The 90,391-nt window shown below is 64.9% G+C and carries 95 protein-coding genes, 2 tRNA genes and 1 riboswitch (1 of these 98 running past the window's edge); of the genes, 51 read left to right on the top strand and 46 right to left on the bottom strand.

Translation table 11 applies throughout. From position 1 onward, the window contains the following. The coding region (locus VLK31_RS28670) for an HlyD family efflux transporter periplasmic adaptor subunit (protein ID WP_409171875.1) at positions 1-601 on the top strand (601 nt) is incomplete at its 5' end. Positions 602-819: 218 nt separating this feature from the next. Further along, positions 820-3,729 (top strand): calcium-binding protein, encoded by a 2,910-nt coding sequence (locus VLK31_RS28665; protein ID WP_409171874.1) that lies wholly within the window; start codon positions 820-822, stop codon positions 3,727-3,729. A 137-nt stretch (positions 3,730-3,866) separates the two neighbouring features. Here the strand turns inward: VLK31_RS28665 and VLK31_RS28660 are convergent, their stop codons facing one another. Genes VLK31_RS28660 through VLK31_RS28650 form a run of 3 tightly spaced genes read right to left on the bottom strand, consistent with a single transcriptional unit; the run spans position 3,867 to position 8,727 of the window. Next, positions 3,867-4,940, bottom strand: coding sequence for a lipocalin-like domain-containing protein (locus VLK31_RS28660; RefSeq protein WP_409171873.1), 1,074 nt, complete (start codon positions 4,938-4,940; stop codon positions 3,867-3,869). After that, complete coding sequence (locus VLK31_RS28655; protein ID WP_409171872.1) at positions 4,940-6,025, bottom strand: PLP-dependent cysteine synthase family protein; 1,086 nt, start codon at positions 6,023-6,025, stop codon at positions 4,940-4,942. The genes VLK31_RS28660 and VLK31_RS28655 overlap by 1 nt, the downstream gene beginning before the upstream one ends. Before the next feature lie 53 nt (positions 6,026-6,078). Further along, positions 6,079-8,727: an FtsX-like permease family protein gene (locus tag VLK31_RS28650; protein WP_409171871.1), complete on the bottom strand. Its 2,649-nt coding sequence runs from the start codon at positions 8,725-8,727 to the stop codon at positions 6,079-6,081. A gap of 90 nt (positions 8,728-8,817) precedes the next feature. Between VLK31_RS28650 and VLK31_RS28645 the strand changes: the two genes are divergently transcribed. After that, positions 8,818-10,296: a serine hydrolase domain-containing protein gene (locus VLK31_RS28645; protein WP_409171870.1), complete on the top strand. Its 1,479-nt coding sequence runs from the start codon at positions 8,818-8,820 to the stop codon at positions 10,294-10,296. A 10-nt stretch (positions 10,297-10,306) separates the two neighbouring features. On the opposite strand, the gene VLK31_RS28640 is transcribed toward VLK31_RS28645, so the two are convergent. Both VLK31_RS28640 and VLK31_RS28635 read right to left on the bottom strand, forming a co-directional pair. Next, a complete protein-coding gene (locus tag VLK31_RS28640; protein WP_409171869.1) occupies positions 10,307-11,218 on the bottom strand; it encodes an ADP-ribosylglycohydrolase family protein in 912 nt (303 codons plus the stop codon). After that, positions 11,215-11,814, bottom strand: a complete 600-nt coding sequence (locus VLK31_RS28635) for an NADAR family protein (protein ID WP_409171868.1) — start codon at positions 11,812-11,814, stop codon at positions 11,215-11,217. Before VLK31_RS28635 ends, VLK31_RS28640 begins: the two co-directional genes overlap by 4 nt. A 170-nt stretch (positions 11,815-11,984) precedes the next feature. Here VLK31_RS28635 and VLK31_RS28630 point away from each other — a divergent pair, with 170 nt between their 5' ends. Continuing rightward, complete coding sequence (locus tag VLK31_RS28630; protein ID WP_409171879.1) at positions 11,985-12,638, top strand: NUDIX hydrolase; 654 nt, start codon at positions 11,985-11,987, stop codon at positions 12,636-12,638. A gap of 15 nt (positions 12,639-12,653) precedes the next feature. On the opposite strand, the gene VLK31_RS28625 is transcribed toward VLK31_RS28630, so the two are convergent. The 4 genes from VLK31_RS28625 to VLK31_RS28610 all read right to left on the bottom strand — a co-directional run bounded on the left by VLK31_RS28625 (position 12,654) and on the right by VLK31_RS28610 (position 16,943). Then, positions 12,654-13,880, bottom strand: a complete 1,227-nt coding sequence (locus VLK31_RS28625) for an RNA polymerase sigma factor (protein WP_409171867.1) — start codon at positions 13,878-13,880, stop codon at positions 12,654-12,656. A 95-nt stretch (positions 13,881-13,975) separates the two neighbouring features. Beyond that, positions 13,976-15,337 (bottom strand): NAD(P)H-dependent oxidoreductase, encoded by a 1,362-nt coding sequence (locus tag VLK31_RS28620; RefSeq protein ID WP_409171866.1) that lies wholly within the window; start codon positions 15,335-15,337, stop codon positions 13,976-13,978. Positions 15,338-15,342: 5 nt separating this feature from the next. Further along, the gene (locus tag VLK31_RS28615; RefSeq protein ID WP_409171865.1) at positions 15,343-16,218 is read right to left on the bottom strand and encodes a phytanoyl-CoA dioxygenase family protein; all 876 of its coding nucleotides are present in this window, start codon (positions 16,216-16,218) and stop codon (positions 15,343-15,345) included. Continuing rightward, the gene (locus tag VLK31_RS28610) at positions 16,215-16,943 is read right to left on the bottom strand and encodes a GntR family transcriptional regulator (protein ID WP_409171864.1); all 729 of its coding nucleotides are present in this window, start codon (positions 16,941-16,943) and stop codon (positions 16,215-16,217) included. The genes VLK31_RS28615 and VLK31_RS28610 overlap by 4 nt, the downstream gene beginning before the upstream one ends. A 114-nt stretch (positions 16,944-17,057) precedes the next feature. Here VLK31_RS28610 and VLK31_RS28605 point away from each other — a divergent pair, with 114 nt between their 5' ends. After that, complete coding sequence (locus VLK31_RS28605; RefSeq protein ID WP_409171863.1) at positions 17,058-18,020, top strand: threo-3-hydroxy-L-aspartate ammonia-lyase; 963 nt, start codon at positions 17,058-17,060, stop codon at positions 18,018-18,020. Positions 18,021-18,120: 100 nt separating this feature from the next. Here the strand turns inward: VLK31_RS28605 and VLK31_RS28600 are convergent, their stop codons facing one another. From VLK31_RS28600 to VLK31_RS28580, 5 genes are all read right to left on the bottom strand, one after another. Next, positions 18,121-18,768 carry an ABC transporter ATP-binding protein gene (locus tag VLK31_RS28600; RefSeq protein ID WP_409171862.1) on the bottom strand — a complete coding sequence of 216 codons (648 nt, stop codon included), beginning with the start codon at positions 18,766-18,768 and terminating at the stop codon, positions 18,121-18,123. Positions 18,769-18,782: 14 nt separating this feature from the next. Next, complete coding sequence (gene miaA / locus VLK31_RS28595) at positions 18,783-19,805, bottom strand: tRNA (adenosine(37)-N6)-dimethylallyltransferase MiaA (protein ID WP_409171861.1); 1,023 nt, start codon at positions 19,803-19,805, stop codon at positions 18,783-18,785. 97 nt (positions 19,806-19,902) lie between these two features. Then, positions 19,903-20,883 (bottom strand): alpha/beta hydrolase, encoded by a 981-nt coding sequence (locus VLK31_RS28590; RefSeq protein ID WP_409171860.1) that lies wholly within the window; start codon positions 20,881-20,883, stop codon positions 19,903-19,905. Between the two features lie 221 nt (positions 20,884-21,104). Beyond that, entirely contained in the window at positions 21,105-23,006 is a 1,902-nt protein-coding gene (mutL, locus tag VLK31_RS28585; RefSeq protein ID WP_409171859.1) for a DNA mismatch repair endonuclease MutL, read from the bottom strand. Between the two features lie 27 nt (positions 23,007-23,033). Further along, complete coding sequence (locus VLK31_RS28580) at positions 23,034-24,251, bottom strand: dienelactone hydrolase family protein (RefSeq protein ID WP_409171858.1); 1,218 nt, start codon at positions 24,249-24,251, stop codon at positions 23,034-23,036. Between the two features lie 151 nt (positions 24,252-24,402). Between VLK31_RS28580 and VLK31_RS28575 the strand changes: the two genes are divergently transcribed. Beyond that, a complete protein-coding gene (locus tag VLK31_RS28575; RefSeq protein ID WP_409171857.1) occupies positions 24,403-25,062 on the top strand; it encodes a DedA family protein in 660 nt (219 codons plus the stop codon). Positions 25,063-25,126: 64 nt separating this feature from the next. Here the strand turns inward: VLK31_RS28575 and VLK31_RS28570 are convergent, their stop codons facing one another. The 3 genes from VLK31_RS28570 to tsaE form a co-directional block, all read right to left on the bottom strand. Then, positions 25,127-25,411 carry a glycine zipper domain-containing protein gene (locus tag VLK31_RS28570; RefSeq protein WP_409171856.1) on the bottom strand — a complete coding sequence of 95 codons (285 nt, stop codon included), beginning with the start codon at positions 25,409-25,411 and terminating at the stop codon, positions 25,127-25,129. Between the two features lie 164 nt (positions 25,412-25,575). Then, positions 25,576-27,063, bottom strand: coding sequence for an N-acetylmuramoyl-L-alanine amidase (locus VLK31_RS28565; protein WP_409171855.1), 1,488 nt, complete (start codon positions 27,061-27,063; stop codon positions 25,576-25,578). After that, on the bottom strand, positions 27,060-27,566 hold the full coding sequence (tsaE, locus tag VLK31_RS28560) for a tRNA (adenosine(37)-N6)-threonylcarbamoyltransferase complex ATPase subunit type 1 TsaE (protein WP_409171854.1): 507 nt from the start codon (positions 27,564-27,566) through the stop codon (positions 27,060-27,062). The genes VLK31_RS28565 and tsaE overlap by 4 nt, the downstream gene beginning before the upstream one ends. On the opposite strand from tsaE, the gene queG reads away from it, so the two are divergent. Continuing rightward, positions 27,552-28,625 carry a tRNA epoxyqueuosine(34) reductase QueG gene (queG, locus tag VLK31_RS28555; protein ID WP_409171853.1) on the top strand — a complete coding sequence of 358 codons (1,074 nt, stop codon included), beginning with the start codon at positions 27,552-27,554 and terminating at the stop codon, positions 28,623-28,625. The genes tsaE and queG overlap by 15 nt on opposite strands. Positions 28,626-28,645: 20 nt before the next feature. Here the strand turns inward: queG and arsC are convergent, their stop codons facing one another. The 12 genes from arsC to VLK31_RS28495 all read right to left on the bottom strand — a co-directional run bounded on the left by arsC (position 28,646) and on the right by VLK31_RS28495 (position 40,919). Next, positions 28,646-29,026, bottom strand: coding sequence for an arsenate reductase (glutaredoxin) (gene arsC / locus VLK31_RS28550; RefSeq protein ID WP_409171852.1), 381 nt, complete (start codon positions 29,024-29,026; stop codon positions 28,646-28,648). A 134-nt stretch (positions 29,027-29,160) separates the two neighbouring features. Beyond that, positions 29,161-29,685 carry a 6,7-dimethyl-8-ribityllumazine synthase gene (locus VLK31_RS28545; RefSeq protein WP_409171851.1) on the bottom strand — a complete coding sequence of 175 codons (525 nt, stop codon included), beginning with the start codon at positions 29,683-29,685 and terminating at the stop codon, positions 29,161-29,163. A gap of 101 nt (positions 29,686-29,786) precedes the next feature. Next, positions 29,787-29,945, bottom strand: a riboswitch (FMN riboswitch). Positions 29,946-30,076: 131 nt separating this feature from the next. Further along, the gene (locus tag VLK31_RS28540) at positions 30,077-31,168 is read right to left on the bottom strand and encodes a DNA glycosylase AlkZ-like family protein (RefSeq protein WP_409171850.1); all 1,092 of its coding nucleotides are present in this window, start codon (positions 31,166-31,168) and stop codon (positions 30,077-30,079) included. Positions 31,169-31,516: 348 nt separating this feature from the next. Then, entirely contained in the window at positions 31,517-32,395 is an 879-nt protein-coding gene (locus VLK31_RS28535) for a sugar phosphate isomerase/epimerase family protein (RefSeq protein WP_409171849.1), read from the bottom strand. Between the two features lie 8 nt (positions 32,396-32,403). Beyond that, a complete protein-coding gene (locus VLK31_RS28530; protein ID WP_409171848.1) occupies positions 32,404-33,618 on the bottom strand; it encodes a dihydrodipicolinate synthase family protein in 1,215 nt (404 codons plus the stop codon). A 7-nt stretch (positions 33,619-33,625) separates the two neighbouring features. After that, positions 33,626-34,789 (bottom strand): Gfo/Idh/MocA family protein, encoded by a 1,164-nt coding sequence (locus tag VLK31_RS28525; RefSeq protein ID WP_409171847.1) that lies wholly within the window; start codon positions 34,787-34,789, stop codon positions 33,626-33,628. Between the two features lie 51 nt (positions 34,790-34,840). Beyond that, on the bottom strand, positions 34,841-36,280 hold the full coding sequence (locus VLK31_RS28520; RefSeq protein WP_409171846.1) for an enolase C-terminal domain-like protein: 1,440 nt from the start codon (positions 36,278-36,280) through the stop codon (positions 34,841-34,843). A gap of 12 nt (positions 36,281-36,292) precedes the next feature. Then, complete coding sequence (locus VLK31_RS28515) at positions 36,293-37,072, bottom strand: ABC transporter ATP-binding protein (protein WP_409171845.1); 780 nt, start codon at positions 37,070-37,072, stop codon at positions 36,293-36,295. 55 nt (positions 37,073-37,127) lie between these two features. Further along, the gene (locus tag VLK31_RS28510) at positions 37,128-38,147 is read right to left on the bottom strand and encodes an ABC transporter substrate-binding protein (RefSeq protein WP_409171844.1); all 1,020 of its coding nucleotides are present in this window, start codon (positions 38,145-38,147) and stop codon (positions 37,128-37,130) included. Between the two features lie 54 nt (positions 38,148-38,201). Further along, positions 38,202-38,975: an ABC transporter permease gene (locus tag VLK31_RS28505; protein WP_409171843.1), complete on the bottom strand. Its 774-nt coding sequence runs from the start codon at positions 38,973-38,975 to the stop codon at positions 38,202-38,204. A gap of 54 nt (positions 38,976-39,029) precedes the next feature. Further along, on the bottom strand, positions 39,030-40,022 hold the full coding sequence (locus VLK31_RS28500; RefSeq protein WP_409171842.1) for a tripartite tricarboxylate transporter substrate binding protein: 993 nt from the start codon (positions 40,020-40,022) through the stop codon (positions 39,030-39,032). A gap of 195 nt (positions 40,023-40,217) precedes the next feature. Beyond that, positions 40,218-40,919, bottom strand: a complete 702-nt coding sequence (locus VLK31_RS28495; protein WP_409171841.1) for a TetR/AcrR family transcriptional regulator — start codon at positions 40,917-40,919, stop codon at positions 40,218-40,220. 94 nt (positions 40,920-41,013) lie between these two features. Here VLK31_RS28495 and VLK31_RS28490 point away from each other — a divergent pair, with 94 nt between their 5' ends. Continuing rightward, positions 41,014-42,735: a thiamine pyrophosphate-binding protein gene (locus VLK31_RS28490; RefSeq protein WP_409171840.1), complete on the top strand. Its 1,722-nt coding sequence runs from the start codon at positions 41,014-41,016 to the stop codon at positions 42,733-42,735. On the opposite strand, the gene VLK31_RS28485 is transcribed toward VLK31_RS28490, so the two are convergent. After that, complete coding sequence (locus tag VLK31_RS28485; protein WP_409171839.1) at positions 42,704-42,994, bottom strand: hypothetical protein; 291 nt, start codon at positions 42,992-42,994, stop codon at positions 42,704-42,706. The two genes, VLK31_RS28490 and VLK31_RS28485, sit on opposite strands and share 32 nt — an antisense overlap. Positions 42,995-43,097: 103 nt before the next feature. On the opposite strand from VLK31_RS28485, the gene VLK31_RS28480 reads away from it, so the two are divergent. Then, positions 43,098-43,877, top strand: a complete 780-nt coding sequence (locus VLK31_RS28480; protein ID WP_409171838.1) for an AraC family transcriptional regulator — start codon at positions 43,098-43,100, stop codon at positions 43,875-43,877. A 40-nt stretch (positions 43,878-43,917) separates the two neighbouring features. On the opposite strand, the gene VLK31_RS28475 is transcribed toward VLK31_RS28480, so the two are convergent. Both VLK31_RS28475 and VLK31_RS28470 read right to left on the bottom strand, forming a co-directional pair. Continuing rightward, complete coding sequence (locus VLK31_RS28475) at positions 43,918-44,385, bottom strand: SWIB/MDM2 domain-containing protein (protein WP_409171837.1); 468 nt, start codon at positions 44,383-44,385, stop codon at positions 43,918-43,920. A gap of 155 nt (positions 44,386-44,540) precedes the next feature. Continuing rightward, a complete protein-coding gene (locus tag VLK31_RS28470) occupies positions 44,541-45,431 on the bottom strand; it encodes a DMT family transporter (RefSeq protein ID WP_409171836.1) in 891 nt (296 codons plus the stop codon). A gap of 72 nt (positions 45,432-45,503) precedes the next feature. Here VLK31_RS28470 and VLK31_RS28465 point away from each other — a divergent pair, with 72 nt between their 5' ends. Beyond that, positions 45,504-45,917, top strand: a complete 414-nt coding sequence (locus VLK31_RS28465; protein WP_409171835.1) for a gamma-glutamylcyclotransferase — start codon at positions 45,504-45,506, stop codon at positions 45,915-45,917. A gap of 206 nt (positions 45,918-46,123) precedes the next feature. Further along, positions 46,124-47,455 (top strand): isocitrate lyase, encoded by a 1,332-nt coding sequence (gene aceA / locus VLK31_RS28460; protein WP_409171834.1) that lies wholly within the window; start codon positions 46,124-46,126, stop codon positions 47,453-47,455. A 68-nt stretch (positions 47,456-47,523) separates the two neighbouring features. Here the strand turns inward: aceA and VLK31_RS28455 are convergent, their stop codons facing one another. Continuing rightward, the gene (locus tag VLK31_RS28455; protein WP_409171833.1) at positions 47,524-48,489 is read right to left on the bottom strand and encodes a GlxA family transcriptional regulator; all 966 of its coding nucleotides are present in this window, start codon (positions 48,487-48,489) and stop codon (positions 47,524-47,526) included. 96 nt (positions 48,490-48,585) lie between these two features. Between VLK31_RS28455 and VLK31_RS28450 the strand changes: the two genes are divergently transcribed. The 10 genes from VLK31_RS28450 to VLK31_RS28405 all read left to right on the top strand — a co-directional run bounded on the left by VLK31_RS28450 (position 48,586) and on the right by VLK31_RS28405 (position 57,191). After that, entirely contained in the window at positions 48,586-48,897 is a 312-nt protein-coding gene (locus VLK31_RS28450; protein WP_409171832.1) for a putative quinol monooxygenase, read from the top strand. A gap of 234 nt (positions 48,898-49,131) precedes the next feature. Next, the gene (thrS, locus tag VLK31_RS28445; RefSeq protein WP_409171831.1) at positions 49,132-51,039 is read left to right on the top strand and encodes a threonine--tRNA ligase; all 1,908 of its coding nucleotides are present in this window, start codon (positions 49,132-49,134) and stop codon (positions 51,037-51,039) included. 101 nt (positions 51,040-51,140) lie between these two features. Beyond that, positions 51,141-51,764: a translation initiation factor IF-3 gene (gene infC / locus VLK31_RS28440; RefSeq protein WP_409171878.1), complete on the top strand. Its 624-nt coding sequence runs from the start codon at positions 51,141-51,143 to the stop codon at positions 51,762-51,764. A 155-nt stretch (positions 51,765-51,919) separates the two neighbouring features. Then, positions 51,920-52,123 carry a 50S ribosomal protein L35 gene (rpmI, locus tag VLK31_RS28435; RefSeq protein WP_007832497.1) on the top strand — a complete coding sequence of 68 codons (204 nt, stop codon included), beginning with the start codon at positions 51,920-51,922 and terminating at the stop codon, positions 52,121-52,123. Between the two features lie 24 nt (positions 52,124-52,147). Further along, entirely contained in the window at positions 52,148-52,507 is a 360-nt protein-coding gene (rplT, locus tag VLK31_RS28430; protein ID WP_007832499.1) for a 50S ribosomal protein L20, read from the top strand. Between the two features lie 112 nt (positions 52,508-52,619). Further along, on the top strand, positions 52,620-53,696 hold the full coding sequence (pheS, locus tag VLK31_RS28425) for a phenylalanine--tRNA ligase subunit alpha (protein WP_409171830.1): 1,077 nt from the start codon (positions 52,620-52,622) through the stop codon (positions 53,694-53,696). 38 nt (positions 53,697-53,734) lie between these two features. Further along, positions 53,735-56,176 carry a phenylalanine--tRNA ligase subunit beta gene (pheT, locus tag VLK31_RS28420; protein ID WP_409171829.1) on the top strand — a complete coding sequence of 814 codons (2,442 nt, stop codon included), beginning with the start codon at positions 53,735-53,737 and terminating at the stop codon, positions 56,174-56,176. A 5-nt stretch (positions 56,177-56,181) separates the two neighbouring features. Continuing rightward, the gene (locus VLK31_RS28415; RefSeq protein WP_409171828.1) at positions 56,182-56,553 is read left to right on the top strand and encodes an integration host factor subunit alpha; all 372 of its coding nucleotides are present in this window, start codon (positions 56,182-56,184) and stop codon (positions 56,551-56,553) included. A gap of 64 nt (positions 56,554-56,617) precedes the next feature. Further along, on the top strand, positions 56,618-57,088 hold the full coding sequence (locus tag VLK31_RS28410) for a MerR family transcriptional regulator (protein ID WP_409171827.1): 471 nt from the start codon (positions 56,618-56,620) through the stop codon (positions 57,086-57,088). Between the two features lie 26 nt (positions 57,089-57,114). Further along, a tRNA-Pro gene (locus tag VLK31_RS28405) sits at positions 57,115-57,191 on the top strand. Positions 57,192-57,289: 98 nt separating this feature from the next. On the opposite strand, the gene xerC is transcribed toward VLK31_RS28405, so the two are convergent. The 8 genes from xerC to VLK31_RS28365 all read right to left on the bottom strand — a co-directional run bounded on the left by xerC (position 57,290) and on the right by VLK31_RS28365 (position 61,587). Beyond that, positions 57,290-58,426, bottom strand: a complete 1,137-nt coding sequence (gene xerC / locus VLK31_RS28400; RefSeq protein WP_409171826.1) for a tyrosine recombinase XerC — start codon at positions 58,424-58,426, stop codon at positions 57,290-57,292. Then, positions 58,404-58,628 carry a hypothetical protein gene (locus VLK31_RS28395; RefSeq protein ID WP_409171825.1) on the bottom strand — a complete coding sequence of 75 codons (225 nt, stop codon included), beginning with the start codon at positions 58,626-58,628 and terminating at the stop codon, positions 58,404-58,406. The genes xerC and VLK31_RS28395 overlap by 23 nt, the downstream gene beginning before the upstream one ends. Positions 58,629-58,827: 199 nt before the next feature. Beyond that, positions 58,828-58,950 (bottom strand): hypothetical protein, encoded by a 123-nt coding sequence (locus tag VLK31_RS28390; protein ID WP_409171824.1) that lies wholly within the window; start codon positions 58,948-58,950, stop codon positions 58,828-58,830. Next, the gene (locus VLK31_RS28385; protein ID WP_409171823.1) at positions 58,947-59,231 is read right to left on the bottom strand and encodes a hypothetical protein; all 285 of its coding nucleotides are present in this window, start codon (positions 59,229-59,231) and stop codon (positions 58,947-58,949) included. The genes VLK31_RS28390 and VLK31_RS28385 overlap by 4 nt, the downstream gene beginning before the upstream one ends. Continuing rightward, positions 59,228-60,370, bottom strand: a complete 1,143-nt coding sequence (locus VLK31_RS28380) for a hypothetical protein (protein WP_409171822.1) — start codon at positions 60,368-60,370, stop codon at positions 59,228-59,230. The genes VLK31_RS28385 and VLK31_RS28380 overlap by 4 nt, the downstream gene beginning before the upstream one ends. After that, positions 60,367-60,717, bottom strand: coding sequence for a hypothetical protein (locus VLK31_RS28375; RefSeq protein WP_409171821.1), 351 nt, complete (start codon positions 60,715-60,717; stop codon positions 60,367-60,369). The genes VLK31_RS28380 and VLK31_RS28375 overlap by 4 nt, the downstream gene beginning before the upstream one ends. Then, positions 60,704-60,859, bottom strand: coding sequence for a hypothetical protein (locus VLK31_RS28370; RefSeq protein ID WP_409171820.1), 156 nt, complete (start codon positions 60,857-60,859; stop codon positions 60,704-60,706). Before VLK31_RS28370 ends, VLK31_RS28375 begins: the two co-directional genes overlap by 14 nt. Beyond that, positions 60,856-61,587 (bottom strand): phage antirepressor KilAC domain-containing protein, encoded by a 732-nt coding sequence (locus VLK31_RS28365; protein ID WP_409171819.1) that lies wholly within the window; start codon positions 61,585-61,587, stop codon positions 60,856-60,858. The genes VLK31_RS28370 and VLK31_RS28365 overlap by 4 nt, the downstream gene beginning before the upstream one ends. Before the next feature lie 287 nt (positions 61,588-61,874). Between VLK31_RS28365 and VLK31_RS28360 the strand changes: the two genes are divergently transcribed. After that, complete coding sequence (locus tag VLK31_RS28360; RefSeq protein ID WP_409171818.1) at positions 61,875-62,312, top strand: helix-turn-helix domain-containing protein; 438 nt, start codon at positions 61,875-61,877, stop codon at positions 62,310-62,312. 362 nt (positions 62,313-62,674) lie between these two features. On the opposite strand, the gene VLK31_RS28355 is transcribed toward VLK31_RS28360, so the two are convergent. Then, on the bottom strand, positions 62,675-63,484 hold the full coding sequence (locus VLK31_RS28355; RefSeq protein ID WP_409171817.1) for a hypothetical protein: 810 nt from the start codon (positions 63,482-63,484) through the stop codon (positions 62,675-62,677). Positions 63,485-63,687: 203 nt separating this feature from the next. On the opposite strand from VLK31_RS28355, the gene VLK31_RS28350 reads away from it, so the two are divergent. Then, entirely contained in the window at positions 63,688-63,912 is a 225-nt protein-coding gene (locus VLK31_RS28350; RefSeq protein ID WP_409171816.1) for a DUF1508 domain-containing protein, read from the top strand. A gap of 138 nt (positions 63,913-64,050) precedes the next feature. On the opposite strand, the gene VLK31_RS28345 is transcribed toward VLK31_RS28350, so the two are convergent. Next, positions 64,051-64,347 carry a hypothetical protein gene (locus VLK31_RS28345; protein WP_409171815.1) on the bottom strand — a complete coding sequence of 99 codons (297 nt, stop codon included), beginning with the start codon at positions 64,345-64,347 and terminating at the stop codon, positions 64,051-64,053. 122 nt (positions 64,348-64,469) lie between these two features. Here VLK31_RS28345 and VLK31_RS28340 point away from each other — a divergent pair, with 122 nt between their 5' ends. After that, positions 64,470-65,246, top strand: a complete 777-nt coding sequence (locus tag VLK31_RS28340; RefSeq protein ID WP_409171814.1) for a hypothetical protein — start codon at positions 64,470-64,472, stop codon at positions 65,244-65,246. A gap of 24 nt (positions 65,247-65,270) precedes the next feature. On the opposite strand, the gene VLK31_RS28335 is transcribed toward VLK31_RS28340, so the two are convergent. Then, on the bottom strand, positions 65,271-66,005 hold the full coding sequence (locus tag VLK31_RS28335) for an HNH endonuclease (protein WP_409171813.1): 735 nt from the start codon (positions 66,003-66,005) through the stop codon (positions 65,271-65,273). Between the two features lie 117 nt (positions 66,006-66,122). Beyond that, a complete protein-coding gene (locus VLK31_RS28330) occupies positions 66,123-66,545 on the bottom strand; it encodes a helix-turn-helix domain-containing protein (RefSeq protein WP_409171812.1) in 423 nt (140 codons plus the stop codon). A gap of 78 nt (positions 66,546-66,623) precedes the next feature. On the opposite strand from VLK31_RS28330, the gene VLK31_RS28325 reads away from it, so the two are divergent. The 7 genes from VLK31_RS28325 (at position 66,624) to VLK31_RS28295 (ending at position 72,354) form a co-directional block, all read left to right on the top strand. Next, positions 66,624-66,869: a YdaS family helix-turn-helix protein gene (locus VLK31_RS28325; protein ID WP_409171811.1), complete on the top strand. Its 246-nt coding sequence runs from the start codon at positions 66,624-66,626 to the stop codon at positions 66,867-66,869. Between the two features lie 334 nt (positions 66,870-67,203). Beyond that, a complete protein-coding gene (locus VLK31_RS28320; RefSeq protein WP_409171810.1) occupies positions 67,204-67,695 on the top strand; it encodes a phage regulatory CII family protein in 492 nt (163 codons plus the stop codon). Next, positions 67,695-67,820 carry a hypothetical protein gene (locus tag VLK31_RS28315; protein ID WP_409171809.1) on the top strand — a complete coding sequence of 42 codons (126 nt, stop codon included), beginning with the start codon at positions 67,695-67,697 and terminating at the stop codon, positions 67,818-67,820. The genes VLK31_RS28320 and VLK31_RS28315 overlap by 1 nt, the downstream gene beginning before the upstream one ends. Next, positions 67,817-68,707: a hypothetical protein gene (locus VLK31_RS28310; protein WP_409171808.1), complete on the top strand. Its 891-nt coding sequence runs from the start codon at positions 67,817-67,819 to the stop codon at positions 68,705-68,707. Before VLK31_RS28315 ends, VLK31_RS28310 begins: the two co-directional genes overlap by 4 nt. After that, the gene (locus VLK31_RS28305) at positions 68,704-70,251 is read left to right on the top strand and encodes a DEAD/DEAH box helicase (protein ID WP_409171807.1); all 1,548 of its coding nucleotides are present in this window, start codon (positions 68,704-68,706) and stop codon (positions 70,249-70,251) included. The genes VLK31_RS28310 and VLK31_RS28305 overlap by 4 nt, the downstream gene beginning before the upstream one ends. Next, positions 70,248-71,138 carry a toprim domain-containing protein gene (locus tag VLK31_RS28300; protein ID WP_409171806.1) on the top strand — a complete coding sequence of 297 codons (891 nt, stop codon included), beginning with the start codon at positions 70,248-70,250 and terminating at the stop codon, positions 71,136-71,138. The genes VLK31_RS28305 and VLK31_RS28300 overlap by 4 nt, the downstream gene beginning before the upstream one ends. A gap of 502 nt (positions 71,139-71,640) precedes the next feature. After that, positions 71,641-72,354: a hypothetical protein gene (locus VLK31_RS28295; RefSeq protein ID WP_409171805.1), complete on the top strand. Its 714-nt coding sequence runs from the start codon at positions 71,641-71,643 to the stop codon at positions 72,352-72,354. 203 nt (positions 72,355-72,557) lie between these two features. On the opposite strand, the gene VLK31_RS28290 is transcribed toward VLK31_RS28295, so the two are convergent. Beyond that, on the bottom strand, positions 72,558-72,791 hold the full coding sequence (locus VLK31_RS28290) for a hypothetical protein (RefSeq protein ID WP_409171804.1): 234 nt from the start codon (positions 72,789-72,791) through the stop codon (positions 72,558-72,560). A gap of 99 nt (positions 72,792-72,890) precedes the next feature. Here VLK31_RS28290 and VLK31_RS28285 point away from each other — a divergent pair. From VLK31_RS28285 to VLK31_RS28190, 20 genes are all read left to right on the top strand, one after another. Next, positions 72,891-72,967 (top strand) — tRNA-Met (locus VLK31_RS28285). A gap of 156 nt (positions 72,968-73,123) precedes the next feature. Beyond that, positions 73,124-73,315, top strand: a complete 192-nt coding sequence (locus VLK31_RS28280; protein WP_409171803.1) for a hypothetical protein — start codon at positions 73,124-73,126, stop codon at positions 73,313-73,315. Positions 73,316-73,359: 44 nt separating this feature from the next. Then, a complete protein-coding gene (locus VLK31_RS28275; protein WP_409171802.1) occupies positions 73,360-73,689 on the top strand; it encodes an HNH endonuclease in 330 nt (109 codons plus the stop codon). A 168-nt stretch (positions 73,690-73,857) separates the two neighbouring features. After that, entirely contained in the window at positions 73,858-74,178 is a 321-nt protein-coding gene (locus VLK31_RS28270; protein WP_409171801.1) for a hypothetical protein, read from the top strand. Then, positions 74,178-75,887 (top strand): terminase large subunit, encoded by a 1,710-nt coding sequence (locus VLK31_RS28265; RefSeq protein WP_409171800.1) that lies wholly within the window; start codon positions 74,178-74,180, stop codon positions 75,885-75,887. Before VLK31_RS28270 ends, VLK31_RS28265 begins: the two co-directional genes overlap by 1 nt. After that, complete coding sequence (locus VLK31_RS28260; RefSeq protein ID WP_409171799.1) at positions 75,887-77,194, top strand: phage portal protein; 1,308 nt, start codon at positions 75,887-75,889, stop codon at positions 77,192-77,194. Before VLK31_RS28265 ends, VLK31_RS28260 begins: the two co-directional genes overlap by 1 nt. Further along, positions 77,160-77,912, top strand: coding sequence for a head maturation protease, ClpP-related (locus VLK31_RS28255; protein WP_409171798.1), 753 nt, complete (start codon positions 77,160-77,162; stop codon positions 77,910-77,912). Before VLK31_RS28260 ends, VLK31_RS28255 begins: the two co-directional genes overlap by 35 nt. Before the next feature lie 90 nt (positions 77,913-78,002). Next, positions 78,003-79,253, top strand: coding sequence for a phage major capsid protein (locus VLK31_RS28250; RefSeq protein ID WP_409171797.1), 1,251 nt, complete (start codon positions 78,003-78,005; stop codon positions 79,251-79,253). 58 nt (positions 79,254-79,311) lie between these two features. Further along, positions 79,312-79,764 (top strand): hypothetical protein, encoded by a 453-nt coding sequence (locus tag VLK31_RS28245; protein WP_409171796.1) that lies wholly within the window; start codon positions 79,312-79,314, stop codon positions 79,762-79,764. A 3-nt stretch (positions 79,765-79,767) separates the two neighbouring features. Next, positions 79,768-80,091 (top strand): head-tail connector protein, encoded by a 324-nt coding sequence (locus VLK31_RS28240; protein ID WP_409171795.1) that lies wholly within the window; start codon positions 79,768-79,770, stop codon positions 80,089-80,091. A 1-nt stretch (position 80,092) separates the two neighbouring features. Next, positions 80,093-80,413: a phage head closure protein gene (locus VLK31_RS28235; protein ID WP_409171794.1), complete on the top strand. Its 321-nt coding sequence runs from the start codon at positions 80,093-80,095 to the stop codon at positions 80,411-80,413. Then, positions 80,410-81,000 carry an HK97 gp10 family phage protein gene (locus tag VLK31_RS28230; RefSeq protein WP_409171793.1) on the top strand — a complete coding sequence of 197 codons (591 nt, stop codon included), beginning with the start codon at positions 80,410-80,412 and terminating at the stop codon, positions 80,998-81,000. Before VLK31_RS28235 ends, VLK31_RS28230 begins: the two co-directional genes overlap by 4 nt. After that, the gene (locus VLK31_RS28225; protein ID WP_409171792.1) at positions 80,997-81,350 is read left to right on the top strand and encodes a DUF3168 domain-containing protein; all 354 of its coding nucleotides are present in this window, start codon (positions 80,997-80,999) and stop codon (positions 81,348-81,350) included. Before VLK31_RS28230 ends, VLK31_RS28225 begins: the two co-directional genes overlap by 4 nt. Before the next feature lie 119 nt (positions 81,351-81,469). Beyond that, complete coding sequence (locus tag VLK31_RS28220) at positions 81,470-82,120, top strand: phage tail tube protein (RefSeq protein WP_409171791.1); 651 nt, start codon at positions 81,470-81,472, stop codon at positions 82,118-82,120. Between the two features lie 104 nt (positions 82,121-82,224). Further along, entirely contained in the window at positions 82,225-82,617 is a 393-nt protein-coding gene (locus tag VLK31_RS28215; protein WP_409171790.1) for a phage tail assembly chaperone, read from the top strand. Next, entirely contained in the window at positions 82,614-82,937 is a 324-nt protein-coding gene (locus VLK31_RS28210; protein ID WP_409171877.1) for a DUF1799 domain-containing protein, read from the top strand. The genes VLK31_RS28215 and VLK31_RS28210 overlap by 4 nt, the downstream gene beginning before the upstream one ends. Before the next feature lie 9 nt (positions 82,938-82,946). Next, on the top strand, positions 82,947-88,253 hold the full coding sequence (locus VLK31_RS28205) for a phage tail length tape measure family protein (protein WP_409171789.1): 5,307 nt from the start codon (positions 82,947-82,949) through the stop codon (positions 88,251-88,253). Further along, entirely contained in the window at positions 88,250-89,137 is an 888-nt protein-coding gene (locus tag VLK31_RS28200) for a hypothetical protein (RefSeq protein ID WP_409171788.1), read from the top strand. The genes VLK31_RS28205 and VLK31_RS28200 overlap by 4 nt, the downstream gene beginning before the upstream one ends. 9 nt (positions 89,138-89,146) lie before the next feature. Beyond that, positions 89,147-90,076 (top strand): hypothetical protein, encoded by a 930-nt coding sequence (locus VLK31_RS28195; RefSeq protein WP_409171787.1) that lies wholly within the window; start codon positions 89,147-89,149, stop codon positions 90,074-90,076. Further along, on the top strand, positions 90,073-90,391 hold the start of the coding sequence (locus VLK31_RS28190) for a hypothetical protein (protein WP_409171786.1). It continues 446 nt past the right edge of the window; only the first 319 of its 765 coding nucleotides appear in the window; the start codon lies at positions 90,073-90,075; its stop codon lies off the right edge, out of view. Before VLK31_RS28195 ends, VLK31_RS28190 begins: the two co-directional genes overlap by 4 nt.

Here is a 90,391-nt window from a genome sequence, read left to right as displayed (position 1 = left end):
CGCCACGTTGCGCGAGAGCGAGAACACCCGCGCGGCCTACATCGCGGAGACCAAGCACAGCCTGCGCACCCGCGAGGCCGCCGCCGAACTCAAGCGCCACCAAGGCACGCAAGACCTGGCCAAGGCCGGGCAGCGCGAACGCCTCACCACCTTGAAGGCGCCGGTGGCGGGCACCGTGCAGCAACTGGCCGCGCACACCGAAGGCGGCGTGGTCACGCAGGCCCAGCCGCTGATGGTGATCGTGCCCGACGGCGCGCGGGTGACGGCCGAGGTGACGCTGGACAACAAGGACATCGGCTTCGTGCGCCCGATGCAGGAGGCCGCAATCAAGTTGGAGACCTTTCCGTACACGCGCTACGGCACGGTGAACGCGACCGTGAAAACGGTGACGGCGGATGCGGTGAATGACGAGAAACGCGGAGCGGTGTTTGCGGTGACGCTGAATTTGAATTCGACAACGATTGATGTGGACGGCAGGCCGATCAAGCTGAGCCCGGGGATGAATTTGACTGCGGAAATAAAGACGGGGAAGCGGCGGGTTATTGAATTCTTGCTTAGCCCGGTGCAGAGGGCCACCAGCGAGAGCTTGAAGGAAAGATAAGCACTGTTGTTAGATATGCATTTGTGCAGTCCGAAGCTATCGCCCCCAAAGGGCATCGCGCTGTATCGCCTCGGCGCCGATGAAGGTCTCGGCCAGGTGCACGCCGGTACAGAAGGCAACCAGTAAAGCTCTCTGAGAAAGGAAGCAACTATAGGCAAATAAAAAATTGCAAGAGTCATTTAACCGTAAATCGAACAATCAAATAAATGGCAGTAGGCATGAAAGAAATTCTAGGTACCGACGGCGCTGATTCCGCCTTCTTGAACCGTGGACCCGGGGCGTGGCTGCAAGGTGGCAATGAGACGGATGGTGTCGTCCTAAAAGGCCTCAAAGGCGACGACGCCTATTGGGTAAAAAGCACCAAGGACGTGGTCGTGGAGCAGCCTGGAGAAGGTAAAGATTTGGTCGTCATTGGAGGTAGCACGCTGACCGAATACGCGCTTTCCGACAACGTGGAAAATCTTCGGCTGGACATCGATGCAAATGCCGTTGTCAAGGTCACTGGCAATGCCCTCGACAACGAGATACTGGGCAACAGTCTGGACAACGTCATCGATGCGGGCGCCGGAGACGATGTCGTTTATGGCGGCGCTGGCAACGACACGCTTCTGGGCGGTGTTGGTAACGACACTCTGCATGGCCAGGATGGCAACGACACCCTTCTGGGTGGAGTGGGTGAGGACATGTTGGTGGGTGGCAATGGAGATGACACGATCGAGGGTGGTATCGGCAACGACACTCTGCATGGCCAGGATGGCAACGACAGGCTTCTGGGCGGCGTGGGAGATGACACGTTGTTCGGTGGCAATGGGGATGACACGATCGAGGGCGGGGCCGGTGCTGACAAGCTTTTCGGCGGCGACGGAAACGACGTGATCGATGGCGGCGCCGGGGGCGACACCATGGTGGGAGGGGCTGGCGTCAACACATACAAGATCGACAACCTCAACGACCGCGTCAACGGAGTGGCGGCAAATTCCAACGACACATTGCTCGTCAATGTCGACAACTACAAGGTTCTTGCCGGACAACAAATCGAACATGTGGAGTACGGCGCGGGCGTGAAGAAGCTGCCTTCGTTTATCGACCAGCTCTACAGCGGTTCATACTTTCCGGGCCAGTTGACGGGCGAGCACAGCAGCAACGCGCCATTTCGTCTTCGGTACACCTTCGCGGCATACGCTACAAAAAACGGTGAGGTCAGCAACTACGAGACGGCGTTGTTCAATGATGCTCAAAAGGGCGACGTGCGTGCCGCGCTGGCTCGTTTTTCCGCTACTGCCAATGTGGTGTTCGACGAGGCCGAAGATAAGTTGGACGCCAAGGGTCAGCCTGCCACGGCACTCAGATTCGTCTTCTCCAACTCGGAGCCCGATCTGCAAAAGGTGTACGCCATGGAAAAAACGTTCACGCGCTCGGACATGCCGGGACTGCGGCAGAGCTTTGTCTATTTGAAGCCGGGTACTGATATCTCGCCGAACGCCGAAAACGGTTCAGGCTTTCACGCGCTGCTGCACGAGATCGGCCACAGTTTTGGACTGCAGCACACCCTTGCCGCGGACGAGAGCGTGGATGCCCCGGGGGCTCTTGCCGAGACGCTGCAGCTTTATGGCGGGACATCCAAACTCACAAGAAGCGAGAGCGTCATGGGGCGCTACGTTTCCAATGCGGCCAACGCCGAGTTGGGCATCTTCGATGAGGCTGCACTGCACTATCAGTTCGGGGTTAGTCGTGGGCACAACGCAGGTGATCAGACCTACGTTCTTGCGAACCGCTACATCGGCGACGGATCGGGGGTCGATACCCTTTCTGCCGCTGACCAGACCAAGGGCGTGACCATCGATCTGGCGCCGGGCAGCTGGAGCTATGTAGGCAGATCAGAACCACCGGAAAACCTGAAGATCATGAATGAAGGGGTGGCGTTCATCGGCTTCGGCACCGAGATCGAGAATGCCGTGGGTGGCAGCGGCTTCGACGCGCTGATTGGCAACCACCTGGCCAATGAATTGACCGGCGGCGCGGGCAATGATTTTCTGCAAGGCGGCGCTGGCGACGACGTTCTAAAGGGCGGCGTGGACGGCGACATTCTGGTCGGAGGCACGGGCAATGACCTGCTCGACGGCGGCACCGGGACCGACCACTACAAGTTCTTTGCAGGCGACGGCATCGATACCATCGTGGACGAGGACAGCGGTGCGAACTACGACATTCTCAAGATCTATGCAGATGTGAAAGATGTCTTCGCGCGCGACAGTGATCTGGTCATTCAATATGGAGAAAGCGACCAGCTCACAGTCAAGGGGCAGCTTGCAGGCAAAGCCACTCAGATCGAAGAGCTTCAATTCGGCGACGGCATCTTTGTCTCCGCAAAAATGCTTGGAACCACTGGTCACGACGAGTTGTGGGCCACCGATTACGACGGCCGCATGTACGGATTCGCAGACACAGACAGTTATGTGGTCGATAGCTTGAATGACCAGCCGATCGAACGGGCAGGAGAAGGCGATGACGATACGGTCTTCACATGGGGCGAACAGCTGACTCAGTTCACATTGGGCGCGAATATCGAGAGCTTGTCGCTGGCTCACAACCGCACTATCTCAGGCACAGGTAATGACCAGGCAAACGAGATCTTGGGCAATGCCGAGAACAACATCCTTGCCGGTTTGGGAGGCAATGACAAGTTGTGGGGCCGTGACGGCAACGACAGCCTCTACGGAGGTACAGGCGACGACCTGCTCGAAGGTGGCGCTGGCAGCGACACCTATTTCTTCGGGCGAGGCGGGGGCAAGGATGTGTTCAAGGAGTCCGGCGCAAACGTCGGCGACATCGACGTCGTTCAGTTCGACAGCGCTTCAGCGAGCCAGTTGTGGTTTCGCAGGGAGGTGAATGATCTGGAAGTCAGCATCATCGGAACCGGCGACAGCGTGAGGGTGGTCGACTGGTATCTGGATACGGCATTTCAGATCGAGCAGTTCAAGGCGGATGGCGTGAGCTTGCTCAGCACGCAGGTGAATTCGCTGGTCGAAGCAATGGCAGGCTTTTCAACGCCGGCCGCAGGGCAGACCACATTGCCACCGAGCTACCAGAGCCGCTTGGATTCGGTGATTGCGGCGAACTGGCATTGACGAAGCAAGATCGAGAGTGAAGTCGCCGCGCGGCACAGCCAATCGCTGGTGCTGCGCGGCGACTTTTTCTTCAACGCCGGTTTCGAATTTCATGCCGGCGAGGCGGTTGAGGCAAGCCAGATAGGCCGCCTTCCGATTCAGAGCTTCAGCGGCGCAGCGTAGCCCGTCATCTCCAGATACCCACGCCCCACGCGGCGCCCCTGCGCATCGAGCAGGTCACTCACGCCTTCCCAGTACACGCCACCGGTCGAGCCGCGACTGTCGAGTTCCTGATCGTCCAGCAGGGCACGCACCTCGAAGACACCAGCGGGCGTCTGCACACGCCATTGCGTCGGGTACTTCGCCTGCGTGCGCGGGCTGTCCCACGTCTTCACCGGTTCGAACCGCACCTCGTCGTTACTGAAAATGCGCGCGACCCCGTCGCGTGCGCGAAACGACCCTCCGCCCCACAGCGCGCTGCCATCGCTGCGGCGCAAGTGAAAGGCCGTGAGCGCACTGCCGTCGTCCAGGTTCATGCCAATCCAGTCCCAGCCCACGGCCTGCGGGTGCATCAGCGCCTCGCTCCATTCATGGTCGAGCCACGCCGCACCGCCCACCTCGAAAGCCTGGCCCTTGAGCGTGAGCTTGCCCTGCGCCTTGAGCTGCGGCTCGCTGTAGTAGTAGCTCGCCTGCGATTCGTCAGGCCCCTTGCGCGAAAGGCCGTCCTTGCCCTGCAGCAGCACTGGCTGCGTGGGCGTGAAGCGCAGGTCCAGCGTGAACTCGCCGGCCGGTATGCGCGCCAGGTACAGGCCGTTCTCGCGCACCAGCGACCAGTCGCGGATGCGCACGTCGGTGTCGCTTGTGCCGGCCTCCGCCACGCCGAAGCCGGCGCGCGCGATGCGCTGGTCGTGCAGCAGCACGCGGCCTTCGAGGTCGGTGACGGCGGCATGCGCGAACACCAGGTTCTTCGCCGCGAACGCCGATCGCATGCCCAGTGCCGCCTCCACGCGCGAGCGAAAAAAGGTCACCTGAAATCCGAACTCGCGGCCCGCCGCAGTCTTCGCATGGCCGGTGATGTACCACCACTCGGTGTGCAGATCAGGGTGGCTGCCGAAGTCGCGCGGAAAGACCAGCCGCCGCTCGGGCAGCGCCCATGCCGACACGGGCCCCGCCGCCATCGCTGCCAGCAGCAGGCTGCGCCGCGACATGAACGCTGCGGGTGACGACGGCATCACGCCGTCACCAATGCGTCGATGCGCTGCTGCGCCGGCGCAATGTCGCCGAACGCCTGATGCACCCACGCCGCATCGTGATAGCTCGGCAGGTAGCGCTCGCCCGCGTCGCAGAGCAGCGAAAGAATCGAGCCCTGCTGGCCGGCTGCGCGCATCTCTTGCGCCACGGCCAGCATGCCGATGAAGTTGGTGCCGGTCGATGGGCCGACCTTGCGGCCCAGCAGCGCCGACAGCGCATGCATGGCGGCCACCGAGTCGAGGTTGGGCACCTCGATCATCCGGTCGACCAGCGTGCGCACGAAGCTGGGCTCCACGCGCGGGCGGCCGATGCCTTCGATGCGCGAGCCGGCGGCCGTGAGCGTGGTGTCGCCGGTGCGGTGGTAGGCCGAGAACACCGAGCCCTCGGGGTCGGCCACGCACACCTGCGTGTCGTGGCAGCGAAAGCGCACATAGCGCCCAATGGTCGCGCTGGTGCCGCCCGTGCCCGCGCCCACCACGATCCAGCGCGGCACCGGATGCCGCTCGCGTGCCATCTGCTGGAACATGCTCTCGGCGATGTTGTTGTTGCCGCGCCAGTCGGTCGCGCGCTCGGCATACGTGAACTGGTCCATGTAGTGGCCGCCGGTGCGCTCGGCCAGCGCACGCGCTTCCTCGTACACCTGCGCCGCATGGTCGACGAAGTGGCAGCTCGCGCCGTAGAAGGCGATTTGCGCGACCTTCTCCGGCGAGGTGGTGCGGGGCATCACCGCGATGAAGGGCAGGCCGAGCAGCCGCGCAAAGTAGGCCTCGCTCACCGCCGTGGAGCCGCTCGATGCCTCCACGATGGTCGTGCCTTCGCGCACCCAGCCGTTGCACAGCGCGTAGAGAAAGAGCGAACGCGCGAGCCGGTGCTTGAGGCTGCCGGTGGGGTGCGTGGATTCGTCCTTCAGGTACAGGTCGATGCCTTGCGCGGCCAGCGCGGGCAGGGTCAGCGGGATGAGGTGCGTGTCGGCGCTGCGCTGGTAGTCGGCCTCGATGCGGCGGATCGCGCTGCCGAGCCAGCCGCTGCACAGCGAGGAGGAGGGGGTGGAGGGTTGCTGCTGCATATCGCTGCCAGTCTACAAGTGGTGTCTCTCAAAGCGTCGGCTGCCGGCAGGCCCTACCAGTCTTCCTTCACAGCCAGCACCGCGTCCTTGCCCGCAGCGGCTCGCCCCGCCATCCAGGCCGTCACCGTGCCCGCCGCCACCACCGCCGCGCACAGCAGCAGCAGCCGCTCCCAAGGCACGAGCAGGTCCATGCTCCAGTGAAAGCTCTGCGGGTTCACCACCTTCACCAGCACCACCGACACCGCCAGCCCCAGCCCCAGCCCGGCCACCGCGCCAATGGCCGTCCACGCCGCGCCTTCGCCCGCCACCACGGCCAGCACCTGCCGCCTTGTGAATCCCAGGTGCGCCAGCAGCCCGAATTCCTTGCGCCGCGCCAGCACCTGCGCGCTGAAGCTCGCGGCAATGCCGAACAGCCCGATGGCAATGGCCACCGCCTGCAGCCAGTAGGTCACCGCAAAGCTGCGGTCGAAGATGCGCAGAGAGGTCACGCGGATCTGCCCGACGGAGGCGATCTCGACCGACTCGGCGGACTTTGCCGATTCCGTGGAAGCGCCTTGCTCCCGCGCCGCCAGCGCGCGCACCGCGGCCTGCACTGCGCCTTCGGACGCGCCGGGCGCGAGCCACACCGCCACGTCGCTCACGTTGCGTTCACCGGTGATGCGCTCGTAGTCCCGCGCGTCCATGGTGATGGCGCCGAACTGCCGCGCGTAGTCGCGCCACACACCGGCCACGAAGAAAACGGTCGATTTTTTCGAGGTTGCAGACAGGCCCATCGCGTTCGACAGCGGCGCGAAGCTGCTGCCTGGCTTTGCGCCATACAGCTCCACCATCGGTTCGCTCACATAGATGCCGACCTGCCCCTCGGGCACCGGCACGGCCGCGCCCACCAGCGGCAGCGACTGCGTGGCGCCGCCTTCCAGGCTGCGCGCAATCAGCGCCACCGCTGGCCGCGTGGCGTCGAGCTGCAGCGACTCCGTGCGCAGCGTGCCGGTGCGCGCCACGCCGGGCAGTTGGGACAGTGCCTGCACGAAGGCCGGCGCGAAGGTGGCGGTGTCGGTGCTGCTGCTGTTGCCGCTGTTGCTGCCGCGCCCGCCCGAGGTGGCGCGCACGTACAGGTCGGCCGGCAGCACCACGTCGAGCCATTGCGTCACCGAATCGCGAAAGCTCGCGACCATCACCGTGAGCGCCACCGCCAGGCTCAGGCTGGCGACCACGCCGCTCACCGCCACGGCCGCCGTGCCGCGCATGCGCCGCGCGCGTTCCACGGCCAGCATCGGCAGCACGTGCCGTGCGAACAGGGGCGCGATACGGTCGTACAGCAGCGCAATCAACCAGGGCAGGGCGGTGATGCCGCCCACCAGCAGGCAGGCCACCGACAGGTAGGCCGCCACCGGAATGCCGCCGATGGCCGGCACGTTGGCCAACAGCGCGCCCAGTGCGATGAGCCCCAGCGCCAGCCAGTGGCCGTTGCCTGGCACCGGCGCCGCGCCCAGCCCCTTGAGCGTTTGCGCCTCGGGCAGGGCCTGCGCCGCGCGCGCGGGCCACCAGCCGCCGACCAGCGCGGCCACCACGCCAAGCCCGCCGTACAGCAGGGCCGCGCCGGTGCTCCAGTGCAGCGTGGGCGCCACGCCTTCGAAGTAACCGCCGCCCAGGTCGCCGCCGAGCACCTTCAGCGCAAAGGCCGCGAGCGCCGTGCCCAGCGCCAGCCCGGCCACGCTGCCGATCAGCCCCAGCACCAGCGATTCGACCAGCACCAGCTTGAGCCGCTCGCGCGGCGTGAGCCCCAGCACGCCGAGCAGCGCGAACTGCTGCGCGCGCTTGGCCACGCTGAGCGCCAGCACGGAGAACACCAGAAACGCGCCCGTGAACAGCGCCACCAGCGCCAGCACCGTGAGGTTCACGCGGTAGGCGCGCGACAGGTTGCTCACGCGCTCGGCCGCATCGCCCGGCTCGGCAAACTGCACGCCGGCGGGCCAGTCGGGCGACTGCTGCAGCGCGGCCATGAAGGCGGCGCGGTCGGTGCCGGGCGCCAGCCGCAGGTCGATGCGGCTGAGCCGCCCGCCCTGGCCGAACAGGTCTTGCGCGGCGCCGATGTCCATCACCGCGAGCGCCGTGCCGCTGGCCGCGACATGGCCGGCCACGGCAAGCGTTTGCCAGGCATCGCCGCTGCGCAGTTGCACCGTTTCCGCGGCGCCGTCGGGCGCTTGCGCCGGCAGGCCCAGCACGCTGCGCGCGGCGGCGTTGAGAAACACCTGGCCCGGCGCGAACAGCGCGAAGCGGTCGGCGCCGGCGCGGGGCTGCGGCATGAGCGCGGGGGCGATGGTGGGCAGCACCAGCGCGTCGATGCCAATCACGCGCAGCGGCACCTGGCGCTCACCGGCCGGCTTGGGTGCGGCGCCCTCGCCAGCCATTCCCAGCCCCTGGAACTCGACCACCGGGCTGGCCAGCGTGACCTGCGGGTGCCGCGCGAGCCGCGCGAACACGGCCTCGTCGAAGCCGCCCTGCACCGCGCGCAACTCCAGGTCGGGCTGGCCGTTGACCGAGCGCACGGCGCTGGAGAACTCGTCCAGCGCGGAGGCGTTGATCAGTTGCACTGAAAAGGCCAGCGCCACGCCCAGCATCACGGCCAGCACGGCCGCCGCGTTGCGCCAGGGGTGGTGGCGGAGTTCCTGCCAGGAGAAGGTGGTGAGCAATGCGCGCATGGCGCGATTGTCGCGGTGCGCAAAAGGTTACATGGCCGTGGCACCATGGCACCCCGGCGCCCGCTTCACGGCGCCCTGAGGAATCCGACGATGCGGCTCCCGCCCCGTGCCCTGTCCCGCCATTGCCTTGCGGCCTGGCTCCTCGCTCCCACGCTCGCCGTCGTGGTTGCGGCCACGGCCACCGCCCAACCCCAGCAGTCGCAGCAGTCCCAGCAAACCCAGCAGGCCCTCACGCTGGCCACCGACCCGGCCGTGCTGGCCAAGGCCGCCCTCGGCCCCGAGCGCGGCACGCTGGTGGTCGGCACGCTGCGCAACGGCCAGGCCACCTACGGCGCGGCCTACAACCCCGAGCCGCCGTCGCCGCCGCGCGCCATCGCCGGCAACAGTGCGGAGCAGCCGATGTTCGAGATCGGCTCGGTCACCAAGGTCTTCACCGGCCTCTTGCTCGCGCAGGCGGTGGAGCGCGGCGACCTGAAGCTGGACGACACCGTCGGCAAGCTGCTCGCCGGCAAGGCCGAGGGCGAGGGCCTGCCGGGCACGGTGGGCGCGGTCACGCTGCGCCAGCTGGTCACGCACACCGGCTGCATGCCCGTGATGGCCGACGGCGTGACCGGCGGCGCGCCGCTGGCCGAGCAGTTCCGCAGTTTCGACAAGGCGATGTTCTGGGCCGCACTGGCGCGCATCAAGCTCACGGCCGCGGCGCCGCCGTGCGAGGCCGCGTACAGCAACTTCGGCATGGCGCTGCTGGGCCAGTTGCTGGCAGAGCGCTACGGCACCTCGTGGGGCGAGCTGGTGCGCGCGCGCATCACCGAGCCGCTGGGCATGAACGACACGGTCATCACGCTGGGCGACAAGGCCTCGCGCATGGCGCCGGCCTTTGCCGGCGACCGCCGCCAGCCGCTGTTCGACATGCTGGCCTATGCGCCGGCCAGCGCGCTGCGCTCCACGGCCGCCGACATGATGACCTTCGCCCGCGCCGTGCTGGCCGGCGCCAGCGGCCCGCTGGGCCCGGCCGCCGTGCGCATGCTCACGCCGCTGGCGCGCTACGAGGGCGCGGAGATCGGCTACGCGGTGATGGTGCGCGGCAGAGAGGGCATGCAGGGTGGGCGCCGCACCTACTGGCACGCCGGCCTTACCGAGGGCTACCGCACGCTCTGGCTGCTGGCGCCCGACACCGGCGAGGCGCTGATCGTGCTCAGCAGCAACGCGCGCGCACCGCTGCAGGCCGTGATGCTGGCCATCGGCAAGAGCCGCTACCCGGTGCCGACCGCTGAAGTGCCGATCGATCCGAAGCGGCTGGACGACTACAAGGGCGAGTTCCGCGTCAGCAAGACCAAGGCGCTGAGCCTCACGGTGCGCGGCGGCAAGCTGCTGGTGCGCGAAACCGGCCGCGGCTACAGCGCGCTCACACCGACCGGCACCGACCGCTTCGCCGTCACCGGCATCGGCGCGCAGTTGGTGTTCCGGCGCGACGCGGGCAATGCGGTGGTGGGCCTCACGCTGGCGCAGGGCGGCAGCCAGCTCGATGCGCAGCGCGTGGGCGATGCGGCCGCCGCGCCGCAGGAATAGCCTGGCGTGCTCAGCGCGTGGTCGGTGCGATTGCCCGTGCCAGCAACTGGTCGGCCATCTGCTCGATCTCCTCGCGCATGACCAGCTTGGCCCGCCAGCCTGCGGGAATGCCCGCCACGCCGTAGAAAGCCCCGGCCAGCTGGCCGCAGATTGCGGCGGTGGTGTCGGCGTCGTCGCCCAGGTTGGTGGCGGCCAGCACTGCTTCTTCGAAAGACTGTGTGTGCGCGAAGCACCAGAGCGCGGCTTCGAGCGACGCCACGCAGTAACCCGAGCCTTTGATCTGTTCGATCGGCTTCGCGGCGTAGTCGCCACGTGCCAGCGCCGCCACCTTCTCGCTCAAAGGCGCGAGGGGCGCCGTGGCCAGAATTGCCGCCTTGCTCTCGCCGCGCAATGCCGCGCGCAACTGCAATGCGAAGAGCTGCGAGCACTCGATGGCCTCCAGCGCGCCGTGCGTGGTGCGCGTGCTTTCGCCGGCCTGGCGCCAAGTGGCCTCGGCGCTGGCGGCCCACAGCATCGGCACCGGGGCGAGCCGCATCAGCGCGCCGTTGCCGGCCGTGCGCGGATCAGGGTCGCCCGCGAACGGGTCGCCCGATGCCAGGTAGCGGGTGAGCGCGCCTGACACCGTCAGGCCGATGTCGAAGCAGTTGCCCGTGCTGCTCATGTAGCCCACGTTGCGCCAGTTGCAGTAGCGGTTCATCTGGTCGACCGCGTTGAAGCCCTGGCAGTGCAGCAGGCTGGCGGCCAGGCACAGCGCCATCGAGGTGTCGTCGGTCCATTCGCCGGGCGCCAGCCCGAAAGGGCCACCACCCACCATGTCCGTGACCGGCTCGAACGTGCCGCGCGTGCGGAACTCCACCGTGGTGCCCACGGCATCGCCGCAGGCCAGGCCGAGCAGGCTGCCGCGGTAACGCTCGGCGTTCATTGCGCCTGCCTCAGCGTTTCGCGCGCGGCCATCAGCGCAAAGCCCAGCAGGTTGAGGCCTTTCCACGCGCGCGGGTCTTGCGCCGCGGGGTCGGTGGCGGCCAGGCCGATGCCCCAGATGGGGTCGACCGGGCTGGCCTCCACCAGCACCTGGTGGCCGGTGCCGAGCAGAAAGGCGCCCAGCGCGGCGTGCAGCGCGAACTTCTCGGCGTTGCCCTGCGTCACGATGTCCAGCCGCGCTGCGGTCCACGCCGCCTCGTCGAACCCGCGGATTTCGCGGCCGAGCTTCTTGGCTTCACCGGGCGTGCGCGCGGCCAGGATGCGCGCGCAGGTGTCTTCGTCGCCGAACAGGCGCGCCTTGCCGGCCATCATGAAATGCTCGGCCGTGCGGTACTTGATGCCGTCGACCTTGAACTCGGCCTCGAACCACTGGCTGAAGCAGCTCTTGTTCACGCCGGTCTTGGGCGCCTGGTGGCCCCAGAACAGCAGGTAGGCGGGGTGGTGGCCTTGGGCGAAGTAGGCGGGAAGGTCGCGCGTGCTGCGCGGTGTGGTCGGCGTTGTTGGCGTTGTTGGCGTTGTCAATGTTGTGTTTTTCATTTCTTTTTCTCCCCGGGTAGCGTGTGACAGCAAGAGTTGTTCTGTACAACTAATCAAGGGTTGTATAGTACAACTAACAAACCAGGCGTCAAGCCCTCTCCGTGAAAACCACCTCGCCGAACTTTCCGCCCCTGACTTTTCCGCGTCCGCTGGTCACGGTCGACGTGGTGATGTTCACCGTGCGCGACGACGCGCTGCAGGTGCTGCTGGTCAAGCGCCCCGCCGACACTGCCGAGCCGTTCCCCGGCAAGTGGGCCTTGCCGGGCGGCTTCGTGAACATCGACGAAGACGCCACGCTGCTCGACTGCGCGCTGCGCAAGCTGAGCGAAAAAACCGGCGTCGTCACGCCCTATCTCGAACAGCTCGGCAGCTGGGGCGGCGTGCAGCGCGACCCGCGCGGCTGGTCGACCACGCACTGCTTCTATGCGCTGGTTCCCGCGCAGGCGATGCAATTGCGCAGCGGCGCCAACGCGGCCGAGGTGGCGTGGTTCGAGGTCGATGCGGCCGCGCGCAAGCGCCTGGCCTTCGACCATGGCGAGCTGCTCGAAGCCGCCGTGGCCCGGCTGCGCAGCAAGGTCGAATACACCTCGCTGCCGGCCTTTCTGCTGGAGGAGCCGTTCACGCTGCCGGCCCTGCAGCACACCTACGAGGTGGTGCTGGGCCGCGACATCGACAAGAGCGCGTTTCGCAAGCGCATGCTCGATGGCGAGTTCATGGAAGAAGCCGGCATGGTCACCGGCACCTTGGGCCGCCCGGCCATGAGCTACCGGCTGCGCGACCGCTCGCAGGCGGCGCTGTTTCCGCGCACTTTCAACGTGCGATGAAACTGTGCAGCCGGCTCACAGCCGCTGCGACTTCGCGTTGAGGTAGGCCCGCACCACCGCGCTGCTGCTCAGGCCGATGGCGCGGTCGTAGGCCTTGCGCGCCGCGGCACGCGCGCCGCCAGCCGCCAGCAGGTGCGCGCGCGCGGCCCAGAAGGGCTGGTAGTTGGCCACCTCATCGGGAGTCATCGCGTCGAGCGCCTGCAGGCCGGTTTCCGGGCCGCGGGCGTCGGCCAGCGCGCAGGCCAGGCTCACCTGCGCGCCGATGCTCGGGCGCAGTGCCAGCAGGCTTTGGTACAGCGACACCAGCGTCTCGGGCGGCACCGGCGCGCCAGCGCGGCGTTCGCAGTGCGCCGACTGGATGCGGGCCTTCAGCTGGTAAGTGCCGAGCGACCCCAGCGTGGCCGCCTGACGCAGATGGTGTTCGGCCTCGGCCAGCAGCTCGTGGTTCCAGCGCGTGATGTCCTGTTGGTCGAGCGGCACATAGGCGCCGGTGGCGCTGCGGCGCGATGCCAGGCGGGCATCGCCGAACAGCATCAGCGCCAGCAGGCCCAGCGGCTCGGGCTCGTGCGGCATCAGGCGGCACAGGACGCGGCACAGGTCGATGGCCTCGGCCGTGAGCCCGCGCGGGAGCGCGTCGGCGCCGTCCACGTCGTCCCAGCCGCTGCCGTAAGCGGCATGGATGCAGTCGAGCACCTCGCGCAGCCGATGGGGCAGGTCGTGTGGCTGCGGAGTGTCGAAGGAAATTTCCGCAGAGCGGATGCGGGCCTTGGCTTGCAGCAGCCGCTGCGACAGCGCCGCGGGCGAGGTCAGAAAGGCGCCCGCCATGCGTGCCGCGTCGATGCCCAGCACGGTCTGCAGCATCAGCGGTGCGCGCGCCCGCGCGTCGATTGCCGGGTGCGCGCACACGAAGAGCAGGCGCAGCCGCTCGTCGGCCAGAGGCGCGCTGTGGGTGCGGGCTTCGTCGAATTCGCCGGCCAGCAGCATCAGCGTTTGCGTGGCCTCGTTCTGCACGCGGGTGTGGCGCCAGGCGTCGAGCTTGCGGTGCCGCGCGGTGCTCAGCAGCCAGGCGTCGGGCTCGCTTGGAATGCCGTCGGCGGGCCAACGCTCCAGCGCCCGCGCAAAGGCGTAGCCCAGCGCATCTTGCGAGGCGGCAATGTCGTGCGTGCGAGCGACCAGGACCGACAGCAGCCGTCCGTAAGATTCGCGCGCCGCACGGTCTGCGGCCTGCGCCTGGGGGAGCATGGTTTCTTGCTATGGAAGAAGCTTCAGAGGCGAATATTTTTTACGTTATGGCGTCTGGGCGCAATGGATCATTTCGTTTTTCACGGTGACCGTTGTCAGGCGGCCCTGGCCCGCACCGCGGGCGCGAACATGGCTTCCATTTCATTGCGCAGCTTGTAGGCGGCGGTGCCGGTGTCGATGGCCACGTCGGCCCAGCTCAGGCTTTGGCCCTTCTTCACCGGGCGCAGCAGCTTCACGTTGTGCGCCAGCCCCAGCGGCAGGCCGCCCAGGCGCAGCGAGCGCTCGGCCGGCAGCAGCTTGCCCCACACCGTGTAGCCGCCTTCGCCGTCGAGCATTTCGCCCGCGGCCAGGTCGCGCTTGGCCGTGGCCACCACGTCGGCGTTCCAGCAACTGGCCACGCCGGTGGCCTCGCCGCGCAGCGCCACGCTGGCCACCGACATGCCCACCTCCAGCCCGATCAGGTGCCAGCGCTTGTACAGCGTGAAGTAGCGCCCGCTCGGGTCGGTGTGGGCGTTGTATTCCTCGAAGCAGTTCTTGATGTAGTCGGTCTCCGCCTCCACCGTGACCCACACGCCCATGCGAATGTCGTACGGAATCTTGCGTCCGTCGGCCTCCAGCGACGACACCACCTCGACCATGCCCTTGCGCTCCAGCACGCCGCCTTCGCTCTTGGGGCGGGTGACGAAGGGAATGTCTTCCACGCTCGCGGGCGGGTAGAGCAGGCCGTCCGACGGCACCGTGAGGCCGGTGGCGTTGGCCACGGCCGAGCTTTCGATGGAGGGCTTGGAGCCGTCCAGAAAGCTGTTGAACATCTTCGGGTTGAGCCCGCCGCGCTGCGCCTGTTCGGGCGTGAGGCCGTAGTTGCCCCACACCGTCTCGGGTGTGGATTCGGTGAAGTGCGGCAGCCACTTGTGGCCGCGCCCGGCCGCCACCACCGGAAAGCCGCAGGTGCGCGCCCAGTCGACCAGGTCGCAGATCAGCGCGGGCTGGTCGCCGAAGGCCAGCGAATACACCACGCCGGCCTGCTGCGCCCGGTGCGCGAGCAGCGGGCCGCAGAAGGCGTCGGCCTCCACCGTCACGTTCACCACATGCTTGCCGTGCGCAAAGGCGTCCAGGCAGTGGTCGACCGCGGCAATGGGGTTGCCGGTGCACTCGACCACGATGTCGATGGCGGGCTCGCGCGTCACGGCCTGCCAGTCGTCGGTGATCCAGGTGGTGCCGTGCCTTAGCGCCTCTTGCACGGAGCCGGCGGCGGCGCGCCCGGCTTGCCAGCCCACGCGCTCCAGGTTGACGCGGGCCGCGTCGGGCGACAGGTCGGCAATGGCCACCAGTTGCACGCCGGGCGTGCGCGGAATCTGCGCCAGATACATGGCGCCGAACTTGCCCGCGCCGATCAAACCGATGCGGATGGGGCGGCCTTCGGCGGCGCGCTGTTGCAGGCGGGTGTAGAGGCTCATGGTGGTCAGGCCTCCACGGGTTCGATCACATCGAGCGAGGTCTGCAGGGCGCTGTCGGGCAGGCCGTTTTTCCACGGCACGTCCACGGGGTAGGGCTTCAGCAGGCAGTCGTCGGGCAGCATCTCGATGGGCGCGAAGTTTCTGTGCGCGATGAACTCGGGCCGCTTGTGGCGCCGAATGTGGTTGCTGACCGCGCACAAGCTGAGGTACACCGCCACCCGGTTGAACGGCGACAGGTTGCTGCCCGACGCATGCACCAGGCAACTGTGGAACAGGATCATCGAGCCGGCCGGCCCCTTGGGCGAGACGATGCCGCCTTCTTTGCCGCCGGCGCGCTCCACCAGCTGACCGATGAGCTCGTTGTCGACCGTCCACAGCGGATAGCTGGTGGTGGTGAGGTCGTGCCTGGCATCAACCACGCCCTTGCGGTGGCTGCCCGGAATGAACATGAGCGGGCCGTTGTGCTCGGTCACGTCGTCCAGAAAAATAGCGACGTTCATCGCGCGCTCGGTGGGCATCAGGTCGTCGTTGAGCCAGGTGCCGTAGTCCTGGTGCCACTGCCACACCTGGCCTTCGAAGGCCATCTTTCCGTTGATCTTGAACTGGTGCATGTAGACCGCTTCCTCGAACAGGTCCATCACCGGGCCCACCATGCGCGGGTGCCGCGCCAGCCGCGCAAAGGGCTCGCTGATGAGGTGCGCCGCAAAGTTGGTGCGCACGGCGTCGGAGCCTTTCTCGCGCACGTTGAAGGCCTCGCGCTTGCCGTACAGCGCGGGCACCGCGTCGGTCAGCGTTTTTGTTTCCTCGGGCGAGAAGTGGCCGGGGAAGAACAGGTAGCCGTCGCGCTCGAACTGCGCGCGTTGCTCGGGGGTCAGCTTCATGCCTTGTCTCCTTTTTTTCGCGGGGTGGTTTGCGGTGTGGTTGGCGGGGTTGTGGCTGTGGTGCGCGCCAGTTGCTGCGCGAGCCGCTCGCTCAGTGCCTCGCTGGCCTGCGAGACGTGTTCTTCGCTGAGGCGCGCGGCGCGTTCCACGTGACCGGCCGCAATCGCTTGCGCAATGGCTTCGTGCTCGTCCCACAGCGATTCGCGCTGGGGCTCGGCCTGCAGCACCGCGCCCATCGCGCGGCGCAGGTGGCGCCAGTGCGGCGCGGCGCTCTGGCCGATCAGCGGGTTGCCTGATGCTTCGTAGATGGCCTGGTGAAAGGCCACATCGGCGTCCAGCATGGCCTCCACGTTGCGCCCGCGGGCCGCGCGCCTTCCGCGCTCGATGAGCTTGGGATCTATGCGAAAGCGCTGCTGCGCCGCCAGCCGCGCGGCCAGCACGTCGAGCGCGCCGCGCACCTGGTAGACCTTGCGCATCGCCTCGGCCTCCAGCGGCGCCACCAGCACGCCGCGGCCGGGTGCGTCGCGCACGAAGCCGTCTTTCTTCAGCAGCCGCAGGGCCTGCAGCACCGGCTGGCGCGACACCGACAGCCGCTGCGCAATGTCTTCCTGCATCAGGCGCTCGCCCGGCGCCAGCGTGCCGCTGCTGATGGCGCCGAGCAGCGCGCGGTAGACCTGGTCGACCAGGTCGGGGGCGACTTCGATGCTGAGAAGCTGGGCGGGCATGGCGGCTTTCTTTTGAACTCTGTATACAGAGTACGAAGATTCGGCGCGCCGCGCATCTCGGGTTTTTACCCATCGGCGCTGCAAAAAAATGCTACCCGCCGCTAAGCTCGGCGCATGCAACTACCTACTTACGACGACGTCATTGCCGCGGCCGCGCGGCTCCAGGGCCATGCCCACCGCACGCCCGTGCTGCGCTCGACCACCGCCGATGCGCGCTGGGGCGCGGAGTTCTTCTTCAAGTGCGAGAACTTCCAGCGCATGGGCGCATTCAAGTTTCGCGGCGCGTTCAATGCGCTGTCGAAGTTCGACGCCGCGCAGCGCAAGGGCGGCGTCATCGCGTTCTCGTCAGGCAACCATGCGCAGGCCATTGCGCTGTCGGCGCGCCTGCTGTCGATGCCGGCCGTCATCGTCATGCCCAACGACGCGCCCGCCGCCAAGGTGGCCGCCACCAAGGGCTACGGCGCCGAAGTGGTGATGTACGACCGCTTCACCGAAGACCGCGAGGCGCTCACCAGGCGGCTCGCGCAGGAGCGTGGCATGACCATGATTCCGCCCTACGACCACCCCGACGTGCTCACCGGCCAGGGCACCGCGGTGAAGGAGCTGATCGAGGAAACCGGCCCGCTCGACCACCTGTTCGTGTGCCTGGGCGGCGGTGGGCTGCTGTCGGGCTCGGCGCTGTCGGCGCGCGCGCTGTCGCCGCAATGCAAGGTCTACGGCGTGGAGCCGGAAGCGGGCAACGACGGCCAGCAGTCGTTGCGCGCCGGAAAGATCGTGCACATCGCCACGCCCAAGACCATTGCCGACGGCGCGCAGACGCAGTACCTGGGCGAGTACACCTTCGGCATCATCCAGCGCGACGTGGACGACATCTTCACGGTGACCGACGATCAGCTTGTCGAGGCCATGCGCTTCTTTGCCGAGCGCATGAAGATGGTGGTGGAGCCGACCGGCTGCCTTGCGTTCGCGGGCGCCATTGCGGCGGCCAAGGCCATTGAAGGCCGGCGCGTGGGCATCGTGATCAGCGGCGGCAACGTCGACCTGTCGCGTTTCGCGTCGCTGATCGCACCTCAGTAGGCAGCACGCCTACCAAGTTGCGTTCGCTTCTCGAGAACCGTGCGCGGCGCTTCGACAAGCTCAGCGTGAACGGTTTTTCGTTTTCCAAAGCAATTTGGTATCAGGCGCGGATGCCGCTGGCTGTGAGGTGCAGCAGGCGGTCCGCGCGGGCTGCCGCGCTTTCGGAGTGCGTCACCAGCACCAGCGACGCACCGTGCTCGCGCGTCTGGCCGATCAGCAGGTCCATCACCTTGGCGGCGGTCGTCGGGTCGAGGTTGCCCGTGGGCTCGTCGGCCAGCAGCAGGGCGGGGCGGTGCACCAGCGCACGCGCAATGGCCACGCGCTGCAGCTGACCGCCCGACAGCGTTTGCGGCAGCCGCGCGCCCATGCCGGACAGGCCCACGGCATCGAGCATCTTCGCCACGCGAGCATCGTCTTGCTGGCCCAGCAGCATCAGCGGCAGCGCCACGTTCTGCGCCACGTCCAGGTGCGGCAGCACGTGGAAGGCCTGAAACACGAAGCCCACATGGCGGCGGCGCCACAGCGCGCAGGCTTCGCCGCCCAGCGCGCCGATGTCGGTGCCGTCGTGCGTCACCGTGCCCTGGTCCCAGCTGTCCAGTCCGGCCATGCAGTTGAGCAGGGTCGACTTGCCCACGCCCGACTCCCCCACGATGGCGACGAACTCGCCGGGCTCGACGCTGAGCGTCACGTTCTCGAAGACCGGCGATTCAGCGTAGTGCTTGCCGAGGTTGGTAATGCGCAGCGTCATCCGGGGTGGGTTGCTCAGGTTGCTTGAATGGCGTGGGCCATGCGTTGAACGGCGGTCTGCACCGCGTCGGGCGCGTCGCAGGCGATCACGGTGCGTTGCGGCATGCTGCGCAGCCAGGTGACCTGGCGCTTGGCAAGTTGCCGCGTGGCGGCGATGCCGCGTTCGCGCAGCTCGGCCATGGCGCGGGCATCGGGAGCCGCGTCGGCGCAGGCGTCCAGCATGTCCCAGGCCTGGCGGTAGCCGACGCAGCGCATCGAGGGCAGATCGGTCGACAGGTCGCCGCGCGCGCGCAGCGCACGCACTTCGTCTAAAAAGCCGTCGGCCAGCATGGTGTCGAAGCGCTCGGCGATGCGCCCGTGCAGCCAGGCGCGGTCGTCGGGCTCCAGCGAGAACAGCACGCCGCCTTCCACCGGCTGCGCCGTCTTGTTGTCGCTCGCATGAAAGCTCGACAGCGGCTTGCCGCTGGTGGCCCACACCTCCAGCGCGCGCTGTATGCGCTGGCTGTCCTGCGGCGCGAGCCGCGCGGCCGTTACCGGGTCGACCTGCGCCAGCCGCGCATGCATCGTGGGCCAGCCGTGCGCGGCGGCATCGGCGTCGATGCGCGCGCGCACGGCGGCATCGGCCGGTGGCATGGCGTCGATGCCGTCGAACAGCGCCTTGAAATACAGCATGGTGCCGCCCACCAGCAGCGGCAGCGCGCCGCGCGCGCGGATCTCGCCGATGAGCCGCGTGGCGTCGGCCACGAAGGCGGCGGCGCTGTAGCTCTCGCGCGCATCGAGGATGTCGATGAGGTGGTGCGGCACGGCGGCCTGCTCGGCGGCGGTGGGCTTGGCGGTGCCGATGTTCATGCCGCGGTAGACCAGGGCCGAGTCGACCGAAATGATCTCCACGGGCTGCAGGCGCGCCAGCGCGAGCGCGGCGGCGGTCTTGCCGCAGGCGGTGGGGCCGGCGAGCGCGACATAGCGGGGGGGAGCGGAAGAAAGGGCGGCCGGGGCCGGAGGGGCGGCATCGGCGGCCGCAACGAAGCTGGGAGACATGGTGCGCCGAGGGTAGCAAATGGCGCGTGCCCGTCCGGGCGACAGGTCTTGGCCGGCGGGGAGGGCGGCCGACTGCGCTGCCGACCGCGGCGTCAGATCAGATGGCCGCGGGCACCACCGTCGCCTGCGCCTTGCCGCTCACGTCCTGCTGCACCGGTTTGGCAGCGGCGGGTGGCGCCAGCTTTGGCGTTGGCCGCGGGGTGCCTGCGTTGCTGGCGACCATGTTTTCCGGCTTCATGCGAAACAGCTGCGTGAGCGCTGCGCGGTACTGGGTCTCGCCGACCGAGTTGGTGTTGTGGTGCGAGCCGCCCTCGACCAGCACGAACAGCTTGGGCACCGTGGCCGCGTCATACAGCTTGCGGCCCAGCGTGGGGTTGATCAGGCTGTCGGCCGTGCCGTGCACCACGAGCAGCGGCGCGCCGATGTCCTTGACCTTGTCGATCGCATCGAAGCGCTGCGTGATGAAGGGGCGAAAGGGCAGCCAGCCCCACTTGAAGCTGCCGACCACGTCGGCGATGGAGGTGAAGGTGCTCTCCACGATGGTGCCGCTCTCGTCGTTCACATGTGCCGCCAGGTCGATGCCGATGGCGCCGCCCAGCGAGTGGCCGAAGATGTAGCGGTGCTGCTTGGGGTGGCGCGCGGCCAGCCAGGTCCAGGCAGCGCGTGCGTCCTCGCGGGCGGACTCTTCAGAAGGCAGGCCGGCGGAGCTCTTCCCGAAACCGCGATAGTCGATGGCCAGCACCGAAAAGCCCAACTCGTGCATGCGCTGGATGCGTGGCGCCGAGCCGGCCACGTTGTAGCGCGCACCGTGCAGGTACAGCAGCACGGGGGTGTCGGTGGTTTCGGGCGCGCCGCCCAGCCACAGGCCGTGCAGGCGGGCCGGCTCACCGGTCAGGGAGGACTGAAAGTCGATCCACACGTCTTCCATGCCCTGCGCCATCGACGCGGTGTTGCCCCAGCTGCGGTCGCTGGGTTGGAAGATCCATTCCCGTTGCTGTTGGTCGAACGACGAGCAACCCGCTGCCAGCAAGGCACAGAGCGAGAAGGCAGACGCGAAGAGGGTCCAGCGTTTCATCATGGGTGTGAGGGACAGCGAAGTCGGCCTGAAAGTTCACCTGCTCTGACCGCCGTGCGCCGACATTGCACTTTGGTAACCACCGTAAACAACGCTCAACGGCGCTTTGTGAACCTATGCAACGTGCGTGCCCGCCATCCCGATGACGGGGTTTGGCTTGCGGAAAACCCTCGGCACGCGCTGGCCGAAACGCTCCAAGCCGCCTGAAACCGGCGGTTTGGGCCTTATCGGCCGCGCATGAACAGCGAATCGAGCTCGCGAATCGACAGCTGGCGCCAAGTGGGGCGGCCGTGGTTGCACTGGTCCGAACGTTCTGTTGCTTCCATTTGGCGTAACAGTGCGTTCATCTCGTCGATGGTGAGCTTGCGGTTGGCCCGCACCGCACCATGACAGGCCATGGTGGAGAGCAATTCGTTCTGCGCCCGCTGCACCACGGTGCTGGCGTCGTGCTGGGCCAGCTCGGCAAGCACGCTGCGCGCCAGCTCCACCGGGTCGCCATCGGCCAGCGTGCCGGGCACGGCGCGCACCGCAAGCGTGCGCGGCGAAAACGGCGTGATCTCCAGGCCCAGCGTCGGCAGCACCGCCGCGCAGGCTTCGGCCGTGGCCACTTCCTGCGGCGTGGCCGCGAAGGTGGCCGGAATCAGCAGCGGCTGGCTGCTGATGGCGGCGCCGTCGAGCTGCGTCTTCAGCCGCTCGTAGACGATGCGCTCGTGCGCCGCGTGCATGTCGACGATCACCAGCCCCTGGCTGTTCTCGGCCAGGATGTAGATGCCTTGCAACTGCGCCAGGGCGCGGCCCAGGGGCCAGGCTTGTTCGTTGGTGGCGAAAGGGGCCGGGGTGCCTGCGCCGCCAGGGTTGACTGGCGGGCGGAAGGTGCCCTGCGCCGTGTCGGCCTGCAGCCACGGCGCGGGAGCCGGCTCGTTTGCGGTGTGTGGGGTCTGTGCGGTGTGCTGGGGCCACATCGCCTCGAAGTCGCCTTCGCCTCGTGCACCTTGCTCGCGCATCGCAAAGTTGATGGCCGGCTGCGCCCAGCCGGCGTTCGACGGCAGCGGCGTGGGCTTGAAGAACGATTGCTGCGGGGCGGCCGGCACCACGGCGTCGCCGGCGCGCGGGGCCGCCAGCGCGTCCTCGATGGCGTGGCGCACCGCCTGGTGAATCCCGCGCCCGTCGCGAAAGCGCACCTCGATCTTGGTCGGATGCACGTTCACATCCACGCGCGCGGGGTCGATCTCCAGGTACAGCGCATAGATGGGCTGGCGCTGGCCGTGCAGCACGTCTTCATAGGCGCTGCGCACGGCATGCGACAGCACCTTGTCGCGCACGAAACGGCCGTTCACGTAGAAGAACTGCTGGTCGCCGCGCGAGCGCGCCGCATCGGGAATGCCTGCGCGGCCCACCACGCGCACCGGGCCGCCGGTGCGGTCGACGGCCACGCTCTGCGTGACGAAGTCTTCGCTCAGCGCGTCGGCCAAGCGCTGCTCGCGCGTGGTGGCGGCGCGCCACTGCTCGACCAGCTTGCCGTCGTGCCACACCGAAAAGCCCACCTCGGGCCTGGCCAATGCATGCCTGCGCACCGCCTCGATGCAGTGGGCCAGCTCGGTGGCATCGGTCTTCAAAAACTTGCGGCGCGCGGGGGTTGCGAAGAACAGCTCGCGCACCTCGACCGTGGTGCCGGTGGCGCGGGCCACCGGACGCAATTCGCCGGTGCGGCCGTCGAGAGAAAAGGCGGTGTCCGCGCCGGTGAAGCGCGACAGAAGGCTGAGCTCGGCAATCGCGTTGATCGCCGCCAGCGCCTCGCCGCGAAAGCCCATGGTGTCTACCGTTTCCAGGTCGTTCAGGCTCGCGATCTTGCTGGTGGCATGGCGGCGCAGCGCCACCGTGAGCTCTTCGCGCGGAATGCCCAGGCCGTCGTCTTCCACCGAAATCAGCCGCACGCCGCCCGAGGCCAGCCGCAGCGTGATGTGGCTCGCGCCCGCGTCGAGCGCGTTGTCCAGCAGCTCGCGCACCACGGAGGCAGGGCGCTCGACCACTTCACCGGCGGCGATCTGGCTGATCAGCTCGTCGGGGAGTTCGCGAATGGGGCGGCGGGCGGGAACGAGGAGGTTGGAAGTGGGGAGGGCGCTCACCGGGGCATTCTAAAAGCGGGGTGTTTTTCAGCGCGTCAGCAGGGTGTTGGACGGCAGCGTCTCGTCGAGCAGCTTGCGCGCTGTCTCGATGCCCGCGACCGGCAGCAGCGCTGCATCGAGCAGGCCCACCTGAACCAGCACGCTGGCCTGGTCCCAGTAGATGTGCTCGTGGTAGAGCTTGTCGCCACGGAACTTGATGACCGCCAGCAAAGGGATTTCCACGCGCTTGCCCGTGGGTGCCACGCCCGGCAGCATCCACGGAATCTCGGTCGTGTGGGTGAACGTGAACAGCATCTCGTCGACCACCTGCGTTGCACCCACCGTGCGCGAGATAGGCACCAGCGAGGTGTCTGGCGGGTTGCTGTTGACGAAGTGGTTCGTATAGAACGCGTGCAGGTCCTTGTAGCCCACGCCGCCGGTCATGGTCGGGATGTGGTTGACGTAGGGCTGGGCCACCATCGTGCCCATGGTGTCGTCCACGTTGCGGGTGCCGAACTCGTACTCGCAGTGCTTGTCCCACAGCGCGGAGAGGTCGTAGTGCGGGCCGATGGCGCCTTTCAGCGTGGCGATGCTGCGCTCGTGCGCCATCAGCGCAGAGGGCTTGTGGAAATGCTCGCCACCCGTGCGCGCAAAGGCGTGGTCCATGCCAGGGTAGACGTACAGAGAAACACCGGGGCGGCCCTTCAACGTGGCGACGATGCGGTCGCGTGCCTCGGGTGGGCAGAACTTGTCGAGCTCGGCGATGTGCAGGGTCATTGGGCACTTGATCTTGTCCGCCTCATTCAGCGCAGCGTCGATGCCCACGCCGTAGTAGCCGACCACTGCGTCGGCGTCGGTGCGGCAGGCCGCGAGATACGCCAGCTTGCCGCCCAGGCAGAAGCCCAGCACACCGACTTTTTTCTCAGGCACCTCGGCCCTGGCACGCAGCACGTCGATGGCGCTTTGCATGTCCTGCATGCCTTTGGCTTCGTCGAAGCCGCCGTAGAGCGCAAAGGCACGTTGCCAGTCGGCTTCGCTGTAGCCAAGCTCCACATCGGGCTCCTGGCGCCAGAACAGGTCGGGCACCAGCACCACGTAGCCTTCTTCGGCGTAGTAGTCGGCGACCTCGCGCATGGTGTGGTTCACGCCGAAGATCTCTTGCGCAATCACCAGCCCGGGGCCGCTGCCGCCTTCGGGCAAGGCGAGGTAGCCGCGAAAAGTGCCGCTGTTGTCGGCGGCTGAAATCTGGATGTGTTGACCTGTCATCGTGGGTTCTCCATGGGGGGTGAGGTTCAGGACTGCAAGTGCTCGACCGCGCCGGTCAGCGTGCCCGCCGGCCTGGCGGCGGGTGCTCGCACAAGATGCAGCATGGGGAGATTCAGGGAGCGTTCGACTTCAACAAGGATAATCCGCGCCCATGGAAATCATCAGCTTTCTCGTCGACTTCATTCTTCACGTCGACAAACACCTCGAGCAATTCGTCATTGCCTACGGCCCCTGGGTCTATGCGCTGTTGTTTCTCATCGTCTTCGTGGAGACCGGCGCGGTGGTCATGCCCTTTCTGCCGGGCGACTCGCTGCTTTTCATTGTGGGCGCGCTCTGCGGCGCGGGGCTCATGAACTTCCCGCTGGCCTGCGGCATCCTGATTGCGGCGGCCATTCTGGGCGATCAGTGCAACTACTCGATCGGGCGCTACTTCGGGCCCAAGGTGTTCAAGTGGGAAAGCTCGCGTTTCTTCAACCGCAAGGCCTTCGACCAGGCCCACGGTTTCTACGAGCGTTACGGCGGCATCACCATCATCCTGGCGCGCTTCATGCCGTTCATTCGCACCTTCGCGCCTTTCGTGGCCGGCGTGGCCGAGATGAGCCGCACGAAGTTCACCATGTTCAATGTGGTGGGTGCGCTCATCTGGGTGCTGGGCATTGCCACGGCCGGCTACTTCTTCGGCAACCTGCCGTTGGTGCGCCAGCACCTGGACAAAATCATCTGGGCGCTGATCTTCGTGCCGGGCTTGTTGGCCATCTTTGGCGCGTGGCGCGCATCGAAGGCCGAGAAAGCGCGCGCGGCGCAGGCCTGACCGGCGTTTCCCCAAGAAAAAAACGCGCCAACGGCGCGTTTTTTTATTTCAGGCCCAACGACGATCAGTAGTTCGGGCCGTTGCTCGGGTAGTAGCCGCTGCCTTGCGGATAGTTCTGGCGGTTGTAGTTGCGTTCATCCGCATTGCGACCGACCTGGTTGCCGATGATGCCGCCGATGGCAGCGCCACCCACGGTGGCAGCGGTGTTGCCGCCCAGGGCATTGCCCACCAGCGCACCGCCGACCGCACCCACCCCGGTGCCGAGGTTCTGGTTCGGGCCGCTTGCGCAGCCTGCGATTGCCATGACCGAAGTGGCTGCAGCTGCAGCGATCCAGAGACGTGTGTTCATGAGGTCCACCTTTCGAGGAATGATGGATCAATCATGGGCAAAAGTGCCGTGCACGCGGTGTAGGAGCCAGCCGCGCCTGCCTGTGCGGTCTGGCGGGCCGCCCTGCGTGGGACAGCAGGGGGCCCGGGGCTCGCTCAACGGCTCGGAAGCGCTGAATCAGCAGCTCAAAGCTGGCGGCTGCGCGCGAGCGGCGGGTTCTGCGCAAAGTAGCGCTGAATGCCGCGCATCAGCGCATCGGCCAGGTTCTCTTGATAGTCGACGCGGCGCAGGTTGGCTTCTTCTTCCGGGTTGCTGATGAAGGCGGTCTCCACCAGCACGCTGGGAATGTCCGGCGCCTTCAGCACCGCGAAGCCGGCCTGCTCGACCTCGCCCTTGTGCAGCCGTGCGCCAATGCCCTTGATTTCGCCAAGCATCGCGCCGCCCAGCTTCAGGCTGTCGTTGATCTGCGCGGTGGTGCTCATGTCGAGCAGCGCGCGCTGCACCTGTGCCTCGTGGCCGCCCACGTTCACGCCGCCCACCTTGTCGGCGTCGTTTTCCTTGTTGGCCATCCAGCGCGCCGCGCTGCTGGAGGCGCCGCTCTGGCTCAGCGCGAACACGCTGGCGCCGCGCGCGGCGGGCGTGGTGAAGGCGTCGGCATGGATGCTCACGAACAGGTCGGCCTGCACGCGGCGGGCCTTCTGTACGCGCACGCCCAGCGGCACGAAGAAGTCGGCGTCGCGCGTGAGAAATGCGCGCATCGGGTTGCCGTTGACGCTGCCCGCGTTGATGCGGTCGCGCAGCCTGAACGCCACCTGCAGCACGATGTCTTTTTCGCGCGTGCCGCTCGGGCCGGTGGCGCCGGGGTCTTCGCCGCCATGGCCGGGGTCGAGCGCCACGATGATGATGCGGTCGGTGCGGTTGGCGGTGGCAGTGCCGCTGGCGCCGCGCGTCTGGGGCGGGGGTGGCGGCGTTGGCTGCACTGGCCTGACGGGCGCCGCGCTCGCCATCGGAGGCGGCGGAGCAGGGATCACGAGCGGCACCCGGTCGGGGCCGGTGCTCAGCGGCGGGGGGGGCGCGGGCGGGCCGGGGCGCATCGATTGCTGCGCCATCAGTTCGCCCAGGGCGTCCACGGTGGGCCCGGGTGGCGGGGCCGTGGCCGCGATGGCCGGGCTGCCGGTGTTGCCGCCAGACGTGCGCGGTGCATCGCGCAGGCGCTCGGCAATCAGCGCCTCCATCGGGTCGACGGCCTGCTCGGGGTACAGGTCGAGCACCAGGCGGTGCTTGTATGCAGCCACCGGCGCCAGCGAGAACACCTGCGGCACCACGGCCTGCTTCAGGTCGAACACGATGCGCACCACCTTCGGTGCGTTCTGCCCCACGCGCAAGCCGTTGATGTACGGGTCGCCCGGCTTGATCTTGCCGACCAGCTCGCGCAGCTCGGGGTTGAGGTCGATGCCCTCGATGTCCACTGCCAGCCGCGGCGGGCTGCCCACCACCAGCTGTTGCGAGCTGAGGCGCGCATCGGACTCGATGGTCACGCGGGTGTAGTCGGCCGCGGGCCACACGCGCACGGCAAGGATGCTGGCGCCGCGCGCAATCTGGTGCACGCCGAGCAGCAGCGCAATGCTGCCGCCCTGCAGCAGCACGCGCCGTTTCAGGCCGCTCGCCTTCATGCGGCGATGCGCGCCAGCAGATCGCGGCCGCGAGGGGTGTTCGCGAGGAGGGTCACGCTGCGTGTGTCGTCAATCATTGCTTCAATTTTAATAGCGAGGTCTGCCGGTGGGGTGCGGCCCGCGGCGTTGTCCGGCCACTCGGCGAGTTTGAGGCCCGGGGCCGCGAAGATGTCGCGGAAACCGGCGTCGTCCCATTCGCGCGGGTCGGCAAAACGGTAGAAGTCGAAGTGAAAAATCTGCAGCCCGTCGGGCGCCTCGTGGGGCTCGACCACCGCATAGGTGGGGCTCTTGATGCGCCCCGCGATGCCCAGCGCGCGCAGCAGATGTCGCACGAAAGTGGTCTTGCCCGCGCCCAGGTCGCCATGCAGCGCGATGAAGGCGTCGCGCACGGCGGGCGCGCCCGCAAGGGCACGCGCGAAGGCGTCGGTGTCGTCTTCGCTGTGCCAGCGCAGGGTGCGGGTGCTCGTTTGCGTTTCTACAATCGGCAAGTGATCGTCAGCCATCCACTCGTTGTTCGTATTCAGGCTTTGGCCCGGGAGCTCGGATTCTCCCAAATCGGAATCGCGGGCGTCGATTTATCGAGCGCCGAGCCGGGTCTGATGCAATGGCTGGCCCATGGGTTCCATGGCGAGATGCAATACATGGCAACACACGGCACCCGCCGCGCGCGCCCGGCCGAGCTGGTGCCGGGCACGGTGAGCGTGATCACCGCGCGCATGAACTACCTGCCGCGCGACACCGACCCCGAGTGGCAGGCCATTGAGTTCGACCGCCTCGCGCGGCCCGGCGAGGCCATCGTGTCGGTCTATGCGCGGGGGCGGGACTATCACAAGGTGCTGCGCAGCCGGCTCGCCAAACTGGCCGAGCGCATCGCCGAAGAGGTCGGCCCCTTCGGCCACCGCGCCTTCACCGACTCGGCCCCGGTGCTGGAGGCCGAGCTGGCCTCGCGCAGCGGGCAGGGCTGGCGCGGCAAGCACACGCTGGTGCTGGACCGCGACGCGGGCTCGATGTTCTTCCTGGGCGAAATCTATGTCGACATGGCGCTGCCGCCCAGCGACCCGGTCAGCGCGCACTGCGGCAGCTGCAACGCATGCATCGACGTGTGCCCCACGCAAGCGATCGTGGCGCCGCAGCGGCTGGACGCGCGGCGCTGCATCTCGTACCTGACCATCGAGCACGGCGGGCCGATTCCGCCGGAGCTGCGCCCGCTGATGGCCAACCGCATCTACGGCTGCGACGACTGCCAGCTGATCTGCCCCTGGAACAAGTTCGCCAAGAAGAGCACGCTGCCCGACTTCGATGCGCGCGAAGGCCTGACCGGTCGCACGCTGGCCGAGCTCTTTGCATGGACCGAAGAAGACTTTCTGCGCCGCACCGAAGGCAGCCCGATCCGCCGCATCGGCCATGAGCGCTGGCTGCGCAACATTGCCGTGGCGCTGGGAAATGCGGCAAGGGCGGGGGAGGGCGGCGCGCTTGAAGCGCTGGCCACCCGTGCCATGCACCCGAGCGAGCTGGTGCGCGAACACGTGGCATGGGGCCTGGCGCAGCAGCCCGCGGCCTGAGTTACGGCAGCGGCGGCGCGTCAGGCCGGCAGGATCTCGCGCACGCGCTCCCAGGGACGGCACATACGCGTGCCGCGCGGCGACACCACGATGGGCCGCTGCAAAAGAATCGGGTGCGCCACGATGGCGTCGAACAGCTGGTCGTCGGTCAGCTGCTCATCGGCCAGCTTGAGTTCTTCGTACGGCGCTTCCTTGGCGCGCAGCATTTCGCGCGCGGTCATGCCCATGGCCTTGGCGAGCTCGCGCAACCTGGTCTTCGAGGGTGGCGTTTCCAGGTACAGCACGATCTCCGGTTCCACGCCGCTTTCGCGGATCAGCCCCAGCACGTTGCGCGACGTGCTGCAGTTGGGCTTGTGGAAGATGGTCATCGGGTAGGCGGTGGTGGGCGTGCGTGCGGTCATGGCGGCGATTATCGAAAAAAGAAAGATCAGGCTCAGCCATTGCCGTCTTCCCGGCCGGGCGCGCCGCAGAGGGTGCAGCGGTCGTGCGAGGCGGGTGGCGAGGAACCCATCCGCCCCGCGTACCGCTGCCGCGTTCAGGCAGCCAGCAGCGCGTCGACCTTGTTCAGCGCTTCGAGCGTTTTGAAGCAGGCCTCGGCCACTTCCGTGCCCTTGATGGCGAAGTGGCGGTGAAAGTACTTGCGGTGCTCCACATGCTCGTGGAAGTGGTGCGGGGTGAGCACGGCCGAGAAGATCGGCACATCGGTCTCCAGCTGCAGCGACATCAGCGTGCCGACCACCGTGTTCGCCACGAACTCATGGCGGTAGATGCCGCCGTCCACCACCAGCGCGCAGCCGACGATGGCCGCGTACCGGCCGGACTTGGCCAGGCGCTTGGCATGCAGCGGAATCTCGAAGGCGCCGGGCACGTCGAAGATGTCGATGAGATCGCGCGCCACGCCCAGCCGCGTCATCTCTTCGAGAAAGGCGTCGCGGGCCTGGTGAACGATGTCGGAATGCCACTGCGCCTCGACGAAGGCGATGCGCGTGCCGCGCGGGGAACCCGAAGCGCCGTCCGTAGCCGGAATGGCGGAAAGGGGAAGGTCGTTGATCTGACTCATGGTGTGCCTCTAGAAAGCAGGTTTCCTGAATCAGGGCGCACGAAACCACGGGCCCGCTCGCGCGCTCGCCAAAAAGCAAAGCGCGCGGGCCGACCCGCATTTCGCGCTCTCTTTCATCCGGACTGTGACCGTCGGCTTCGGATTTGCACCGAAATCTGCTGACCCTGGGGCTCGTGGAGAGCCTCAGGCGCTCGCGGGCTTGTGCGGCTTTCGCCGCCATCACCGCCGGTGGGGAATTGCACCCCGCCCTGAGAACGCTTGTGGTCCGACGATGCGGACAACCGTGCGATTCTAGAAGCCCGCCGCCGCGCAAGGTTGTCGCCGGCGCGCCAGACCTTGGGGCTCGCGGGGATTTGCTTCCATGGGCTGCGCGTAGAGGCCGCGGCCGTGCTCAGCGCGCTGCGAGGAACTGCGTCATGCGTTGCAGCTCGTCGTCGAGCGCCGCGCGAAAGGCCGCGTCGCGCGGCTTCTTGTCGACGTAGCCGAAGCTGGGTTGCAGCTGGCCAGCGGGTGCCGTCACGTTGGCCCAGCCGATCACGCGGTCGTGCCACAGCAGCGGCAGCGCGTAGTAGCCGAACTGGCGTTGGGGCGCGGGCGTGTAGGCCTCGAACTTGTACGTCCAGCCCCACAGCAACTCGAAGCGGCGACGGTCCCACACCACCGGATCGAAGGGTGCGAGCAGGCGCACCGCGTCGTCGGGCGCATGGCGGCGCGAGGCCGGGTTCTCGTCGGCGGGCCAATACCAGGTGGTGCCGTCGATGCGGCAACTGGCCAGTTCCTCGCGCGCGATGCGCAGGGCCGCCTGGGTTTGCGCCGACAGATGCGGCGCGCCGTAGCCGAGCAGTCGCACCAGGTAGGTGAGGCTCGCGGCCGGCAGCGGCGCGTACTTGCGCACCACCAGCGCGATCAGTGCTGCAGCGCGTTGTGCGCGGCCGGTGGGGCTGTCGTCGGCGGGCAGGTGCGTCACGGCCTCGTACACGCGCGTGCCGCTGTCGCGCCGCACCACGCGCAGCATGCCGCGGTAGTGCATGCCGTCGAGCAGGTGCGTGGTCGCGTTGCTCGAGCCGCCCCAGTAGTTCTTCACGCGGCCGTGGGCAAAGTGCAGCTCGACCTGTCGTGGGTGCACCGGCCCGTGTGTCTGCACATAGGCCAGCACGTCGGCGGCCTTGCGTTGGGTGTCGGCGTCCCACGCGCTCTTGGCTTCGCGTGGATGCATCAGCGCGAGGTGTTCGCGTGGCAGAAAGCCATAGTTGACGAGGCAGTCTTCTTCGATGGCCAGGCGGGCGTATCGGCTTTCTAGGTCACCGGCGCGGTAGTCTTTCACGCGGTGGCGCAGGGTGAGGTCTTGCGCGCGGGCGGGGGCCCGGATGGGGTCGGCCTGCACGAAACCTAGACGCCGGATTGCGGCGGGCAGCGTCGTCGGTTTGAAGAGGGTGCGCGCGACGGTGTAGCGGCGCAGGTCGTCGAGGGTCGGGTCAGCCATGCGGCAGATTGCAGCACAGGGGGCTTTTGCTTGCTTTGCTTTTGTTGCTGCAGCGTTTGTTCAGGGCGACGCTCACGCCGACGGGGTGCCTTGCTCCGCGAATGTCCCCCGGGGCTTCGCCCCTCCTCCTTTATTTCGCTGCGCAAGGCACCCCATCGGCGTGAGCGTTTTTCAGAGCAGTGGTTGATCGTGCGATTACCCCAGAGCGTGCCCTGGTGCACAGGGCGTCGGGTGCTCCCCGCAGCGAAATAAAGGAGGAGGGGCGAAGCCCCGGGGGACATTCGCGGAGGGGAGCACCCGGCGGCCTGTGCACACGCCCTGAACGAGGGCATTGAAACAACAAGCCCTCTAAACAGCGCGCCTGTGCCTTTCGATGCAAACGTCGAGCGTTTGAGCCCCAGGCCGCTGCCACCAATCGAGGCTGGAAAAAATCTCGACCTCACTGAACCCAGCAAAGCCCGCGTCCTCGACCCACGAGCGGATCTTCTTCAGCTCGACCACGCCATCACCCATCATTCCGCGATCGCTCAGCAGGTCGCGCGTGGGCGTGAGCCAGTCGCACACGTGGTACGCCAGCAGGCGTTCACGACCGGCACGCGCAATCTGCTGCTGCAACTTCGGATCCCACCACACGTGGTAGACGTCCAGCGCCACACCAAGCATGCCGCTCTTGCCCGCGTCCAGCTCGTCGCACAGGTCGAGCGCGTGCTCCAGCGTGTTGATGCATGCGCGGTCTGCCGCCTGCATGGGATGCAGGGGCTCGATGGCGAGTGGCATGCCAACCTCTCGCGCGTATTCGAGCGATGCGGCTATACCGTCACGCACCTCATTGCGTGCGCGTCCGAGGTCCGTGTACGCCGCCTTGCCATCGAGCGCACCAGGCAGCGCGCCGACCACCAGCACCAGGCAGGGTGCGCCCAGCGTCTTGGCCTCGTCGATGGCGCGGCGGTTGTCGTCCAGCGCGGCCTTCAGGCCGGCGGCGTCCGGTGCGGGGAAGAAGCCGCCGCGGCAGTAGCCCGACAGGCCCATGCCATGCGCCTTCAGCTGCTTCGCAACCTTGTCGAGCCCAACCGCCGCCACCTGGTCGCGCCACGGGCTGATCGCGCGGATGCCGCGCTCGGCGCACTGGTCGATGATGCGGTCCAGCGGCACTTCGGCGCCCGACTGCTTGCGCACCGTGGCCGTGTTGATCGACAGCCAATCATGGTTCTGCGAAAAATCGCGCATGGCGGGCCTCAGCCTTCAACGCCGTGCAAGGCCAGCAGCGTCTTCATGCGACGCACCGCCAGCTCGGGCTGTTCCAGCAGATTGGCCGCGTCGGCCAGCCTGAACAGCTCGGCGAAGTGAACCAACGAGCGCGTGCTCTGCTGACCGCCGACCATGGTGAAGTGCTTCTGGTGGCCGTTGAGCCAGGCCATGAACACCACGCCCGTCTTGTAGAAGCGCGTGGGCGCCGCAAAGATGTGGCGCGACAGCGGCACCGTGGGGCCGAGGATCGCGTGGAACTTCTCTGTGTCGCCCTGTGCCAATGCGCCCAGCGCGGCGCTGGCCGCGGGTGCGATGGCGTCGAAGATGCCCAGCAGCGCGTCGCTCTTGCCGTGCGTCGGCTCACTGCCGAAGCCGTCGCCCGCAATCAACTCGGCGTAGTTGAAATCGTCGCCCGTGTACATGCGCACACCCTTCGGCAGGCGGCGGCGCATCGCAATTTCCTTGTCCTTGTCGAGCAGCGAAATCTTGATGCCGTCGACCTTCTCCGGGTGCGCCGCGATGATGCCGATGGCCGTGTCCATGGCCGCGTCGACGTCGCTCGTGCCCCCCGCTCCGACTTGATCGGAGCCTCTCCAATATCCCGCCAACGCCGGGTCGAACATGTCGCCCAGCCAGTGGAGCACCACCGGCTGCTTCGCCTGGCGCAGGATGCGGTCGTACACGCGCTCGTAGTCGGCCGGGCTCTTCGCCACGCGGGCCAGCGCGCGGCTGGCCATCACGATCAACTTGCCGCCGAGCGCCTCGATGGCGCCCATCTGCTCTTCGTAGCCGCGAATGACGTCGTCGACGCTCTTCACCTCGTCGATGTTCAGGTGGTCGGTGCCGCAGCCCGAGGCGACCAGCGCGCCGGGCACGTCCTTGGCGGCATCGAGCGAGCGGCGGATCAGCTCCAGCGACGTGGGCCAGTCCAGGCCCATGCCGCGCTGCGCGGTGTCCATCGCCTCGGCCACGCCCAGGCCAAGAGAGAAAAGATGGCGGCGGTAGGCGATGGTGGCGTCCCAGTCGACCGCGCACTGCAGCCACGGGTCGATGGCCGCGAGCGGGTCGGACACGACGTGCGCGGCCGAATAGACGATGCGGTTGAACTTGATGCCTGCATCGGGCTTGACCGGCGTGGTGCCGCGCAGCGCGTAGGGCGCGAGCGTGCCGGCCGCGGTGGGGAGAGTCAGCGAAAGCGTCATGTCGGCCTCAGACCTTCAGCACAGGCACGTCGACCCAGCGGCGGTCTTTCCAGGATTCGAGCGCGGCCTCCACCAGCTGCACGCCCTTGGCGCCTTCGGGCAGCGTCCAGCGGTAGGGCGCGTCTTCGACCACGTGGCGAATGAAGTGCTCCCACTGAATCTTGAAGCCGTTGTCGTAGACCTGCGAGTCCGGAATGTCCTGCCACTGGTCGAAGAAGTTCATGGTCTGCTTCTCGTCGGGGTTCCACACCGGGCGCGGCGTGGCCACGCGCGACTGGGCGCGGCAGCTCGAAAGCCCCGCCACGGCCGAGCCGTCGGTGCCGTCCACATGAAAGATCACCAGGTCGTCGCGGCGCACGCGCGTGGCCCAACTCATGTTGATCTGCGCAATGACCGGCTCGCCGTTGTGGCCGGTGAGCTCGCAGGTGGCGTAGGCGGCGTCGTCGGCGGTGGCCTCGTAGGGCTGGCCGGCTTCGTCCCAGCGCTTGGGAATGTGCGTGGCACCGATGCACGACACCGACTTCACCTCGCCGAACAGGTTGTCCAGCACGTAGCGCCAGTGGCACATCATGTCCAGGATCATGCCGCCGCCGTCTTCCTTGCGGTAGTTCCAGCTCGGGCGTTGAATGGGTTGCAGGTCGCCCTCGAACACCCAGTAGCCGAACTCCAGGCGCACGCTGAGCATGCGGCCGAAGAAGCCGGCGCGGCGCAGCATGTCGAGCTTGCGCAGGCCGGGCAAGAACAGCTTGTCTTGCACCGCGCCGTGCTTCAGGCCCGAGCCTTCGGCGAGGCGGGCGATTTCCACTGCCTCATTCAGATTGGTGGCAATCGGCTTCTCGCAGTACACATGCTTGCCGGCGCGGATGGCCTTGGCCAGCAGCGTGGGGCGCATCTGCGTGGTGCCGGCGTCGAAGAAGATGGTGTCGTCCTTGTTCTCCAAGGCCTTGTCCAGGTCGGTGCCCCAGCGCGCGATGTTGTGCGCCTTGGCCAGTGCTTCCATCTTCTCTGCGTTGCGGCCGATGAGGATGGGGTCGGGCATCACCTTGTCACCGTTGGTCAGCGTCACGCCGCCTTGCGCGCGAATGGCGCAGATGGAGCGGATCAGATGCTGGTTCATGCCCATGCGGCCGGTGACGCCGTGCATGATGATTCCTAGACGTTGGTTGGCCATCGTTTTCTTCCTTGGGATGCGAGAGAGACAGAGAGGGATCGAAGCGGTGCTTCAGTAGACGGAACGCATGGCGTCCCACGAAATGCCGGCGCCGGGTTTGCCGCTGGCAAAGCCGGGCGCGGCAGCAAGCGAAGACAGGTCGAGCTGCCCTTCGCGGATGGCGAGGCGCACGGCGCCGTCGCTCAGTTCGTACAGGCCGGGGTTCGCGTTCAGCAAGGCCTGCTGTTCGGCCTCGGGCGCCGCGGCCAGGCCGTTGACGTAGTGGTGGCCGTTGCGCTCCACGTGCGACAGGCCCAGCCAGGCGACCAGCGCCAGGTCTTGCTGCACGCCGATGCCGGCCTGCATGGTGAGGTCTTCGCCAGAAAGAAAGTAGCGCGTCGTGTCGCTGGCCGCGTTCCATTGCGCGCAGCGCGCCGCGTTGATCACCGACTTGTAGAAGCCCTTGCAGCTCTTGCTCGACACGCCGGTGTAGCCCAGCGCGCGGGCCTGCACGAAGGCGTCGAGCGTGGCGTCTGATTCGTCGATGAGCAGGGGAATGCGTTTTCCCAAGGCGGACACGTCGCGCTGCAGCGCCGCGTCGCGGCGAATGGGCTGCTCGACGAACGCGGTCTTCTGCGCGAGCTTCCAGAGCACGGGCGTGGACAGCATGCGGTCCAGGAAAACGGCGAACTCATCGGCGTCCGCGTATTGCTCATTGCCGTCGAGGGTCACCAGCTGCGCATGGCCATCGATGACGCGGGCGATGCGCTGGAGGCGGTCGATGTCCTGCGCGGTGTTGCCGCACAGCTTGAGCTTGAAATGCGTGAGGCCGTAGCGGCGCACGGCCGCGGCGAGCGTGGTGGGCAGGCCGTCGGTGGGCGCATCGGGCAGCGCATCGCTGTCATCGCTGTCATCGATGGCATCGGCCAGGCCCACCGTGTGGCGCGCGGCAATGCGCGTGCGCGGCGATTGCTTCGCCAGGAAGGCGGGCATGTCGAAGCCGGCAAGGTCGTCGACCAGCCCGCTGCCCGCGATGTCGATGCCGCTCAGGTTGCCGCTCATGGCGGTCGCAAAGCTCACGCCGCTGTGCAGGCACAGCGCGTCGAGCAGGGCGCGGTCGATCAGCGCAGGGCCGTAGCTGGCCACCAGCGGCTGCAGGCCCTTGGCTTTCGCGCGCGACTGCAGCGCGGCGTAGTTCGATGCGAAGTGCGTCCACGCGGTCTGCGCGTCGGTCTCTGCGGTGTAGGCCTCGCGTGCGTCGCGCAGGGCAAAGCGCAGTTGCTCGAAGTTCTGTTCGTTGGTGAGTGCGGGGTTCTTGTCGAACCACTTGGGCACCATCATCTCGGCGGCGCAGCCCTCGGCCGTGCGGCCGTCGGGCAGGCGGATGCGCGCTCTCACATAGACCTGCGGGCAGGCGGTGACTGTGGCCGCGCCAAAGCGGAACGGAAGGCGCAGCGCCACATTGCGCTCGGCAAAGCTGATTTCTTCGACGTGAAAGCGGGTCGCGTCCATTGCCTGTGCCCTTCAGTGGTCCAGGATGCCCTGAGAGAAGAAATGCGCGCGCACCAGCTTCGTGTAAGCGCCGAATTCGGGCGAGGCCATCATGTCCAGCGTGCGCGCGCGCGGCAGGTCGATGTCGTACACCGCCGCAATGGAGCTGGGCCGCTCGCTCATCACGATCACGCGGTCCGACAGGAAGATGGCCTCCGGAATGCTGTGCGTGATGAGCATCACCGTCTTCTTCGATGCCAACCAGATGCGCTGCAGCTCCAGGTTCATCTTCTCGCGCGTCATGGCGTCCAGCGCACCGAAGGGCTCGTCCATCAGCAGCACCGACGGGTCGTGCAGCAGCGCGCGGCAGATAGACGCGCGTTGCTGCATGCCGCCCGAGAGCTGCCACGGGTACTTGCCCTCGAAGCCCTTCAGCCCGGCCATGGTCATCAGCTCGCGCGCGCGGGTGCGCGACGCTTCCTTGGGCAGGTGGCGCATTTCGGCCTGCAGCAGGATGTTGTCTTCCACGCTGCGCCAGGGCAGCAGCACCGCGCTCTGGAACACGATGCCCACGTCCTTCTGCGGCCCCACTATCGGCTTGCCCGCCAGAGTGAGGCTGCCGCCGCTGATCGGCAGCAGGCCCGCCACCATCTTCAGCAGCGTGCTCTTGCCGCAGCCCGAAGGGCCGACCACCGAGACGAATTCGCCTTGCGCAATGGCAAAGTCGAGCGGCTTGAGCGACTCGACCGGGCCGTCCTTGCTGGGGTAGATCTTCGAGACGCCGCGCGCTTCGATCAGGTTGACTTGGGACATGGAATGCGTGAGAGGTGACAGGCGAGGGGCGCGCGGGTTCTGTTGCAGCAGGCGATCAGGGCAGAAAGTCGAGGGTCACGTAGTCCTCGGGCTTGCCGCGCGTGGATGCGTCCATGCCGCCGTACTGCACCAGCAGGTCGAGCGAGTCGCTCACGTTCTTCATGGTCACGCGGTACGGGCGCTGGTTGGCCGTTTCCTTCGTGTGAAAGAGCGCCACGCTCTGCTTCACGCCCACGATGAGCGTGTCGCGCACGCCGGCCTTGGGGTTGGCTTTCAGCATGGCGTCGACGGCCGCTTCAGGGCTTTTCTCGGCGGCTTCCGCGGCCTTGGTGGAGGCGCGCATGAAGCGCTTCACCAGGTCGGGGTTTTCGGTCAGCAGGTTCTTGTTGGTGATGATGCCGGAGCTGATCTGGTTCACGCCCGAGTCTGCAAAGCGGATGGGCGTCACGGGCTTGCCGGTGGCGTCCTGCAGCTTGATGGCCTGGTCCATCACGTAACCCAGCAGCAGGTCGGCCTGGCCGCTGGTGACGGCGTTGAGCTTGGTCTGGCCGTCGCCCGAGACGATCTTCACCTGGTCGGGCTGGATGTTGTTGACCTTCAGGAACAGCGGCCACATCTGCGACATGGAGTCGCCGGGCGTGGTGGCCACGGTCTTGCCGATGATGTCCTTGGGCGTCTTGATGTTCTTTTCGGTGAAGCCCATGACCGACATCGGGCTCACCTGGAACAGCACGCCGGTCGACTTGAGCGGCGCGCCCTTGGCGGCAGCCTTGATCATGGTGGTGACGTCGATGTAGCCGAAGGTGGCCGACTTGGCGGCCACCGCCTGCGCGGTGACAGCGGAGCCGCGGCCTTCCTGAATGTCCAGGTCGATGCCTTCGTCCGCGTAGAAGCCCTTTTCCTTGCCCAGGAAGAAGGGCGCGTGCTCGCTGTACAGATACCAGTTGAGCATCAGCGTGACTTTGTCCTTCGGCTTGTCGGCTTGCGCGTGCGCGGGCGTCACTGCAAATGTGGCGAAGGTGGCGAGGGCCGCAAGGGCCCCGCCAGCGAGCAGCGAGGGAAGCAGTTTCTTCATGGTCTTGTCTCCAGGGAGTTTGTTGGTGTGGGAAGGAACCTGAAACGGGGCAACTCAGTTCGCGTGGCGCTGCGAGGCGTGCCAGGGAATCATCACGCGCTCGACCAGGTCGACGGCCACGAACAGCACCACGCCAATGCTCGACAGCACCACCAGCGCGGCGAACATCAGGGGCAGATCGAAGTTGCCGTTGGCCACCTGCAGCACATAGCCGATGCCCGAGTTGGAGCCGACGAATTCACCCACCACCGCGCCCACCACGGCCAGCGTGACCGACACCTTCAGGCCGCTGAAGATCTGCGGCAGCGCTTGCGGCAGGCTGATCTTGAAGAAGGTCTGCAGCCGGCTCGCGCCCATGGAGCGCGAGAGGTCGAGCATGTCGGGCTCGACCGACTTGAAGCCCATCACGGTGGACACCACCACCGGAAAGAACCCCAGCAGAAAGGCACTGATCACCTTCGGAAAAATGCCAAAGCCGAACCACACCACGAACAGCGGCGCAATCGCCACCTTGGGAATGCTCTGCGAGAACACCAGCAGCGGGTACACATACGACTCCACCACGCGCGAGTAAGCGATGACCATCGCCATCGGAATGCCGATGAGAATCGTCAGCCCGAATCCGCCCAGCGTGGCGAGCGTGGTCTTCCAGCTTTCGGACAGCAGGCGCGGCCATTCGGCAACGAGCTGCTTCACCACCTCCCACGGCGGAGGCACCAGGTAGGCCGGAATCTTTAACAGGCGAATCGCCAGGTCCCACAGCACCAGCAGCAACAGAATGAGGATGAACGGCCGCAGGGCGGGGGAGAGCAGTAGCTTGCGGAGCATGGCGGTGCGGTGGCGAAAGTGGTGGCTGTGAAGGTGCTTTTGAGGAGGGCTTGCTTACTGCTGCACCGAGAGACCCGCGGCCTTCACGAGCTGCGCGTTGCTCGCAATCTCTTCCTTGATGTAGGCGTCGAACTGCTCGGGCTTGAGCGTCCATGCGTCGGCGCCGAGCTTGGCGAAGCGCTCCTTCACCTCGGGCGAGGCCAGCGCCTTGGCCACTTCGGCGTTCAGGCGCTCGACGATGTCGCGCGGCGTCTTGGCGGGCGCCATCATTCCGATCCAGAAGTTGAACTCCGAGCCGGGCACGCCGGCCTCGGTGGTGGTGGGCACGTCGGGCAGGGCGGCGGCGCGCTTGGGTGAGCCCACGGCCAGTGCCAGCAACTGGCCTTCCTTGATCTGGCCGATGACCGGCGCAATGGGCGAGAAGTAGTAGTCGACCCGGCCCGAGAGCACCTCGGTGACGGCCTCGCCCGACCCCTTGAACGGGATGTTGGTCGCATCGATCTTCGCGGCCAACTTGAACTTTTCGGCGTTCAGGTGCGTGGCGCTGCCCTGGCCTGCGGAAGCAAAGTTCATGCTGCCCGGCTTGGCGCGCGCGGCAGCCAGCAACTGCGGCAGGGTCTTGATGTTCTTGCCGGGCGAGATCACCAGCGCGTTGGGCAGCGACGAGATGGGCGTGACGCCCGCGAAGTCGTGCACCGTGTCGAATGGCAGCTTGGCGAAGGTGGAAGGGCTGACCGTGTGCGACGACGAATGGATCATCACCGTGTAGCCGTCTGCCGCCGCCGTGGCCACCGCCTGCTGGCCGATGGTGCCGCTGGCGCCGCCGCGGTTGTCGATGACCAGCGTCTGGCCCATGCTGAGGCTCATCTTGTCGGTGATGGCGCGGGCAATGATGTCGGTGGTGCTGCCCGCTGCGAAGGGCACGATCACGCGAATCGGCTTGGCGGGGTAGCCGGCCTGCGCGGCGGCCAGGCCCGGCAAGGCCGAAAGCACGGCAGCGATGCAGCTCAGCGAGGCAATGGCGGTGGTGCGTGCAAGGTGCTTCAAGGTCTGTCTCCGCGCGGTCGGGCCGCTGTCTTGGAATATTCGGTCAATCAATTCACCATTGAGTGAATTAACGATTTTAGGAACGGCTGCGCCGCAGCGTCAACGGCCGTTGCCTAGTGAATACCCGGAGAGCGAAAGAGGGAGGGAGCGAGAGCGCGGCCCGGAGCGGGACGCGTGCCGGTCAGCGCAGCACGTTCAGTGCAGCACGTAGCCCAGCACCAGGTCGGTCATGTGCGAGAGGCGTTGCGCCATCGCCTTGGGAGCCCGCAGGTCGCGCCCGAAGATGGCCGACAGTGTGTGGTTGTTCGACAGGTAGAAGTAGCAGAGCGACGCAATGGAGATATACAGCTGCACGGGGTCGACACCGGCTCGGAACAGGTTGTCTTTCTTGCCGCGCTCCAGCACGGTGTCGAGCAGCTGCACCAGCGGCGAGTTCATTTCCTGGATGCGCTCGGAGCGCTTCAGGTGCGCCGCGCCGTGCAGGTTCTCGCTGTTGAGCAGCGTGATGAATTCGGGGTGTTCGAGGTAATAGTGCCAGGTGAACGACACCAGCTGGCGAATGGCTTCCACCGGCTCGATCTCGTCGAGGTGCAGGCGCTGCTCGGCCTCGCGGATGTCGGCATAGGTGCGCTCCAGCACGGCCAGGAACAGGTCGTCCTTGCTGCCGAAGTAGTAGTAAATGAGCCGCTTGTTGAGGCCCGCGCGCTCGGCGATGCTGTCCATGCGCGCGCCGGCCAGGCCGCGCGCGGAGAACTCGTCGCGCGCGGAGGCCAGGATGGCGAGCTGCGAGCGGTCGGCGTCGCGTGAACGGGGTTCGAGCGCGTCGGCGGCTTGATGTGCTGCAGCGGTTGCGGCGCGGCGTGGGGTGCGAGGCGCAGGGTCCTTGGTGGCCTTCATGGCGCGAATTTAACCAATTGGTGAATTAACGCAAGGCGTGGAGAGGGCGCGCACATAATTGCCGAAGACATTTGCAGCTGAGGTTCTACTTCTCATGAGTACATCACAACCCGCGGGCCACCTGATCGTGGAGTGCCTGGTCGAGCAGGGCATGCACATCGCGTTCGGCGTGCCCGGCGAAAGCTTTCTTGCGGTGCTCGACGGCTTTCATGCGTACCGCGAGCGCGCCCGCTTCATCGTCAACCGGCAAGAGGGCGGCGCGGCCTTCATGGCCGAGGCGCACGGCAAGCTCACCGGGCGGCCGGGCGTGTGCTTCGTCACCCGCGGGCCGGGCGCGACCAATGCGTCGATCGGCGTGCACAACGCCTTTCAGGACTCCACGCCAATGGTGCTGTTCGTGGGCGACGTGGGCAGCGACTTTCGCGACCGCGAGGCCTTCCAGGAGGTCGACTACGGCAGCTTTTTCGGGCCGAGCACCAAGGGCTTTGCCAAGCGCGTGGAGCGCATCGACGACGCGAACCGCATTCCCGAGTACATCGCGCGCGCCTTCTCCACCGCAATGAACGGTCGGCCGGGCCCGGTGGTGCTGGTGCTGCCGGAGGACATGCTGCGCAGCGAGACTGCGGCGCGGCCGTTGAAGCGTGTGGAGGCGGTTCAGCCGTGGAGCGACCCCGGTGCGCTGCGCACCTTGCGCGAGCTGCTGCTGAAGTCGCAACGCCCGCTGGTGATTGCCGGCGGCGGCGGCTGGACGACGCAGGCCGCGCAGGCGCTGCAGCGCTTCGCCGAGAACTGGTGCCTGCCGGTGACGAATGCTTTCCGCTTTCAGGACACCTTCGACAACCACCATCCGCTGTATGCGGGCGACGTCGGCATCGCGATCAACCCGAAGCTCGCGCAGCGCGTGAAAGACGCCGACCTGATCCTGGCCATCGGCCCGCGCCTGGGCGAGATGACGACCGGCGGCTACACGCTGCTCGAAGCGCCCAAGGCCAGGCAGACGCTGGTGCACATCCATGCGAGCGCGGAAGAGCTCAACCGCGTGTACCAGGCCGACCTGGCGATCAATGCCGGCATGAGCGCCGCGGCACGCAGCCTCGAGGTGCTGAGCGCGCCACCCACGCTGCCGTGGGAAGAATGGACGCTGCAAGCGCATGCCGACTACGAAGCCAACCTGGTGCCGCAGCCACTCGCCGGCATGCCGGCCGAGACGCCGCGCGGGGCGGTCGACATGGCGCAGGTCGTCGCTCTGCTGCAGAAGCACCTGCCTGCCGATGCGGCCATCACCAACGGCGCGGGCAACTTCGCGAGCTGGGTGCACCGCTACTTTCGCTACCACGGCCTTGCGAAGGGCGCCAAGACGCAGCTGGCGCCGACCAGCGGCGCGATGGGCTACGGCGTGCCGGCTGGCATCGCGGCCAACCTGGCGACGGGGCGCGTGGCTTTCACGATTGCAGGCGACGGCGATTTTCTGATGAACGGACAGGAGCTGGCCACGGCGTCGCAGCATGGTGGCAAGAGCATCGTCTTGCTGCTGAACAACGGCATGTTCGGCACCATCCGCATGCACCAGGAGCGTGAATACCCCGAACGCGCGAGCGGCACGGCGCTGCGCAACCCCGACTTCTGCGGGCTCGCGCGCGCCTACGGCTATGCGGCCGAGCGCGTGACGGAAACGTCGCAGTTCGAGGCCGCGCTGCTTCGCGCGCTGGCGGCGGATACCGGCACGCTGATCGAGGTTCCGCTCGACCCCGAGGTGATCAGCACGCGCGGCACGCTGGCGTCGATCAAGCGCGCGGCAAAGCAGGCGTTGGGCTGAGCGCCGCGCGATGACCTGCTACTTCGGCGCGCAGGGCGGGCGAGCGCAACTCGAACACGTCGAACAGGCCCAGCGCGTCGAGCGTGGGAATGAGCGCGCACAGGTCTTGGCGGGCGGCCTGCAGGTCTTCGGCCGATGCGTTCGCGTCGTCGAGGATCCGCGCGTTGGCAAGGAAGGCGCCGACCGATCCCTTGCGCAATGGGAGGCCGTTGATGACGGCGAAGTCCTGGCCGTCGGGAATGAGGTCTTGGGCTTTCATGGCGGTTCCTTGCATGGTGTGTTGAAGATGCGCTCGATGCTAGGCAGCAGGGCGCTTTGCGGCTTGCGGAGCGGGGCCAATCGATACCGCCGGCGGGCCAGCCATGGCGGCTGAGGCGCCCGCCAGGCTCTGGCTCGACACGCACGCGGCACCGCGCGTCACGGCCTTGCACGCGCATGAAACCGGGCAGCTGTTCGCGCTGCGAGAAGGCCTTCAGGTCATCGAAACGCCGTCGGGCCGCTGGGTGCAGCCGCCGGGGTGGATCGGCTGGATTGCGCCGCGCTGCGCGCACGCGGCGCAAAGCTTTGGCGCCACGACGGGATGGAGTCTGCACATCGATGCACAGGCGGCCGTGGCCTTGCCCGACGGACCGCATGTGTTCGCCGTCACGCCGCTGGTCGGCGGGCTGGTGGCTCGGCTGATTTCGCTGGATGCATCCGATGCCCTGCTGGAGCCCCGCCGTGCGCGGTTGGTGGGCGTGCTGATCGACGAACTGGCGGCGAGCGGCCGGCAGTCGTTGCACCTGCCCATGCCGCACGGCAAACGCCTGGCTGCCATGGCCGCCGCGCTGGCGGACGAGCCAGCGCTTGGCGACGGTATCGACGACTGGGCGAAGCGCATCGGCATGGCACGCCGCACGCTTACGCGCCGCTTTGCGGCCGAGACCGGGTTGAGCTTTGCGCAATGGCGCCAGCAGGCGCGCCTGCTCAAGGCGGTGGAATTGCTGAGCCTGAAAGAGCCCGTGACCACGGTGGCATTGACGGTGGGCTACAGCTCGGTGAGTGCGTTCATCGAGGCTTTCCGCAAGCACTTTGGCCGCACGCCGGCGCGCTTCTTCGAGGAAGGAGCGGCGTTGCCGCAGGCGAAAAAAAAGCCCGCATGAAGCGGGCTTTTTGATTCAGGAGCGCGAGGCCCCCGAGTGCTTACTTGACGTGCTTGCCAATCAGCGCGGCCAGTTCGAACATCGACACTTGGGCCTTGCCGAAGATTTCCTTCAGCTTGGCGTCGGCGTTGATGTTGCGCTTGTTGGCCTTGTCTTGAAGGTTGTTCTTCTTGATGTAGTCCCACAGCTTGCTCACGACGGCGGTGCGCGGCAGCGGCGTCGAGCCGACAACAGCGGCCAGTGCCGGGCTGGGGGTCAGGGCCTTCATGAACGCAGCGTTGGGCGTGCGCTTCTTGGCGGGAGCAGCCTTCTTTGCGGGAGCAGCGGCCTTCTTCGCAGGCGCAGCAGCCTTCTTTGCCGGAGCCGCAGCCTTCTTCGCGGGAGCAGCAGCCTTCTTTGCCGGAGCCGCAGCCTTCTTCGCGGGAGCAGCGACCTTCTTTGCCGGAGCCGCAGCCTTTTTCGCGGGAGCAGCAGCTTTCTTTGCCGGTGCTTTCTTTGCAGTTGCCATGGTTGATTTCCTTTTTTGGTTGAACGTTCACCAATGAAAAACTTGCGTCTCCAGTGGCATTGCGGATGCTAAAGGAGAAAAAACGCGTTTCCAAGGGGAAAAGCGCTTTTTTCATTGGGGGCTGTTGTTTTTTCAGAGGGCAGAAGGGCCCTTTTTCAGGTTCGACGGCTTGGCCACGTCGCAAGCACCACACCAGTGAGCGCGAGCACGAATGCAAGCAGCTGTGGCGAAGAGAGGTTTTCACCCAGCACGAGCACGCCCACGAGCGCCGCGCTCACCGGCAAGAGCACCGCGAAAACACCCGCTTGTGCCGCTGGTACGTGGCGAAGTCCGGTCATCCAGAGCCACACCGTCCAGATGCTCGCGGCCAATGCATAGGCCACCAGCAAGGCCCAGGTGCCCACGCGCACCGCGGTGAAATCGAACTGCAGCGCGAACCAGATGCCGAAGGGCATCGACAGCATGAAGCCCCACAGGTTGATGAGCGACGCGATGCGCTTGGGCCCCAGGCGCCCCGTGAGCGACTTGCCGATCACCGCATACGCGGTCTCGCAGAGCACCGCGCAGAACACCAGCAGGTTGCCCAGCCAAGGCATCGACGACTGCGCGGCGGTGGGCGATGTCGGCGCGTGCGTTGGCGACAGCGCCAGCAGGCCGATGCCCAGTGCGGCGCACGCAATCGCCAGGCCGATGCGCGCGGTGATGCGCTCGCGCAGAAAGAGCCAGCTCGCCACGGCAACGCACGCGGGGATCGACGCCATGATCACGCCCGCCGACACCGCGCTGGTCATGCTCACGCCGTACAGCATGCAGATCGAGAACAGGAAGTTGCCGAGGAGGGACTCGAGGAACACCAGCCACCGCGTGTTCGAGTTCATCGGCGGCTCGTCGGGTGCGCGCCTGAGCCAGTGCGGCATGGCCAGCGCGGCAATGCCGAAGCGCAGCCATGCGAGCAGCAGCACCGGAAAAGCGGCAACGAGGGGCTTGGAGAGGGCGACGTAGCCGCCGACGAGCGACATGCTCAATGCGAGACAGCCGTAGGCCATGAGGCGGCCCGGTGGAGGTGCTGCGGAGTTCAATAGACTGAAGTTCTTGTTGTTGCGAAGAAAGCGGTTTCGATGATGCCCCACGTTTTTGTTTACGGCACGCTGCGCCGCGGTGGGCGCAACGACATCGCCCGCTACCGGCCGTTGCCTGTGTGGGTGGGCGAAGGCTTCATCGCAGGCACGCTGCATGACCTGGGTGCTTACCCCGGTGTGGTGCTGGGCGGTGCAGGGCGGGTGAAGGGCGAGGTCTACCTTGTGCAGCCGGCAGTGGAAGCGGCGCTTGATGCGCTCGAGGAAGTGGCCGACGACGACTTGGGCGAGTACATCAAGCGGCGACTGCGCGTGCAGGTCGACGGGCAGGAGATCGATTGCCTCGTCTACGAGATTCACCCGTCGCGCATTGCGGGCCGCAGCTTGATCGCAAGTGGTGACTGGATCGCGCATGTGGCGCTAAACAGCGCGCCGTTTTCACAACCGAGAGATTGATTGCGCATTGCGAAATGCCTGGCTGCTGCGCTGCAATATTTTTTCTCAATATGAGAAAAATAATTTTGCATTGAGAAATATCTCTGTAAGTCATTGATTTTGCTGGTTGAAAAATATGTCTTCTATAAGACATAAGAGTCTGCGTCGGCATTAAAGTAGCTCCACGGCCGCAGCGCCAACCTTCAACCCAACCTCACGGAGTGACCATGCCCCAGACCCTCACAGAACAACTCAGCCGCGAACAACAAGTGGCCGCCCTCGAAAAAGAGTGGGCCACCGACCCCCGCTGGAAGGGCGTCAAGCGCGGCTACAGCGCGGCCGACGTGGTGCGTCTGCGCGGCTCGTTCCCCATCGAGCACACGCTGGCCAAGCGCGGCGCGGAGAAGCTCTGGGACAAGATCAACGGCGGCTCGAAGAAGGGCTACGTGAACGCGTTCGGCGCCATCTCCGCCGGCCAGGCCATGCAGCAGGCCAAGGCCGGCCTGGAAGCCGTGTACCTGTCGGGCTGGCAAGTTGCCGCCGACGGCAACACGTCCGAGTCGATGTACCCCGATCAGTCGCTCTACGCCTACGACTCGGTGCCGACGATGGTCCGTCGCATCAACAACACCTTCCGCCGCGCCGATGAAATTCAGTGGGGCCGTGGCGTGAACCCGGGCGACAAGGAATTCATCGACTACTTCCTGCCCATCGTCGCAGACGCGGAAGCCGGTTTTGGCGGCGTGCTGAACGCCTTCGAACTGATGAAGAACATGATTTCTTCGGGCGCTGCCGGCGTGCACTTCGAAGACCAGCTGGCTGCCGTGAAGAAGTGCGGCCACATGGGCGGCAAGGTGCTCGTGCCGACGCACGAAGCCTGCGAGAAGCTGATCTCGGCGCGTTTTGCCGCCGACGTGATGGGCGTGTCCACCATTGTTCTGGCCCGCACCGACGCTGAAGCGGCCAACCTGATCACGTCCGATCACGACGCCAACGACAAGCCGTTCCTGACCGGCGAGCGCACGCAAGAAGGCTTCTACCGCGTGAAGAACGGCCTGGAGCAAGCCATCAGCCGCGGCGTGGCCTACGCGCCCTACGCCGACCTGGTGTGGTGCGAAACCGGCGTGCCGGACATCGGCTTTGCCCGCGAGTTCGCGCAGGCCGTGCACGCTGCCTGCCCGGGCAAGCTGCTGTCGTACAACTGCTCGCCTTCGTTCAACTGGAAGAAGAACCTCGACGACAAGCAGATCGCTTCGTTCCAGGAAGACCTGGCGGCGCTCGGCTACAAGTACCAGTTCATCACGCTGGCCGGCATCCACATCAACTGGTTCAACACCTTCCAGTTTGCCCACGCCTACGCTCGCGGTGAAGGCATGAAGCATTACGTGAACATGGTGCAAGAGCCCGAGTTCGCCGCGCGCGACAAGGGCTACACCTTCGTGTCGCACCAGCAGGAAGTGGGCGCGGGTTACTTCGACGACGTGACCACCGTGATCCAGGGCGGCTCCTCCAGCGTGAAGGCGCTGACCGGCTCGACCGAAGAAGAGCAGTTCCACTGAGCTGCACCCTGCTTCGCTGAACAGCTTGCTTTTGTTTGGAGCCCGGCCGCGTGCCGGGCTTTTTCTCGTCAGCTCTCCAACCGCATTTCGCGCACGCCGCGCCCCAGGCGCTGGCGCAGCAAGGTGCGCAGCGTGACGCCGTCGGCATAACCCACAAGGCCGGCGATCTGCTCCAGGCTCTTGTCGCTGGTCTTCAGCAGGTGCACCGCGCGCTCCACGCGCAGGTCCTGCACATAGGTCAGCGGGCTCTTGCCGAGCACCCGCTGCATGCGCCGCGCCAGGGTTCGCTTGCTGGTGCCCGCGGCCAGCGCGGCTTCGTCGAGCGAAAAGCCGTGGGCCAGGCGCCCGCGCGCCCAGCGCTCGAAGCGTTCGACCATCGGATCGGAATGCTGCAGGTGATCGGAAATCACATAGGCCGATTGCGAAGGCCGCGCATCGACGATGAGGTAGCGCGAGACCAGCGTCGCGAGTTCGGGGCTCGCCTGGCGCACGAGCCACAGCGCCAGGTCGACATGGCTCAGCGCCGCGCCGGCGGTGAGGCGATCGCCCGACGCCACGAGCATGCGCGAATCTTCGAGCAGCACGGCCGGATAGCGCTGGCGAAACAGCGTGGCCAGCCACCACGTCGTCGTCGCCTTGTGGCGATCGAGCAGGCCGGCTTCGGCAAGCACGAAGGTGCCGATGCATGCGGCCGCGAGGTTGGCGCCCGCGCCGGCATGCGCCTGCAGCGCGGCGCAGGCATCGCGCACGTCGGCGCGAAGCAGTGCGGGCTCGAGCGTCTCGGGCATCTTGCAGCCGAGCGCGGGGACCACGATCCAGTCGGCGTTGCGGCTGCTGTCGAGCGCACGCGCAATCGGCACGCTGAAGCCCTGCGAGGTGCGCACGCGCTTGCGAACGCCTACCACCGACACGTCGAAAGGCGCCACGTCGAGCTTCAGCGTGGCCGCGAGTTCGTTGGCGGTGGTGAACACGTCGAGCACCGTGGACAGGCCGGTGTCGAACACGCCGTCAAGAGCGAGTACATCGAGCTTCATGGCCATAACCATATCAAAGATGTCAAAAATGCCAATACCGCCGACGGCCGATGCTCCCTACAGTGAAGGTTCTTTCTTTCAACCCTGGAGATGACCATGATCAAGTTCGCACTGTTCGCCCGCCTCGAAGCCAAGCCCGGCAAGGAAGACGAAGTCGAGAAATTCCTCGAAGCCGGCCTGGCCATGGCGCGCGACGAGAAGACGACGCCGATCTGGTTTGCGCTGCGCCTGTCGCCCAGCACCTTCGGCATCTTCGACGCGTTCGAGGACGAAGCAGGGCGGCAGGCCCACCTCACGGGCCCGATCGCGCAGGCGCTCATGGCCAAGGCGCCCGACCTGTTCGCGAGCCCGCCCTCTATCGAGACCCTTGACGTGCTGGGCCTCAAGAACGCGGCCAGCGCGGCCTGAACGCGCTGAGCGACCTGAGTGGCCAGCGGATAGAATCGCCGCCTCTGCACTCAACAAGAGCGAGAAAGGCACCTTGGTTATGACACCGCGAACTACTCCGCAAGGATTCAGCGGCTTTTTCTTCACTGAAGGAAAAGGCCGGTAACCCCGCGCACGCTGGTTTTTTCCAGCTCTACAACCAAGCAAAGCGCGGCATCCACCGCGCTTTTTTGTTTTTCTCCCCGAGGTTTTCACATGATCCAGATCACGCTTCCCGACAACTCGCGCCGCGAGTTTCCCGGCCCGGTTTCTGTCGCCGAGGTCGCCCAGTCCATCGGTCCCGGACTCGCCAAGATGACGGTGGCCGGCAAGGTCGACGGCAAGCTCGTCGATGCCAGCGACGTCATCGACCACGACGCCAAGCTGCAGATCATCACGCCCAAGGACGACGAGGGCCTGGAGATCATTCGCCACTCGACGGCCCACCTGGTCGGCCACGCGGTGAAGCAGCTCTATCCGACGGCCCAGATGGTGATCGGCCCCGTGATCGACGAGGGCTTCTACTACGACATCTCATACGAGCGCCCATTCACGCCCGAGGACATGGCCGCCATCGAAGCCCGAATGCGCGAACTGATTGCGCAGGACTACGACGTCGTGAAGAAGGTGACGCCCCGCGCCGAGGTGATCGAGGTCTTCAAGTCGCGCGGCGAAGACTACAAGCTGCGCCTGGTCGAAGACATGCCCGACGAGCAGGCCATGGGCCTGTACTACCACCAGGAATACGTCGACATGTGCCGCGGCCCGCACGTGCCGAACACGCGCTTCCTGAAGGTCTTCAAGCTCATGAAACTGGCCGGCGCCTACTGGCGAGGCGATGCCAAGAACGAGCAGCTGCAGCGCATCTACGGCACGGCCTGGGCCGACAAGAAGCAGCTCGACCAGTACATCCAGCGCATCGAGGAAGCCGAGAAGCGCGACCACCGCAGGCTGGGCAAGGAGCTGGACCTGTTTCACATCGACGAAGCGGCGCCGGGCCTGGTGTTCTGGCACCCCAAGGGCTGGGCGATGTGGCAGCAGGTCGAGCAGTACATGCGCGCCATCTACCGCGATACGGGCTACTGGGAAGTGAAGGGCCCGCAGATTCTCGACAAGAGCCTGTGGGAAAAAACGGGCCACTGGCAGAACTACCGGGACAACATGTTCACGACGGAGTCGGAAAAGCGCGAATACGCGCTCAAGCCGATGAACTGCCCGGGCCATGTGCTGATTTTCAAGAGTGACCTGCGCAGCTACCGCGACCTGCCACTGCGCTACGGCGAATTCGGCCAGTGCCATCGCAACGAGCCCAGCGGCGCGCTGCACGGCATCATGCGCGTGCGTGGCTTCACGCAGGACGATGGACACATCTTCTGCACGGAAGACCAGATCCTGGACGAGTGCATTGCGTACACGGAGCAACTGCAGAAGGTCTATGCCGACTTCGGCTTCACGGACATTCTCTACAAGGTCGCCACGCGCCCAGAGAACCGCGTGGGCTCTGACGAGCTGTGGGACAAGGCCGAGCATGCGGTGATGGAATCGCTGCGCCGTTCGGGCGTGGACTTTGTCATTGCCCCGGGTGACGGCGCCTTCTACGGCCCGAAGATCGAGTACACGCTGCGCGACGCCATCGGCCGCCAGTGGCAGTGCGGCACGATGCAGGTCGACTTCAACACGGCGGAGCGCCTGGGCGGCGAGTACGTGACGGAATCAAGCGGCCGTGCGAATCCTGTCATGCTGCACCGCGCGATCGTCGGTAGCCTGGAGCGCTTCATCGGTATGCTGATCGAACACCACTCCGGCGCGATGCCCGCATGGCTCGCTCCGGTGCAGGTTGCGGTGCTCAATATCAGCGAAGGACAGGCCGATTACGCTCGAGACGTGGCGAAAGCGCTGCAAAATCAAGGGCTTAGGGTTCAGCTTGACCTGCACAACGAAAAGATTACGTATAAAATACGGAAGCATTCGTTGCAAAAGCTCCCTTACATCCTTGTCGTAGGCGACAAGGAAAAGGAAGCTGGTGCCGTTGCAGTGCGCGCCCGGGGCAATCAAGACCTCGGTGCAATGTCCCTCGAATCGTTCGTGCAACGGCTCGTTCAGGACATTGCCGACAAGCGTTGATTTGTCTCTGAAACACCCTATATGTTTCCTTGCCAACTCATGTCGTTTGTCCGCGAGGGCTGAACGGCGTTCGCTACAGATTTTGTAGCAATTTTTGAAGGATTCTGACCATCGCTACTGCATTTCGCGACCGCCGCCACCGCGAGGAACGCCAACACCGCCTGAACCGGGAAATCATGGCCCCGGAAGTCCGACTTGTCGGCCCGGAAAACGAGCCAATGGGTGTCATGAGCCTTTCCGAGGCCCTGCGCCTGGCGGGCGAGGCCGATGTGGATCTGGTGGAGGTCGTCGCGGCGGCCAACCCGCCGGTATGCCGCCTGATCGAGTACGGAAAGTTCAAGTACCACGAGCAGAAGAAGGCAGCCGAAGCGAAGTCGAAGCAGAAGGTCATCGAGGTCAAGGAAATTAAGTTCCGACCCGGTACCGACGACGGCGACTACAACATCAAGATGCGCAACATCAAGCGCTTTCTTGAGGATGGCGACAAATGCAAGATCACGCTGCGCTTTCGCGGCCGCGAGATCACGCACCAGGAGCTTGGCTTGGCGCTGCTGCAGCGCATTCGCGACGAACTGGGCGACCTGATCATGGTCGAGCAGTTCCCCAAGCTTGAAGGTCGGCAGATGATCATGATGATCGCGCCGGGCCGCAAGAAGGTGGGTGGCGGTGCGCCTAAGCCGGCGGCTGATGCTGCCGCGCCGGCTGCTTCGCCCGCGACTGCCTGAGTCGGGTTTGCAGTAGACGAGGTTTGAAGGGATTTCGCCGTTGCCGGTGCTTCGCAAGAAGCGCTGGCAGGGGCGAGATAAAGAAGTGTCTCGGGGCCAACAAGTCCGTGGAGCATCCATGGCGCCTCACGAGCACAAACTAAAGGAGCATTTACATGCCCAAAATGAAGACCAAGAGCAGCGCGAAAAAACGTTTCCGCGTTCGTCCCGGTGGCACCGTCAAGCGCGGTCAAGCCTTCAAGCGTCACATCTTGACGAAGAAGACCACCAAGAACAAGCGTCACCTCCGTGGTGCAGTCGCAGTGCATGAAACCAACATGGTTTCTGTCGCCGCCATGCTGCCCGGCCGTGGCATTTAATTCAGACGAACAAGGAGAAAATACATGCCTCGCGTCAAACGTGGTGTAACGGCTCGCGCCCGCCACAAAAAAGTTCTCGCACTCGCCAAGGGTTTTCGCGGTCGCCGCGGTAATGTCTTCCGCGTCGCCAAACAGGCGGTGATGAAGGCGGGCCAATACGCCTACCGTGACCGCCGTACCAAGAAGCGCGTTTTCCGTCAGTTGTGGATTGCGCGTATCAACGCCGCCTCGCGTGAACTGGGCCTGACCTACAGCCAGTTCGCCAACGGTATCCGCAAGGCCGGTATCGAGATCGACCGCAAGATGCTGGCGGACATCGCCGTGCACGACAAGGCCGCTTTTGCCGGCATCGTGGAGCAGGTCAAGGCCAAGCTGGCTGCTTGATTCTGCACAGCAGGCTGCTGCCTTCGGGCAGCTTCCTGCGCCCACGGCTCAAGGGCTGGCGCTTGAAAAGGCTCCAGCTCTTTTTTATTTCCCCTCGAAGATTTTTGTTGCTATGAACGAGTTGGACTCCCTGGTCGACACCGCACGCGCCGCCTTCGCCGAAGCGAAAACGCCCGCCGAGCTCGAAAACGCCAAGGCACAGTTCCTTGGCAAATCGGGTCGCATCACCGAGTTGATGAAGGGCATGGCCGCGCTGAGTGTCGAAGAGAAGAAGTCCCGCGGCGCCGCCATCAACGTTGGCAAGCAGGCCATCGAGGCCGCCCTGACCGAGCGCCGCCAGCAACTCGCCGACGAAGAGCTCTCATTGCAACTGCGAGCCGAAGCGCTCGACGTGAGCCTGCCCGGCCGTCGCCGCATTTCGGGCGGCCTGCACCCCGTGAGCCGCACGCTGGAGCGCATCGAGGAGATCTTCTCGAGCATGGGCTTCGACGTGGCCGACGGCCCCGAGATCGAGAGCGACTGGCACAGCTTCACCTCGCTGAACAACCCGCCGAACCATCCGGCGCGTTCGATGCAGGACACGTTCTACGTCGACCTCAACGGCGACGACGGCATTCCCTACAACCTGCGTCCGCACACCAGCCCGATGCAGGTGCGCTATGCGCATCAGCACATCAAGAAGTACGCGGCCGAGTTCGCGGCTGCTGCCGCAGACACCACCGGCACCTTCAAGGCGCCAGAGATCCGCGTGATCGCGCCCGGCCGCACCTACCGTGTCGACAGCGACGCCACCCACTCGCCCATGTTCCACCAGTGCGAAGGCCTGTGGCTCGGCGAGAACGTGAGCTTCAAGGACCTGAAGGTCATCTTCACGGACTTCTGCCGCACCTTCTTCGAACGCGACGACCTCGTCCTGCGCTTCCGCCCCAGCTTCTTTCCGTTCACCGAGCCAAGCGCTGAAATTGACATCCAGTTCGCGAGCGGCCCGTTGGCCGGCCGTTGGCTCGAGGTGTCCGGTGCCGGCCAGGTGCACCCGAACGTGGTGCGCAACATGGGTCTGGACCCCGAGCGCTACATCGGCTTCGCCTTCGGCATGGGCCCCGACAGGCTCACGATGCTGCGCTATGGCGTGAACGACCTGCGCCTGTTCTTCGACGGCGACCTGCGTTTTCTCTCGCAGTTCCAGTAAGCCCCTTTCCCTAGAAAAACCAGATCGAGATCGAAGAGATGCAATTCCCGGAATCCTGGCTGCGCGAGTTCTGCAACCCGCCCCTCGACAGCGCCGCACTGGCCGAAACGCTCACCATGGGCGGCTTCGAAGTCGAAGAGCGCCGCCCGGTGGCGCCGCCTTTCACGCGCATCGTGGTCGGCGAAATCAAGGAAGCGGCGCAGCACCCCAACGCCGATCGCCTGCGCGTGTGCCAGGTCGATGTGGGCCAGGGCGCCTTGCTGAACATCGTGTGCGGCGCGCCCAATGCGCGCGTCGGCATCAAGGTGCCTTGCGCACTGGTTGGCGCCGAGCTGCCCCCGGGTGAAGACGGCAAGCCGTTCCTCATCAAGCTCGGCCAGCTGCGTGGCGTCGAGAGCCAGGGCATGCTGTGCTCGGCACGCGAACTGCACCTGAGCGAAGACCACGGTGGCCTGCTCGAGCTCGCGGCCGATGCACCCATCGGCGCCGACGTGCGCGATGTGCTCAAGCTCGACGACGCGCTGCTCACGCTCAAGCTCACGCCGAACCTGGCGCACGGCCTTAGCGTCTATGGCGTGGCGCGTGAACTGTCCGCGCTCACCGGCGCGCCGCTCAAGACGCCGGCGATTGCCACGGTCGCGACCGCATTCGCCGATGTGCTGCCCGTCAAGGTCGAAGCGCCCGAACTCTGCGGCCGTTTCTCGGGCCGCATCATGCGTGGCGTGAACACCCAGGTGACCACGCCCGCATGGATGGTCGAGCGCCTCGCGCGTTGCGGCCAGCGCAGCGTGACACCGCTGGTCGACATCTCGAACTACGTGATGTTCGAGTACGGCCAGCCGACGCACATCTTCGACCTCGACAAGATTCACGGCGGCCTCACCGTGCGCTGGGGCAAGGCGGGCGAACAACTCAAGCTGCTGAACGGCACGACCATCTCGGTAGACGACAAGGTCGGCGTGATCGCCGACGACCGCGAGGTCGAGTCGCTCGCCGGCATCATGGGCGGCGACGCCACCTCGGTGTCTGACGACACGCGCAACATTTATGTCGAAGCCGCCTTCTGGTGGCCCGAGGCCGTGCAAGGCCGTTCGCGCCGCTTCAACTTCTCGACCGATGCGGGCCACCGCTATGAGCGCGGTGTTGATCCGAGCCGCACGGTGCAGATCATCGAGCGCATCACGCAACTGATCGTCGAGATCTGCGGCGGCGAAGCCGGCGCCATGGACGACCAGACGCTGCACGTGCCCGCAGCCGTGCCCGTCACGCTGCGCGTGGCGCGTGCGGCGCGCGTCATCGGCATGCCGCTGACCCAGGCGCAGTGCGCCGATGCGCTGAACCGCCTCGGCTTTGCCATCGCCGAGGGCGAGGGCACCTTGACCGTGACCCCGCCGCCGCACCGCTTCGACCTGCTGATCGAAGAAGACCTGATCGAAGAAGTTGCGCGCCTGATCGGCTTCAACAACCTGCCGACCACGGCGCCGCTTGCGCCCATCACCGCCCGCGTGCGGCCCGAGGCGCAACGCAGCCGTTTCGCGGTGCGCCGCAGCCTGGCCGCGCTGGGCTATCAGGAAACGATCAACTTCAGCTTTGTCGAAGCCCATTGGGAGCAAGACCTTGCCGGCAACGCCAACCCGATCAAGCTGCTGAACCCGATTGCCAGCCAGATGAGCGTCATGCGCTCGTCGCTGCTCGGTTCGCTGATGCAGGTGCTCAAGTTCAACCTCGACCGCAAGGCACCGCGCGTGCGTGTGTTCGAGGCCGGCCGCGTGTTCCTGCGCGACGACAGCGTGGCAACGACCGACAGCACCGTGCGCGGTGTGAACCAGCCGATGCGCGTTGCGGGCCTGGCCTGGGGCGACGCCGATGAATCGCGTTGGGACGGCAAGTCGCAACGCGTCGATTTTTACGACATGAAGGGCGACGTCGAAGCGTTGCTGGCGCCCGTGGTGCCAACCTTCGATGTGGCCGAGCATCCGGCGCTGCACCCCGGGCGTTCGGCGCGCGTGCTGGTCGACGGCAAGGCCATTGGCTTCGTCGGCGAACTGCATCCGCGCTGGCGCCAGAAATGGGACTTCTCGCAGGCGCCCGTGCTGTTCGAACTGGACCTCGACGCGGTGACCGCGCGCTCCGTTCCGGTGGCCAAGGCCGTGCCCAAGCACCAGGCCGTGGAGCGCGACATTGCCGTGGTCGTGGCCGAGGCCGTCACGCATGACGCGCTCATGCAGACCATCCGCGCGGCCAGCGCGACGCAAGGGCTGCTGCGCGACGCCGCGCTGTTCGACATCTACCGTCCGCAACCATTGCGCGACGGCGCCGTGGCCTCACCAGGGGCCTTGGCGCAGGGTGAGAAGAGCATGGCGGTGCGCCTGAGTTTTCAGAGCGACAGCGCCACGCTGACGGACGAGCAGGTCGAGCCCGCCGTGCGTGCCATCGTCGAACAATTGGGCGCCACGCTCGGCGGCCGCTTGAGGGGTTGATGAGAATGAACGCTGCCGAATTCACGCTCGAGGCCCTCGAGACGCCTGCGCTCACCAAGGCGCATCTGGCCGATCTGCTGTTCGAACAGATCGGCTTGAACAAGCGTGAGTCCAAGGACATGGTCGAGGCGTTCTTCGAGCTCGTGGCGGGCAGCCTCATCGAAGGCACGGACGTGAAGATCTCCGGCTTCGGCAACTTCCAGATTCGCGTGAAGGCACCGCGGCCGGGCCGCAATCCGCGCACCGGCGAGGCCATTCCGATCGGTGAGCGCCGCGTGGCCACGTTCCATGCAAGCGCGAAACTGAAGGAGCAGATCCACGGAAGCATCGACCAGGGCAGCGCGTCCGAGGTCGAGTGGAGCCTGGGCGCCGAATAGTGCTTGGTGCTGTGCGCCTGCGTGGAGTAATCTCTAAGGTTTCCCGCGCACAGTCTTGATTTCAATGGAGAAAACGCTCCCGCCGATTCCTGTCAAACGCTACTTCACCATTGGTGAGGTGGGCGAACTCTGTGGCGTCAAGCCGCATGTGCTGCGTTACTGGGAGCAGGAGTTCACGCAACTGCGACCCATGAAGCGGCGCGGCAACCGCCGCTATTACCAGCACCACGAGGTGCTCATGATCCGCCGCATCCGCGACCTGCTATATGACCAGGGCTTCACGATCAGCGGGGCGCGCAACAAGCTGCAGGAGTTGGTGCAGGGTGAGCGTGACCGCCGCAAGTCGGGCGATGTGCCGCTCGAAGGCATGGAAGCGATAGAGATCGATCAAGAAGAGTTCGATGCCGCCGTTGTGCAGAGTGCACCCGAGTCGGCGACCACTGCGGCGAGTACGAAAACCGTGGATCTTTCGCAGCTGTTGCACCTTCGCCGCGAACTCTTTGAAATTCGTGAGCTGCTGACTGTTGGACACTGAATTTAGAGCGCTATAATCGAGAGCTTCGGTGTGTGGCGCAGCCTGGTAGCGCACTTGCATGGGGTGCAAGGGGTCGAAGGTTCGAATCCTTTCACACCGACCAAAATCAGTAGATAGATCAACGGGTTACGCTCACAAGGCGTGACCCGTTTTTCTTTGTCTTTGACAAATAGAGGGGGTTTCTGACAAACCCGCCTCTTTTCAGTTTCCGCCACGCCCACCAATTGCGGATGGCAAGGGTGTTCCAGTGGGCACCTTGCGCCGATACACGCGCTTTGTGACCTTCACGTCTTCGTGGTGCAGCAGCTCCTGGGCCGACACGTCCGAGTCCGAATCCGATGCCGCTTTAGCCCGCATGTCGTGGAAGGTGATCTCCCGCGGAGCAAGGCCCAGCTTCGTGCGGACGGCGCGCCACAGCGTCTTGAACGCCTCCTTGCCGTATGGCTTCCCCTGCTTGGTGATGAACAGATAGTCGCTCGGTAGGCTGGCCGCGCCACCCCTGTTCTTCTTTCGCAGCTCAAGCGCGCGGGTGAGTGCGGCCCACAGGTCCGGCGTCATCGTGTAGCCCTTGGTGGTGAAGCCCTTGTCGTTGCGCTTCTTGGTAACGCGCAGGTCGATGTGGTCCGCGTCGAAGTCGCCGATCCGGATGTCAAAAATCATCCCCTCGCGCGCACCCGTCTGCGTGCTGATTTCCAGCATGCACTGCAGCAGCGGGCTGGCCACGTTGTAAATCTGGGCGTAGCGTTCGTCGCTCACGTACTGGTCGCGTGGGGCCTCGGGCAGGTACTCGATGCCGTCGCAAGGGTTGAATGTCGTCAGGCCCCAGCGCACACGCGCCAAGCGAAACATGCGGGATAGGGTTTGGATGTCCTTGTTCGCAGAAGCGGCTCGCTCCCGGTTGGCGTGTAGGTGTTGGGTGACGGTCACAGCGCTCAGGTAGCCCGGCAGCAAGGCCTGCACTTCTGCTTTTGGGTAGCGCTTGGTGCGGAAGGCGATGCGCAGCCGCTTGATCCGGCCCTTGTATTCCGTCCGCGTTGCTTCGCGCTTGATGGTGCTGAGCTCGTCGGCCTCGTACTTGCGAATGACCTCTTCGACGGTGCCGGCTACGTCGTCGTCCGGCACGGCTGCGACCAAGGCTGGAGAGATATGTTTCTCCCACCAGACCCGGGCCTGCACTGGCGTCGTTCCGCAGCGCATCGATATGCCAGCCTCTTTCAGGCGAGCTTCGATCTCTTTGGTGAGCCCGTCGGTTCCGCGCCAGTACCAGACCGAGCCGACCTTGCGCATGCCGCGCGGCAAGTCGGGGATCTTCTTGTTAACTGTGCGTGGCCGCGGCATCCTCGAATTCCTTGGAAAGGCTGGTGAACGTGCGGACGGCAGCCACCGCCGATTCCATGCGGGTGAGATTCTGCGCGCTGAGTTCGATGGTGTTCCAGCGGTGGCCGCAAGCATCACAGCAGCGCAGCCTGGTGATGCGGGCGTCGCCGGGCCGAGTCGACAGCACGCGTTGCTCGGTGCTGGTACAGGCGGGACACTTCATCGCGTGGCCTCCTGCGCTACAACGGCGCGAACGATCGCGTTCCGAACGCTGGCGCGCGCCCCAACAGGTGCCGCGCTCCACATGGCCGCGAAGTTCGCATCAATGTGCTCCATGACGCTGAAGGCAATCAGGTCAGCGTCGATCTTTGTCGCGGGCTTAGGCACCAGCCGCAGCGCTGGCCTTGAAGGCGCTGGCGTTCTCATGCCCACCTCCAGACTGCTGCGAACAACAGACCGAATAGAAACAGCACGAAGAGGCAAACATCGATCAGCGCGCGGCGCACGACGCTGCCGGCGCGGTAGAGCAGAACGAGCGCAATCATGCGTGCAGCCCTTCCACCGCGCGCGGCACGACAACTAACTGGCCGTCCATGGTGATGCCGTGCAGGCCGCCCACTGCATCAGCTGCGGCGTGGTGCGCGTCGACGGCCTGGTCGTGCCAGAAATCACAGGTGTACTCGGCGTGCGTGGCCCGGGCCTCTGCTTCGGTCGCGCGCTTCTCGGCGGCCTCCAGTCGCTCGGCCAAGTCGGCCGCGTGCTGGCGCAGGTGCTCCAGTTCCCATCGTTCGAGCCGGCGCTTCAGGTTGCACAGGCGCGGCGTCATAGTGATACCCCCGCTTTCGGCTGCTCGTGAATGGCTCGGTCGATCCCCGCCTTGCAGAGGATGACCAACGTCTCGGCCGCGCTCAGCATCGGCTCGGTGCCGTCATCCAGCACGCGCAGCAACCCCAACAGACCGGCCAGCTCGTCGCTCGCGGCGTCGTGCAGCTCCAGGGAGTAGCTGCCGGCTTGATGCATGCCACTCGCTTGAGAGACCTTCTCGGAGGCTTTCTTAGTGAGGCTGTACAGAGCGCACAGCACATCCGTACCACCGCTGAGGTTCGCTACCTGGACGCATGCGAGCGCGTTCAAGATGACGACGTAGGGGTCTTGTACGTCGTCGCTGTGTGCTGCTCGGCGGATGGAATCAGGCGCGTGGGCGGCCGTAACCAGCTTCTTGCCATTCGCCCCGGCGGCGCTAGATTCGTATACGCCCTGGATTTCTCCCGCCTGCGTTTCGGCCAGCGTCAGCTTCGAGAAGAACTCGCCGTTGAATCCCTCGCCGTTGCCGATCACCTGCGACAGCACGGCAGCGAACCCACCAAGCATTTCTGGTGCATCGACCGCTTGCAAGAGGTAGTCGCTCGCGAAGTCCTTTTGAGCCGTTCCCGGGTCGCGGTGTCCTCGGTAGCAGTCTCGCTCCCCAGAAAGGGCGCTGCCTTCGTTGATGAACTGGATCGCGAGATCACGGCCGCGCTCGAATTCATAAGCAGGCCCGCCTTCAGGGAGCATCCGCACGGCTTGGTTGACCGGGTCCAAAGCAGTTTGCGCAGCATCCAGAAGTGCGAACGCCTCTTCAAGGGTGGTGGGCAGGATCGTGCCTTCTGCGAGCTTGATGGCGCCCTGGAGGCACGCCAGCACAGGGAACAGGCCGGTATAGATGCGCTTCGCATCGCCCTGCGTCAGATCCTCACGATGAATGATCGAAAACGGCCCGCTGAGCACGTTATGGTTGATGTGGTCGAGCAGTGTGTCGATCGGCTCGCCACGCTCGGCTGCGTCGCAGGCCATTTCAAGTTTTGCTTCCGCCGTGCCAATCCATTCGCGGATGTCCGCGATGGTCACGAGCGGCGTGTCGATTTTTTGGGCTGCAGGTGCGCGCTTTGTCGCCTTGGCCTTGGGCTTGTCGATGACGGCGTTCATTGCTGCACTCCGTTAGCGACGTCGCGGGCTTCCCGGTACTGCTCAAACAGTTGGTCACCTGCTTCGCGAGCTTCTCGGGCGAAACGCATGATCACGTTGGCCAGCACCGGCAGCGCTTCATCGATCAGTTCGTAGCCGCTGAAGCGTCCCTCGTTGGACTTCTCGACGGCCGCCAGGCAGACCGCGCAAGACGCGAGGGCATGGATCTCCGTGGTGCGCATCGTGACCACGTCGATGGCCGACGAATCAAACTCGACGACCTCCGGATTGCGCGCAGCTGGGCGGATGGGGGAGGGCGATTGCTCGCCGGTTGCGCCGACTTGTGGGCGCGTGCTAACCTTGACCATGTGAAGTCCTATCCTTGACGGGGTGGTTTTTCATCGAGGCTGTGTTCGTTGGCGCGAACATGGCCTCACCTCTTTCTGGCTGCTGCATTTGGCGCAGCAGCAGCTTCGAAGTCTCGTAAAACGTTTTGCCGAACGCTTTCATGCGGCGGCCTTCTCGTTGAGCAACTCGGCGAGCTTCGACAGGCCGCGCGGCGTGATGCGGCACTGCTCGACCATCTTCTCGCTGCCGTCGCTGCGCTCGACCGTGGTCACCTTGTGCTCCAGCAGGCCGGACTGGATGCGGCTTTGGTAGCCCAGCCAGCCAGTGCCGCCGGCGCGGCGGTAGATCCACTCGTGCTCGCTCAGCCAGAGGAACAGCTTCTTCGGCTGGACCTGCAGGTGCTTGGCCGCCGACTGGATGCACATCGAGCCATCGGCCAGGGCGATCCGAGTGAGGGCTTCGACCTTCGGCGTCATGGTCTCGACCTGCTCGGTCAGCACCTTGTTCTGGTCGGCGAGATCAGCAGCGAGGCGCAGGGCATCCGGCATGGTCTGCGGGATGTAAAAGCGTCCGCCGGCGGTCACCGTTTCCAGTTCGCTCATGCGATCGAAGACCTTCGCCTGCAGTTCGTAGCTGTAGCTCATGGCCATCAGGCAGGCTTCGCGCTTGGGGAAATGGTAGATGCCGCGCAAGACCATGCCGCCCGTGCCGTTCGCGTATGAGGCAGTTCCCAAAAATTTGGGAGCTGTCTCGCCAAGCACTTTTGGCACTTTGGCCATGAAGTGGTCGTGCCGCAATTCGACCTCGCTGTCACCCCGCTGGCAATTGATGAAGTCGACCAGTTCGAGGCTCGTCATGGTGACGGCGCCGATGGGCAAGATGTTGCTCATTACTGTCCTTTCTTCATTGGTAGTTGCTCGAGTTCACGACTGCGCTCAAGGCGCATTGCGATCTCTTTTGTGATGGAGCGGTAGCCCGCTCCTGCACGTGCGCGGAGGTAGTTCTCCAAGTCTTCCGGGAGCACCAATGAGAAGGGCGGTCTGCGCTTCCTTGGCGGCGGGCTGGTGGTAGTCATAGAATGCCTATTCGTCTTGAATGGTATTGAATAGTAGAAGTCCGTATCTTCGCTTACGGTTCATGACGAGTCAATACTATTTATGATTATTTTTGCGAAGCCATGGATGAAACGCTGAGCCTTCGATTGATCAAGGCTCGGTCCGCCATGGGCTGGAGCCAACAAGGGCTAGCAGAGGTAAGCGGCGTTGCTGCGGCGCAGATCTCTCGATATGAATCCGGCCGTAGCGCTCCCAGGCCCGAGGTCATTGCGAAGTTGGCTCGGGCACTCAGTGTGCAGTTCGAGTGGCTGGCCAACGGGGTGGGGCCGCTCGACACCGGTGAGGACGTGCCGAAGTATCCGAAGGGGGTAAGCGTGCTGCCTCTGGACATTCCGCCGGAGCATCTCGACGCGATCGAAAAATTCGCAAAGGAAGAGGGGCTGACCATGGAAATGGCGCTCCGCAAACTGGTGCTTGATGCGTTGGAGCGCCGAAAATCTACTCGTGCTGAACTGGAGGGAATCCGGCGTCGCCTCGACAAGTTGGAGAGTGGTGGCTGAATCAAAGCGACTCGCGATCCCCCGCACGGGATCCTGGCGTTGGTCGCGATGTCTCGAGTTAGTCTCAGGACGGGACTTAGGGCATGCGTTGCGTACATATCGCCATGCTGGCGCCGCGTGGCCTGATCGCGAATCCCTAGTGGGGGTAGCGGCCCAGAAACTTTGTCTGGGCTAGGGTCATCACCCCAGTAGGAATTGACGGCCTGCAGTGATTCCAGGTCCCGCTGCGGCTTGCTTTGCATCGTCCACCTCCAACGTCCCCGCGGTGCATCCGATGTGCTGCGGTGTGAAGATATTGGACTTTGATGCTGGCCCCGCGGGTAGAGGCGCGTGCAAGCAGGGTGCTTACTCTGCTTGCATAGTCAGAGATTTTCTTGCTGCGATTTCTTTGTCCAAGCTCGGCACCAGCGTTCTATCACCTGCTGGCTCTCCAAGTTTTCGAACTTCTGAAGCATGTCACGAGCGAAGGCCGCAACGCCTTTGTACCTGGACCTATCCCGTTGCCAAGCATCCCAGCACTCGCGTACTGCACCCTTTTCCATCTGCTTCGGGTCCTTCGCCAGTTTCGCAGCGGCCCCAGACTTCGCAAAACGCTTGCGTGCTACTTCGATAGCCGCTTCCGCAGACATCGCGTGTGGGGTTTGTGAACTGAGAAGATTCCGAAGATTCATGATGGCGACGACGTTCTCTATGAGACCGCGGCCGTCACAGAAATCAGATATGACGGCGTCGTCAATTCGCCAAAGTAGAGCTATGGCCACATAGCCCTTGAACCAATCAGCTTCAGGAGATGTCGCGGCCATATGCGTGCGACCATGCTCTACAAGGCCGAGAAACGCCTCGAGTTGTTGGACCCAGTCGTATTCCGCCCACCAAGTTTGAAAATCTTCGAGAGATCCCCCTGACAATCCGGCCCTGCCATCGCGCAGCATTACCAAGAAATCAGGATAGAAATCGTTGGTCAGGAATTCTTTTGCCGAGGCAACCCAGTGACGGTAGCCGTCCGGACTAATTGCGTCCTCGCAGTTCGTCTTGAGGAATTCGTAAGCCACCAAGCCGGCTTCCCAAACAGTGCGATCAAGCCTTTCTTTTCCATCGAAATCGATCACTCTCTCGGCGGCGCAGCCGGGCGATCCGCCCTCAAAGGACGCTTTCGGGTCGAAAGCCTGCAAAGACCCTCTCGGGGGACTCTGGCTAGTCGAAACAACAACGGGTTCAATCACACCCGTGATATTGCCATCAACACGAGGGAAGAATCGAGACCGCAGTTTCGGAGGCAACACCAACTGCGATTTGGGGCGCTGGTGAAGCGTGGAAACGATAGGGGCGCGTCTCCCCGTTCAGGCTGCCACTTCGACTTTTCGAGGAGACGAGGATGCAGTTTCAGCTCTACAAGTCGCCCAACGACCACAACTGGTACTGGCGCTTCTTCACGAATAACCGTGAGATCTTTCGCAGCAGCGAGGGCTACGTGAACAAAGCCGACGCGGTGCGATCGATGGACATCGCCGCCGGATCTGCGCGTTCCGAACGGATCGAGCAGCACTCCGACGGAAACTGTTTATCGCACGTAGGCAGCCCTCGCACACAGCAGTATTAGTAGCCTCTTTTCCATCCGCTATTGCGGCGCAGGGGGCTCAAAATCCCCCTCCGAAAGGTGTGCCGGTTCGACGCCGGCCCCGGGCATTAGAAAGCCCGCGCGAGGCGGGCTTCCGAGGGTTCGAGGCGCGAAAAGCGACTACCAGCCTTGAGTTCGATAACGCTCTGCAACTTCCTGGTAGATGCCGTGCATCTCGTCCGTGTAGCAAAGCCAAGCGCTGTAGAGGAGTAGCAGCACCGTTGCGATCGAGAAGCCAATGAAGGTCCACAGGGCGGGAGCCGTGTCTGCACCCGGGCTCAGCTTGCTAGGAACCATCAAGAGGTTGGCTATCGCCCAGCCAATGGCAAAAAGCATGACCCCGGCGGCGGCGTAGAGAACCCAGCGCCACTTGCCGTACTTGTGGGCGACCCAGCCCGTGTTGAGAAGAATGAGCATCTCCACCTCGTGATGATGTTTGTGAAGTGGAGCGTATCTGGATTTCGCCGTCGCCGCGATAGGGTCAACACGACCGAAAAGCCCGTGTTCAAGCTTTCTGAGGATCCGCGCTAGAAAAGCGCATGACTGAACCTCGCGGCCTTCGCCACCCTCTGTTCCTTCGCCTGCTCAAGCCCGTCGATCCTGTCTACCCAGACGCGGTCACGCCCGTAGCTTGGGATGATGACGAGTGCTACGAGAACGTCGAGGGGGTGGCTTACGTCGTCACTCGACAGTGCGCACGGATGCGCGCTTGGGCGCAGCAGCTACGCAAGCTGCACAACGCCGACGAGACCTACAAGACGGAAGAAGGCATCAGCCCTCTCAGCGGCGCTCCACTGCGAAATGCAAATCTGCGAGCGTTGGGGATGAGCCTTGACCTGTATTCGGACAAGGGGCACGAGCTGCGCTCAGGCCGTTTCGCGGCCCGCGCATACCTCACGACTGATCTGCTAGCCGTGATCGCAAGGCGCGCGGGTGGCGATGCAGTCGGCTTCGTGTCGTTCCGTCTCAAGTGGATCGCCGACGCGTTCGAAGGCGTATACGAAGGGACTGAGCTGGAGGTCGAGCTTGACCAGGCCTGGATGGCTCCTGCGTTCCGGCGGCGGGGCTGGGGTGAGCTGGCAGTGACCGCTATCGCTTGCGCCACAAGGCAGCACGTTGACCAGGTGGAGACAACGACTCACTGGCCTGCCGGCTTCGTCGCCCCGCTCAAGATCACGGTCGCAGCTGACCTCTACAGCACTAGCGGCGAGGCGCTGCTGGCCAAGTGTGCCGACTGCGTTGCGCTCGCGTTTGGGATCAGCTCAGAGCTGCAGCGGCTGCAGGTGTCGGAGATCGTGCTGGATGGGCGGTGGTGACTCAAAAAACCAAATGGAATTCGCCTACGCGGCCTGCCCGTAGTGGAGCTCTCTATGGCAGTTTGGACAAAGAGCTACCGTGTTGCTTGTCGTGTCTTCACCCCCCTTGCTGAGAGGCACTACATGGTGGACCTCCAGATAGGGGGAGCTGTTGACTGCTCTCAAGAATGGCGCGGGAACTTCGCAGCGCTCGCACTGGCCTTTTGCTCGGCGCAGTGTTTGAACGATGACATCAGCGTTGCGCACGAACGCCGACGTTGTTACTTGGATCTGCGAAGGAAGTGGGTTCGCATTGGCAAGCCGAAGCAGCCGCTCGGATTCGGACAGCTGTTCTGATTCGCGGACTCTTTCTTGAAGTTCTGCCTCCAGTTCGGGCAGTGTTGTTGCGCTCAACACAGGTACTGGAAAACTCTCCATTACGACAGCAGCGGTATCGAAGTAAGCATCGAGAACGCTGTCAGGGGGCGGGGCCTTTTCACCTTCGAAACGGTCTATGTCTTTGCGACGGATCTGCCTGGGTTCTGTATGCGGCTTAGTAATGAGCCCGGGGTCGTCGTTCCGACTGTCCCAGACGATTACGAACCGCACAGGGCCGTTCTTGACGATTTTCGCGTTGTCTGCCGGGAGCGCGAACAGTGCTTTTGCACCACTTTTCGGACCGAGTGCATTTTCTAACGTCGCATGTGATGCGATGCGCCATCGCGTGAGCTCATGCACTGCCCGGAATTTGATCGGCTGTTGCGGCTTCTCTTTTTTCATTTGCACGAGTTTGCATCGTGTGGTAGCCGCGGCCAAGAACTCGATCTTCCCTCGCTCCCCTAGTCGAAGCCATCATCCTAGCCTTTGGTTACGAGCGACTAATGGGCGAGAACGCTGCTATGCGGTGGGTGGGGTAAAGAACCGCTCAATGTCCGCAACGGTCTGCTCGATCAGTGCCGTGTCCTCGGGGTGCTCGATCAGGTCGACCAGCAGGTTCGCCAAATTCTTTCGAAGAGTCGGCCGTTGCTGAGCGGAGATCTCGGCCAAGTACTCCACCAGCGCTCTCACTGAAGGCTCCGCGTCGGCTCCCACGAGCTTGAGCGAGGCGCGCTCGGACCTGGGGCCTTTCCCGGTTTCCAGCCACTCAGGCGACACACGCAGCGCCTTGGAAATGGACACGAGTTCCCGCGGACGCTGCCTGACGCCCGATTCGATGTTCCCGATCGAGCTTTGGGACACGCCCACCTCTTCCGCCAGTTGTACCTGGCTCCAGCCCAGCTCTTGCCGGACGGCTTTGACGCGTTCTGCGATGGTCTTCACGAACGAAATTCTCCCACAGGATTTAAGTGCGAACGTGTTAGTATTTGCGCTTCTATCGTGTTTAAAAGTGGACTGATCATGGAAGCGTTCCTCAAGGCAGTTGAGATTGCGGGTAGCCGGCTGCGGCTGGCTGAACTGATCGGTGTGGCCAGTTCGACGCCCGGAATGTGGGCCTTCCGCAAGAAGGTGCCCGCAGAGCACTGCCCGGCGATCGAGCGGGAAACCGGTGTTCGCTGCGAAGACTTGCGACCTGATGTCCCTTGGGAGGTACTGCGCAACTCCTCCAAGCGCCGCACTGCGGCCAAGGCTGCGGTTGCTGCTTGATGCCGGAGGCTTCGATCGTGTTCAATCATGAGCGACGCTTCCGCAGCTGTGGCCGGACACCGGGGTCACGGGCGGGCAGGCCCGACACCTGCTGTCCGCTAAACCAGACCGCCAGTTCGCCGTCCAGCGTTCTGACCTCCAGCCGTGTGGTCGAGATCCGCATGCGCGGGGGTAGCTGCGGGTTCGGGTCCGCATTGGTGGACAGGTGCGTGTGCGTGCTGCTGTGCACCAGGCTGCCTGGCATTTCGCTGATAGACGGAGTGGAGGAGGGCATGCCAAGCAGTGTCCCGACTTGCTCGTCTTCCATCCATAGCAACGTGACGGCGGGGTTGCTATGAATCTCCTGGACGCAGCTCGTCACCTTGTTCGCCGCTTTCCCGGCGGCATCGAGTGCTTGGCCATCCGCCTCGGCAAGCGTGCTTCGACATTGCGCCACGAGGTCGCTGGTTCGGATGCCTACAAGTTCGGCCTGCAGGACGCTGAGCTGATCACCCAACTTGCCATCGAAGAGCACGTCGACAACCCACTGCAGATCCTCAATGTGCTCGCGATCAACTGTGGCGCGGTGTTGATCCCGCTGCCCGGGCTTTATGACGGAAGCGGTGCAACGTTCGAAGACCTCGCAGCTACCGCCAAAGAGTTCGCCGAGTTCGTGGCGACTACGTCTTCGGCAATGGCGGACGGGAAGGTGACCGGCAACGAACTCCGTGACGTGGATCGCGAACTCAGCGAATTGATCGGCTGTGCCCAGCGTGTGCGTGCGGGGCTCGCTGCAATTCACGCCTCCGCAAAGCCGGAAGTCGTCCTCGAGCGGGAGATCGCGTGATGCGCCGTCCCATGAACCGCGTGATCTACATCGCGCACTTCATCTACTACCTGCGCATTCATCGGTCCTGGTCGAGCGCGCTGTGGTGCATGGCCCACGAGGGCAGGGCATGGAGCAAGCAATGAACTACCAACAGCATCCTCTTTCGGCTGCATTCCCGGCCATGTCCGTCGCTGAGTACACGGAACTGCTCGACAGCATCTCCGACATTGGCGTTCAGAACGCCATCACGCTCTACGAAGGCAAGGTTCTGGACGGCTGGAACCGATACCGCGCCGCCACCGAAACCGGCATCGAGTGCCCAACAGTCGAATTCACGGGCGATGACCCCGTGCGATTCGTCCGAGCGCAAAACAAGCATCGCCGCCACCTATCCGCTGGGGCTTGGGCCTTGGTTGAGGTGGCGCTGAACGCATGGAGGCCGACAGGCCGTCCCGAAAAGGGTGAACTGAGTTCACCCTTTCAGGCGGCAAACGAACAGATGGCGGCCAACGTAGGTGTGACGGTCCGAACGATCCAGCACGCCAAGGTGGTCGAGGCCTCCGCAGCACCCGAGGTGAAAGAGGCGGTGATGACTGGCGCTGTGTCGGTCAAAGACGCCGCATCAATCGCCAAGTTGCCGAAGGAAGATCAGGCGGCGGCGCTCGCCGCGCCAAAGCCGTCCAGGTTTCAAGGCAAGCCGAAGAAAGTGCCTGCAACCAAATGGCTCGCCGCCGAAATCAAGGCAGCCGAGTCGAAGCAGCACGCGGATCGTGCCGACGCCTTGGTCGAGCCGTTGCAGCAAGAGGTCACTGCACTGCGCGAGTGCCTCGCCGTCGCACAGGACGACATTGCATTAATGGCCAAAGTGCTGGATGCCAGCGATCAGGTGACCGCTGCCCTCGCTGAGGCAAAGTCCTCGCGAGATCTCGCGCGCGGCCTGCAGCAGCGCATCAACAGCATGATGACCGAGATTGCCGAGCTCAAGCGCTTGGTGAAGTATTGGGAGAAGAAGGCGGGGCAACCCGCATGAGCGACTTGTTCCAAGGCGGTGACGCCACCACGTTCCCGACGCCTCGCCTGTTCCAGCGTGATGCCTTGATCGGCATCCGCGAAGGCATCGAGGGTGGGCACAAGAACCAGATGCTCATGGCGCCCACCGGAGCCGGCAAGACGTACCTGGGCCTGCGCATCGCGCACAAGGCGCTGAAGCAGGGCAAGCGGGCGACCTTCTTGTGCGATCGAATCACGCTGATCGACCAAACGTGCAGACGCGCGTTCGACTACGGCCTTGGCGATCATGGCGTCATTCAGGGCGATCACCCTCGCCAGGACTGGAGCAAGCCGTTCCAGATCGCCAGCGTGCAGACCATCGAGACGCGCGGCTGGCCTAAGACCGACGTGCTGATCGTCGATGAGGCTCACACCCAGCGCGACACCTGGGTGAAGTACGCGATGGAGAGCGAAGCCAGGGTCATCGGCTTGTCTGCCACGCCGTTCTCGCGAGGCTTGGGCAAGATCTTCACCAACCTGGTGAGCCCGACCACGATGCACGATCTCACCGAGGCCGGGGTACTGGTGCCGATGCGCGTGCTGTCCTGCCGCCGGCCCGATATGGCCGGTGCGAAGGTGAACAGCGATGGCGAGTGGCAAGCCACTGACGCAGCAGAGCGGGGCATGGAGATCATCGGTGACGTGGTGGCCGAATGGATGCGTCATGGCGAAGGCCGCAAGACCATCGTGTTCGGTGCGTCGATCGCGCACTGCGAAGAACTCTGCAGGCATTTCAACGAAGCAGGCATCTTCTCGGCCACGTTCACCAAGGACACGCTGAAGCCCGAGCGCGACCAACTGATTGCTGAGTTCGAAAAGCCAAACTCTTCCATCCGCGTGTTGATCTCGGTCGAAGCTCTGGCCAAGGGCTTCGACGTGCAGGACGTCGGCTGCGTGGTCGACTGCCGACCGCTGCGAAAGAGCCTCTCCACAGCGATCCAGATGTGGGGTCGCGGACTCCGCTCGTCGCCCAAGACCGGCAAGAAGGACTGCCTCCTGCTGGACCACAGCGGAAACATTACTCGGTTCGCCGAAGACTTCACCAACATCTTCTTCAACGGCCTGGACTCGCTTGACATCGGCGAAGCGCTCGACAAACAGGTGCGGCAAGACGGCAAGGAAGAGCACGAGCGCACCGGCTGCCCGAAGTGCAATTACAAACCGTTCCGCCAGCGCTGCATGTCCTGCGGCTTCGAGATCGTCGCGAAATCGCTCGTAACGCACGAGGCTGGGGCGATGCAGGAGATCTTTCTGGGTAAAGCGAAGTTCGACGGCACGAAGGCCGATCTGTGGAACCAGCTCTGCAGCTTTGCGCGCGCCACGGACTGGGTCAAGTCGAAGACGGGCTACCCGTACATGCAGTTCAAGGAGATCACAGGCAGCCCACCGCCATCGTTCTGGAACGCCGAGCAGGCGCCGCAAGTTGCAGTGTCTGAAGGACTGGCGAAGCGTCTCAAGGGCAAGAGGCAGAGCCACCACATTGCAGCCGCAGCAATGCGGCGCAAGGAAGCTGCCGCGGCATGAGCGATTTCATCCAGTTCGCCCGTGCGCACGGCGTCGAGATCAACCCGCTGAAGTTCGACGCGAGCGACAAGATTCGCCGCTGCGGAACGACCGAAAAGCCGCGCAGCAGCAACGGTGCGTACCTGTGGGACGGGCAGCGTGGGTGGGTCTATCGCTGGGATGCTGACGCGCGTGTGCATTGGTACAACGACCCGGACGCAAAGCCGTGGACGGAAGAGGAAAAGCTCGCATGGCGCAGAAAGCGCGAAGCAGCTCGCGCTAAGGCCGAGCGCGGCCAGCAGCGCGCAGCGACCGACGCTGCCGAACTGCTGCGCACCACGGTGCCGGCACCGCACGACTACTTGTACTTGAAGGGGTTGCCGACCGCGCATGGCCTTGTCGCGCCAGATGGTGCGCTCGTGGTGCCTATGCGCGACTTCGCCACCAATGCCGTCCGTGGTGCGCAGACGATCCGCTGGACGGACACCGAGGAAGAGCCGGGTGTGAACCGTTGGCGCAAGAAGATGAGCTACGGCATGCAGGCCCGCGGTGCGGTGCTGCGCCTAGGCCCACGCAGCGGCGAATACATCCTCTGCGAGGGGTACGCCACTGGCCTATCCATCGAACTCGCGGCACGCCAGATGCGGCTCAACGCCGTGGTGCTGGTCTGTTTCAGCGATTCGAACATGGTGCACGTCGCCGGGCTGTTGAAGACCGGCAGGCGCTACGTGTTCGCCGACAACGACAAGAGCGGGGCAGGGGAGCGCGCAGCCAAGGAAACGGGCCTGCCGTACTGCATGAGTCCTGTTCTCGGCGAAGACGCCAACGACATGCACAAGCGCGCTGGGCTGCTGCCCTTGTGTGCGCTGCTGATGCAAGTACGCCGGCAGGAGGCGAGTGTGCCGTAGACCTCCATTGCTTTCTCACTGCGCTGGTTGGACACGGTTTAACAACAGCGGCGCAGGGTGAGTCCCCTACTGTTGGATAGGTGCTGAAACAGGGGAAGGAGTGGCGAAGCCAGAGCTCCTGCATCGAACGTCTGGCGGGTCATGCGGCTCCGTATACGGGACTCATGTGAAGGCCTCCCAGGATGGGCTAGGTCTGCTCACCGAACCGGGATTCAAAACCATATGCCCCCTACTGGGGTTCTATAGGTAACAGAGGTGAATTGATGAATGAAGGAATGTTTGAACTGCCAGCACTGGCGAATGCGCGAATCGGGCTTGATGCGCTACGCCCTCGGGCGCTGCGCGGTCGGGCCGCTCGTGTTCACCCAGCCACTGCACTCGTGCGTGGCGCACGTTGCCGCGCCGCCGGAGACGGTCGCCTCGCGCACGCTCTGGCTCACACGGCATGCGCTTGCCGCATCGCGGCCGCCTGCCTAGCCGCGCTCGCCATGGAGGCCCGCCAATGACCGAAACCATCGACCGGCCCGACACCGAAGAGCGCCTAGCCAGCACGCCGCGCGACAAGCTGCTGATCGCTGCCGCGCTGGCGCCGAAGGCCGTGGGCCGGCGGCTGATCATGCTGCACGGCGAGTGGGACGGTTGCGCCAAGCCGCGCCGGCCGGTTGAGCACGACATCGCCGCGCTGGCTAAGTCGTTGCTGGTGACCCGGAAGCCGAGCTATGTGATCAGTCCCGAGCGCATGGAGCGGCACCTGACGTTGATGACGATGGCGGGGTGTCGCGCTGAGGCGCAGCGCGAGGCTCAGGGGTGGTACACCAACGAGCGGCTGCGTGTTGTTGGTTGCCTGCAGAGCCTCCCGGCCGCTCGAAAAGGGCTCGCTGAGGCGGCAGCGGCGAAGGGCATGGAGAACGCCGAAGCGAAGGCCCTGTCTGTGCTCGCATGGTGGCTCGATTCGGTGTGCCCAGTGTGCAATGGCCGAAGGTACACCACGATTCCAGGCACGAATCGTCTGTCGAATCGGCTCTGTCCGGCGCACGTGGGATGCGGCGGGCTGGGCGAGCGACAACTGCCTCATGGCGCCGACGGCCGCATCCTCGAAGCCATGATCGGCGACTTCATCTACCGTGCCCGCCAGCAGATCAACGCGTTGGAGAAGGGCTTCACTGCGGTGCAATGGAACAAGGACAAGGGAAAAGTGCTTAGCCCAAAGTGCTGAGCTTGCGCAAGCCGGTGTTTTGATGTATTCTCTGCGCCGAGACCGCAGACACCAAAAACACCGGTGTCTCGCCCTCAAGACAACGGCCTCTGTCCCGGCTGCACAAAACACCCCAGGGTTCACGCCCTGCAAGGATCTTCCGCAGGAAGAGTGCCGCCCAAAATCTGAACCCGCCCTGCGCAAGCCCGGCGGGTTTTTCAGTCTCAGGCGATCTCGCTGCTCTCTCGCGCGAGTTCGACGTGTCCGGCTATCGTGATGTGCGATATGACCGCGACTTCGTGCGGACTGAACCGATCACTCATGAGCAATGGCGGAGAAATGTCCGCCTCGATGAGGCCTGTGGCCTTCAGCACGGCAACGCGCTTCATGACCTCGCGATCTGTCACATAGACAGGAAACGACCGTAGCGCGATGTCGCGAAGGAATTTGAGGGGCATGAGAAGTCTTTTCTCTGTTGAGGCCTTTTGTTTGCGAATCGTAATGGAAGCTTCCACCTTTGCACCTCCGCGAAAATACGTAGATGGCTTTCTAGTTTCTGCGGGATAGCTCAGCCAGGTAGAGCAGCGGGCTCATAATCCGCGCGTCGTCGGATCGAAGCCGACTCCCGCATCCATTCATCCCCGACTTTCCGCGCAGCTTGAGCGCGCCCGCTGCGGGCAAACAGTGGGATCTAACCGCGGCTGCACCACCGTCATCAAGCGCGGTTGCGAACGGCAGCCACCAGCGCCCAACGGCGTAGCCCGATGGTTGGCAGAACACAAGGGACTTCATGGCTACAACGCAACGACCCACCGCGCTACTGACCATCGAGTCCGATGGCCTTCTGCATCGTGTCCTGCTGCCTGACGGTAGCGAGCTGGCCGGAGTGACCCGGGCCGACATCGAGCTGCGACCCAACGAGTGCACCGTGCTCCGTCTTGAGATCGCCCGCTTCAATGCGGCAATCAAGGACGAGGCCTGAGCGTTTCGCGTGGAACACATGGCACTCGCAACCCTCAACCCGACATGAGTCCACGCATCCCGGCAGCAGCCACGCGTATCAGCATGGCGACCTCCGCCCGCATGCAGAAGGCGCCGCGCATCGCTGCCACACCACGCACCCGAGGCCGCAAGTGGATGACGCGCCGAGAGCGCTGGCTGATGGCCAACCCTCTGTGCATCGCCTGCCACGCCGAGGGCAGAGTGATGCAGGCTCAGGAAGTCGATCACCGCATCCCATTGTGGGCAGGCGGTCAGGACGACGAGAGCAACTACCAATCGCTGTGCATCGAGCATCACAAGGCCAAGACGGCGCGTGAGTCGAAGGACAGGGCAAGGTCGTGCGCGGGTCTGTAGCGTGGCTCCACGGCCCGCCTGACGCGGCTCAGACCCATCCTCGAAGGGGCCGAGAGACCAGAGGGGTAGGGGGGTGTCGAAAGGCTGAGGCGCCTGGCCCGGAAACCGCCCTGTACCGCACGCGCAGAAAATTTCTCCCCTATTCAAATTAATCAAATGGAGTAAGCCATGCCCGGAGTCAAAGGACGGAGCGGCGGCGCCCGTCCTGGGGCTGGCCGACCGAAGAAGGACCCTGCCGACGATCTGACTATCGCCACCAGCGGCGAGCAGACGCCGGCAGAGTTCCTTGCGACAGTGATGAACAGCAATATGGTGGCCGACAAGTTGCGGATCGATGCGGCCAAGGCGCTGCTGTCCGCCGAGGTGCGTCGTGCAGAAAACAGCGGCAAGAAGGAGGCGAAAGCTGCTGCGGCCAAAACCGCCGGGGCTGGGAAGTTCGCCTCCGCCGCGCCGCCGAAACTGGTCGCCGCCGGCGGCAGGAAGGTCTGATGCCTGAGTGGTCTACGGCCTGCCCAGATTGGGCAGCTCGGTTGCGCTCGGGCCGCTCGATCATTCCCACTCCGATTTTCCCTGACGAGGCGAAGGCGGGGTTGGCAGTGATGCGCGAACTGCACATCGTGGATGCGCCGGGCAGTCCGAAGATCGGCGACGCGAGCGGTCAGTGGGTTTTCGACTTGGCCGCCTCGATTTTCGGGGCTTACGACGCCGAGAGCGGTCGGCGGCTCATCACGGAATGGTTCGTGATGTTGCCGAAGAAGAATTTCAAGTCCGGCTTGGCTGCATCGATCATGCTGACGATGCTGATCCGCAACTGGCGGAAGTCGGCGGAGTTCACCATCCTTGCGCCAACCTTGGAGGTTGCAAACAACAGTTTTGGCCCCGCCAAGGACATGGTGCTCCACGCGGAAGAGGATGAAGAGGGCGAGTCGTACAGCGAGTTGGCCGACCTGGTGCATGTGCAGACGCACATCAAGACGCTCACCCATCGGGAGATGAACTCGACGCTCAAAGTGATCGCTGCAGATGCGAACACTGCTGCGGGCAAGAAATCGGTCGGCGTCTTGGTCGAGGAGCTATGGCTGTTCGGAAAGCAGGCGAACGCGAAAGACATGCTTCGCGAAGCGACGGGTGGACTGGCAGCGCGCCCCGAAGGCTTCATCATCTATATCACCACCCAGAGCGATGAGCCGCCGGCGGGCGTCTTTAAAGAGAAACTCGAATACGCGCGCAATGTGCGCGACGGAAAGATCAACGACCCGCAGTTTCTCCCGATCCTGTTTGAACACCCGCCCGAGCTCGTGGCGAGCGGCGAGGCCAAGCGCCTCGAAAACCTGCCGATGGTGAACCCGAATCTCGGGTACTCGGTGGATCGTGCATACCTGGAGCGGGAGTTCAGGAAAGCGGAGGCGGAGGGCGAGGCATCGCTGAAGGGGTTCCTCGCCAAGTACGGGAACGTCGAAGTGGGCTTGAACCTGCGCAGCGATCGCTGGCTTGGCGCCGACTTCTGGGAGGCCGCGTCTATCTCGGTGTTCACGCTGGAAGAGCTGCTGGCTCGCTGCGAAGTTGTCACGGTAGGCATCGACGGTGGCGGTCTGGACGACATGCTTGGCCTGTGCGTGTTGGGTCGAGAGATTGGCGGTACTCGGTGGCTTGTCTGGTCAAAGGCCTGGCTGCACCCTATTGCGCTGGAGCGCCGCAAGTCGGAGGAATCGCGCTATCGCGACTTCGCCAAGGACGGCGACCTCTCGCTGGTGTCTCAGGTGGGGCGGGATCTGTTCGAAGTGGTAGCCATCGTCACCACCGTGGCGGATTCCGGCCTGCTGGACAAGGTGGGCGTAGACCGGGCTGGGCTCGGCGGCATCTACGACGCGCTGGTGGGCACTGACGACGAACCGGGGCCCGTAGAAAAGGGCGACGTGGTGGGTATTCCTCAAGGCTGGCAGTTGCAGGGCGCGATCAAGACGGCAGAGCGCCGCACCGCCGCGCGCACGCTGGTGCACGGCGGGCGTGCGCTGATGGCGTGGTGCGTAGGAAATGCCAAGGTGGTGGCGGTCGGAAACGCCATCTCCATCACCAAGCAGGCCAGCGGGTTCGCCAAGATCGATCCGCTGATGGCCTTGTTCGACGCCGTGTACCTCATGGCCCTGAATCCGGAGGCGAAGGCCGGCCCGGCGATCTATTCCCTGGAGCTGAGCTGATGCCCGAAGTACTTGATCTCACCGCGAAGCCGCACGCGAGTCGCGTGCTCGGAAGCTGGATCGCCGGCCGTGAAGGCGCGGCGGACCGCGCCGGCCTGGTCGCGCTTGGCGAGAACGCAGTGGAGACGGGCTCGCTCACTATCGGCGAGTTGACGAGCCTGCTGGGAGCCGCTCATCGGTCGGTGGCCGGCGTCCCGGTCAACCGGGAGACTTCGAGCCGGGTGTCTGTGGTCTATGCCGGCGTTTCGCTCGTGGCCGGCGCCATCGCTTCCATGCCGCTGGGCATCTACGATCGCACGACCCGCGACAAGGTCGAGCACGATTACTGGTATCTGTTGAACGAGCGGGCTTCGGACGGCTGGTCAGCCTTCACGTTCTGGGAGTACCTGATCAGCTCGAAGCTGTATCACGGCGACGGCTTCGGCCGCCTGCTGCGGTCCAGCGTGCGCAGCTCGAAAATCATCGGTATGGAGCCGCTGCACCCGCTGTCTGTGGACCCGTTTCGCCACAACGGGCGCGTGCTCTACCGAGTCAACCCCATCGATGGGAGCCCGGCATACACGGCGGACAGCGCCGACATCATCCACCTCCCAAGCCTGGGCTTCGATGGCCTGCGCAGCCCGAGCCCTATCACGCATGCCGGCCGCGAGGTCATCGGCGCGGCCATTGCGGCACAGGACTACAGCAGCCGCTTCTTTGCAGGCGGCGCGAACATTGACTATGCGTTGAAGACAGCCAGCCGGCTGACGAATACCCAGCTGACGGAACTCAAAGCATCCTTGCTGGCGCGTGCATCGAACGGCGGACGCGGCCCGCTGATCCTGTCGGGCGGCTTGGAGCCAGCCCAGCTGTCGATCAACAGCAAGGATGCGGAAATCTTGGCGACCCGCATGTTCAGCGTGGAGGAGATCTCCCGCCTCCTGGGCGTGCCGCCGCACATGATCGGCCACACCAGCAAGCAAACCAGCTTCGGCGCCGGCATGGAACAGCAGGGCATGGGCTTCGTGCGCTACACGCTGCAGCGCCACCTGACGCCATGCGCGCAGGAGCTCAACGCGAAGTTCTGGCCTGTGCGCGAGCGTTTGTTCGTCGAGCACCTGGTTGAGTCGCTTGAACGAGCTGACCTGAAGACCCGGTACGAGGCCTACCGCATCGCGATGGGCCGAGCTGGCGAGCAACCTTGGATGGACGCTGATGAAGTGCGCCGCCGCGAGAACATGCCCGCCAACCCGGGGCTGAAGACGAACTCCGGCGCCGCCGGCAAGGAACACGATGAACCGATTAAAGTTGCTCGAACTACTGAATGACAACCGCCGACCCTTCACGCCCATCGAGGCGCGTGTGGTAGCTCGGGGCGAGGACGCGGCAATCTATCTGTACGACCCCATCGTCGGCGACCGATTGACTGCGGAATGGTGGGGCGGCATTTGCCCGCAGGATTTTGTCCCGGCATTGCGCGGGCTGGAAGCTAACCGCATCACGCTTTACACGAACTGCCCCGGCGGTGATGTATTCGCAGCGGAGGCCATGTGCCAGGCGCTGCGCGAGCATCCGGCCAAGATCACGATGCAGATCGAGGGCTACGCTGCGAGCGCCGCGACAAGCATTGCCTGCGCATGTGATGAAGTGGTGGCTACCAAGGGCTCGAAGTACATGATCCACCAGACTTGGACGCTGGCCATGGGCAATGCCGACGACATGACCGCCGTGGCTGAGTTGCTGCGCAAGTGCGACGACACCATGTACGACGAGTACATTGCCAAGACGGGGCTCGACCGTGAGCGGATCGAGGCCTGGTGCAACGCTGAGACGTGGTTCACCGCCGGCCAGGCGCAGGAACACGGCTTCATCGATTCGGTCCTGGAGACCGCGCCAAAGGCCGCCGCGCGGCAATGGAATCTGTCCGCCTATGCCAACGCGCCTCGCATTGAGCAACCGGCACCCGAGCCAGCAATGGCTACCGAAGAACACCGCGCCCGCCAGCAGCAGCGCCTGAGCATGCTGGCCCGCGTCGCCAATCAGTAAGCGCCTCGCGCAACTGAGACAGCCGCCCACGAGGCGGCTTTTTTTCGTCCCTACGACCTGCGCGAGCGGTCAAACCTCTGAAAGACTCCCATGAGCAAACTTGCACAACTGCGCGCCCAGCGCGACACCAAGGCCCGTGCCGCGGCCGAACTCAACGCCAAGACGCCGGCCGACCAGCGCATGCCGGCAGCCGATGCTTCGGCCCTGGACGGCATCCTGGCCGAGATCGAGGCAGTCGACGCGGAAATTGCGCGTGAAACCCGTGTCGCGCAGATCGCCGGCGACGCGCACGCCGAGCACGAGCTTGCCTTGAACGGGGCGATCCATCAGGGCGGCGGCAATCCGGCCAACGCCGAGGCCGCTGCGTTGCGCGCCATGCTGGGTGGTGGGCTGTCCGCGCTGTCGCAAGACCAGCGCAGTGCGATGGCTGCGCGACAGAACCCGGACATCCGCGCTGCGATGTCCACCACGACGGGCTCGGAAGGCGGCTACACGGTGGCCACCGAGTTCAGCCGCACTCTGCTGCAGGCCATGAAAGAGATGGGTGGCGTGCGCGAGGTGGCAAGCACCATCCAGACCGCCACCGGCGCGCAGATGCTTTTCCCTACGACCGATGCAAGCTCGGAAGAAGGCGAAATCGTCGGGCAGAACGCCACGGCGAACGTTGGCGAGACGACCTTCGGTCAGCTCAGCCTGGACGTGTACAAGTATTCGTCCAAGTCAATCGCTCTGCCCTTCGAGCTGCTGCAGGATTCGATGTTCGACATCGAGGCTTACATCAAGACGCTGCTGGCGCTGCGCCTGGGCCGCATCCAGGCCCGCCACCAGACAGTGGGCACCGGCACGGCTCAGCCGCGCGGCATCGCCACGGCAGCGCCTGTCGGCAAGATCGGTGCTACCGGCCAAGTCGCCACCGTCACCTACGACGATCTTGTGGACCTGGAGCACTCGGTGGACCCGATCTACCGTGGTGCTGGCCGCTGGATGTTCCACGACGACGTGCTGAAGGGCGTGCGCAAGCTGAAGGACACGAACGGTCGCCCGATCTTCGTTCCCGGGTATGAAACCGGCAATCCTGGTGGTGCGCCCGACCGTTTGCTGGGTCGCCAGCTCGTCATCAACCAGAAGATGCCTGCGCCCGCGGCCAGCGCCAAGTCGGTGCTGTTCGGCGACTTCAGCAAGTACCTGATCCGCGACGTGATGGACGTGACGCTGTTCCGCATGACCGACAGCGCATACACGCTGAAGGGCCAAGTGGGCTTCGTCGCCTTCTGCCGCTCCGGCGGCAACCTGCTGGATGTCGGCGGCGCGGTGAAGGCTTACCAGCACCCCGCGACCTGATGCGGCCACCCGGCTCCGGCCGGGCATCTTCATTCCCTCCACTTCAAGGAATCTCATCATGGCTACGAAGCAACAACCCACTTCCACAGTGCCCAATGGCAAGGGCGAAGAAGTCACCATTTCCGACGATAAGCTCAACACGGCGGAAGACCCGAAGACAGCCAACGGCGACACCGTGCGCAAGGAAAATGGAATCTCGGCCTCGGCGACTGCAGAGCAGATCCTCGCGAACGGAGGCAAGGACACGACCGACCACACACTGAAATCCACCCAGCACCCCGACGTGCCGGCCGTGCCCGACCAGGCGGCTGCACAGGCCTCGGCCAAAAGCAAGAAGGTGACCGGCCGCGTGCTGGTTGCCATCACGCTGGGGGCCCAGCGCTGGGAGCCGAACGACATCATCGAGGACGTGCCGGAATCGCTCGTAGGCGACTCCGTCGACGCCCACGAGGATGCAGTCGCCTATGCGCGAGAACAGGGCTTCCTCGTCAAGGCTTACGCGCCCGAGTAAAGCATGGTGAAGATCGACCTCGCCGCAGCGAAGGTTCACCTTCGGGTGGACGACGGCACCGAAGAGAATTCACTCATCGAAGTGTGGATCAAGGCCGCCTATCTCGCCGTCGAGGGGAAGATCTTCCGCAAGGTCTATGGCGAAACGGTGCCAGCCGAAGACCTCACTGGCGTGCTCGCCGACGAGGCGATCAACTCTGCCGTGCTGCTGATCCTGGGCCATCTGTACGTGCACCGCGAGGCAGTACAAGACGGCACTCGAGTCGAAGTGCCGATGGGCGCGGAGTGGCTCCTGACGCCGTACATCAACTTCGAAGGCGGGGCCTGACATGCGCGCCGGTGACCTGAACCGCAAGATCGCTATCCAGAAGAGGGGTGGCGGTGCGGACGAGTGGGGTACGCCCCTGCCTGATGCGTGGGTGGACGTGTGCAAGCCCTGGGCGAGTATCAGGCACCTGTCTGGAACGGAGACCATCAAGGCTGATGCTGCCACTTCAACCGTTCGCGCCTCGATCCGCATTCGCTACCGATCCGACATCGATGCCGGCATGCGGGTGGTGCACGGAGCGACGGTGTATGCCATCAAGGCAGTGATGCCTGACGAGGCGCGGCGAGAGTCCGTGGATCTGGTCGTGGAGGTGGTGACGTGACGACGCTTCGAAGTCGGAACGGCAAGCATGCGCTGACCGGAAAGAACAGTTTTTCGATTGACGCAGACACCTCTGGGCTGGACGCTTACCTTGACACGCTGGGTGATGCCGTAGAAGAGGCAGTGCGCCCTGCTGCCCAAGCTGGTGCGCAAGTCCTGTATGAGCGCGTCCGCATGAACGTCGCAGCCCTTGGCGCCAAGACTGGCAACCTTGCACGCTCGATTTACCAGGTCTACAGCACCACAGAAAGCGCCAATGCCAAGGCGACCTATCACGTCAGCTGGAACCATCGCACCGCGCCGCATGGCCACCTCGTGGAGTACGGCTACCTTCAGCGCTACCGCTACTACAAGGGAGGCGACGGGGCGATCCGGCCGATGGTTCGTCCTGGCATGGAGGGCCGGCGCAAGCCTGGTCGCCGCGCCAGCGCCTCGGAGAAAGCCGCGTACTACGTCACCCTGCCAACGCCGATTCAAGTGCCCGGCAAGGCGTTCGTGCGCAGCGCGGAAGCCGCGATGGAGCAAGCCATCAAGGCCGCAGAGATCGAACTTTTCCGGCGCATCAACGAAGGGGCGAAGCTGGCATGAGCCTTGAATCGGAACTCACCTCGGCCTTGCTCGCCAAGTGCCCACGTACCTTTCCAGTGGTGGCCACGTTCGGCACACCGTTGCCCTACGTTGTTTGGCAGCACGCTGGTGGTCGCACCACCCGGTACGCGGACAACACCGCCGCTGGCAAGCGCAACGCCTTGATCCAGGTCACGGTGTGGGCCGGCACCCCAATGGCGGCTATGGCGCTGCTGCGCTCTATCGAGGACGCGCTGTGCGCGCATGCGGACTTGCAAGTTGACCCGCAAGGCGAGCCCGTCAATGCCTACGACGACGGCGACGAGCTGTCGGGCTACCTGCAAACCTTTTCCATTTGGGGCGAGAGATAGCGCCCTGAGCCAAGTTCAAGCGACCCCGAGCCATTCGGAGCCGCTTTTCGTTGCCCATTTCGGGCGTCATCAACCGCCGGCCATCGCGCCGGCTTTTTTATTCCCGAAAGGAATCTTCCATGGCTCAAGTACTCACGGGCAGCACGTTCCACGTCGCTACCGCTTTCGGCACCTCCAAGGTGGTCAGCGGCATCTCCAACGCTGCCGAAGCCGTCATATCGTGCCCGACGCACGACTTCTCGGCCGGCGAAATCGTAGAAATCACCAGTGGCTGGGGTCGCCTCAATCTGCGCGCGTTCCGTGTCAAGTCGGTCATTGCCGGCACGTCGTTCGTTCTCGAAGGTGCCGACACCACGAACACCAACTTCTTCGCCACGGGCACCGGTGGTGGCTCGGTGCGCAAGGTCATGACCTTCACCCAGGTGCTGACGGTGATGAACCCCACCACCAGCGGTGGCGAACCGAAGAAGGTCGAATACAAGTTCGTCGAGTCGGATGTGTCGTATTCGATCAACGACGGCTTCAGCGCTGTCGACTACGCGATGGACCTGGATGCAGACAGCATCGGCAGCGCGGGCTACAACGCGCTGAAGGCCCTCACCGACGTGCAGACCAACACGATCCTGAAGGTTGTCACGCGCTCGGGCTCCCTGTCTTTCCAGCCCTGCACTGTGGCGCTGAACGAGGCCGTGACCATGGCCGACGGCCAGATCAACAAGGTCAAGGCCAGCTTCAGCGGCAACAACCGCGGCACCCGTTACGCGGCCTGAGCGCGTTGCCACCAACCCCGTCTTGAGCGATCAGGGCGGGGTTTTTTCATGCCCGCCTGGTCGCTCCAGGTCTGGGCCTTTTTCCCTTCACAGAAAGAATCACCATGGCAGTCAAGATCACCCTGGGCAATCGCCCGAAGTCCTTCACCAAGAAGGTTGAATTTCCGATGCTCGACGGCACCACCGGCGCCATCAACATCACCTACAAGCACCGCACGCGGTCCGAGTTCGGCGCCTTCATCGACGAGATCCTCGATGCAGCCGGCGAGAAGAAGAAGGCCGATGGCGACGACGAGAAATTCAGCATGGCCGCGCTCATGAAGAAGACCGGCGGCGCCAACAGCGACTACATCCTCAAGGTCGTCGACGCCTGGGACCTCGAAGCCGACCTCACCCCGGCCAACGTGCAGCAGCTCGCGGACGAACTCCCCGCGGCAACGAACGCGATCATGGAGACCTATCGGATCGCCATCACTGAAGGCCGCCTGGGAAACTGAAGGCGGCGGCGGAGGCGCTGTGCTGGCGCACTCCGACTGAGGAGGAGGCCGTAGCGGTTGGCTTCCTGCCGGAAGACCTCGCGCCGCCGGACGTCTCGCTCTGGCCTGAGAACGTCCCCGCCTTCACGCTGTTTCGCCGGATGCAAAGCCAGTGGGTCTATATCTCCGGCGGCATGGGGCCGCCCATCGTCAGCGGCCTCAATTACCTCGTGCTCTTTGCCTTCATGGACCGCATGGAGCTGAGCAACGCTGAATTCGAAGATCTCTTCGAAGACGTTCAAACCCTCGAATACGCTGGCCTTGCGGTCATGCGCGATTGACACGACACCATGGCCACTGAAGATCGCAAAGTACAGCTTGGCGTCGTCGTTGATGCGAGCGACGCCAAGGCTGGCTTCAACGAAATCAAAGACGGCGCCAAGGACATGGCGCAGGCTGTCACCAAGGCCGGCAAAGATGCCGGACAGGGCCTTTCCGGCATCGGTGAAGGCGTTGGCCCCGCTGTCGAAAAGCTAACCAGAGGGCAGTCCGCGCTGCTTGAGCAAATCAAGCGCACGTCCATCGGCGTGACGGAAGGCAAAGCTGCGCTGACTGAGTACAAAGCTTCGGCAGCGGGAATCGGCGATTTCGCAGCGCCTTACATCTCCAAACTTCGCGAGGCTGAGCGCGGCCAGGCCGACCTCGGCATGTCCGCCAAGGCAACCGCCGCCGCACTGCGAGGCATTCCAGCGCAGATGACCGACATCGTGGTCAGCCTGCAAGGCGGTCAAGCACCCCTCACGGTGTTGCTGCAGCAGGGCGGACAGCTCAAAGACATGTTCGGCGGCGTCGTGCCAGCGGCCAAGGCACTGGGCGGCGCCGTCCTTGGCCTGATCAACCCCTTCACTGTCGCCGCCGCAGCAGCCGCAGTGCTGGGCTATGCATTCATCAAGGGTCAGCAGGAATCGCAGGAGTACAGCAAGGCGTTGATCCTGTCGGGCAACGCGGCGGGCACTACCGTTCGCCAGCTGCAGGGTATGGCCACCAACATCGCTGCGGTGACTGGCTCGCAGTCGCAGGGTGCAGCCGCGCTCGCAGCGTTCGCGGCGTCGGGGGACGTAGGGGCATCGAGCCTTGAGCGTTTCTCCCTGGCTGCGATCAAGTTTGAGAAGACCACGGGCAGCGCCGTGGCATCGACCGTCAAGCAGTTCGAGGAGCTGAAGAAATCGCCCCTCGAAGCCTCGCTGAAGCTGAACGAGTCGATGAACTACCTGACGGTCGGCATCTACAACCAGATCAAGGCGCTAGAGGAGCAAGGCAAGACGACAGAGGCCGCCAACCTCGCTCAGAAGACCTTCGCCGACACGCTCGATAGCCGCAGCACCGCCATCACGCAAAACCTCGGAAGCATCGAGCGCGGCTGGCTCGCCGTGAAGAGGGCTGTGTCTGGTGCCGTCGATGAGTTGCTGAAGGTCGGCCGCGCAGCCACCCCGGCTGACGGCATGGCCGAGTTGCAGCGCCGCATTGCCACCGAAGAGGCGAAGCTGGCGAACAAGGGCTTCGGCTCGACGGGTGGTGGGGCGGCTACGGGCATGGCAATGAGCCCAGGCCGGCTGGCAGAGATCCAGGCTGGCGTCGACGCCATGAAGGAACAGCTCTCGATTGCGAAGCGCGTCGAGGAGACGAAGGCCGGCATCGCGCGGCAAGATGCCACCAGCGCCGCCAACGTCAAGGCGCTGGCTGGCTGGGACAAGGAAGGCGATCAGTTCAAACAAAACAGCCAGAAGCGCACAGAGGCTGTCCTGAAGGCAGAGATCGAGGGCCGCGAGCTGCTCAACAAGAAGCTCATCACCCAGAAGGACTACGAGCAGCGCATCGCCGACATCAAGGAGAAATACAAGGACCCGAAGGGCCCAGCCACGCCCGCTGGTGTGACCTTCTCCGACAGCTCGCTCGCAGACCTCAAGGCGAAGCTGAGTGCGTCCAAGGACTACTTGGCGCAGCTCAAGCTGGAAGGCAGCGCCGCAAAGGAGCTCAACGAGGGCCAGAAGCTCGCAGCCTCCCTCGCGGAGCGCCTGACCTTGGCAACCACCGACAAGGCTCGCGCGAGCCTGACTGCCGCCAAAGCCATTGCCGATCAGTGGGGCGAGACGCTCAAGCAAACCGAAGCCGAGAAGGCCGCTATCAAGGCCAAGAAGGAGTTCGAGGCCGAGCGGCAGAAGGGACTCGTGGCGCAGGAATCGGAGATCCTGAAGATTCAGGAAAAGGCTTCGGCTACGCGGGATGAGATCGATGCCTACGGCCTCGGAAAAGAAGCCCTCGCGGCGCTCACCATCCAGCGCCTGGAAGACAGGAAGGCCGTGCTTGCCGGCTTCCCAGGCAGCGAGGCTGAGATCGATCAGATCAATCGCAAGATCGCCGCGCTGACAACACTCGGACAGACCCAGGATGTGCTTTCTGGGATGAAGCTCGACACCAAGGAAAGCGACCAGTCTTTCAAGGAGCTAGAAAGATACTTCGATCCAACGAAAGCGCAGCGGTTTGGCGATGCGCTGGCAGGCTCGTTCAACAAGGCCGGCAATTCGCTCGACAAGATGATCAAGTCGTTGCAGAACTATGGCACACGCGCCGAGACCATCGAGAAAGCACGTCTGCAGAACGCCCGAGCATTGGCCGACGGCAAGCAGTCAGAAATCGAAACTAATCAGAAGAGCGCCTCGCTGGACTCCGACTCGCTGAAGAACCAAATTGGTCTGTTTGGTGACCTGGCCGACAGCGCTTCAGCCTTCTTTGAGAAGAACAGCGCCGGCTACCGCACGCTGCAGACGGTTTCGGCCGTGTTCCATGCGGCGCAGTTTGCGCTCCAGGCACAAGACATGGTCCAGAAGGCCATCAGCGCTGTGCTCACACAGGGCACCGGTGATCCGTACTCCGCCTTCGCGCGCATGGCTGCCATGGCTGCGTTTGTGGGCGCGCTCGGTGTGTCGGTCGGCGGCGGTGGTGGTGGCGGGGGCGGCGAAGGCAGCGGCTACAAGGGCATTGCCCAGGGCGGGACCGGCACCGTGCTCGGCATGGAGAACGACCCCTCGAAGTCCATCGGCAACAGCCTGGACATCCTGGCCGACAACAGCCGCATCGAGCTGACCGTGAGCCAGCGCATGCTGTCCGAGATGACGCAAGTCAAGGAAGGCATCATGGGCTTGGCGGGCAAGGCCAGCAGCGACTTCTTCATTCGCGGCATGGCAGGCGGCAGCTTCGGCGATGACTTCCTGGATTCGGGCATCGGGTTCTTCCCGGGTCAGACCATCAACGACATCATCAGCAAGGGCGTTGCCGGCATCGGCTTCAACCTGATCTTCGACCAGGGCGCCAAAGCCATCTGGAAGGAACTCGACCCCGAGTTCAAGAGCGGCGTGGGCGCCGTGCTCGGCAACGTGTTCGACACCATCATGTCGGCCGCTGACAACCTGAGCCTGAACGATCCGGACATCAAGGAGCGCATGCTGTCGCTCATTCCGACGCTGGGCGACACGTCGACTTACGCGATGAACGGCGTGACCGGGCAGGGCGGCGGGCTGGTGTCTTTGAAGGACAAGAGCGGCAAGGAGATCCAGGAGGAGCTTGAGGCCATCTTCTCCGCAGTCGGTGACCAGATGGCGGGCGCTGCGCTGCCGTCGCTGAAAGTGTTTCAGCGCGTCGGCGAGGGCATGTTCGAGACCCTGGTGCGCGTCACTACCGGTATTGAAAGCGCGAACTACTCGCTGGAGCAGTTCGGCATCACCGCCATCGACTACACCGACATCGTGCGCAAGTCGGGCGACATCGCGACCGAGATCATCCGCCAGTCGACCATGGCGCTGGAGCAAGGCGCAGACGGCTCGCTCACCGGTGTGGGCCGCATCCTCGAACTGTTCGAAGGCACGTCCGACGACATGCTGACGCTGTACACCACGCTGATGGATGTGCGCGGTGCCATGCGCAACGTGGGGGCTGAAGCCATGGACCTGAGCGCCATGATGGTGCGCGGGGCCGGCGGCATCGACAAGCTGCAAAGCGGCCTCGGCGACTACTTCGATGCGTTCTTCACTGACGCAGAGAAGGCTGCGGCGGGTCAGGCCCGTCTGGCGGAGCAGTTCAAAATCATCGGGCAGGTCGTGCCGGGGAGCATCCAGGCGTTCCGCGACCAGGTGCAGGCCATCGACACCAGCACCGATGCGGGCGCAAAGCTGTTCGGCCAGCTCATGGCGTTGTCCGGTGCCTTTGCCGATGTGCAGGACAGCATCAAGGCAGTCGCTGACAAGCGCAACGAGATCGAGATCGCCATCCTGCGCGCGCAGGGCGATGAGCTCGGCGCCGTCGCACGCGAGCGCGCCAACGAGCTTGCCGCCCTTGCCAAGCTCGATCCGAGCCTGGCTGCGCTGCAGGGCAGCCTGTACGCCATCAGCGACGCGGCCGATGCTGCTGCGGTCGCGACGGCTGCTGCCGCGGCCGCGCAGAACGCTGCCGCCACCAACTTCTTCAAGCCCATTGACTACCAGGCGGCCGTCAACGGCTTCGTCACGAACGGCACCGCCGCGATTGACAAGTTGCTGGGTGGCGTGAAAGACAGCGCGGCCGCCGCGCAAATCGCGTCCGCCCAGGGCGCCGCCGCATCAGCCAAGGCTGCAGTCACCGCATGGGAGTCCTCGGCCAACAGCATCCGTAGCGTGCTCGAGCGCATCCGCGCCGACAACGCGAACTTCGTCGAGCCGACCCTGCAGTATTCCCGCGTCAAGCTGGAATTCGACGCGGCAGCCGCTGCCGCCATGGGCGGTGATCTCGACCAGGCCAAGCTTGTCGGTGCGCTGGGCGAAAGCTTCCTCAAGGTCTCCGAGCAGACCAGCGGCTCGCGCGTGGACTACCTGCGAGACCGTGCGCTCACCGAAGCCAAGCTGGCGCTCACGCTCGACAAGGCCGATTCGCAGATCTCGATCCAGCAGGCCATCGCCGACGCCGGCACGGCCCAGGTCGCGCAACTGCAGGCGCTCAATGCCAACCTCACGGGCTTCGCAGCCCAGGCCTTCGAGCTGCTCAGCAAGAGCTACCCCACAGCCGACCGCGGGACAGCCGAAGGCATCGTGGCCACGTTGGCGAGCATGCAGGCCAAGCAGGATGCGTTCTTCACCAACGACGAAGGCACCAAGTACCACTACAGCGGCCTGGGCGGCGAAGCCGACTTCGTGCGCCTGGCCGGCAACATGGCCGCGTTCATCAACAGCGATGGCTCCAGCAGCTTCTTCCGCCAGACCGACAGCATCCTCGAAGTTGCCAAGCGCATCCCTGAGCTGCGAGCGATCTGGGAGAAAGAATTCGGCATCAAGCTGCCGGCGTTTGCGAGCGGCGGCCTGCACATGGGCGGCGCGCGCCTGGTGGGCGAAAACGGGCCCGAGATCGAGATCACCGGCCCGTCGCGCATCCTGAACGCGCGGCAGACGAGCTCGTTGCTGGGCGGTGGGAGCGATCTGGTGGAGGCCATGCGCGAGGTGCAGCGCATCCTGCGAGAAGGCAACCTGGATCGGCGCAGCGGTGCTGCCGCAAGCGTGCGGTCCACGAACCAGATCGTCAAAAAGCTCGACGCGGTCACAGACGGCGGCGATACCCTGAAGGTGACCGTATGAGAGTGATTCTTCCGACGGTCATCACGCCGGCGACGCTCACGGCGAGCAACGTGCTGGAGAACGATGCGCCCGCCTGGTCAAGCACAGTGACCTACACCAAGGGTCAAACGGTGCTGGTCGATCGCAAGGTGTACGAGGCGCTGGGCGTCGGCACCAACCTCAACAAGCCACCTGCGACCGAGCCGACGTTCTGGCTCGATACGGGCTTCGACAACCGCTGGCGGATGTTCGACCAGAAGGTGGGCACGCTGACCGAACGTGCGACGCCGCTGGTCGTCAAACTCACGCCGGGCATCGTCTCCGACATGGCCTTGCTCAACGTCGACGCGGAATCGGTCGACGTAGTTATGAAGCTGGGAAGCGCGACCGTGTGGTCAGCGAGCATGGATCTGCGCAGCAGCGAGACCGTGCTGGACTGGTACGACTACTTCTTCATGCCGTTCCGCGCGAAGACCGACGCTGTATTCACGGACATGCCGCCCTACGCCACGGCCGAGCTCACGATCACCATCGCAAAGCCGCTGAACCCGGTGGCGGTCGGCACGCTGATCGTGGGCACAGCCATCAACCTTGGCGGAACGCTCAGCTCGCCAAAGATCGGCATCAACGACTACAGCAAGAAAGAGCCTGACCTCTGGGGCGATTACTACGTTGTCGAGCGCGCCTTCAGCAAGCGCATGAGCGCCGAGGTGCTGGTCGACAACAAGATGCTCGACGAGGTGTTCCGCACGCTCGCGAAGTACCGGGCCACGCCGCTGCTGTGGAGCGGCGGCATTGGCCGCTTCAGCTCGCTCATCGTCTACGGCTTCTACAAGTCGTTCGAACTCGACATCGCGTTTTCTACCCACTCGCACTGCTCCCTCGACATCGAGGGCCTCACCTGAGAGACCACTATGCCCGCACCCCAGATCACTCCATTGCCGACACCGCCGACGCGGTCCGATCCAGCCAACTTTGCCGCACGGGGCGACGCCCTGATGACGGCGCTCCCTGTCTTTGTCACCGAGACCAATGCGCTCGCGACCAACCTGACGGCCCTGAACGACGCCGCAGGCACCGCAGCCGCCTCCGCCAGCACGTCGGCCGGTACTTCGGCCACAGCGCGCGACGCGTCTATCGCGGCCGCCGCAGCCGCTGCAGCCAGTGCCGTCACAGCCGCCGCCGCTCCCGGTGCGCCTGGCACCAGCACCTCCAGCGTGCTCATCGGCGTGGGTGTCAAGACGCTCACCACGCAGGCCTCGAAGCTGCTCGCTGCGGGCCAATGGGTCAACGTGGCGCGCACGAGCGACCCCAGCAATACCCGAATGCTCGGCCTGGTCAGCAGCTACGACGCGGCAACTGGCGTCCTGAACTTCACCGTGGCGGCGGATGGTGCCACGGGCGCCGGCACATTCACCGACTGGACGATCACGGCAGCCGGCACGCCCGTCAGTGCGGCTGCGCTCGCGGCGAAGCTCGACAAGACCAACGGCACCACCAAGGGCGTCAACGTCACGCTCGTGGATCTGGGCACCATCGCTGCGGCGGGCACTGCCACCGTCGACTTCAACGCTGCAGATGTCCACCGCATCCAGGCTGGCGGCAACATCACCATTGCCGCCAGCAATGTTCCTGGCGCCAACATCATGGCTGAGCGCTTGATCCTGGCTGTGAACTTCGGCGGCAAGACGACTGCATGGCCCGCGGGCAACTGGCCCAAGGCAGACGGCAGCCCCTCGGTGTCGCCTTCGGCGGCAGGCGTGACGTTCCAGACCGCTGGCACCGACCGCATCCTGGTGTGGACCGAGGGCAGCACGGGCCTGAACTTCAAGGTGATGCGATGAGGCTGATGCGCTTCGGTTTCAATGGTGGGGGCTTCGTGTTCAACGACACCGTGGCGGCCGATACAACCTCCTACAACCTGGCCGGTCGCGCAACGAGCGCCGGATGGGACGGCGTGCTCGCCCTGATTGCAACCGTCACGATCAATGCGGGGGTTCGCCTCACCGCTGCTGGAGCAAACCTGTCTACCTTTGAAGCGAGCGGCCCCTTCCCTGCTGGCAGTAGCCTCGCACTCGTGCTGCAACCCGGCGCACGCATATACGGGCGGGGGGGCGACGGTGGCGCAGGGGGAATCGGCCCAGGGGGCGCGGCAAGCA

The sequence above is a fragment of the Variovorax sp. H27-G14 genome (assembly GCF_046156345.1).
Lineage (GTDB): Bacteria > Pseudomonadota > Gammaproteobacteria > Burkholderiales > Burkholderiaceae_C > Variovorax.
The sequence above is the reverse complement of the archived record's forward strand: the minus strand, read 5'-3'. Positions and strand labels throughout refer to the sequence as shown.

Bases quoted from the DNA above. Each gene is read 5' to 3' on its own strand.
- VLK31_RS28665 (WP_409171874.1), top strand. From the start codon at position 820: ATGAAAGAAATTCTAGGTACCGACGGCGCTGATTCCGCCTTCTTGAAC.
- VLK31_RS28660 (WP_409171873.1), bottom strand. From the start codon at position 4,940: ATGCCGTCGTCACCCGCAGCGTTCATGTCGCGGCGCAGCCTGCTGCTG.
- VLK31_RS28655 (WP_409171872.1), bottom strand. From the start codon at position 6,025: ATGCAGCAGCAACCCTCCACCCCCTCCTCCTCGCTGTGCAGCGGCTGG.
- VLK31_RS28650 (WP_409171871.1), bottom strand. From the start codon at position 8,727: ATGCGCGCATTGCTCACCACCTTCTCCTGGCAGGAACTCCGCCACCAC.
- VLK31_RS28645 (WP_409171870.1), top strand. From the start codon at position 8,818: ATGCGGCTCCCGCCCCGTGCCCTGTCCCGCCATTGCCTTGCGGCCTGG.
- VLK31_RS28640 (WP_409171869.1), bottom strand. From the start codon at position 11,218: ATGAACGCCGAGCGTTACCGCGGCAGCCTGCTCGGCCTGGCCTGCGGC.
- VLK31_RS28635 (WP_409171868.1), bottom strand. From the start codon at position 11,814: ATGAAAAACACAACATTGACAACGCCAACAACGCCAACAACGCCGACC.
- VLK31_RS28630 (WP_409171879.1), top strand. From the start codon at position 11,985: ATGTTCACCGTGCGCGACGACGCGCTGCAGGTGCTGCTGGTCAAGCGC.
- VLK31_RS28625 (WP_409171867.1), bottom strand. From the start codon at position 13,880: ATGCTCCCCCAGGCGCAGGCCGCAGACCGTGCGGCGCGCGAATCTTAC.
- VLK31_RS28620 (WP_409171866.1), bottom strand. From the start codon at position 15,337: ATGAGCCTCTACACCCGCCTGCAACAGCGCGCCGCCGAAGGCCGCCCC.
- VLK31_RS28615 (WP_409171865.1), bottom strand. From the start codon at position 16,218: ATGAAGCTGACCCCCGAGCAACGCGCGCAGTTCGAGCGCGACGGCTAC.
- VLK31_RS28610 (WP_409171864.1), bottom strand. From the start codon at position 16,943: ATGCCCGCCCAGCTTCTCAGCATCGAAGTCGCCCCCGACCTGGTCGAC.
- VLK31_RS28605 (WP_409171863.1), top strand. From the start codon at position 17,058: ATGCAACTACCTACTTACGACGACGTCATTGCCGCGGCCGCGCGGCTC.
- VLK31_RS28600 (WP_409171862.1), bottom strand. From the start codon at position 18,768: ATGACGCTGCGCATTACCAACCTCGGCAAGCACTACGCTGAATCGCCG.
- miaA (WP_409171861.1), bottom strand. From the start codon at position 19,805: ATGTCTCCCAGCTTCGTTGCGGCCGCCGATGCCGCCCCTCCGGCCCCG.
- VLK31_RS28590 (WP_409171860.1), bottom strand. From the start codon at position 20,883: ATGATGAAACGCTGGACCCTCTTCGCGTCTGCCTTCTCGCTCTGTGCC.
- VLK31_RS28580 (WP_409171858.1), bottom strand. From the start codon at position 24,251: ATGACAGGTCAACACATCCAGATTTCAGCCGCCGACAACAGCGGCACT.
- VLK31_RS28575 (WP_409171857.1), top strand. From the start codon at position 24,403: ATGGAAATCATCAGCTTTCTCGTCGACTTCATTCTTCACGTCGACAAA.
- VLK31_RS28570 (WP_409171856.1), bottom strand. From the start codon at position 25,411: ATGAACACACGTCTCTGGATCGCTGCAGCTGCAGCCACTTCGGTCATG.
- VLK31_RS28565 (WP_409171855.1), bottom strand. From the start codon at position 27,063: ATGAAGGCGAGCGGCCTGAAACGGCGCGTGCTGCTGCAGGGCGGCAGC.
- tsaE (WP_409171854.1), bottom strand. From the start codon at position 27,566: ATGGCTGACGATCACTTGCCGATTGTAGAAACGCAAACGAGCACCCGC.
- arsC (WP_409171852.1), bottom strand. From the start codon at position 29,026: ATGACCGCACGCACGCCCACCACCGCCTACCCGATGACCATCTTCCAC.
- VLK31_RS28545 (WP_409171851.1), bottom strand. From the start codon at position 29,685: ATGAGTCAGATCAACGACCTTCCCCTTTCCGCCATTCCGGCTACGGAC.
- VLK31_RS28540 (WP_409171850.1), bottom strand. From the start codon at position 31,168: ATGGCTGACCCGACCCTCGACGACCTGCGCCGCTACACCGTCGCGCGC.
- VLK31_RS28535 (WP_409171849.1), bottom strand. From the start codon at position 32,395: ATGCGCGATTTTTCGCAGAACCATGATTGGCTGTCGATCAACACGGCC.
- VLK31_RS28530 (WP_409171848.1), bottom strand. From the start codon at position 33,618: ATGACGCTTTCGCTGACTCTCCCCACCGCGGCCGGCACGCTCGCGCCC.
- VLK31_RS28525 (WP_409171847.1), bottom strand. From the start codon at position 34,789: ATGGCCAACCAACGTCTAGGAATCATCATGCACGGCGTCACCGGCCGC.
- VLK31_RS28520 (WP_409171846.1), bottom strand. From the start codon at position 36,280: ATGGACGCGACCCGCTTTCACGTCGAAGAAATCAGCTTTGCCGAGCGC.
- VLK31_RS28515 (WP_409171845.1), bottom strand. From the start codon at position 37,072: ATGTCCCAAGTCAACCTGATCGAAGCGCGCGGCGTCTCGAAGATCTAC.
- VLK31_RS28510 (WP_409171844.1), bottom strand. From the start codon at position 38,147: ATGAAGAAACTGCTTCCCTCGCTGCTCGCTGGCGGGGCCCTTGCGGCC.
- VLK31_RS28505 (WP_409171843.1), bottom strand. From the start codon at position 38,975: ATGCTCCGCAAGCTACTGCTCTCCCCCGCCCTGCGGCCGTTCATCCTC.
- VLK31_RS28495 (WP_409171841.1), bottom strand. From the start codon at position 40,919: ATGAAGGCCACCAAGGACCCTGCGCCTCGCACCCCACGCCGCGCCGCA.
- VLK31_RS28490 (WP_409171840.1), top strand. From the start codon at position 41,014: ATGAGTACATCACAACCCGCGGGCCACCTGATCGTGGAGTGCCTGGTC.
- VLK31_RS28485 (WP_409171839.1), bottom strand. From the start codon at position 42,994: ATGAAAGCCCAAGACCTCATTCCCGACGGCCAGGACTTCGCCGTCATC.
- VLK31_RS28480 (WP_409171838.1), top strand. From the start codon at position 43,098: ATGGCGGCTGAGGCGCCCGCCAGGCTCTGGCTCGACACGCACGCGGCA.
- VLK31_RS28475 (WP_409171837.1), bottom strand. From the start codon at position 44,385: ATGGCAACTGCAAAGAAAGCACCGGCAAAGAAAGCTGCTGCTCCCGCG.
- VLK31_RS28470 (WP_409171836.1), bottom strand. From the start codon at position 45,431: ATGGCCTACGGCTGTCTCGCATTGAGCATGTCGCTCGTCGGCGGCTAC.
- VLK31_RS28465 (WP_409171835.1), top strand. From the start codon at position 45,504: ATGATGCCCCACGTTTTTGTTTACGGCACGCTGCGCCGCGGTGGGCGC.
- aceA (WP_409171834.1), top strand. From the start codon at position 46,124: ATGCCCCAGACCCTCACAGAACAACTCAGCCGCGAACAACAAGTGGCC.
- VLK31_RS28455 (WP_409171833.1), bottom strand. From the start codon at position 48,489: ATGAAGCTCGATGTACTCGCTCTTGACGGCGTGTTCGACACCGGCCTG.
- VLK31_RS28450 (WP_409171832.1), top strand. From the start codon at position 48,586: ATGATCAAGTTCGCACTGTTCGCCCGCCTCGAAGCCAAGCCCGGCAAG.
- thrS (WP_409171831.1), top strand. From the start codon at position 49,132: ATGATCCAGATCACGCTTCCCGACAACTCGCGCCGCGAGTTTCCCGGC.
- rpmI (WP_007832497.1), top strand. From the start codon at position 51,920: ATGCCCAAAATGAAGACCAAGAGCAGCGCGAAAAAACGTTTCCGCGTT.
- rplT (WP_007832499.1), top strand. From the start codon at position 52,148: ATGCCTCGCGTCAAACGTGGTGTAACGGCTCGCGCCCGCCACAAAAAA.
- pheS (WP_409171830.1), top strand. From the start codon at position 52,620: ATGAACGAGTTGGACTCCCTGGTCGACACCGCACGCGCCGCCTTCGCC.
- pheT (WP_409171829.1), top strand. From the start codon at position 53,735: ATGCAATTCCCGGAATCCTGGCTGCGCGAGTTCTGCAACCCGCCCCTC.
- VLK31_RS28415 (WP_409171828.1), top strand. From the start codon at position 56,182: ATGAACGCTGCCGAATTCACGCTCGAGGCCCTCGAGACGCCTGCGCTC.
- VLK31_RS28410 (WP_409171827.1), top strand. From the start codon at position 56,618: ATGGAGAAAACGCTCCCGCCGATTCCTGTCAAACGCTACTTCACCATT.
- xerC (WP_409171826.1), bottom strand. From the start codon at position 58,426: ATGCCGCGGCCACGCACAGTTAACAAGAAGATCCCCGACTTGCCGCGC.
- VLK31_RS28395 (WP_409171825.1), bottom strand. From the start codon at position 58,628: ATGAAGTGTCCCGCCTGTACCAGCACCGAGCAACGCGTGCTGTCGACT.
- VLK31_RS28390 (WP_409171824.1), bottom strand. From the start codon at position 58,950: ATGATTGCGCTCGTTCTGCTCTACCGCGCCGGCAGCGTCGTGCGCCGC.
- VLK31_RS28385 (WP_409171823.1), bottom strand. From the start codon at position 59,231: ATGACGCCGCGCCTGTGCAACCTGAAGCGCCGGCTCGAACGATGGGAA.
- VLK31_RS28380 (WP_409171822.1), bottom strand. From the start codon at position 60,370: ATGAACGCCGTCATCGACAAGCCCAAGGCCAAGGCGACAAAGCGCGCA.
- VLK31_RS28375 (WP_409171821.1), bottom strand. From the start codon at position 60,717: ATGGTCAAGGTTAGCACGCGCCCACAAGTCGGCGCAACCGGCGAGCAA.
- VLK31_RS28370 (WP_409171820.1), bottom strand. From the start codon at position 60,859: ATGAAAGCGTTCGGCAAAACGTTTTACGAGACTTCGAAGCTGCTGCTG.
- VLK31_RS28365 (WP_409171819.1), bottom strand. From the start codon at position 61,587: ATGAGCAACATCTTGCCCATCGGCGCCGTCACCATGACGAGCCTCGAA.
- VLK31_RS28360 (WP_409171818.1), top strand. From the start codon at position 61,875: ATGGATGAAACGCTGAGCCTTCGATTGATCAAGGCTCGGTCCGCCATG.
- VLK31_RS28350 (WP_409171816.1), top strand. From the start codon at position 63,688: ATGCAGTTTCAGCTCTACAAGTCGCCCAACGACCACAACTGGTACTGG.
- VLK31_RS28345 (WP_409171815.1), bottom strand. From the start codon at position 64,347: ATGCTCATTCTTCTCAACACGGGCTGGGTCGCCCACAAGTACGGCAAG.
- VLK31_RS28340 (WP_409171814.1), top strand. From the start codon at position 64,470: ATGACTGAACCTCGCGGCCTTCGCCACCCTCTGTTCCTTCGCCTGCTC.
- VLK31_RS28335 (WP_409171813.1), bottom strand. From the start codon at position 66,005: ATGAAAAAAGAGAAGCCGCAACAGCCGATCAAATTCCGGGCAGTGCAT.
- VLK31_RS28325 (WP_409171811.1), top strand. From the start codon at position 66,624: ATGGAAGCGTTCCTCAAGGCAGTTGAGATTGCGGGTAGCCGGCTGCGG.
- VLK31_RS28320 (WP_409171810.1), top strand. From the start codon at position 67,204: ATGAATCTCCTGGACGCAGCTCGTCACCTTGTTCGCCGCTTTCCCGGC.
- VLK31_RS28315 (WP_409171809.1), top strand. From the start codon at position 67,695: ATGCGCCGTCCCATGAACCGCGTGATCTACATCGCGCACTTCATCTAC.
- VLK31_RS28310 (WP_409171808.1), top strand. From the start codon at position 67,817: ATGAACTACCAACAGCATCCTCTTTCGGCTGCATTCCCGGCCATGTCC.
- VLK31_RS28305 (WP_409171807.1), top strand. From the start codon at position 68,704: ATGAGCGACTTGTTCCAAGGCGGTGACGCCACCACGTTCCCGACGCCT.
- VLK31_RS28300 (WP_409171806.1), top strand. From the start codon at position 70,248: ATGAGCGATTTCATCCAGTTCGCCCGTGCGCACGGCGTCGAGATCAAC.
- VLK31_RS28295 (WP_409171805.1), top strand. From the start codon at position 71,641: ATGACCGAAACCATCGACCGGCCCGACACCGAAGAGCGCCTAGCCAGC.
- VLK31_RS28290 (WP_409171804.1), bottom strand. From the start codon at position 72,791: ATGCCCCTCAAATTCCTTCGCGACATCGCGCTACGGTCGTTTCCTGTC.
- VLK31_RS28280 (WP_409171803.1), top strand. From the start codon at position 73,124: ATGGCTACAACGCAACGACCCACCGCGCTACTGACCATCGAGTCCGAT.
- VLK31_RS28275 (WP_409171802.1), top strand. From the start codon at position 73,360: ATGAGTCCACGCATCCCGGCAGCAGCCACGCGTATCAGCATGGCGACC.
- VLK31_RS28270 (WP_409171801.1), top strand. From the start codon at position 73,858: ATGCCCGGAGTCAAAGGACGGAGCGGCGGCGCCCGTCCTGGGGCTGGC.
- VLK31_RS28265 (WP_409171800.1), top strand. From the start codon at position 74,178: ATGCCTGAGTGGTCTACGGCCTGCCCAGATTGGGCAGCTCGGTTGCGC.
- VLK31_RS28260 (WP_409171799.1), top strand. From the start codon at position 75,887: ATGCCCGAAGTACTTGATCTCACCGCGAAGCCGCACGCGAGTCGCGTG.
- VLK31_RS28255 (WP_409171798.1), top strand. From the start codon at position 77,160: ATGAACCGATTAAAGTTGCTCGAACTACTGAATGACAACCGCCGACCC.
- VLK31_RS28250 (WP_409171797.1), top strand. From the start codon at position 78,003: ATGAGCAAACTTGCACAACTGCGCGCCCAGCGCGACACCAAGGCCCGT.
- VLK31_RS28245 (WP_409171796.1), top strand. From the start codon at position 79,312: ATGGCTACGAAGCAACAACCCACTTCCACAGTGCCCAATGGCAAGGGC.
- VLK31_RS28240 (WP_409171795.1), top strand. From the start codon at position 79,768: ATGGTGAAGATCGACCTCGCCGCAGCGAAGGTTCACCTTCGGGTGGAC.
- VLK31_RS28235 (WP_409171794.1), top strand. From the start codon at position 80,093: ATGCGCGCCGGTGACCTGAACCGCAAGATCGCTATCCAGAAGAGGGGT.
- VLK31_RS28225 (WP_409171792.1), top strand. From the start codon at position 80,997: ATGAGCCTTGAATCGGAACTCACCTCGGCCTTGCTCGCCAAGTGCCCA.
- VLK31_RS28220 (WP_409171791.1), top strand. From the start codon at position 81,470: ATGGCTCAAGTACTCACGGGCAGCACGTTCCACGTCGCTACCGCTTTC.
- VLK31_RS28215 (WP_409171790.1), top strand. From the start codon at position 82,225: ATGGCAGTCAAGATCACCCTGGGCAATCGCCCGAAGTCCTTCACCAAG.
- VLK31_RS28205 (WP_409171789.1), top strand. From the start codon at position 82,947: ATGGCCACTGAAGATCGCAAAGTACAGCTTGGCGTCGTCGTTGATGCG.
- VLK31_RS28200 (WP_409171788.1), top strand. From the start codon at position 88,250: ATGAGAGTGATTCTTCCGACGGTCATCACGCCGGCGACGCTCACGGCG.
- VLK31_RS28195 (WP_409171787.1), top strand. From the start codon at position 89,147: ATGCCCGCACCCCAGATCACTCCATTGCCGACACCGCCGACGCGGTCC.